We start from the raw sequence: 115,343 nt of genomic DNA, 5'->3' as shown, positions 1-115,343 counted from the left end.
AGTGATCACTTGTATCAACAATGTGGGACCTGGTTTTGGAGAGATAATAGGGCCTACTCAGAATTTCTCGACCTTGTCTGATTTTTCCAAGCTTGTCTTGACCCTAGATATGCTGATAGGTAGGCTCGAGATATATCCAATACTATTCATATTTAGTCCTAGGATGTTTAAGAGAAGGTTCTAAAAAATTTTTTCCCAAATATAGAGTAGTGGAAAAAATAAGGTGGATATGAAAAACGATTATTTCAAGTATGACACTAGAAAAAAAGATATAAAAAACGAATATTTATTGATAAAAATTAAAAAAAATATGTATTTACAGTTACGTTTTTATGGACTTTGTATATAACATATGCTATAATCTATTAGTAATAGGCGGTGTTCTTGTGGGATGAGTTTGTTACAAACGGCATATCTGCATGGGCACTTTTTTGTTTTTTACAAAAAGCCTAGTATAGGATGTCAATTAAAGGAAAATATATATTAAAGGAATGTTTGAAAGAAGGGATTAGTAGATGTTAACAGCAATAACAGGAATTAACTGGGGCGACGAAGGTAAGGGAAGAATGGTAGATTTACTATCTAGTGACTACGATGTAGTTGTTAGGTACCAGGGTGGCAACAATGCAGGTCATACTGTAGTTAATGAAAGAGGTAAGTTTATACTTAACTTATTACCATCAGGTATACTACGCTCAGATGTAGTAAATGTAATTGGTAATGGTGTAGTAGTTGATATCAAGCACCTTAGTGAAGAGATGAATAAGTTAAAGGCAGCCGGAATAGAAATAACTCCAGCCAACCTAAAGATAAGTGATAGGGCAATAATAGTAATGCCATACCATGTACAGATGGACTGTCTAGAAGAAGAAAGACTACTAGATGCCAAGTATGGTTCAACTAGGAGGGGGATAGCACCTGTATATGGTGACAAGTATATGAAGAAGGGTCTTAGAATGGGTGAACTTCTTGATAGCAAGGAAGACCTAAAGAAGAGACTAGAGGGTATAATAGATTACAAGAACTTAATGATAGAAAAAGGATATGGTCAGGACAAGATTTCATTTGATGAAATGTGGGCATATCTTGAAGAATATGGAACAATAGCCAAGGAATTTGTATGTGATACAGGTCTATTCTTAAACAAGGCTGCAAAGGAAGGTAAGAACATAATGTTCGAAGCCCAGTTAGGAGCTCTTAGGGATATTGACTTTGGTATATATCCATATACATCTTCATCATCTTCAATAGCAGCCTATGCGCCAATTGGATCAGGTGTACCAAACTTAAAGCTAGACTTATCAATCGGTATAATGAAGGCTTACTCTACTTGTGTAGGTGAAGGACCATTCACAGCAGAGATGTTTGGTGATGAAGCAGAAGAATTAAGAAAGTCTGGTAACGAATACGGTGCTGCAACAGGTAGACCAAGAAGAGTTGGTGGATTTGATGTACTAGCATCTAGATATGGTGTTATGTGTCAGGGAGCTGATGAAATAGCCCTAACTAAGCTTGACGTATTGTCTTACCTAGACCAGATACCAGTATGTGTTGGTTATGAATTTGAAGGTGAGAGACTAGACCACTTCCCAATAGGAGAAAAGTTATTCAAGGCTACTCCTGTATATGAATACAAAAAGGGATGGAACAAGGATATATCCGACTGTAAGAAGTTAGAAGACCTACCTCAGGAAGCTATAGACTATATCAAGTATATAGAAGAAGCAGTTGATTGCAAGATCAAGTATGTTTCTGTAGGTGCACAAAGAGAACAGTATATTGTAATGCCATAGTAGGCACAAAACAAAAATTTATGGGCATGCCTTAGGGTATGTCCATGTTTATAATAAGTAAGTAATTTAAAAGTTATATTGTTGTATGTAGATTATTAAATGGAGGTATTAGATGAACAATACATATGAATCACCGCTAACATCAAGATATGCTAGTAAGGAAATGCAGGCCTTATTTTCACCTGACAAGAAGTTTAGAACATGGAGAAGACTTTGGATAGCCCTAGCTGAGACTGAAAAAGAGCTTGGCCTAGATATCACTCAGGACCAGATAGATGAACTAAAGAAGTTTCAGGATGATATCAACTATGATGTAGCCAAGGCTAGAGAAAAAGAAGTAAGACATGACGTAATGAGCCATGTATATGCTTATGGTGTTCAGTGTCCGAGCGCAGCAGGTATAATCCACCTTGGAGCAACTTCTTGTTTTGTTGGAGACAATACTGACCTGATTATTATGTATGAAGCACTAGACCTAATCAAGAAGAGACTAGTAAATGTTATAGCTATACTTGCCAAGTTTGCTGATGAGTACAAGGATCTACCAACACTAGGATTTACTCATTTCCAGCCTGCCCAGCCAACAACTGTAGGTAAGAGGGCAACACTATGGATCCAGGACTTTTTACTAGACCTTGAAGCTCTAGAAGACTTCTTACAGAGAAGAAGATTAAGAGGAGCCAAGGGTACAACTGGTACTCAGGCATCATTCCTAGAGTTATTTGATGGAGACTTTGAAAAGGTGAAATTATTGGATAAGACTGTTGCCCACAAGATGGGTTATGATGATGTATTCCCTGTTACTGGACAGACATATTCAAGAAAGATAGACAGTCAGGTTGTAAACATCCTAGCAGGTATTGCCCAGTCAGCTACAAAGTTCTCAAACGACATCAGACTACTTCAGAACCTAAAGGAAGTTGAAGAGCCATTTGAAAAGAACCAGATAGGTTCATCAGCCATGGCTTATAAGAGAAACCCAATGAGAAGTGAGAGAATAGCATCACTATCAAGATATGTTATAGCTGATATGCTAAACCCAGCCATGACAGTTGCAGGTCAGTGGTTTGAGAGAACACTTGATGACTCAGCCAACAAGAGACTATCTGTACCAGAAGGTTTCCTAGCTATAGATGCAGTCCTAAACCTTTGTGCCAATGTAAGTGATGGACTAGTTGTATATCCAAAGGTTATAGAACAGAGACTTATGAAGGAACTACCATTTATGGCTACTGAAAACATAATGATGGATGCTGTAAAGAAGGGTGGAAACAGACAGGAACTACATGAGAAGATAAGAGTTCATTCACTAGAAGCAGCTAGAATGGTAAAGGTTGAAGGTAAGGAAAATGACCTAGTTGATAGAATTGCCAACGACCCAGTCTTTGGTGTTACAAAGGAAGAAATCCTAGAGGTTCTTAAGCCAAACTTATATGTTGGATGTGCCACACTACAGGTTACAGATTTCTTGGAAAATGTTGTAAACCCAATCCTTAGTGAGGAAGATACTGTAGAGACTGCAGAAATAACTGTATAGTCATAGTGGATTGTAAATTAATTTGAGGCAGGACTAATCAAGGTCCTGTCTTTTTTTGCCAAAATAAAGTATAATATAAGCATATAAATTAACTTTTATTAATTATTGGTAACAAAATGGGATGGACAAGGGGGCTTATTATGAAGGATTTTAAGTTGGCAGTATGTCAGATGGCTGTGACTGATGATAAACAAAAGAATATAGAAAAATCTGTATGTATGATTAGAGAAGCTGCAGCAAATGGGGCAGAATTAGTTGTGCTACCAGAGATTTTTAATTGTCCTTATGACACCAAGTGTTTTTCGAGCTATGCTGAATCTTATCCAGGACTTACATCAAATGCTATGATGGGCATAGCCAAAGATCTGGGCATATACTTACTGGCAGGGTCTATACCAGAAATTGATGGTTCAAAAATTTATAATACAGCCTATTTCTATGATAGAAATGGACATATGATAGCTAGACATAGGAAGATGCATCTTTTTGATATAGATATAGATGGTGGCCAGTATTTTAAAGAATCTGACGTGCTTACACCAGGAGATGATTTTACTCTTGTCAATACGGATTTAGGGTGTATAGGCATAGGCATTTGCTATGATGTTAGGTTCCCAGAGTATTTTAGGATACTTTCTACAAGGGGGGCAGAGATGGTGCTTTTGCCGGCTGCCTTTAATATGACTACAGGTCCCCTTCACTGGGAGATATCATTGAGGGTGAGGGCCTTGGATAATCAAATCTTTATGGTAGGGGCATCTTCAGCAAGGGATGTCAACTCTTCATATGTATCCTATGCAAACTCAAGGATAATAGATCCATGGGGCAGTATAATCGCTAGGACAGATGAAAAAGAGTCAATAATATATGCGGATATAGATGGTTCAAAGATAGAATCCGTAAGAAACCAACTACCCCTTATAAAGCACCTGAGAAAAGATAGGTACAATCTAGCTTGTGAGGTTAGGTAACTTGTGTGGTCAGACAACCTAAATCAAGGGCTTGTCTAAAAACACTTATAAACTTATTTAATAAAATATATAAAATGGAGGTTACAAAAATGATGACTAATAAAGAAATTAGGGCAGTTGCTAGAGAAAGACTGTCGGGTAACTGGTTAAAAATGTTACTTGTGAATATAATTGTGTGCGCTATAATAGGTGCTGGTTCTTATTTCTCAACAGTAAAGGAGGCTATCTACATTACACTAGGTATGTCTATTATATCTGTAATACTAGTTACAGGGCAGACAAACCTAACTTTTAATATAGCCAAGGGAAAAGAGTGGCGTGCCGGTAACTTTTTTGTTGGTATTAAAGAATACTTAAGGTCATTTGGATATAATATCCTAATAGGACTGATGGTTGTAGCAATAGAGATCGTTTTTGTATTTTTAATCGTTTCAAATTCTGTTGCGGCCCTTATTGGAAAGCCTAGTAATCTCGATTTGGCTCAATCAATAAAACATATGCACCCTGAAAATATTGGTCTTGCGGTTGGATTTTTATTAGTGATGGTATTTATATTGATCTTGATAGACCTTATGTATTCAATGGCTATATATATAATACTAGAAAAAAATCCTGACATAGGAATTATAAAATCTATGAAGTACTCGAGAAAGCTTATGAAAAAGCGTAAGGCTAAGTTGTTTGGTCTTTATCTATCGTTTATAGGTTGGTCATTGCTATCAATATTGACTTTAGGTATAGGAATATTGTTTTTAAATTCTTATATTATGACAAGTATGGGTATATTCTATGTAGAACTACTAAAAGACAAGGCTGAGTTGGCCGATGAAGTGGGTCTAGTATCTCATAATGATTTTGTTGAGATGAATGAGTATAGAGTAGTCGATACTGAAAGTTTAGAGGTGATAAAAGATGAGGATAATGAAAACAATCAGGAACATAAAGAAATTGATAAAGATGTTGAGGAAGGCTCAGAAGGGGGTCAGAAGAATGAAGAGAATCAGGAGACTGAAAAGAGCAGTGATGATCAGGACAATGTCTCAGAACACAAGGTAAATCAAGAAGAGAAAGGTGAGGTATAGGTATGTCTGACGAAAAGATAATAAGTTTTGAAGATATTAGAAATAGGGTTAAGGAATCTGATATTGACCTATTTGAAGAATTTATTGGTGAAGAAATAATGGATTTGGATTACGAAGGAGATTTAAACCTATTAGATTTTATCAAGAAGGTTTCTGATTACCAAGAGGAAAATAATATACCGAACAAGAAATTTCTAGATATGCAAAAGCAATTTATGGAGAGGTATGGTTTTGAATTAGTAAATCCATCTCCTGAAGAACTTGAAAAAATAAAAAAATCTCTTAACAGTAAGGCTAATATTGATAAACTTAAAAGTCTTGACATGAATAATCCAGTGTCTATGATCCGTACTTCGGCGCTCCTAAGCTTGAGGGCGGACTTTGAGGATAAGGCCTACGAAAAGAATATTATCCAGCTTGATCTTAAAAACGACAAGAATGACCTTAAGATTATATTTAATGGAGAGAATGTAACAGTTATAAGTGAGAATAAGATAGACTTTAGTGATGAAGATATCAACAAGGCTATAGCCAATTATAGGGTAATAGTTGGGGATAGCATAAGAGTACAGATATGTGAGGCAACAAATTCGTATGACTATAAGTAAAAACAAGTTACCAATTGAATTTTTAAAAGAAATGGAGGACCTTTTAGGTCCTTCTTATAATGATTTTATAAAATCATTCGACGAAAAAAAGACCAGTGCAATAAGGATAAACACACTCAAGATGACCAAGGAAAGGTTTGAAGACTTGGCGATGTTTTCAATAGATATTGACAGGGATAGAATTGAATGGTCTGATGAATCTTACTATATAGACGAAGAAACCAATCCTGGTAAAAATCCACTCCACGATGCTGGAGCCTATTACCTACAAGAGCCCTCTGCAATATCTGTAGTTGGCAAAAGTAATATAGTACCTGGGGAAAGGATTCTGGATATGTGTGCAGCCCCTGGTGGCAAGTCTACCTATATCCTATCTAAACTAGGTGGTAGAGGCCTTCTTGTTTCAAATGAAATCAACAAGCAGAGGGTGACTAGCCTAGGTGACAATCTTGAGAGATTTGGTGCTAGGAATGCCATAATAACCAACGAGGATTCAAAGCGACTATTAACGTTTTTTAAAGGTTTCTTTGATAAAATATACATCGATGCTCCATGTTCTGGACAGGGGATGTTTAGGAAGGATGCCTATGCTATTGAAGATTGGTCTATAGCCAAGGTTAAAGAGTGTTCTAATATACAAAAAGACCTGATTAGAGACGCCTACGCAATGCTAAGACCAGGTGGAAGCCTTATCTATTCTACTTGTACTTTCACTAAGATAGAGAATGAAGACATAATAAATGACTTCTTAGGTGAATACAAGATGGCAAGTTTAGATTCTATGGAGAGGATCTGGCCCCATATAGATAGGGGAGAAGGTCATTTTTGTGCTAGGATATCCAAACCAGATTCAAACAATGATGAAGATTTTGGACTAGGCGATGTGGATTTTGAAATAGCTAATAACAAAAATTCTAAGTCTAAAAATAAAAAAGCATCAAAATCTAAAAGAACATCTTCCGGCAGTAAAATACCAGATGATTTAAAAAAGTTTTTCTTGGACTACCTAAGTGAGAACCAGTTTGAGGACTTGCAGAATTTTAAAGATCGATTGGTGGAAAATAAGGATATGATTTATCTTGCATCAATTGACCAAGATAAGCTCAAAGGACTAAAGGTACTTAGGAATGGTATACTGCTTGGACAATTAAAAAAGAACAGGTTTGAACCAGCACATTCACTAGCTATGGCCCTTAAAAAGTCAGATGTAAAGTACTGTCTAGACCTAGACCATGATAGTGAAGAAATATATAAGTATCTTGAAGGGCAGCCCATAGAGACTGGCCAGTCAAGAGGATGGGTATTAGTTTGTGTAGAAGGGTGTTCTATTGGTTGGGGTAAAGAGTCATCCGGTGTTCTTAAAAATAAGTATCCAAAGGGGCTGAGAAGAGTAATAAAGAGATAATATGTGCAGCTTTGGCTGAGAAAGGAGAATGTTTTGAGCAGGGAAAAGAAAAAAGGCCTTGTCGGAGAATTAATGGAAATTATAAATATTTTTGTTATGGCGATAGTACTTGCACTCGTTATAGTGCAGTTTATTAGACCAACTAGAGTTGATGGTTTGTCTATGTATCCTACTCTTGATAACAACGACTATTTAATAATCAATAGGGTGACTAGGTATACGGGGGTCGAAAGAGGAGACATAGTAGTATTTGACAGTTCTATGGAGATAAATAGCCTCAACAAGGAAAAGTCAATATTTAAGAAGATAGTTGATTTTGCCCTACAGGACGACAGTAATACCAAGGACCTAGTTAAAAGAGTAATTGCAGTTGGAGGGGACCATCTTCAGGTGTCAAACAACGAAGTCAGGGTAAATGGGAAGCTTTTGACAGAAGACTATGTTTCTCAGGGGAACAGGACTGAAGGCAATATAGATACTGTAATTCCTAAGGGGCATGTATTTTGTATGGGTGACAACAGGATGAGAAGTTTGGACAGTAGGTATTCTGAAGTAGGTAACGTACCTGAAAACAAGATAATAGGTACTGTTTTAGTGAGACTGCTACCAATATCAAGTATGGGAGTAGTGAAATAATAACTAGTATCTAATTGGGAAAGTTAAAACCAGTATTCAATTAGAAAAGTTATAAGTAGCATATAAGTAGGAAACAATAAATTAGTGTTTTGGAGGTGAGCTTGTGGAAAAGATAAATTTACTAGTCGATGGCAGGGCTATCGAGGTCAATTCAGATAGGATTAGACTAAATGACCTTGCAAGCTTGGTTGAAGATTATTATGAAGGACATATATGTATGGCCAAAATCAACAACAAGCTCTACAATCTAAACCACATACTATACAAGGATTCAGAAGTAGAGTTTATAGATACCTTAAAAGAAGACGGAAAGAGGCTATATTTTAGAGGCTTGTCACTTTTGTTGGTGATGGCCTGCAAGGACCTTTTCGAGGAAGCTAAGGTATATATCAACCATTCCATGAGTGGTGGTCTTTATTGTGTAGTCAAGAAAAAAGACTCTTTAAGCGATAAGGATATAGAATCTATCAAGGCCAAGATGCTTGAATATGTAGAAAAAGACCTTACAATCAAGTGTAACTACCTACCGAGCGACGAGGCGATAGAAAAATTCTGTTCGATCAACTGGGATGAAAAAGCTGAGTTACTAAAGTATAGAAAAGATGACATTATAAAAGTATATGAGTGCAATGGATACATTGATTATTTTTATGGTCTAATGTTTCCATCTACAGGCCATATAAAGGACTTGGACCTTGCTAAGATGGCTGATGGCCTTGTAATACTAGGGCCAGAAAATGGAGTTAAGGGAAAAATCAGCAAGCTTAGGAATATGGACAAGCTATCTGAAGTATATAGGGAGAGCGAAGAGTGGTCTAGAACATTAGGAATTGACAATGTTGTAGACCTAAATAGGATTATAGAGTCCAATGCATATGGTGATATGGTAAGAACTGTCGAAGCCCTACATGAAAAAAAGATAGCAGAGATAGCTGATATAATACACGAAAAGAAGGCCAAGTTAATACTAATAGCTGCACCATCTTCTTCGGGAAAGACGAGTTTTGCCCATAGGCTATCAATTCAGTTGAGGGTAATAGGACAGAACCCACTCCCAATATCAATGGATGATTATTTTGTAGATAGGGTCAATACGCCTCTCGACCAAGATGGAAACTATGACTATGAATCTATAGATGCTATTGATATTTCAAAATTTGAAGCTGATATTAGTCATTTGTTGGCAGGCCATGAGATAGACGAGATTAAATTTGACTTTATAGATGGCAAGAGGATTTATACAGGTAAAAAGATAAGGCTTGAACCTAATCAGCCTATAATCATAGAGGGGATACACGGACTTAATCCGGTTCTAACAGAGTCTATAGATAATTCATCTATATTCAAGATATATTTGAGTGTAATAACACAGCTCAACCTTGATGACCACAATAGAATACCTACAACAGATCTTAGGCTCTTGAGGAGAATGGTGAGAGACAGTATGTTCAGGGGTATATCTGCAGTTGAGACTATGGAAAAATGGTCGTCAGTCAGAAGGGGCGAGGAAAAATATATATTCCCTTATGCTGAAGAGGCGGATATAATGTTCAACTCAGCTAGTGTATACGAGTTAGCAGTCCTTAAGACTCAGGCTATGGACCTGTTAAAACAAGTCAGCGAGGACAGTGACTACTATATGGAGGCTCAGAGGTTAAAGAGTCTACTTCAGTATTTTGTCAACTTAGATGATACAGAAGATATAGGACCGACTGCGATTATTAGAGAATTTATTGGTGGAAGTAGGATTGTGTAATGCCGAGAAAGAAAACAAAAAAAGAAGTAGTAGAGATACTAGATATGTTGACACAGATGCATCCAGATGCACACTGTGAGTTGGTACACACCAGTGCCTTTGAGTTGCTAGTTGCGACGATACTATCGGCCCAGTGTACTGATGTAAGAGTCAACATAGTTACAGAAGAAATGTTCAAAAAGTACAATAAACCTGAAGACTTTAAGGACCTGAGTATAAAAGATATAGAGGCGATGATAAAGACTTGTGGTCTATACAAGTCTAAAGCCCAGAAAATTAAGGATACATCTACAATAATAGTCGACCAGTTTGGTGGTCAAGTTCCAGATACACTTGAAGACCTAGTAAAGTTACCGGGTGTGGGAAGAAAGACAGCGGGAGTCGTCCTGAGCAATGCTTTTGGAGTGCCGGCTATTGCAGTGGATACACACGTTTTTAGGGTGAGCAATAGGATAGGACTAGTAAAAGAAAACAATGTTGAAGCTACTGAGTTTGCCTTGATGAAGGCCATACCAAAAGATAGGTGGACACATTCGCATCATTTATTGATATTTCAGGGAAGACGAATATGTAAAGCCAGAAAGCCTGAGTGTCATTTATGCAATATAAGAGATTACTGTAATTACTATGCAGTTGAAGAGAAGAAGAAAGAAAAGAAAGGAAATAAAAATGCCGATTAATATAGTTTTAGTGGAACCAGAGATACCTCACAATACAGGTAATATAATTAGAACGTGTGCCAATACGGGAGCTCAACTCCACTTGATTAAACCATTAGGTTTTTCACTTGATGACAAGCATCTGAAGAGATGTGGACTTGATTATTGGGATATAGCAGATATAAAGTATTATGATTCATTTGAGGAGCTACAAGAAAAATATCCAGAGGCTAATTACTTTTATGCTACAACAAAGACCCAAAAATCATATGCAGATGTCGAGTATAATGAGGGTTGTTTTTTAGTTTTTGGTAAAGAAACAAAGGGGCTACCTAAAGATCTAATAGAGAAAAATGAGGGTCATTGTATAAGGATACCAATGAGGGGTATAGAAGGAGCAAGGTGCCTCAACCTATCTAATTCGGTAGCAATAGTTGTCTATGAAGCATTGAGACAGCTAGGATTTCCTGATTTAAAATAAGCGGAGGTTAAAATGAATAAAATAAAGATAGTTTGTGATAGTTTAAGTGATGTCACAGACCAACAGATAGAAAAATATGATATTGAGTTTATACCTCTAAACATAATTATAGGGGATAATGAGTACAAGGATAGACAAGATATAAGTATTGATAATTTTTATAGTATAATCAGAAATGATAAGGTCATACCAAAGACTTCACAGGCTACGTACGCAGATTTTTATAGGGTATTTGAAAAATATACACAAGAAGGATACGATATTTTGTATATATCAGTGTCTCCAAATGCTACTGGAACATACCAGAGTGCAGTTCTTGCAAGTCAAGAATTTGAAGGTCACAACATAAAGATTATAGACTCTAACAGCCTTTGTTATGGTATAGGATATCAGGTATTGATGGCATGTGAACTAAGAGAGGATGGTAAGAGCCTGGATGAAATTGTAGACTATATAGAAAGCATCAAGAACAGGGTATATGCAACATTCTTCTGTGATGACCTAGAATACCTTTCAAAGGGTGGAAGAATAAGCGGAACAAAGGCGATGATCGGTTCAGTTCTAGGCATAAAGCCTATATGTGTAGTCAAGGATGGCCTAGTAGAAAATGTAGCAGTGGCAAGAGGCAAAAAGAACATAGCCCACAAGCTGATAGAGACAGCCAAAGAAAATGGAGTGACTGACTTTAAGCAACAGAGGATATTTATAGGTTACTCCGATGACATTAAAGAAAGAGATAGGTTGGTAGAAGTCCTTACAAAGGACTTTGGAGCACAACATATCGAGTACTTTAGGATAGGCTGCGGTATAGGAACACATGGAGGCCCAGGAACAACAGGATTTATCTGTTTAAAAGGATAATAAAACATAGGAATTATTTTAAAAAAGTCATTTTGACATAGTTATTATAAGTTTAAATACGATTTTATTGCTCAATCACGCAGCATGAAATTGTTAAATAGAAACAAGAGTTTGTAAAAAGAGGCAATATATGGATGATATTTGACAAGTGATATGTATATGATTTTACATCATTTCACGTAGCTGAGAGTAGATTGAGAATAGAGAGATATAGATAATAGAAAAAGAGACCGTATGTTGTCAAAGTAAGCATAGAGTAGTATTTTTGTTATATCAATGCGAAAACGAACGTCTAATTCGAGTGAGCCTGCGGCTAGGCAGGCCTTGAAGAATTAGTGAGTTAAGCATATGATATAACAAATACTACGTACAGCTTACTAGACTATATGCGGTCTCTTCTATTATCTAAAAACTATATTCTTTCAAGTAATGTTAGCAAGTAGTCCCAGATTTTCCCAACAGAGTCTATCTCTACGTGCTCTTTTGGTGTATGTACATCATACATAGTAGGTCCTATTGAAATTGCTTCAGCCTTTTGTGGTAGCTTGCTAAGTAGGATTCCGCACTCAAGACCACAGTGCATTACTAGTACATTAGGGGCTTTTTTGAATACATCCTTGTATATATCAACAGCCTTGCTCTCTAATTGAGAGTTTGAGTTGTATTCCCAAGCAGGATAGCCTGCAGAAAATTCAATCTCAGCTCCTAGTAGGTCTGCCAAGGCCTCTATTTTACTCTTGACATATTCTTTTTTAGACTGGCTTGATGACCTTGTAAGGTTCTTAAATTCTATATGTGTGTCAGTCTCTTTTACAAGAGCAAAGTTTGTAGATGTCTCAACCTGCTCATCAAGTTCTGCCTCCATAGCAATTACACCTGCTGGCATCAACATAAGTGTTTTTATGATTTTGTCTTTACAAGCATCAGTAAATACCTTAAAGTCCATCGAAGCACTTCTTCTAAGGCTTATCTTAAGATTTGGCTCTGTAGCATATAGCTCCTTTTGGATCTTTGCAGACATTTTCTGTATATCTTTTGCTGCCTGTTCAATGTCCTTGTCACTTACAGATATAACTGTCTCAGAAGTTCTTGGTATAGCATTTCTTTTTGAACCACCATCTATATTGAACATATCAAAATCAACGCTTATAGAGTTAAGGAGCCTTCCCATAATTTGGTTGGCATTACCCCTATTTTTATCTATGTCCATGCCTGAATGTCCGCCAAATAGTCCCCTAATTGTTATTTCAAGGGCTACATTTGTAGGGATTGCTGGTTTATACTCTTTTCTAATTGAAAGTATAGAGTCAACTGCACCGGCGCAACCTACAAGTATATTGTAGTCTTCTTCTGAATCAAGGTTGATTACAAGAGATGACTTTAGGTTTGAAAAGTCTAGTCTGTTTACACCTATCAGACCAACCTCTTCATCTGATGTAAACACGCACTCAAGGTTAGGATGCTTGATATCTTGACTCTCAAGGATAGCCATCATATAGGCAACACCTATACCATTGTCTGCACCCAATGTAGTGTCATTGGCGTGTAAATGGTTACCGTCTATAATCAATTCAATAGGGTCTTTGTCAAAATCGTGGTTTGAGAAATCCCCAGATTCTGTGACCATGTCTATATGTGACTGTAGCATTACAGTTGGTCCATCAGGATTGCCATTGGTTGCTGGTTTTCTTATAACTATATTATTATATTCATCTTGATATGTATCAAGTCCAAGGTCTTTAGCAAAGTTAACGATATAGTCGCTCACTTGCTTTTCTTTCCCAGATGACCTTGGAATCTGAGAGATGTTTTCGAAGTTTCTGAATACTTTTTCTGGATATAAACCCTTTGTTACATAGTTCATAGTATGCACCTCCTTAAGGGGTTTGTATATTAATATAATTGCAATAAAAAATACATATTTACATTATACCATGTATAGTATGATTTATGTATATATGAGGAAAAATTTTGCTTAGTCTTAATAAATTGAGAGGACCCAATAAACAAGTTTATTAAATATATGGTATAATAATACTATTGATTTTGAATTTTTGAATGGATGGTGAATATGGATAATAAGTATTTTAAACTCCTTGAATTAGACAAGATACTTGACCTACTAATGGACAAGGCATCGTCTGAGCTTGGACGTAATATAATAAAAAAACTAAACCCCTTCTCAAAATATGACCAGGTCAAGGAAGCTCTTGAAGAGACTACTGAGGCCCAGTCAATACTAATAAAGAGGGGGCATGTTTCTATGCAGGGAATACACAATATAGAAGACATGGCCAAGAGAGCTGATATAGGTGGTGTCCTAGATAATGCAAGTCTTATAAAGGTAGCAGATACTATGAGGGCTACTAGGATACTTTCAAACTTGTTGAGTGGAGACATAAAAGTTGAAACTTTCGGAAATGCTGAAAACTCAAACAAGGACAAGGAAGAGGTGACAAGGTATCCCATAATACAGACTATGGCCCAGTCCCTATATGTCCACAGGGATGTAGAGGACGCAATATATAATGCAATAGTGAGCGATATAGAGGTATCTGACAATGCTTCAAGTGAACTTAGGATGATAAGAAGGAGGATTCTTCAGAAGAACCAAAATATAAGGTCCAAGTTAAATTCAATTATATCATCTACTAGCTACCAAAAATACCTACAGGATGCGATTATATCCATGAGAGGGGATAGGTTTGTTATACCTGTAAAGGCTGAGTATAGGTCCGTAATATCTGGTATAATACATGACCAGTCCCAGTCTGGGGCAACCCTGTTCATAGAGCCTATGTCTATTGTAGAGATGAACAATGACCTAAGGCAGTTGAAGCTCCAAGAAACAGAGGAGATAGAGAGGATACTAGCTGAACTATCAGGCATGGTAGGAGAAGTCGCAAGAGAGCTGATATCCAACCAAGAGATTCTAGCCAGACTAGATTTTGCCTTTGCCAAGGGTAAGCTGTCTATAGCAATGAAGGCAGTGGATCCTATTTTAAATAGGGACAAGTCATTTAGGATAGTAAAGGGGAGACACCCTCTTATAGACAAAAAAACAGTCGTAGCCAATACAGTATATCTTGGTAAAGATTTTAGCAGCCTACTTATAACAGGACCAAATACCGGTGGTAAGACAGTTACTATCAAGATGGTTGGTTTGTTTTCACTGATGACCCAATGTGGTCTTCATATACCGGCCGACTTTGGAACTAGTATGTGTGTGTTTGATCAAGTATTTGCTGACATAGGTGACAACCAGTCTATAGAGCAGAACTTGTCTACATTCTCGTCCCATATGACATCTATTGTGGACATAGTGGATAGGGTGACTGAGGATTCTCTGGTTATATTTGACGAATTGGGGGCAGGTACTGATCCAGAAGAAGGGGCAGCACTTGCAATAGCTATTCTTGAGGATATCAGGACAGTTGGCGCTCTTTGTATAGCGACTACCCACTACTCTGAACTTAAAAAATACGCCCTAGCTAAAAAAGGTGTGGAAAATGCTGCGGTTGAATTCGACATGGAGACCCTATCTCCAACCTATAGGCTATTGATAGGTGTGCCTGGTAAGTCAAATGCCTTTGAGATATCTAGAAAGCTAGGCCTAAATGAATCGGTAATCCTAAATGCCAAGTTCTATATGGATAACGATGATATAGAGCTTGAAGATGTACTTCAATCTGTAGAAAAGAACAGGCTAAAAACAGAAGAAGAGTTGTCTAGAGCAGAGGCTATGAGGTCTGAAATTGAGGCCCGTAAAAACGAGTACGAAGACAAGATTAAAAAACTAGAAGAATCTAAGTCCAAGGTTATGGAAAATGCTAGAAGCGAGGCTTTTTCTATAGTGAGACAGGCCAAGGAAGAGACAGAAGTCCTAATAAAGAAGCTTAGAAAGTTAGAGCAGGAATCTGCATCCAAGGACAAGGACAGAAGAATAGAAGAAATAAGACGGGAAATCGGTCAGACTATGGGTGGTCTACAGCCTAGTCTTGAAAGTATGGTCGTACCAAAGTTTGCTTCAAAGGAAATCAAGAGTCTAAAGGCGGGTGCAGAGGTAAATATAGTCAGCCTGAGACAGGAAGGTACCGTCATATCTGCTGATGACAACAAAAAAGAGGCTGTAGTTCAGGTAGGAATAATGAAGATGACCCTACCATACAAGTCCCTAAAGATAATAGAAAAGAAAGAGAAGAATACTGTTACAAGGACTACTAGGAAGGTCATAAGGTCGAAATCAGGAAACGTAAAGCGTGAAGTAGACCTAAGGGGCATGAATCTTGAAGAGGCTATAGTTGCAGTAGACAAGTACCTAGATGATGCTTGTATGGCAGGTCATGATGAGGTCACAGTAATTCACGGTATAGGTACAGGAGTCCTAAAGTCAGGTATAGGAGAGCATTTAAAGAGACACCCACACGTTAAGAGCCAGAGAAAGGGTCAGTACGGAGAAGGTGGTATAGGAGTTACAATAGTAGAAGTAAAGTAGTAAAGAGAGTTGATAGTATGATGAATAAAATATTGGTTTCAGCCTGCTTGATAGGAGAAAATTGCAAATACAACGGTGGAAATAACAAGAACCAAAAATTGCTTGACTATTTAAAGGACAAGGAGTATGTCTTAGTTTGCCCTGAAAGTATTGGCGGACTTGCTATACCAAGGTTACCATCAGAGATAGAAAAGGGCATGGATGGAAGTGATGTCATTGACCAGGGTGCTAAGGTATATTCAAAAGATGGCAAGGACGTAACTGCTGAATATCTAAAGGGAGCCAAGATGAGTCTTGATATAGCCCTTGAAAACGAGGTTGGTCTAGCAATACTCAAAGAATCTAGCCCATCATGTGGGTCTAGTCTTATACACGATGGCAATTTTGTAGGAAATAAAAAACCAGGTCAAGGTGTTACGGTAGCCCTATTAAAAAAACACGGCATAAAAACCATTAGCGAAAAAGACCTTGATAATCTTGAGAATATAGGCTAGAAGTATTGCAATTTCTATGTACTTGTTATATGATAGTATATTGGATGGATTAGACATTTGGGTTAGAATTATTAGAAAAAATTGTTGATTTATAAAATAGATAATAATGTAGGAGGAAGAGCATGGCAGATTTCAAGCAAGTGATAGCTGAATCTATAAAGACAAAAGTAGAAGACTTGACAGTTGAAGAAATAAAAGGACTATTAGAAGTACCGCCAAACAAGGAAATGGGTGATTATGCATTTCCATGTTTTAAATTGGCAAAGATATTTAGAAAGGCACCAAATATGATAGCAGAAGACCTATCTACTTCAATAGAACTAGGTGAAGGTGTGACTAAGTGCATAAACCTTGGTGGATATGTCAACTTTTTTGTGGCAAAAGATGCCCTAGCAAAAAAGGTCATAACTCAGGTGTTTGATGAGAGAGAAAACTACGGCAAGAGTGATCTAGGTGGTGGAAAAACAGTTGTAATAGACTATTCATCCCCTAATATAGCAAAGCCATTCCATATAGGTCATATAAGAACGACAGTAATAGGTAATGCCCTATACAAGATATACTCATCACAGGGTTACAAGGTAGAGAGAATAAACCACCTAGGTGATTATGGAACACAGTTTGGTAAGCTAATAGTAGCCTACAAGCTATGGGGTGACAAGAGTGCCGTTGAAGCGGAGCCTATAAAGGAACTACTTAAATTGTATGTAAGATTCCATGATGAGGCTGAATCTAAGCCAGAAATGGAAGATGAAGCTAGGGCTTGGTTTACAAGACTTGAAAACAATGATCCAGAAGCTAAGGAATTATGGCAGTGGTTTAGAGATGAGTCACTTAAGGAATTCCAGAGAGTATACGACCTACTAGAGATAGATTTTGATTCATATGCAGGAGAGTCTTTCTATTCAGATAAGATGCCAGCAGTGCTTGAAGAATTGAGACAAAAAAACTTATTGGTTGAGTCACAGGGGACTATGATAGTTGACCTAGAAGATGTCAACCTACCACCAGCCCTAATCCAGAAAAATGACGGGTCAACTCTATACATAACTAGAGACCTAGCAGCAGCCTTCTACAGGAAGAATACTTATGACTTTGACAAGGCTATATATGTAGTTGGTTCACAGCAGGAACTTCACTTCAAGCAGTTGTTCAATGTTATAAGAAAGATGGGCTACGATTGGTACAAGGATATGAACCATGTACAGTTTGGTATGGTTGCCCTAGAAGAAGGAACTATGTCAACTAGAAAGGGTAGAGTAGTCTTCCTAGAAGATGTTCTTAGACAGGCAATAGACAAGACAAGGGAAATAATAATGGAAAAGAACCCTGGAGCTGGGGATATAGACAAGATAGCTAAAGAGGTTGGTGTTGGAGCTGTAGTATTCCAGGAACTATCAAATTCAAGAATCAAGGACTACACATTCTCATGGAGTAGAACACTTAGCTTTGAAGGGGAGACTGGACCATATGTTCAGTATACTCATGCTAGATGTTGTGCCCTAAAGAGAAAGGCAAATCTTGAAATCAGTGCTGACTTAGTAGCTAATATTAATTTTGATTTACTTTCAGATGAAGATTCATCAGATGTACTTAAGGTAATAGAAACATTTAATAAGTCAATACAAACATCTATGAGAAAGAACGAGCCTCATATAGTTACAAGATTTGTACTTGATCTTGCCCAGGCCTTCAACAAGTTCTATCACAACAATCCTATTATTGTAGAAGATAAGGAACTTATGATAGCAAGACTAGCCTTAGTTGAGTCAACAAGGCAGACAATAGAAAACGCACTTGATCTTTTAGGTATGAAAGCACCTGAGAAGATGTAGTTATAATTTAATATAATAAAAATTCCTATACTATAATAATTTAAGTCTGGGAATTTTTTTTGATGTATCTTGTTAGGCTTATTTAACATAGATTTTATCCTAGAAAATAAAATTATATAAGAAAAAAAGTAACTTTTTAATTGAAAAAACAACACATAGAGAGTATAATAGTTGATATGTGAAAGATGTATCTTGGATACATAATGGAGTATAGTTGAAAATTATACTCATTTGTTATGTATGTATTTAAGTTTTAGTATATACCTAACGCTATTGGTTTGTAAATCATATTATGGTTTAAATAATTTTATATATGGAGGTATTATTATGATAACTTTTCTAATAGGTTTAGTTATCCTAGTGGTAGGTGGAGTCCTATATGGTAGATACGTGGAAAGCGTATTTGGTCCAGATGATAGACCAACTCCTGCTACTAAAATCAATGATGGTGTGGACTATGTCCCAATGAAGAAAAATAAAAATGCTTTGATAGAATTACTGAATATTGCTGGTACTGGACCAATTCTTGGACCTATCCAGGGTATATTATTTGGACCTATAGCATTCTTATTAATTCCAATAGGTTGTGTTCTAGGTGGAGCAATGCATGACTACTTCTCTGGTATGATTTCTATCAGAAGTGAAGGTAAGCAGATGCCAGCCCTAATAAGTGAACACTTAGGTGGTAAGGTATACAAGGTATATAGTGTATTCGTCATATTCCTTATGATACTAGTAGGTGCGGTATTTATCTACACTCCTGGTGACCTTATCGTTGTAAACTTATTAAAGCAGGAGGCTCTAGTAAACAATCCAGTAGTATGGATAGTATACGGATGTATATTTGTTTACTACCTATGTGCAACTCTATTCCCAATAGACAAGATAATAGGTAAGGTATATCCAATATTTGGTGCAATACTATTATTATCAGCTGTAGGTATATTTATAGGTCTATTCGTTAAGGGATATCAGTTACAGAATGTAACTGCAGCAAACTGGAAGGGTATTCATCCGGCAGGAGTTCCTATACTTCCTATATTCTTTGTTACAGTTGCCTGTGGTATAGTATCAGGTTTCCACTCAACTCAGGCTACACTAATAGGTAGATCTGTTGTGAGTGAAAGGGAAGGTATATATACTTTCTATGACATGATGATACTTGAAGGATTTATAGCTATGATATGGGCAGCAGCAGCTATGGGTATCTATGCAAAGGGTGTTCCAGCAGAATTAATTGGTAAACCAGCTATAATAGGTATGGTTGCTAATGACATGCTTGGTTCAATAGGTGGTCTTATAGCAGTTTTAGGTGTTATAGTTCTTCCTATAACTTCAGGAGATACATCACTAAGAGCGGCTAGACTAATGATTGCAGATGCAATTAAATTTGACCAGTCTAAGGCTAAGAACAGGGTTATACTTACAACTATAATATTTATACCAGTTCTTGCTATATTAATATTTGCAAAGATAGATGCACAGGGATTCAATATCCTATGGCAGTACTTCGCTTGGGCTAACCAGACTATAGCAGTGTTCGCATTTGCTATGATATCACTTTACCTTTACAAGCAGAAGAAGCAGTACATAATATCTCTTCTTCCAGGTATGTTCTATACATTCATAATAACAGCATACCTATTTGGAGCTAAGATAGGATTTAGACTTCCTCAGAATATTGCTAATATAGTAGGTGTGGTATTTGCTATTGTATATGCTTACCTAGTTGTAAGTACTGGTAAGAAAGCTCTTAAGAACCAGGATAAATTAAGCGCATAGTATATAATTTATTGGTCTTTATCAATTTATTTGATAGAGGATCAGACTTAAGATTAATCAGTGTAGCTGATGGAGGATTTCCATTGGCTACACTATTTTTATCTTTATTATTAGCTATGTTTGCCATCTTATCCCAATCACCTTTACTTAGTGATCCAAACTGATACATCCTCATCTAATCTGTTTTATTTAAGTTAGAAAATTAGTTGATAATTAGTTTAAAAATTTTTAAGATTTTCTTGTGTAATTGCTAAGAACGAAAAATAACTTGCTAGTTTTTGCCATAAAAGATAAAATATATAATAGTGTATTTATTATGAGAGGTGGTAAAATGCTAAATGATAGAGTGAAAAATATAATTAGAAGCAGTTATTTGTCAGCATTTGATGGTGGTACTAGAGAAATATCTTATCTTATACTGATAGGAACTAAGATTATTTCTGGAAATAAGTCAAATGATGCTAACTCTGTTGATATAGATAGGCTTTATGATGAGCTGGTATATTATAAATATTATAGCTCTATGACTGATATTTATTTACTGAACTTTACCCTGCCTCTGATTCTTACAAGTAGGGCATATGGCTTATACCAAGACCAGGTCATAGACTTGTTAGGCAAGGTGACCAAGTTCTACAAGCAAGAATATAGGAAATATGACTATATACTTGACCAATATATCTATGACAGTCTATATAGGTATACATTGATGAACAGCAAGTTTGACATCCTAGAATTTCTCTATGTAATAAAGGAAAAACTACTGATATTCAATCCTTATAAGGAGAATAAGAAGGAAAATATAGGCTTGCAGGTAAGGAAGATAAAGTATATAGACGACCTTCATTCTTTGATTTCATATTTTGAGATCGGAGAAGAAAGATACCAAAAAGAGATAAAGCTGAACTCATCTTTCTTGACTTTGTTAAGAGAGGCTTATGATGGGGATGGTATTATAGTAGACATGGGATTAGAGAGTGTTAAAAATGTAATCACAAACCTCCTATATATAGAAGATAAAAATTATAAAATGGAAGAAAACATAAAATATAAAGACGTTTTAAATATGAAAGAGTTTACAAAAGATAGATATAATGTAAGGGAAGATATTTCCGGCTTAGACTTGAGATTTATCCAGTCTATGGCAGACTACTGCATTAGACTGAGAAATAATGAGATAAATAGTATAAAGTATAGGGATATATATAAGCAAAAATCAAGTCCTAAAAAGCTATTAGAATACGGTGTTGGAGATGTGTTTATGGACCCTGTGCTCAATAGAAGTCAGGTGTTAACCAAGGAATACAAAAATCAATTATGTGAAATGAAGATAAAGACCAAGACAGGTATTTATGGGTTTGTTTTTAGGGGAAAAGGAGACTAGTATGAAGAATAGGATAGAAAAATATTTGATTGAAAGATCAGAAGACCTGGTATTTATAACCATAGAAGAATCTGGAGAATTGAATTTGGATGGCTATGAGGTGCCTTTAGATGGTTTGAAGGTTCCAATGAAAAGTGAAGTCTTGGTAAAGTCTATAAAGGACAATAAGGCTCAGGAAGAACTCAATATGGTATCAATGGTTGATGCCATGATATATATACAGGGCATAGACAGCGGTTTTGCCTATAATCAGGAGTATGACAAGTTTATAGAGGCATTTTCAAAGAAGGTGAATTTCGACAAGATGCAGTATATGGGCTATATGTCAACTGAGGCTTATAAGAGGGGCGAACCTACAGAAGCCTTGATATATATAAGGTCTTTCCTAAGACAGGACTCAACTGATATAATGGCGCTTTATCAGTATGCTATCATATGTCAGGAATTGAGCCTAAGGTACCAGAAGGACGAGAATTTAAAGGCTATGAATGACTTTTTGTTAGAGGCGTTGGACGCCTTAGAGGATATTATAGATATAGATGATTCATTTGCTCTTGCACACTACCAGCTTGGTTTCCATTATTCAAACCAGAGCCAATTTTTAAAGGCTAAATTGACTTGGGAGAGAGCTATCCAACTAGGTCTTGAAGATGACTTGGTTGCAGAGTTACAGGAAAATATCGACAGTATGGACTTTAAGGTGAGGTATGAGCAGGGCTATAACCTAGTTCTACAGGGCAAGGCTCAGGAAGGGCTAGACTATCTACTTCCACTTGAAGATGGACATCCAGACTGGTGGAACCTACTATTTATGATAGCCTTGGCCTACAAGAGCATGGATGATATAGGTCAGGCCAAGACATATCTGGAAAAAATCCTTATAATGAAGCCAACTCAAGTTGATAGCTTGGTAGAGCTAGCCCTTTGTTATGCAGGAGAGGGCAACCTTGAAATGGCTATAGACTACCTTTCAAAAGCAGCCAAGATAAAAAGAGACAATCCAGAGATTCTCTGCAATCTAGGTATGGCTTATCTACACAATGGCAATTATGATGATGCAAAATATTTCATAGAAATGGCATATCAAATTGACCCTATGGATGAAGTCACAATAGCTTGCATGAAACAATTATAAGAGGAGGTGGTCCTATAGTAGGATCAAACGTTAATTTATTACTAGTGTTTTTAGAGGGGATAACATCATTCTTCTCACCTTGCGTGATACCTATGATTCCGCTTTATATGGCATATCTGGCTGGCAATGCTAGAAATGTAGATGAAGCAGGAAATACAACATATAAAAGATCTACTGTACTTTTTCACACTATATGCTTTGTTGCAGGAGTATCAGTATCATTCTTTATACTAGGGCTTGGTTTTTCAGCCTTGGGTAGTCTCATAAAAGAAAACAGGGATATGATAGCCAGAATAGGTGGTATAATAATAATCTTGCTAGGTCTTAGCCAGCTTGGAGTACTAAGGCTAGGTTTTTTAAACAAGGAATTTAGGCTTTCAAAGTCACATTCAAAGAAGAAGGTAAACCCTATAAGTGCTTTTGTAATGGGATTTGTATTTTCATTTGCATGGACTCCTTGTGTAGGTCCAGCATTGGCATCTGTTTTGATACTAGCTTCAAATGCGAGTAGCGTATTTGAAGGCAACCTATTGGTACTAGTATATGCGGTAGGATTTGTAATACCATTTATAGGCTTGGGCTTATTTACAAGTGAGGTACTAAACTTTATAAAGAAAAATGCCAATCTTATGAAATATATAGTCAAAATAGGCGGTGTAATTCTAATCATCATGGGCCTAATGCTGGCTCTTGGAACATTTGGTAGGTTTGAGGCTATGTTTAATTCTCTAGGTACTAGCATAGAGGCCAATAAGGACTCAGGTTCAGGACCTAGTAAGGACGATTCTAAGGAGAATGGTCCTAAGAATGAAGATAGTTCAGACCAGTCATCAGAAAATAGCGATAAGGAAGATACAAAGAAAATACCTATGATGCCAATCAAGCTAGAGGACCAAGATGGAAATATGGTAGATGTTTCCCAGTTTAAGGGCAAGGTTATATTTATCAATTTCTTTGCTACATGGTGTCCGCCTTGTAGGGCAGAAATACCGGATATAGAAGCTGTATACAAGGCTAATGGCTACAACAAGAAAGATGTGGTTGTAGTGGGTGTAGCGTCTCCTGGTCAACAGAGAGAGCAAGACCTTGAGGGTGTCAAAAAGTTTATAAAAGACCATAAGATAAGTTATCCAGTACTAATGGATAAAAGAGGTGAGATATTTAGACAATATCAAGTATATTCACTACCTACAAGTTTCTTTATAGACAAGGACCTAAATATTTACGCCTATATTGAAGGTGGTATCAATAGGGAAACTATGGACCAGGCAATAGATGATACAAAGTCTGGTAAGGTATACAATTAATAGCCATAAAAATAAATTATTTAAATACTGCGTTGGTGGTAATTTCAAACTCTAATTCTAGGAATATAGAGTGGAATTGCCACCAGCGTTATTTTTATGCAAGTAATCTTTAGTGATAAAATAAAATATATGAAAATAAATATCAAATAACTTGACAAGGAGACAATCGGTTGCTATAATGATAATAGATATTTGATGATTGATTATATCATTTAAATATTGAGTTTTTGAGAGGCTGGTATATGTATGGATAATAAAAAGTTTGAGTCAACTTTAGCATATTTTTGTTCGCCAGTGTTGATGGCTAGCAAGGTGTCGAACTTGGTATCAATTTCTAAGCAAGAGATTCCAAGCGTTATAGGGCTTGTGCAGTCCTACAATAAAGATTTTGCCAAGTATGACATAAATATATTGCCTGTATGCGAGTGTGGCAATAGGGTTTTATTATTTGTATATAGGCAGTCACTTCTTGGCGAGTATTTGAGAGAGGAAAATGTCAGTTCCATGCTAGAAGAATATGGCTACCACAAGCATAAGTCATTGAACTACTATGTTTCAATCTTGAGTATGAGAATGAAGAAGGGAAACTTCCCACATGAGATAGGTCTATTCCTGGGTTATCCAGTTGAGGACGTAAGAGGCTTTGTAGAAAAACAGGGTAGAGATTATAAGTATAATGGTTATTGGAAGGTCTATGGTGACTGTAATTTGGCCATTAGGAGATTTAATACCTATGACAAGCTAAGAAATTACATGTTGGGTAAACTAAGCGGGGGCGAGAGTTTGGATTCTATTCTAAGCCAAAATAAAAATAAATTATTCACAGCATAAGGAGGAATTTTTGTAATGAAAAAAGTAGGAGTATTTTATTGGAGTGGTTCAGGTAACACAGAAAAGATGGCAGAAGCTATCGGTGCAGGACTAGCAGCAGCTGGTGTTGAATATGATGTAGTAAATATATCAAGTGATTCTAAGAATGTAGCTGACTACGAAAAGTTAATGTTTGGTTGTCCATCAATGGGTGCTGAGCAGCTAGAAGAAGCTGAATTCGAGCCATTCTTTGACGAAGCAGAAAAGTCAATCTCAGGTAAGGACGTAGCTCTATTCGGATCTTACGGATGGGGAGACGGAGAATGGATGAGAAATTGGGTTGAAAGAGTTGAAGGATCAGGAGCATCTGTATTCAACGATGAAGGACTAATTATCAACGAAACACCAGATGATGATGGTATTGCTGAGTGTGAAAAGTTCGCAAAAGAATTTGCAGCTTGCTAATACAGTAATCAACAGTATTTATTGCGTTAATACTAACCTATATATTGAAATATAAAACAAAACCGTGACCAGTATTGTGTCACGGTTTTGTTTTATTGTATCAACTTTAATCTTCATCATCTATATACTCCAGTATGTCTCCAGGTTGGCAGTTTAGGACCCTGCAAAGATCATTTAAGGTAGAAAATCTGATTGCCTTTGCCTTGCCAGTTTTGAGGATAGATAGGTTGGAGTTGGTGATATTTATTTTATTAGATAGGTCTTTTAGTGAAATATTATTTTTCAGCATTACCATGTCTAGATTTACCTTTATTGACATATAAAACTTCCTTTCTGATAGGCTTTACGATTGAAGAGATAGGTTACTTGTTAGCTGGTATGTGGGTATCACAGGCATGAAATAAGTCATAAGACAATATTCCAAGTAGGGCTATACTAAAGTTCAAAAAAGACCTGTAGGAATGAGGCAATATAAGTGCCTCCAAGACCTTTTTGTCGGTTATATAGCCAGTATATAAGTTTAGTAGTCCACAGATAATTGAAATTACTATGATAAAGACTATAAGCCTATGTCCACCATATCCACCTTCGTGTTTATCTTGACTATCCCCTAAATTTTTATTCTTTGAACATCTAGCTGCTACAAGTCTATATGATGAGTCTGTAGCCTGTGATTTAAAGATAGGTACCCTATAGTTATATATTTTAAATAGGTAGATAGTGATCATAGGGTACAGCATATTGTTTAGGACGGATATTATATTGAGTATAAAAGTTCTTTTATCACAAGTTTTTTCAGTTATTTCCAGTATCAATATCAGGAAACCAGCAATAAAGGTTGAAGCTGCCTTAAAGCTGTATAAGATAAGTATAGAAATTAATCCTATGCTTATATACCTTCCAATTTTTGAACCTTCCAATAGGGATATTCCAACAAATAAGAAGATAGAGCTTGTAAACAAGTAACTGCAGCATGATTCAGATAACGGAATTCCCATAAGTGTGTTATTGACCGGAGACATCAAAAATAGGTCTTCAGCTATGTTCATGCAGGCGCATAAAAATACTAACAATGATACTGTGAAGAAGTATCTCTTCTTGTTGAACAAGTAGACACAAAAGGCCACTAGTGACAATATTAGTAGTATAATACAGGCTATGTCAGGTAGGTTTCTGGCTATTAAGTTATCGCTTAGGCTAGATGATTTGTAGGCGTATGTCAGAAGTCTTAGTTTGTAGTTTAGCATTTTTATAGATGCTAATGACAATATGGCCAAGACCATCAAAACAGAGCTCATTATCAACTTTAGGCCAGCATTTATTTTAAGTGATTTTTTATACATTTACCTTATTTCTCCAATTATTTCTCCAATTTTAGATTTATATTAGACCATATTATATATTGATTGAGTCTACTTATTTATTATAGTCTAAATAGTCAGGTCTTGGTAGTCTTTTATTTCAATGGATTTTTTGCATATATATCTGACCATATATGTAAGCATAGCAAATATTAACAGTGTATATGTTGTTCCACTTAATATATTTAACGAAAACCAACATATATATGTATTTTTATTATAAATATTTAATTTGTCTTTGTCAATATATATTTATTGAAAAACAATAAATTATATTTCTTTATCAATAAGTAATTTGTAGGTACGTATATTTTTAAATTAACTTATAGATGAAAATCTATATTGACTAATGTGAACAAAAATTATATAATTATATTGTGAAAATAAAGAACAATGTTCGTGATTATACGAACTATACATACTGATAAAATTTATTTTATTAAGAAAAAACTTTTTTTAGTCACTTTGTTTCTAAAAAGTCAAAAGAAACTATATTTTAGGAGGTTTATAATGGAATTTAAGACAGATATTGAAATAGCGCAGGAAGCTAATCCTCAGGATATAAGGGACATAGCAAAAAAAATAAATCTATCAGAAGACGACATTGAGCTATACGGCAAGTACAAGGCTAAGATAGACTACAATGTATTAAATAGAACTAAGTCAAGGGCAGGTAAGCTGATCCTTACTACTGCTATCAACCCAACTCCAGCTGGTGAAGGTAAGACGACAACTTCAATAGGTGTAGCTGATGCCCTAGCAAAGCTTGGTAAGAACGTAATAGCAGCTCTAAGAGAGCCATCAATGGGACCAGTATTTGGTATCAAGGGTGGTGCAGCAGGTGGTGGTTATGCCCAGGTAGTACCTATGGAAGATATCAACCTACACTTTACAGGTGATATGCACGCTATAGGAGCTGCCAACAACTTATTGGCTGCCATACTAGACAATCATGTCTACCAGACAAACTCCCTAAACATCAATCCAAAGAGAATAACTTGGAGAAGATGTGTTGATATGAACGACAGACAGTTAAGAAACGTAGTAGACGGTCTAGGTAAGAAGGTCGACGGTGTTACTAGAGAAGATGGATTTGACATAACTGTTGCATCAGAAGTAATGGCAGCATTTTGTCTATCAAACAATATATCAGAGCTAAAGGAAAATCTTGGTAACATAGTAGTTGCCTACAATTATTCAGGTAAGCCTGTAACAGCAAGAGACCTTAATGCACATGGTGCTATGGCAGCTATCCTAAAGGATGCCCTAAAGCCAAACCTAGTGCAGACTCTTGAAGGTACTCCAGCAATATTACATGGTGGACCATTTGCCAATATAGCTCACGGATGTAACTCAATCATAGCTACAAAGATGGGTATGCATATGGCTGATTATGTTGTGACAGAGGCTGGATTTGGAGCGGATCTAGGTGCTGAAAAGTTCCTAGACATCAAGTGTAGAAAGGCTGGCATCAGACCAGATGCTGTAATTATAGTAGCAACTGTAAGGGCTCTTAAGTATAATGGTGGGGTTGCCAAGGACCAGCTAAACAATGAAAACCTTGAAGCCCTAGAAAAGGGACTTCCAAACCTGTTAAAGCATATAGAGAATATAACTCAGGTATACAAGCTACCAGCAGTAGTTGCAATCAATAGATTCCCACTAGATACTGATGCAGAGCTAGCCCTTGTTAGGTCTAAGTGTGAAGAATTAGGTGTAAAGGTTGCCCTATCAGAAGTTTGGGCAAATGGTGGAGAAGGCGGAATTGAAGTTGCTAATGAAGTCCTAAAGCTGATTGAAGAAGGAGAAAACAACTTCGAATACTGCTATGAAGAAGACATGACTATCAAGGAAAAGCTAAATGCTATAGCAACTAAAATATATGGAGCTGACGGCGTAAACTACACTAAGGAAGCCAACAAGCAGATAGCTGAACTAGAAGAGCTTGGATATGGAAATCTACCAGTGTGTGTTGCCAAGACTCAGTATTCTCTTTCTGATGACCAGACAAAGCTTGGAAGACCTACAGGATTTACAATTGAGGTAAGACAGGCCAATGTATCTGCAGGAGCTGGATTTGTGGTAGTTATGACTGGTGAGATCATGAAGATGCCAGGTTTACCAAAGCTACCAGCAGCAGAAAGAATAGATGTAGATGAAAATGGAAAGATATCAGGTCTATTCTAGTAAAAAATTTCTAGATTATTCACAATAATAAACTTACGCTTTTTAATAAAAAAGTGCCTTAGAGTCCTAGGGCACTTTTGCTATTTAAGCATAAAAATTTTTTAAAGAGACCATTGTAGCAACTAGTATAGTTCTTAAGCTAAACAAGAGTCTGTATAAGTTGGTCTCTTCATGAGAAATATTGCCTATATTATGGTATACTAGTTAATGTGAAAATCATATTCTATTAATTAATCGCTTGGCGATTGGACAACTTAGATTATAAAAGTAAATAATAATAAATAAAATTTAGACTGGGGGTAATATATGTATATAAACAATAGTATGAAAGAATTTGCAGGTGATTTGGGAGCCAAAAAATCTATGCCGGGTGGTGGTTCAGCTGCTGCCTATGCTGCGACTATGGCAAATTCACTAGCCATGATGGTTGCAAACTTCACCTTAGGAAAGAAGAAGTATGCTGACTATGAAGAGGACATAGTCAGGATATTAGATAGGACACAGAAGATGTCTGAAGATGTGATGTCTTTGGTTGACAAGGATATAGAGGCATTTTTGCCACTATCAAACTGTTATAAGATGCAAGCCAATACTGAGGAAGAAAAAAAAGCCAAGGCCCTAGAGATGGAAAAATGCTTGAGGGGCGCTGCCATGGTTCCAATGGAGATACTTGATATATCCAAGGATATACTTGACCTACATGAAGAACTCCTTATTAAGGGCTCAGTTATGCTATTAAGTGATGTCGGTGTGGGTGCTGAAATGGTTAGAGTAGCTGCCAAGAGTGCCTATATAAATATAAATGTAAACACAAAATATATGAAGGACAGGGACTATGCTGACAAGGCAGTCCTAAAGTATGCTGATCTTTTGAAGGTTATAGAAGACAAGTGTGATAGAATATATAGTGAAGTGATGAATAGATTGTAGTTAGTGAGGGAAAATAATGATCGAAAATAAGAAGAGTGAAGTTACAAATAATAAGATTGAGCTTACAAATGAAGATAAGATAATGTATGGAAAGCCCCTTGCTGACAAAATTACGCAGGGGGTTATAGAAAGGGTTCAAAACCTAAAATCAAAGGGTATACAGGTCAAACTTGCTATTTTAAAAGTGGGCAATAGACCAGGTGACGAGGCCTACCAAAGGGGGGCTACGTCAAGGGCTGAAAAGTGTGGAATTGAGACTGAAGTTGTAGAACTTGATGATAGGGTAAGCCAGGAAGACTATATAGCAGCCCTTGAAAGACTTAATAAAGACGACAAGGTGCACGGTATACTGTGTTTTAGACCCTTGCCAAGTCACATAGATGAGGACCTAGTCCAGTATAAGATTTCTCCAGAAAAAGACGTTGACTGTTTTTCTCCTATAAATATAGCTAGGTTGGTCGATGGTGACAAGAGGGCATTTTCACCTTGCACACCAGAGGCAGTTATAGAGATCTTGAAGTTTTACAATATAGATATGGTGTCAAAGAATGTAGTAGTATTGGGTAGGTCTATGGTTGTAGGCAAGCCTCTATCAATGCTTTTGTTAAATGAAAATTCAACAGTTACTATATGCCATTCAAAGACAAGGGATATAGAAAAGATAGCTTCTAGGGCTGATATAATAGTCTCTTGCATGGGAAGGGCTAGAATGGTCGGCGCTGACTATGTAGGTCAAGGGGCTTGCCTTGTAGATGTAGGTATAAATTTTGATGAAAATGGTAAGATGTGTGGAGACATAGATTTTGACTCAGTTATTGACAGGTGCTCAAGGATCACCCCAGTTCCTAAGGGTGTTGGAGGAGTTACAAGTTCTATACTAGTTGCACATACACTGAGGGCTTGCGAAAATCTTATCGATACTAAATTAAAATAATTATGCGACATTGGGGGCGAAAGTAGTGTTTAAAAAGAAGAATGAAAATGTAATGACAATTTTAAAAAGATCCAGTGGCCTAAAGTACAAGATGATTATACATTCCTTTGTTGTTGGCTTGCTAGCAGGAGGAATTATAGTTGGCTATAGGTTACTGGGGGAAGTTTTATTAAAAAGTTTTAAAAAAGCCTATATCTTTGCAGAAAATGGGCCTATATATATAGTGGGGATATTCTTGCTTCTGGCTATAATGGCATATTTCGTTGCATACTGTGTAAGACAGGAGCCTAATATATCAGGGTCTGGTATACCCCAGGTAGAAGGAGCTATTACAAAGAGGATATCTACAAATTGGAAGAAGGTACTTTTTTATAAGTTTTTCGGTGGTATTGTAGCTCTAGCAGCTGGTTTGTCAGTTGGTAGGGAGGGGCCGTCTATACAGATGGGAGCATCAGTAGGAGAGGGTGTCTCCAAGTTTACAAACAAGCTTGACTATGAGCACAAGTACCTTATGACAAGTGGGGCATCAGCTGGTCTTGCAGCTGCCTTTAATGCTCCTCTTGCTGGTGTTATGTTCGCCTTAGAGGAAGTACATAAGAATTTCTCACCTATAGTCCTACTTTCAGCCATGGTATCTGCCGTGACAGCGGATGTTATAACCAAGTCCATATTGGGGATAAATCCGGCCCTTATGTTTAAACACCTAAATATAATGCCTATAAAATACTATTGGTCATTGATAATTCTGGGAATAGTTCTGGGAATATGTGGATATATTTTCAACCACGGGGTCATATTTTCAAAGCACTTATACAAAAAGATGCCTATTAGACTAGAGCATAAGATATTGATTCCCTTCATGTTTTCTGGTTTGGTAGGACTTACTTTTCCAGTGCTTTTAGGTGGTGGCCATGATATTATAGTAAATATGCAGGTCCTTCATCTGACTATATTTATGACATTTGCATTTTTGGTAATAAAGTATATATTCACCTTTGTGGCGTTTGGTTCTGGAGTTCCAGGGGGAATTTTCCTACCACTACTTGGCATAGGAGCCCTAGCTGGCAACCTAGTAGGTCTAGTGTGTATCAAGCTTGGTGTTCCACAGGACTATCTTGTCAATTTTGCTGTACTAGCTATGGCAGGTCATTTTGCAGCTACAGTAAAGGCACCTATTACAGGTATTATACTTATATTTGAGATGACAGGTACATTTGAACACTTGCTACCCCTTTCTATAGTTGTATTTGTAGCCTTGATAGTGTCAGACCTACTGAATGTAGAGCCTGTATACGACATGTTGTTAGAGGATATACTCAAGGGTAATCACACAGGATATGAAGGTCAACCTGACAAGAAGACCCTTATTGAATTTTCTGTTCAGATGACAAGTCAGATAGAGGGGAATATGGTCAAGGACATAGAGTGGCCTGATGATTGTCTTCTAGTATCCATCAAGAGGGCAAGCAAAGAGATAATTCCTAGGGGGAATACTCATATTTTAGAGGGAGACATGATAACCGTAATGGTCAACCAAACTGAATCTGCTAGGATGATAGACTACTTTACAGCTATAACTAGTCACATATAATTTTAGGCGTAAACTAATCACATATAAGGAGGTTTGATATGGCCGAACTAAATAATGAACAAAAATTGGCAGTTGGCCATATAGATGGACCTTGTATGGTGATAGCAGGTCCTGGATCAGGTAAGACCAGGGTCATAGCCCATAGGATAATCAACATGGTAAAGAACCACTCAATCCCACCTACTAGGATCCTAGCTATATCATTTACCAAGGCATCATCCCTTGAGATGAAGTCTAGAACACTTGATATGGGGCAGGATGATAGGTTGAAAAAGGTCAATTTTGCAACCTTCCACTCAGCATTTTTTAGGATCTTGAGAAGGTATGATGGGGTCAATCTAGAGGACCTCCTATCAGAGGTAGATAGGTTCAAACTTGCCAAGAGCATACTAAAATTTTTGAAGGTCAAGGACTTTAGTGATGATGACGTGCTAGATGTCCTAGGTGAGATATCCTATGTCAAAAATGACTTGATAGACTATAGGGACTACGAGTCTAGCACCTTTGAGTCAGAGGTTTTTCAAAAGATATTTGAATTATATGAGAGAGAAAAAAAGAAATACAATAAGATAGATTTTGATGATATGTTGATCAAGGCATTTGACCTCTTGAAGGAAAATGCCCAAGTCTTGTCTATTGTGAGACAGGTATTTAGGTATATATTAATTGACGAGTTTCAGGATATAAACAAGGTTCAATTTGAAGTGATCAGGTTGATAGCCAGTCCTCAAAATAATATATTTGTAGTAGGTGACGAGGACCAGTCAATATATGGTTTTAGGGGAGCTAGGCCTGATTTTATGTTGGACTTTGATAGGTACTTTGAGGGTGCCAAAAAGTTGGTTTTGAAGAACAATTACAGGTCCAAAAGGACCATAGTAGATATGTCATCCAAGTTGATCAAAAACAACAAGAACCGTTATGAAAAAGAGATAGTTGCATCTAGGAATGAAGAGGTCAAGTTGAGGTTTATAGAGCCTAAAGACAGTGATGATGAGGCTATCCAGATAGCAAATCAAATAAAGTCTATGGTCGAGAAAAAGGGTTCTGACTACCAGTATGAAGACTTTTCTGTTATATATAGGACCAATAGGCAGGCAAGGCCTTTTGTAGATGCCTTTATGGACCAGAGGATACCATTTGTATTGAAGGACTCTGCAAAGACAATATATGAGCACTGGGTCAGTCTAGATATACTAGCCTACCTTAGGATAGCCATGAATATAGGGACTAATGATGACTGGGTCAGGATAATAAACAAGCCCTTTAGGTATATATCCAAGGCCAGTGTAAGTAGGGCCAGTAAGTCAGATGACTTCTTTGACAGCCTACTCAAGGATGATGATTTAAAGTCATTCCAAAAGAGGGACTTGGAAGACCTATTTGAAGATCTCAACTATGTAAGAGGTCTAAGGCCAGAGTATGCTATATCATATATCAGGTCCACCCTTGATTATGACAGGTATGTCCTAGAATACTGCCACGAGAGAAGGGTTAAGTCAAAGGCCATTGTAGAGATTTTGGATGAACTGGAGACTTCATCTAAGGCCTTTAAGACGAGTTTTGACTTTTTTAAGCATATAGATGAGGTTAAAGAAGAAGTCAGAAAGAGGACCAACAAATCTAAAAATCCGGCAAGCCTTAGTGACTTTGAGACCAAGGGTGTCGTACTAACGACTATGCATAGCAGTAAGGGCTTAGAGTTTCCAAATGTCTATATAGCGGGCTTGAATGAGGGCTTGGTTCCGTATGTGAGGTCATCAGATGAAGATATAGATGAGGACCACTTAGAGGAAGAAAGAAGGCTCCTATATGTTGCTATTACTAGGGCCAAGGACTCTCTTGTCATATCCAGTCCAGCCAAGAGATTTGGAAAGAGGATAGGTAAATCACTCTTTATGGATGAGATAATGTAAGTTTGATATTGTAAAATATGTCGATAATAAAAAATAAAAAAATATAAAAAAGCTATTGACATTATCTAACTTAAGTACTATAATTTAAAACATCAAATAAATACAGCCGATGACGGAGAGAGTAGCTTAGATGAATTTACAGCGAGTTGGGGTTTTGGTGTGAGCCCGATATTGGATTTTGAGTGAAGAGAGCTTCTGAGGTTATTGGAGGAATTTAGTATTCCAATAGGTTTCCCGCCTTAAGGGTTTGAGTGGACAGTCAAATGTCAATTAGAGTGGTAACGCGGTGTATTCGTCTCTTAATCCCCCAGGGGATTAAGGGACTTTTTTAGTATAGTCCGGAATTTACTAGACGTGTTATTTCATTTACTGTCAACAAGAGTGGTAACGCGGTATATTCGTCTCTTGGTCATAGTGACCAAGGGGCTTTTTTTATTTTATATTATAAGGAGATAAGGATTATGAAAAAGGGATTAAAGAAATTAGCAGCATTAGGATTAGTAGCAGTAATGGCATTAGGAATGGTAGCATGTGGTAAGAAGGATGCAGGAGCAAACTCATCACAGACAGCCCTTGCCAAGATACAGGCAAATAAGAAATTAGTACTTGGTACATCACCAGACTACCCACCATTTGAATTTTTGGTGTCAGAAGGTGGTAAGGGAAATGTAGTAGGAGCAGATATAGAACTTGCTAAGAAGTTGGCAGAAAAAATGGGCGTAGAGCTTGAGATAAAGACAATAGACTTTGATGCCTTAATACCAGCCCTTCAGTCAGGCAAGGTAGATGTGGTTATAACAGGTATGTCACCAACAGAAGAACGTAAGAAAAACATAGACTTCTCAGATATATACTTCCAGGGTAAAAATGGTGTGATAGTTAAAAAGGGAGACGCTGGCAAGTACAAGACAGAAGATGACCTAAAGAAGGCAAAGCTTGGTGTTCAGAAAGGGTCTACTCAGGAAACATATATAAAGGATACATTGAAGGTTATAGGTTATAAGGGCCTAACAGCAGTACCAGACCTAGTTATGGACTTAAAGAATGGTAATGTAGATGCTATAGTTCTAAATGACAAGGTAGCAGGCATCAACGCCACTAAGTACGATGGTGTTGAGATAGTAAAAGACATAAAGATGACAAGCGCTGGTGAAGAAGAAGCCATGGCTATAGCAGTTAAAAAGGGAGACAACAAGGACCTAATAGAGTTGATGAACAAGGTAATCAAGGACCTTAATGCTTCAGGTGAATACGACAAGATTCTTGCAGATGCAGTTGAATTAGTTGGTAAGCAGGATAAGAAATAAGAAATATAAAATTGATTTAAAGTATAAGTTAGGAGATTATAATGGATTTTTTAGTTAATTACTACAGTTCCTTCCTATCAGGGACTGGCATAACAATAGGACTGTCATTCTTGGCCCTGTTCTTGGGTTTCTTTGTAGGATTGATAGCATGTATAGGAAAGATATCTAATTCAAAAGTAGCTAGCATTATAGCTAGTATATATATTGAAGTCATAAGGGATACGCCACTTATGATTCAGCTAGCTATAATATATTTTGGACTACCATCACTAGGGGTTAATTTCCCAAGCTTGTTTGGTCTACCAGAAGAGTTTACAGCGGGTGTATTTGCCCTTACCCTAAACTCAGGTGCCTATGTAGCAGAGATTATGCGTTCTGGTATCCAGGCTGTCAATAAGGGACAGATGGAAGCCAGCCGATCTCTAGGACTTAATTACTGGCAGGCAATGAGGTATGTAATAGTACCTCAGGCAGTGAAAAACATACTGCCAGCCCTAGCAAATGAGTTTATATCACTAATCAAGGAGTCAGCTATAGTGTCTGTAGTTGGTATTACAGACCTTACTTTCTTTGCATCATCAGTGAAGAATTCAACTGGTGACTTCTTTGGACCATATATATTTGCTGCGGTGGTATATTTTGTAATTACATTTACGCTATCAAAGCTAGTAGGTCTACTAGAAAAGAAGATGTCAACAGAAAGGTAGGAAGAGCTATGAATGAAAAAGAAGTACTATTGGAATTAAAAAATCTTAAAAAATCATTTGGTAACCTAGATGTTATCAAGGGGATTGACCTAGAAATAGATAAGGGAGACATCCTGGTAATAGTTGGACCATCAGGTTCTGGTAAGTCTACTGTACTAAGGTGTATGAACCTACTTGAAGAGCCTACAGGAGGTCAGATAATATTTGAAGGCCAGCCTATAACATCAGGCAAGGGTATAGACAAGACTAGGGAAAAAATAGGTATGGTATTCCAGAACTTCAACCTATTCCCAAACAAGACTATAATGGACAATATCACCCTAGCGCCTATGAAGGTCAAGGGCAAATCCAAGGAAGAGGCGGAGAAAAAGGCAGTAGAGCTACTAAAGAGGGTAGGCCTGATAGACAAGAAGGATGCCTATCCAGCCCAGTTATCAGGTGGCCAGCAGCAGCGTATAGCAATAGCTAGGGCCCTTGCTATGGAGCCGGATATGATGCTGTTTGACGAGCCTACATCAGCCCTAGACCCAGAGATGGTAAAGGAAGTTCTTGATGTAATCAAGGAGCTTGCCCAAGAAGGTATGACAATGGCCATAGTTACCCATGAGATGGGCTTTGCCAAGGAAGTAGCAGACAGGGTAATATTTGTAGATGGCGGTGTAATTGTTGAGGATGGTACACCAGCAGAGGTATTTGAATCTCCTAAGACAGACAGGGCAAAAGAATTCTTTGCCAAGGTATTGATATAGCAGCTAGAGTGGTTTTCCATCACTAAAATATAAAATCCTTATAATCCTAGAAGACCATTAATGTTACTATTTTAGTTATGTTAATGGTCTTTTAGATGCCATTTATTTGATGATATTTATATAAAGCTAAAATGACCATCCTATCATAATCTGAAAGGATGGTCATTTGTATATTTTTATTTTTCTCCGTTCACATAGTAGTCTATTAGACTATCAAAGGTATCTTCCCTGTATAGTCCGGTTGATTCTACTGTTTTTCCCGTCTTGTGGTCCCTCATATATACATTTAGGGATGCTAGTTTTAGACGTTTCTGGAAGATATTTTGTTTCTTTTCCACCATATCTATCCTCGTATAGGGGATTATCTCTGTAGATTTTGACATTATGCCCCTGATTATGACCAATTTTTTTGGTGACATATATACATTGGTCATGTTGGTAGATACTATTGCCTCCACAGCTACTAGGATAAAGGCTCCTATTACAGATAAGAATAGGACTATAGGGTTTGGGTTTATAAGGTATACAATCGCTAAAACCAAGGGTAGCAACAAGATATTTCTCGTAAGTTTGTATCTGTAGATTATATCAAGCGGCTTTTCTATATAGGGTTCCCTTGGCTTGTCCTTAAAGATTGTTGTATCTTTAGTTTTTGTGGTCTCTTTAGAGTTGCTTTTTTCCGTGTCTATGTAGTCTATCACTAGGCCAGCATCACTAGCAAATTTTTCTAGCTGGTTATTTTTCATATAGAGGCTGACTAGGTTTCCCTCTCCTGACATATTGCCCATACCTATTACATCGATGCTGATGCACTTAAATCCAAGTAACCTAGCGACAAGGTCTTGCCTTGTGGATACAGATATTATGTTTTTTCTAGCTATATCAAAGGACTTGACCTCTGTGAGACCATGGGATATATGGATATTTTCAGAGTCAGCTACTACCCTCAGGCCATAAAAATCATTTAGACCTGTTATAAAGTCCTTTATAATAATCAATATGGATATAAATAGTAGTCCATCCTTGTCATTTAGACTAGATACAATACCGGAGCAAAACATGATGATTGTAAATGGTCCGGCTGAAAGTAAGACGTGTCTAATCACCTGGTTGATACTGAACTTGTAGTCAAAGCCTGTATTTTCGGAGCTTATGCAAGTCTTGGATTCCGATTCTATTTTATCAGTTTCAATATTTTCTAGTGGAGACTTTACAAGTCCAAGGTTGTAGTTTTTGATTCTGTTCTTTAGGTCCATGGCATCAGATTTTTTCATCGTTATAGAATAGTCTTCTGTCATGGCTGTTTCAGATGAATTGATGTCTATTTTTACGTCCTTTAGGCCACAGATCATATATAGTATGCCAGAGTTTAGGTTGACGTTGGATATGTGAGATAAGGGTACTTCCTTGGATTCCTTTTTTAAGAGCCCCTTGTACTCAGACTTGATACTAGTTTTTTCAAGTATTAGCCTAGTATTTTTCCATTTTAGGGTCTTGTAGGTTAGTAGGATGGCTACAATCAAGGGTTGTGCTGCTACTATCAATATAATAATCATGGAAATCTTTGTAGAGAAGTCTCCGCTTTTAAAGTCTCTTAGAGTCTCGTGTATAAAAGACACGGTCCAGTCTTTTGAAAAGTACAGAATCAAGAGGTAGCTAAATAAGAGACCGCCTACATCCCTTAGGATTGATATGGGTATATAAAGGGGGCTGTAACGATAAACTTTTTTATCTGCCATTTACTCATCCTCCTTGTTTTGTGCCTGGATAAGGGCTATTTCATGGATGATATTTTTTAAGTTATCGGCTATTTCTAAGGCCTCTTCTAACTCTATATATTCAAGAACCATATCTCCTCCAGCAGTTACTATATGTATATCAGCTAGACCAAAGAGCCTATTTATCCAATCAGATTCTATGTTTATCTGCTGCATACGCCTTATGGGTACTACCTGTCTCTCTATATTTATAATTCCAGTTATCTTGTCTACGCTAAGGTCACTGATCCTATAGGCATGTCTCTTGTAGCCGATTGTTGGAGAGAGTAGTATTTTAAGAACTGGTATGGCAAGTATTAGTAAAAACACTAGGTCCAAAGACCTATGTATTGGCCTTGTTATTTCAAAAATATGTACGATGCTTCTTATGACTATTAGTATTAGTGCAACTATCAGGCTAATCTGTATTGATGACAATACCATAGCTATTTTTGCCTTGGGGTTTAACTTTTTGTAGCTTTGCTCCATTTGGTCCTCCTGAGTTTTATTATTTGAATTTGACTTGAGCTATATACTTTTGAGTTCTATACTGAGCTATATACTCATAAGCTATATACTGAGGTAGATATTCTTGCTATATACTAAAGCAGGTTTAGGGATTTTAGGGCGAATATCCATAGGGTAAATGTAACTGATGAGAATAGGGTAGTCAAGACAACTATATTGGACATAAGTATGTGGTCATTGTCCATCTCCTTTGCCATTACATATCCAGATATTGCTGATGGTGCTCCTAGCATAATTAGGATTGCTATAAGGCTAGGTCCCCTGAAACCTAGGTATACTGCTAGTGGTATAAAGGCAAGTGGCAACAAGACTAGCTTGATTAGGCTTGCCATAGCAGCTGGTATGAGCCTGGATTTTATATCAGTCATCTTGAAATTGGCACCTAGAGATATTAGCATTAGGGGAACACCTGCAGCCCCTATTGTTTTGACTGGTTTAAGAACTATTGGCGGTAGGTCTATATTTAGTAGACATACAAGAAATCCTACCATTATACCTATAATAAGTGGATTTTTGATTATAGATTTTAAGATAGTTTTTAGGTTGAGAGCCTTTTTTTGACCTCCATTGTACTTGTTTGCAGAAACAGTCAGTATAACAACTGAAAATGCATTGAATATAGGAACAGAGGCGAGTATCATCATAGGCACCATGCCAGAGTTACCGTATATATTTAGGGCGAAGGGCATACCCAAAATAGCAGCACTACCCCTGACAGAACCCTGCGTAAAGGATCCTACCATGGTCTTGTCTTTAACAAAGGCAGCTGACAAGATCCACATTATAAAGAACATTGCAAGAGTTACCAAAAAGCAAAAAACTATAAATTTGACATTGTCTGCAAATTTGACCTTTATAGTAGCGATATCGACCATAAGTACAAGCGGCAGACATACGTAGAAGGCCAGCTTGTCTGAAACACTCGTCCACTTCTCGTCAATAATTCCCAACTTTATAAATAATTTACCTGCTATTATAACTATAAAAACAGGTATTGTTGCGTTTAGGGCAAATATAAAATTTTCCAAGATATCACCTCATTATTTAATATATAGTTTATAGTAAAATAATTATTATGTAAAGAATAAATCCATCTCTATATTTATGGATTTAACTAATAAAACTACTTTTTAGTATAGCACACATAAAATAGGCATACAAGTTGGATAGAACTAGATAAAAGATAAGTTGGTCTACCTAATATACATATATATATGATATAATAAAGTGTTAAAAGGAGTGATAAAATGAAGGCTTATTTAGACAATAGTGCAACTACAAAGCCATATAAGGAAGTTGTCGAAGAGATGGTATTGGCCCTTACAGAGGACTATTATAATCCGTCGGCTGCCTATAGGAATGGTTTTACGGTTGAAAAGAAGATAAAGAGTATTAGACAGAATATAGCTAGGAGCCTAGGTGTAGAGGACAAACATATAGTATTTACATCAGGAGGCACTGAGTCAAACAATGCAATCATAAACAGTGTTGCCAAGCTCAATAAAAAGAGAAGAAATCATATCATAACAAGCCAGATTGAGCATCCGGCTGTTTTGAATACAATAGCAGCCCTAGAGGAAGAGGGATTTGAAGTTACAAGACTAGGAGTTGACCAAAGTGGTAGGATCAACCTCGACGAATTAAGGGCAAGCATAAATGATAGGACTTGTCTTGTCAGCATTATGTATGTAAATAATGAGATAGGAGTAGTAGAGCCTGTAGAGGAAATAGCGAGACTTATCAAGTCTATAGACCCTGATATATACTTCCATGTTGATGCTGTCCAGGCCTATGGAAAGATAAACTACAAGTTGTCAGATATTGATATAGATTTTATGAGTGTTAGTGCCCACAAGATACATGGTCCTAAGGGAGTCGGATTTATGTATATTAGGGACCTGAACAAGTTTTATCCACTTATAAGGGGTGGTGGTCAGGAGTCAAATATGAGACCTGGAACTGAAAATGTGCCTGGTATATATGGTCTAGGCAAGGCCGTAGAGATATTATTTGACGATTTGGACTCTAAGATAGACAAGATGAAGTCTATGCGTGACTACTTATATTCACAAATAGAGGCTAATATCAAGGATATAAGGCTAAATTCAGACCTTGAAAAAGGAGTATGTCACATCTTGAGCGTGTCTTTCAAGGGGGTAAAGGGTGAGGTGTTACTTCACTACCTAGAGGAAGATGATATATGTGTATCTACAGGGTCTGCTTGTTCATCCAAGAAAAAGGGGTCTCATGTCCTAAATGCCATAGGTCTAGATTCAGAATATATAGATGGGACAGTGAGATTTAGTTTATGTTATGAGACTAGCAAGGAAGAGATAGACTATGCAGTTGAAAAATTAAAGAATTATGTAGAAACAATAAGGCTCCTATCAGGAAGAAATAGAAGAAGGTAATATTATAATATGAGAAAAGGAGAATAAATGTACAATATATTAATAGCAAAATACGGTGAGATAGGTGTAAAGGGCAAGAATAGGTACCTATTTGAAAACAAGCTTATAAGAAATATCAGAAATATGTTAAAGTCTATAGGTGAATTTCATGTATATAAGGAGTACGGAAGAATATATATAGATGTAGATGATACCAACTACCTAAAGGCTATGGACGAGGTAAGAAAGGTATTTGGAGTTGTGGGAGTTTGTCCTGCTATAAAAAGAGAGAAGGACTATGATGTCTTAAAGGAGACAGCCCTTGAATTATTAAAGGAAAAAGTAGAAAAAGGAAATATTGAAACATTCAAGATAGCATCAAAGAGGGGGGACAAGTCTTTTAAGTTTACTTCTCAGGAGATGTCTATAGATATAGGTGGCTATGTACTGTCAAACCTAGATAACAAGTCTGTAAAGGTAGATGTTAGAAATCCTCAGATAACTATAACTTGCGAGTATAGAAATGAGCATACCCTAGTCTATGCAGATTCTGTTGCTGGTTACGGTGGTCTTCCTCTTGGAACAAATGGCAAGGCTATGTGCCTTCTATCAGGTGGTATAGACTCACCTGTATCTTCATGGATGGTAGCCAAAAGAGGAGTGGATATAGAGGCAGTTCATTTCCATTCGTATCCTTTCACAAATGAAAGGTCTCAGGAGAAGGTTAGGGACCTAGCTAGGATCCTATCAAAGTACTGTGGACCTATCAAGCTACATATGGTAAACACTCTAGATATACAAAAGGCAATAGCAGAAAATTGTAATGAAGAAGAGACTACAATCCTATCTAGAAGATTTATGATGAGAATAGCCCAGCAAATAGGTGAATCAAGGTACTGTACTGCCCTTGTAACAGGTGAGTCTATAGGTCAGGTTGCATCTCAGACTATGCAGGGATTATATTGTACTAATGCATCTGTAACTATGCCTGTATTTAGACCGCTAATAGCAATGGACAAGATAGATATTATAAAGATTGCAGAAGATATTGGAACTTATGAGACATCTATTATACCTGAAGCAGACTGCTGTTCACTATTCTCACCTAAAAAGCCAGTCACTAAGCCAAGACTTGAGAGAATAGAAAAATCAGAGACTAAGTTGGATGTTGAAGGACTAATAAAATCAGCAATAGAAAATTCAGTTATGGAAACTATATCATTTGAATAGATAAAGAAGGTGAAACCATGGCAGATAAAGCCTTAAAGAAGAACAACATAAAAAAAGTAGCCCTTATATTTGAGGGCGGAGGTATGAGGTGTGCTTTTTCGTCGGGCATTGCCAATAGTTTGGTAGAAAATAACTTATTTTTTGACTATATAGCCGGTATATCAGCGGGTACATCAACCTTAGTAAACTATATGACAAGGGACCCTAAGAGGACTAAGGATAGTTTTGTAGGTATTGTAGATGATCCACAGTTTGCAGGATGGTCTTACTTTATAAAGGGGAAGGGATTTTTTAATGCCGAGTATGTATATGAGCATACAGCCTATCCTGGTGGTAGTCTACCTTTAAATTATGAAGACTTCTCTTCAAATCCAGCCTTTTATAGGATTGTAGCCTATGATGTAAAGACAGGAAAGGCTAAGAACTTTTCAAGAGATGATGTGTCCAGCCTATCAGATCTTACAAAGATAGTAAGGGCGTCATCTTCCCTACCGATAGTAATGCCATACACAAAGATAGATGATAAAGTTTACTACGATGGTGGTCTTACAGGTGGAATACCTATAGATATAGCTATTGAAGATGGTTTTGACAAGTTTTTTATTGTTAGGACTCAAGAGAGGGGTTATAGAAAACCACAAGTAAAACACCCTAAAATGACGAGGACATACTTCAAGAAATTTCCTAATGTTGCAGAGGCTATAATAGCAAGGCCTGATATATATAACAAGCAGTGTGACATGGTTGAAAAGCTTGAAGAAGAAGGGAAAGCCTATGTTGTATATCCAGATATTATGCCCATAAAAAATAGGGAGTTGGATAGGGAAAAACTTGAAGCTATCTATGAAATGGCCCTAGACATGGGCAAAAGAGATATAGACAAGTGGAAGAATTTTTTGAGTGACTATGTCGAGGACTAGAAACATATAAGAGTTTAATAATATAAAAAATATAGAGTAGTCATTGTGGCATATCTTGATTTAAGGATTTGCGCTGACTACTCTTTTTCTTTACATAAAATATTTGGAGAGGTAAACTAGTCCAAATAAAAGTACTAGACAGATTACAATTATTATCATAAGAGTATTAAGACCTCTTATTTTTTTCATATGTCTTGCCACTTCTTTCTCTTCATTTTTTTTGTCTAAGTATTTGCTCATATAGTCTCCTGTTCACATATAAAATTTATATATTAAATAGCTTCAACTCAATGTGAAAATATAGATGTATAGTTGAAGATTAATAATATAAATACATAAATTCTTGATAATATAACTGTATACAAGAAATGATAATACAATTAGAGAATAAATTCAAGTGCCAAAATCCTAAACTAGACAAAATATTTTGTTGACACTAGTTAAAATAAATAATAATATAAAAGATGAAAATTAAGCGAATCGGAGGCTAGATTATGAACCTGCAGATGTTGGAAAAGATAATAAGAAACATAGATAATCCAGCTATCATTTTTGACAAGAAGAGAAACCTAATATCAAAGAACAAGCAGTTCGATCAGGTATATGAAGTCTTGAATATAGCCACAGGTGGAGATCTTAGTAAGGTTGAACTAGAGATGAGGGAGTCTAATGTAAGAGGCACTAAGGGGGTTAGGATTAAAGATACTAACTTAATTGGTAGGGAACACAAGATAGTATCTTCAGATGGAGAAAAATACTATCTATATATTTTTAATAGGTTGCTGATACTTGATGATCTTATATCAAATGTTATAGAGCATATTGACGAAATTGTTGTCTTGTTTGATGAAAATGGTACCCTGAGAAAGATGAATGCTATATGTGATGAGCTTCTACCTTTCAAAAGGAAAGATGTACTCAGAAAAAATATAAATGAATTAGTCGGCATGGATTTGGTGGAAAACCCTATCATCATAGAAATGATAGAAAAAAAAGAAAAGGTATATAGGGAAATTGTATATCCAGATGGGAGGGTGATTTCATATACAGCAATACCTATCATAGACAAAGATTCTACATTCAGGGGAGGTATTCTGACAGGCAGAGATGTTTCAAGACTTCTGAATATAGCAAAAAAAGGGTCATCTAAAAAAATAGAGGTGACAGAATATATTAGTAAGAGCCATGAAATAGATAAAATAAAATCTATAATAGCTAGGATAGCCCCCTCTGATACACCAGTATTTATAATGGGGGAATCAGGCGTAGGTAAGGAGATAATAGCAAACACTGTCTGTAACCAGTCCAAAAGAAGAGATAAAAACTTTGTAGCCATAAACTGTGCTTCCATTCCTAGTGAGCTTATAGAGTCTGAGTTGTTTGGTTATGAAAAGGGAGCCTTCACGGGAGCTAAAAAAGATGGAAAAATTGGTCTTATTGAATCTGCAGATGGGGGTACGGTATTTCTTGATGAGATTGGTGAGTTGCCACTTGAAACCCAAAAAAAACTTCTCAGGGTAATACAGGAAAACTCAATTATGAGAATTGGATCCATAAAGCCTAAAAAAGTGGATGTAAGGTATATTTGTGCTACCAACAAGACTCAGGCTGAACTAAGAGACCCGAAAATTTTCAGGCAGGACCTCTACTATAGACTTAGTGTAATTCCAATAGTTATACCACCCCTTAGGGAGAGAAAAGAGGATATACTGGAGATAAGTGACTTTTATATTGAGTACTTCAATGAGAGGTACAGCAGGAGGATAATACTTACAGATGAGGCAAAAAATATATTGATGGAAAATCCTTGGGAGGGAAATATCAGAGAGCTTAGGAATGTAATTGAAAGATTGGTTATACTATCTCCACATGAAAAAATCTACAAGGACCAATTAGATAGGGTTATGATTTTAGGTAGTATAGACCATCTTGGGTATGAAGAGGCAGACGACAGAAAACCAGAAGATGGATATACGACTATAGAAGACCCACATAATCATATTGGAGATGGCTTAACTGATATATGCGATGATTCAATAGTGCTTAGGAATATAAAAAATATAGATGAGGCCCATAGGATTGTAGAGGAAGAGTTACTTAGAAGGGCAGTAAAAAAATACGGTAATATAACAAAGGCGGCAAAGTCTCTTGGTATAAACCCTTCTACGGTTTACAGAAAAATAAAGAGCGGATATATAAACTTATAAAATGGATATGTCAAATAATCAAAAATCTATAGATTATTTGGCATATTTTTTGCTATTCCTTAGAATGTATAGTTATATACTATTACATATTAAAAAAAGGAGGAGTAGTAGAATGAAAAAGAAAGGTAAAATTGGATCTTTGGCTGCAATATTTGGTGTAGCAGCGGTATTATTTGGTTCTCATGCAGGCGGTGGTTTTGCTACGGGTAATCAAGAAACCCAGTACTATGTTCAGTTTGGGTGGACAGCACCCTTAACTGCAGTACTTGCTATGTTGCTTTTGACAGCCACGATGAGAGAGGCTATTGTAATGTATAACAACTTCGAATGTAAGAACTATAAGGAATTATTTCACGAATTATGGAGACCCTATACAAAATTAGAAATTGTGTGGGAGATATACTATTATCTAATGGTTATAATAGCAGTTGGTGCTGTAATAGCAGGTGCTTCAGCTGTTTTTCAAACAATGGGCATCCCATATATAGTATCGGTACTTATAGTGGGTCTAGTCCTATTGTTCTTGACTATCTATGGTGCGGTCGTAGTATCAAGTGCTGCAGGTATTATGTCTATTGTGATAATGATTTGTTGTTTATTGATATTTGTAACTGGCATCAGGTTGAAAACTCCTGAAATATCAAGGATTCTATCAAATTATGAATTTTGGGGAGGCAGCAAGCTAAAGCCATTTGTGCTTATATTTACATATGCAGGTTTCCAATCTGTTGTAATACCATCTTTAGCTGTTTCATCTAGGGAACTGCTAAAGAATGAAAAAGAAGCAACAAAGGCTATGGTCCTATCATTTTTCATGAATGCCATAGCCCTAGCCCTTGCTGTAACTATGTTGCTTGGTTGGTTCAAGGATTTTAGCCAGGCTGGTCAGTTGACACTTCCAACTCTTTATGTTGCCAAACATACTGGAAATGATTTTATAGCTGTTGCCTATCAAGTATCTCTTTTCCTATGTCTGATGTCTACAGGAGTAACTTGTATCTTTGGGCTTGTAAATAGGTTTGAAGACTACGAGAAATTGATGTTTTTAAAGACTAGAACTAAGAGAAGGGCCTTTACAGCGGTTGTAATAATGATAACAGCTATGTTAATTTCTCTAACAGGGCTTAGCAATATAGTTAAGTATGGCTATGGATATTGTGGTTATCTGGGTATAGTATCGATTGTAATACCATTTTTGACCATTGGTGTTTATAAGAACAGAAAGTTTAAAAAAGAACATCCTAACCATGTATGGACTGGATCTGAAGAAAATAGGAAATAGCTGGTTGGATCAAATTAATAAAAATTATTTGCATGAAATCAGATATAGTTTGAGATCTACAAATTAATTTGCAAAAAGCAAAAAATTTGCACAATGCAAAAAGTTATTTTTATAACAATAATAAACAGGTTTTATAGAAATAATCATATAATTATCAAGTGATAAGTAGTGGTTTTATTAAAAGTGGTGCTTTTATTAGGGTAAGAACATCACTTTTTTTAGGTCTTGATTAATAAAGTAATTTTGCAAAATGCAAAAAAATACTTGGCTAAAGCTGATAAATAAACATAAAAATAAACTATTAATCATATTTAAAGTCGAATATAGGCGTATTAAAAAAATATTTGTATAAGTTTGACTCATATATAGGGGATTATATACCTATATATAATTGATATACTTGTGTACTACAAGCCTTTTAAATGCTAGTTTTCATATATAAATTTTGTAAACAATTATCAGTAAATTTTAGTCTATTAGGAGATTTCATAAATAAAAAAATAACAAAAATATAAAAGGTGGCATGCTTCTTGCTATATATAAGGCAGGAAGAGGAACTTCTGATAAATTACTAAATAACACTAGGAGGTAGAGTTATGTCAAAGAAAGGTTTGCCATTAGAAGGCATAAGAGTTATCGAGTATGCAAACTTTGTTGCTGCTCCAGTATGTGGTAGAATACTAGCAGATTGGGGTGCTGAAGTAATCAAGATTGAGCCAAGCTTTGGAGATTCAATGAGAATTGTTGGTATCCAGTGGTGCTTCCCAGCTAAAGAAGATGAAAACCCGATGTTTGAAATAGAGAACGCTGGTAAAAAAGATATCGTAATCGACACTAACACTAAGGAAGGTGTAGAAATTATATATAAGTTACTTGAAAACGCAGATGTTTTCTTAACTAACACTAGGCAGAAGGCCCTAGACAAGTCTGGCCTAAACTACGAAGAAGTAAAGAAGAGAGCTCCACATATCATATATGCTCACTTACTAGGATATGGGGAAAAGGGTCCTGCTAAGGATAACCCAGCATTCGACTATACAGCTTACTATGCAAGAGGTGGTGTAGCAGCATCTCTAATGGAAAAGGGAACTTCTCCAGCCAACCCAGTTGCAGGTCTTGGTGACCATTATGCGGGTCTTGGTCTAGCAGGTGGTGTAGCAGCAGCTCTTTACAAGAGAAAAGAAACAGGCAAGGGCGAAAGAGTTACTGTTTCCCTATTCCACACAGCAGTATTTGGTATGGGTATCATGGTATCTGCAGCTCATTACGGATATAGAATGCCAATATCTAGAAAGAACCCACCAAACCCACTAAACACTACATTCAAGTGTTCTGATGACAGATGGATTCAGATAGCATTCTTCCAGTATGACAAGTGGTTCCCTAAATTCTGTGATGAAGTAATCGAAAGACCAGACCTAAAGGATACTAAGTATTCAACTCTAAGAAGTGCTGTTAACTATGTTGAAGAGTTCGTTGAAATGATGGAAGTTGAATTTGCAAAGAGACCGGTTGATGAATGGTGTGATAGACTTCAGAGCGCAGGAATCCCTTACGAAAAACTTGCTACAACTGAAGAAGTGCTTGAAGATCCTCAGTGTTGGGAAAATGGGTACCTACACAGACATACTTTCGAGAGTGGACACGAAGGCGTTATATTCAACACTCCAGTAATGTTTACAGAGGCTCCAAAGCCAGAATATGTTAGGGCACCAAAGCTTGGTGAACACACTAAAGAAGTTCTAGCTGAAGCTGGTATAGGTGATGCTGAATTAGAGGAGTTAAAGGAAAAGAAGGTAATTCTTTAATATATAAAAGAATCGGTACGTAATAATAGTTAAGATTATTATATAGAAAGTAGACCAGGTGTCGCCCCACCTGGAACCTACTATCTTAGTAGATATGGAGGTATTAAAGTGGAAGCAAATGAAGTAAAAAAGGACGCAAAAACAGCCATAGCTGACTTACTACAAGCACAGTATGACAATGCATTTAAAGATAAAGAAGCAGGAAAGCCAATAGGTTGGGCTACTTCTGTTTTCCCTCAGGAATTGGCAGAAGCATTTGACCTACAGTTATTATATCCAGAAAACCACGCAGCGGGTGTTGCAGCCAAGAGAGAATCTCTTGAACTTTGTGAATTATCTGAGGCTCAGGGATATTCAAATGACCTATGTGCATATGCTAGAACAAACTTTGGTGTTTTGATAAAGGGTCACTCAGATGCTCTACCAATGCCAGAACCAGATTTTCTATGTTGCTGTAACAACATATGTGGAGAGGTTGTTAAATGGTATGAAAATATATCTAGAGAACTAAATATACCACTTATAATGATAGAAACACCTTATAACTTTGATGACGAAATAAGTGAAGAAAGAGTTAAGTATATGAGAGGGCAGTTCGATGAGGCTATAAAGCAATTCGAAAAGATTTCTGGAAAGAAGTTCGACCCTAAGAAACTCGAAGAAGTAATGAAGATATCTTCTGAAAACGGTAAGTTATGGAAGTATTCAATGAGTCTTCCAGAAGGAAACTTCCCATCTCCAATGAATGGATTTGACCTATTTAACTACATGGCGGCAATAGTTGCAGCTAGAGGTAAAAAGGAAACTACAGAAGCCTTCAAATTGCTGATTACAGAGCTTGAAGAAAATGCTAAAACTGGAGCTACATCATTTAGGGGTGAAGAGAAGTACAGAATCATGATGGAAGGCATACCTTGCTGGCCATCAATAGGATTCAAGATGAAGTCACTAGCTAAAAAGGGTATCAACATGACTGGTTCAGTTTATCCTCATGCTTGGGCACTTTGTTACGAAGCAAATGACCTAGATGGAATGGCTAGGGCCTATAGTTCAATGTTCAATAATGTAAACATTGAGAAGATGGTTGACTATAGAGTAAACGCTCTAAAGGATGGTAACTGTCATGGAGCACTTTATCACATGAATAGATCGTGTAAGATAATGTCTTTTGTTCAGTACGAAATGCAAAGAAGAGTAGCTGAAAAAACAGGACTTCCGTATGCGGGCTTTGATGGTGACCAGGCCGACCCAAGAAACTTTGCACAGGCACAGTTTGAAACAAGAGTGGAAGGTCTTGTAGAAGTTATGGAAGAAATAAAGAACAAAGGAGGCGCTCAGTAATGGCTGTTAAGGATATACTAGAAAAATTAGAACATGCATCAAATAATCCTAAGGAATTGTTAAAGGGATATGTAACTCAGGGTGATAAGGTAGTTGGATGTCTTCCAGTTTATACACCTGAAGAGATAGTGCACGCTGCAGGCCTAGTTCCAATGGCTATATGGGGTGGAAATACTACTATAGAAAAGGCTAAGCAGTACTTCCCAGCTTTCTGTTGCTCAATAATGCAGTCGACTTTGGAATATGGTTTAAAGGGAAGTTACGATGAACTATCAGCTGTTATCATACCGGGTATGTGTGATACACTAAACGCCATGACTCAGGTATGGAAGTCTGGTACAAAGATTCCTATGATATGTCTAACATATCCACAGTCAAGAAAGATACAGGCTGGTGTAGATTTTCTTAAGTCTGAATTCAAGAATGTAAAGACTAAGCTAGAGGAATTAGTTGGTCATGAAATAAGTGAGGAATCAATTATAAAGAGTATAGAAATATACAACGAACACAGACGTGTAATGAAGGAGTTTGTTGAGTTAGTTCCTAACTATCTAAATACAATCACTCCTTATATGAGAAATGCCGTTATAAGAAGTGGATGCTTTATGAAAAAGGAAGATCATACTGATCTAGTTAAGGAATTGATTAAGGAACTGAAGGCTATGCCAAAAGAAGACTTCAAGGGCAAGAAGATAATAACTTCAGGAATAATATTAGATGACAAGGGAATTTTAGACGTTCTTGAAAGCAATAATATAGCTGTAGTTTATGACAATGTTGCTCAGGAAACAAGACAGTTTAGAACACTTGTACCAGAAGGTGGCGATGCACTTGAAAGATTGGCTAAACTATGGGCTGAAATTGAAGGATGTTCACTTGCCTATGATCCTCAGAAATTAAGAGGTAAGATGGTCCTTGAAGATGCTAAGAGATTAGGCGCAGATGGTGCAATTTATGCACTTATGAAGTTCTGTGATCCAGAAGAGTATGACTATCCAATTTTCAAAAAGGATATGGAAGAAGATGGTCTACCACATCTTTTAATAGAAATAGAACAAGGAACAACTAGTATAGAGCAGTTAAGAACAAGAATCCAAACTTTTGCTGAAATATTAGCGTAAAACAACTTAGTCGGAGGTAAAAAATGATATTTAAAAAAGAGCACGAATTGGTGAGAAAATCTATAAAAGATTTTTGTGAACGAGAGTTATACAGTACTGATTTAGCTGAAAAGATGGATAGAGAAGGCCTTGAAATGCCCAAGGAATTCCTTGATAAGTTAGCTAAATACAAATTTATTTGCCCAATAGTTCCAAGAGAATTCTCTGGTGCAGGTGCAGACTATGTATCTTATGCAATAATAATGGAAGAATTATCTAGAGCAGATGCATCTTCTGGTACTTATTTAACAGCTGGTGCTTCACTAGTTGCCCTACCACTTATAAACTTTGGTACAAAGGAACAGAAGGAAAAATACCTAAAGCCACTTGCTGAAGGTACTAAGGTTGGTGCATTTGGTCTTACAGAACCAGGAGCTGGTTCAGATGCTGGTGCAACAGCTACTACTGCAGTTCTTGATGGAGACCACTATATCCTAAATGGTAGAAAGTGCTGGATAACAAATGCTCCATTCTGTGACTTTGCTATAGTAACAGCTGTTACTGAAAAAGGCAAGGGAACAAAGGGGATATCTACTTTCATAGTTGAAGCTGGTTGGGAAGGTTTCTCTCACGGAGCTCATGAAGACAAGATGGGTATCAGGGGTACAAGAACTTCTGACCTTATATTCGAAAATGTTAAGGTACCAAAGGATAACCTACTTGGTAAAGAAGGTAAAGGTTTCGTAGTAATGATGAATACACTTGAAGCTGGTAGAATAGGTGTTGCTGCTCAGGCTGTTGGTGTTGCTCAGAGTGCACTTGACGAAGCTATCAAATATACAAAAGAAAGAGTTCAGTTTGGTAAGCCTCTATCAGCTTTCCAGAACACTCAGTTTACAATAGCAGATATGGCTACAAAGGTTGAAGCTGCAAGACTATTAGTTTATCAGGCAGCTCAGTTAAAGGACGATGGTAAGTCTCCAGCGATTGCATCTTCTATGGCTAAGTTCTACGCTGCTGAAGTAGCAAATGAAGTAGCTTATAAGGCTTTACAGTTACATGGTGGTTACGGATACGTTAAGGACTACAGAATAGAAAGAATTTACCGTGATGCTAGAATACTTTCAATATATGAAGGTACTTCTCAGGTACAGCAGATAGTAATAGCAGGAAAACTATTAAAATAGAGGGTGGTGTGAATTTTGAAGATTATTGTATGCGTAAAGCAAGTTCCAGATACGACAGAAGTTAAGATAGACAAGAAAACTAACACATTAATAAGAGAAGGTGTTCCAAGTATATTAAACCCAGATGATGCCAATGCACTAGAACAGGCTCTAGCTATAAAGGACGAGATGGAAGATGTCCATATAACAGTGGTTTCTATGGGACCTCCTCAGGCAGATGTTATGCTAAGAGAATGCCTAGCTATGGGTGCTGATGAAGCAGTTCTTGTAAGTGATAGGGCATTTGGTGGTTCAGATACATGGGCAACATCTAATGCTATAGCTTCAGCTATCAGAAAAATAGGTGAATACGACATCATATTTGCTGGTAGACAGGCAATAGACGGCGATACAGCTCAGGTTGGACCACAGATATCAGAAAAACTGGATATACCTCAGGTTACATACGTTGAGGGGATGGAAATAGTTGGCGACAAGGTAAAAGTACAAAGACAGTTAGAAGATGGATACGAAATAATCGAAGCTCCAATGCCAGTACTTCTTACAGCAGTTAAGGAACTTAATGAACCGAGACACATGTACATAGATAAGATTTTTGATGCCTATAAGAAGGAAATACCGGTATTTTCAATAAATGACGTTGATATTACTCCAGAACAGGTTGGTCTAAAGGCTTCTCCAACAAGAGTGTTTAGGTCATTTACACCAGAAGTAAAGGGTCAGGGTGAAATTTTACGGGGTTCTGATAAGGAAGTAGCTGCTAGACTAGTAAGCGAATTCAAGAAGGCACACATTATATAGTAGGTATTAGGAGAAGATTATTATGGATAGAGTAGATATTACACAGTACAAAGATATATGGGTTTTTGCCGAACAGAGACAGGGAAAAATCACTCCAGTGGTAATAGAACTACTAGGAGAAGGTAGAAAGCTAGCTGATGTTAAGGGTATAAAGCTTAATGCTATACTACTAGGTAAGGATGTAGAAAATCTGGCTCAGGAATTGATTTCTTACGGAGCAGAAAAGGTATACCTAGCTGATGACGAATTATTGGAGAATTATACAACTGATGGATATACAAAGGTTATAGTTGATGCTATAGGTCAAATAAAACCAGAGATAGTACTTGTCGGTGCTACTAATATAGGAAGAGACCTTGCACCTAGAATAGCATCTAGATTAAATACAGGTCTTACGGCAGACTGTACTAAGCTAGAAATAGACGAAGAAGATGGTAAGATCAAGCAGACAAGACCTGCATTTGGTGGTAATATAATGGCTACAATAATATGCCCAGACAACAGACCACAGATGTCAACAGTTAGACCTGGAGTTATGGACAAGGCTCTAAAGGATGAAACTAGAACTGGTGAGGTTGTAAAGTTAAATATAGACCTTAAGGAATCTGATATCAGAACTAAGGTTTTAGAAATAGTAAAATCAGCCCATGAAAAAGTATCTCTAACAGATGCCAATATAATAGTATCTGCTGGTAAGGGGCTAGGAACTCCAGATGGATTTGAACTTATTAAGCAGTTAGCTGACAAGCTTGGTGGAGTAGTCGGTTCTTCAAGAGCTGCAGTTGATGCTGGTTGGATAGACAGAAGCCACCAGGTGGGACAGACTGGTGTTACAGTAAAACCTAACGTATATATAGCTTGTGGTATATCAGGAGCTATACAGCATTTGGCTGGTATGAAAGATTCAGACATAATTGTCGCTATAAATAAGGATGCAGATGCACCGATATTTAATGTTGCAGATTATGGTATAGTAGGAGACTTATACAAGGTTATCCCAGAAATAATTGAAGCTATAGACAGTGTTGCAAAATAGTATAGATACAGTATATAGTATTTTTTGATGATAATTTATAAAAAGCATAGAGTAGTTGCAAACAATATAGGAGGGTTAGTATGAGAATTTTAGCATATCACGTTCAGCCTTATGAGGAGAAAGCCTTTAAAAATTGGGCTAAGAGAAATAACGTTGAGGTAGTTATAGAAAAAGGACTTCTTACAAATGAGTCTGTTGAATTGGCAAAGGGTTTTGATGGTGTTACAACACAGCAGGTTATACCTGTGAAAGACGAGGAAATCTTTAAGAAGTTAAAGGAGTACGGGGTTTCTCAAATATCTTCTAGAACTGCTGGTGTGGATATGTTTGAATTGGATCTTGCAAGAGAATACGGTGTAGCTATAACAAATGTTCCAAGATATTCACCTAACGCAATAGCGGAACTTGCCGTTACTCATGCAATGCAGTTATTGAGGAATGTTGGACATATAAGGTCTGCCCATAAAAAGGGGGACTTTACTTGGAATAAAGATCTTATCTCAAGGGAAATCAGAAATTGTAAAGTTGGTATAGTAGGAACAGGAAAGATAGGTCTTACAGCTGCGGCTCTATTTAAGGGACTAGGTGCCAATGTTATTGGTTATGATGCCTTTAGAGACGAAGAAGGTGCAAAAGACATTCTTGAATACAGGGATACAGTTGAAGAATTATTGAATGAAGCCGACATAGTTTCACTTCATCTTCCTTTGACAGAGGATACACACCATATAATAAATAAAGAAAGAATAGCTCATATGAAGGATAACTCCATACTTGTAAACACAGGCAGGGGCGGTCTTGTAAATGTAGAGGATGTAATAGAGGCTCTTGAGAGTGGCAAATTATTTGGGGCAGGCCTTGATGTTCTTGAATGCGAGACTATGTATGTCAACCAAAAGATAGATCCTTGTAAAATTGAGGGTACTGTTGTAGAAAAACTAATGCAGATGGACAATGTTGTGCTTACTGGTCATTTTGCTTTCTTCACTGAAACTGCAGTAGATAACTTGGTTTCAACTTCATGTGACAACATAAAGAATACTATAGAGACAGGTAGTATTCAAAACTGCATGAACTGTATGGCTTTATAAGTCAAAAATAGGCTTAGAGTTTGTACTTTTAAAAACTTATCTATAGTAGAGAAAATCATAGATTGCATAAATAAAAGGGGCTTTTGACACTTTAGTGTCGGAGGCTCTTTTTATTTTAAAATATTTCTCAGATGACAAGGATTTCCCTAGCGAAAGTGTTTGCATATTGGCATAATAAGATGTATAATGAATAAGCGTATGTTAGTACGTAGGAAAGGAAGTTTGAATGGAAATAACAAATTTTAACGAATTGGCAGTAAAAGAAGAAATAACAAGAGCGATTGCAGATTTAGGATACGAACAACCGTCACCAATTCAGGCAAAAGCGATACCAGTAGTGCTAGAGGGATATGATGTAATAGGTCAGGCGCAGACTGGTACAGGAAAGACAGCAGCATTTTCTATACCGCTGTTGGAAAAGATAGATCCAAGCGACAAGAGATTACAGGCGATAGTGTTATGCCCTACTAGAGAACTAGCTATACAGGTGTCAGAAGAGGTGAGGAAGTTAGCAAAATACCTACATGGTGTTAAGACTCTTCCAATATACGGTGGACAACCAATAGATAGACAGATTAAAGCATTAAAGGGCGGAGTACAGGTAATAATAGGTACTCCTGGTAGAGTAATAGACCATATTAACAGAAAAACTCTTAAGCCATCTACAGTAAAGATGGTCGTAATGGACGAGGCAGACGAAATGTTGGATATGGGCTTTAGGGAAGATATTGAAACTATCCTAAGCTCAACACCACAAGAAAGACAGACAAGTTTATTCTCAGCTACTATGCCTAAGGCTATACTTGAACTAACTCAGAAATACCAAAAGGAGCCAGTTCATATAAAGGTAGTTAGAAAGGAACTTACAGTAAACAATATCAAGCAGTTCTATATCGAAACTAGGAAGTCAAACAAGCTAGAAGTACTTACAAGGCTGATAGATGTTTACAATCCAAAGCTTACAGTAGTATTTACAAATACTAAAAAGGGAGCTGATGAACTAGTTTCTGACCTACAGGCTAGGGGTTATGGTGCAGACTCACTACACGGAGACCTAAAGCAGGTACAAAGAGATATAGTAATGGACAAGTTCAGGCATGGAACAATAGATATCCTAGTTGCCACAGATGTAGCAGCAAGAGGTATTGACGTTGATGATGTCGAATGTGTAATTAACTACGAGCTACCACAGGACGAAGAATACTATGTACATAGAATCGGAAGAACTGGTAGAGCTGGTAGGGATGGTATAGCATTCTCATTTGTTTTCGGTAGAGAGATGAGAAAGCTAAAGGATATTGAAAGATATACAAAGTCTAAGGTTATGAAGCATTCAATACCTACAGTTAATGATGTAGAGCAGAAAAAGATTGGTCAGTTCTTCTCAGATATTAAAGAAACACTAGAAGAAGGCAATTTCTCAAAACAGCTACAGTGGGTTGAAGATTTCTTGAATGAAGAAGACTATTCTCTAATAGACATATGTGCTGCTATGCTAAAAAATAGCTTGGGTGCAGATGAAAAGGAAGAGATAAAGGAAGAATCTTACTATGATTCAAGAAGAAACAAGAATGGTGGAAGAAACGGTGGACCTAGAAGAAATGATGAAAATATGACTAGGTTATTCTTAAACGTTGGTAGAAACCAAAAGATTCAGGCCAAGGATATACTAGGTGCTATAGCTGGTGAAACAGGTATTAACTCTAAGTATATAGGAACGATAGATATCTATGACAAGTACACATTTGTAGATGTTGACCAGAATAAGGCTAAGATGGTAATTGAAAAGATGAAGTCTAGAAAAATAAGAGGCAACAAGCTGAATATAGAAAGAGCTAATGTGAACAAAAGAAGACGTTTTAGCAAGTAGATTCTATTAAAAGTAAATATTAAAATTAACAGTACTGGAAACCCGGTACTGTTTTTTATGTTATATTATTTGAATGCTAGCATATGACAATTTTTTATAATATAGGTAGAACATAAAAAGAGAATGGGAAAAACCCATCCTCTTATATATAATTCTATTAATATCCTCTTGTTCCGGAAGATCTTGTACCGTAATTTGACCTAGTACCATATGCACCACCTGTAGCACCGCCAGTATCATATGAACCGCCCGTAGCACCGCCCGTAGCACCGCCAGTACCATATGCACCGCCCGTAGCACCACCAATTCCTGCACGAGGATTCTGGTTAGGGTTTGTTACTTTTGGCTTCTTAGGTAATACCGGTGTATAACTATACCTATCTGGTGCTGTACCATCTATAAAGGCAGCCAATACACCATATGAAGTCTTACCACCATCTGTAGGGCTGACCATAGTCATATAGACCTTGTCAGGCTTAACGAATGTCTTGTATTCTAGGTTCTGGTGAACCCTGTTCATTATTCTTCCCCATAGCTTGGCAGATGACATTGATCCACCACCCTCGATAGTTCTTCTTGGAACAGAGGAACCGTCTGAGTTTTTGATACCAGCGTCGTCTCCTATGTATGTAGAACCTACATAGTATGGAGTATATCCGACAAACCATGTATCCAAGTAGCTATTTGTAGAACCTGTCTTACCAGCTACTGGTATTCCAGAGTTAAGGGAAGCATTATTACCGATACCTTCTTTTACAACAGCTGTTAACATATCTGTCATAACATAGGCTACTTCAGGATCGACAACCTTATGTGTCTGTGGTGTGTTTTTGATTATTAACTCACCGTTGAATGATGTTACTGTAGTAAATACTTCTGGTTCAACATAGGTACCACCATTTGCTAGGGTACCAAAGGCTGATGCCATCTGAAGTGGGCTGACACCCTTTGTAAGACCTCCAAGTACTAATGAGTTGAAGTGCCTATCCGATCTTTGCATACCGGCCTTATTTTCTTCCTTGAAGTCTAGTATTGATGTTATACCGAAGTTTCTTAGGTAGTCCATCATGACGTCTATACAGTCATCATATGTAGGTCCTAATAATTCTCCAGTCTTGTAAGCTATAGTATTTGATGATAGAGCAAGAGCATGTCTCAAACTCATTGATCCATAACCATTTGTAGTAGTTTCTGGATTGTCTGCCCTATTTTCCTTGAACCTATATCCACCTCTTGAATCAGATACTAGGGTAGACTGAGTTACCTTTTGAGTATCTATAGCAGGTGTATATACTGATAAAGGCTTGATAGTAGATCCTGGCTGGTACGGTGTAATAGCACGGTTTAGGGTCTTCCTAGCCTTTATATTTCTACCACCTATTAATCCCTTTATATTACCTGTTCTGTAGTCTATTATTACTGATGCAGACTGTGGCTGGCTTAGTCCATTTGCAGCAACAGTATCGTTAGGGAAGTTTGAATTATTTTCGTATTCCTTTTCGATGGACTTTTGTATCTTAGGATCTATAGTAGTGTTTATAATCAAACCACCATTATAGTACATATTTCTTGCTTCTTCTTCTGTTTTACCCTGTTCCATCAAGGCGCTAACTACGTCGTATTCGACCAAACTCTCAACTGAGTTGGCAACCTCTTCCTTAGAGTCTGGAAACTGGATGTTTATCTTTTCATTGACAGCTGCTACATATTGCTTGTCAGTGATTACACCTAGTTGCTTCATCTTAGCAAGTACGACCTGCTGTCGAACCTTGGCATCTGGGTTGCTGATGGCCTTACGAACTAGCAAGTCACCACTTTTTAGCTGCTTGTATGTATCCTCATCTACAAGGTCCCATTCGTATAGCTTTTCGTACATATCTTTTTCTGTTTTGTTGGCAGCTGCAAGTCCTTCAGTTGCAAGGAAGAACAATAACTTGTGGTTAAGGTCTGCCTTTGATTCATCACCTGATATTCTAGATGTAATATAAGGTGCATACTTAGACGGGTTACGAGTTACACCAGCTAGCATTGCGGCTTCACCAAGACTAAGTTCGTTGGCATGTTTGTTAAAATATCCCAATGAACCAGCTTCTGCACCGCATAAGCCCTTACCAACGAAGTAGTTGTTAAGGTATGTTTCAAGTATCTTGTCTTTGTTTACAGTCTTGGACATTTCAAGGGCATAGTAGATATCCTTGATCTTACGGCTATATGTCTGGTCACTACTTGTAAGCAGTGTTTTAGATACCTGCATAGGAACAGTAGAACCACCCTGTCTGCTACCAGTTAGGGTCTTTACAATAGATCTAGCTAGTCCCCAATAATCGACACCGCTGTGTGAGTAGAAACGCTCATCTTCTATCGAGACGATGGCTTTTCTAAGGTATGGTGACATATCGCTTAGTGGAACTGGGGTCTTCTTGTACAGCGTAGGTGCTGTAGAAAGAGTTTCTCCATTTGCATATTTAATTGTAGTAGTTTGGTGAGTCAACTTGTCAAGCAAGTTCTCATTTACAGGTTTTACATCCTTAAGTGAAGCGAATATAAAACCTAAGCCTGCTGCAAATGCTATGATAAAAGCAGCTACAACACCACCTATTATTTTCTTTCTTCTCTTTATTTTCAACTTTCTTTTTAAAGAATTTGATGCATTTTTTGATCTCGTTTTCTTGTTTGTGTTTGGTTTTCTATCTCTTCCTGCTGATCCAGATGCACTAACTGATCTTGTTTTTGAAGCAGGGTTTGATGAAGAGGATCTTCTTTGATTTGAAGACTTGCTCTTTCCTCTCTCTGAAGGTAGGATCAGGTCCTCATCTCCAGAACCAGTTTTCTTTGAAGAATCGGGTCTTTTTGATGAGACAGTTTTTCTTCTGATTTTATTTTTATCTTCAGGGTTATCTTTTTTCATGTTCATAAACCTCCTTACTATCACTAATTATACTTGAAATATAGTGAATTTACAATAATTTTGCTTGAATAAATGGCTAAATAATAATAATATATAATAAGTAGATAATGTGAAAAATTGAATTTTATAAAGATATTTTTAGGAGGAAATGAATGCTAGTAGTTGAAAATGTGAGTCATGGTTTTGGATCGAGAACCATATTAGAAGATGTATCCTTCAGGATACGTAAGGGAGAACATATAGCCTTGGTTGGACCAAACGGAGAGGGTAAATCAAGCTTTTTAAATATAATTACTATGAAGTTGGTACCAGATGCGGGTAATATAAAGTGGTCAAACAGGGTAACTGTAGGCTATCTTGACCAGCATACAGTCCTTGCCAAGGGTAACACAATTAGGGATATCCTAAGAGATGCCTTTAAGCATATGTACGAACTTGAATCCGAGATGCTTGCTATATATGACAAGATGGGCGATGCCACAGATGAAGAGATGGCCAAGTATATGGAAGATACAGCAGATATCCAGACACTACTTGAGAATTCTGGTTTTTATACTATAGATGCAAAGATTCAAGAGGTAGCCAATGGTCTAGGTCTTGGAGAAATCGGCTTAGACAGGGATGTTGAAGACCTATCAGGTGGACAGAGAACAAAGGTACTTCTTACAAAGTTATTACTTGAAAACCCCACAATTCTAGTCCTTGACGAGCCTACCAACTTCCTAGATGAGGACCATATTACATGGCTTACTAGGTATCTTCAGGAATATGAAAACTCCTTTGTCCTAGTATCCCACGATATACCTTTTATCAATGATACTTGTAATGTAATCTACCACCTGGAAAATGGTGAGCTAAACAGGTACAAGGGTAACTATGACGAGTTTGTGAGATTAAATGAAATAAAGAAGCGTCAGGAAGAGCAGGCCTATGAAAAGCAGGTAGAGGAAAGAAAGAAGCTAGAAGACTTTATAGCTAGGAACAAGGCCAGGGTAGCAACTCGTGGAATGGCGAACTCCAGACAAAAGCAATTAGACAAGATGGAAATATTGGAAAGACCAAGGGAAAAGATAAAGCCTACTTTTGATTTTAAAAATGCCAGGACATCAGGCAAGGTTGTGTTCGAGACAAGTGACTTGGTTTTAGGATATAATGAGCCTCTTACAAAACCATTAAACTTTAGGTTGGAAAGAGGAAACAAGATAGCCTTAAAGGGGATGAATGGTATAGGTAAATCTACTCTTTTAAAGACCTTGTTGGGGATTGTAAAACCATTTGACGGTCGAGTGAAATTAGGTGATTATCTAGAAGTGGGATACTTTGAACAGGAGTCATCACATGAAAATACCAATACAGCACTTGACGAAGTATGGAACGAGTATCCAGGTTTGGACAATATAGATGTCAGAAGGGCACTTGCCAGGTGTGGTCTGACAAATGACCATATAACGAGTCAGATGAGGGTTTTATCAGGTGGAGAAGCAGCTAAGGTAAGATTATGCAAGATAATGCTAAAGGATATTAATTTCTTGGTTTTGGACGAGCCTACTAACCATCTGGATGTAGAGGCAAAGGACGAATTGAAAAAGGCAATAAAGGAATTTAAAGGGACAGTCCTATTAGTAAGCCATGAACCCGAATTTTATAATGACGTGGTAAATGATGTTTGGAATATAGAAGATTTTACCACAAAAATTGTCTAGTGCAATATGAGAGAAATTGTAGACAATTGTAGGGGGGTATGGTCACTTTCTTATAAATTATAATATTAAAATAGTAGCCGAGTATACACTCAGCTACTATTTATTATGTTGCAAATTAATGATAGTTTTTCTTGTTTTTTATTATATTTTTACATTCTTTGTATGATATAAAGATAGAAAATAGTATTATAAATAGAAATATGGCGAATACTATTTTTTTATCCATAAGATTATTTTTGTACATATTAGAAACTGCAATTAGTCCAGTAAGTGGTATAAACATAGCAGGAAATAGATTTTTCTTTAGGAGTTTGTAGTCCTCTAAAGACAAGTTCGCCTTGCTACCTTTTTCTATTAAAAATAATAGCCAATTAAGTACCACAATAAAGCTAAAAAAAACTATGAAAGTAATCATATACTCTGAATAGAGGTATAGGGATACTGAAGTGATGGCAGAACATATGTGCAGGTGGATTGCTATTGTTTTAAATTCACAGGGGTCTTTGAGTTCAAATCTAAATGCCAGTATAATCATGCCAAGAACTCCTATAATAGCTGCATAGGCTATGTTCTCTGATGAAAATTTCATATCGACATGTTTAGCAAGACCTGAAAATAAAAACATCAGTGTAAAAAGATATAGAAAAAAAGTATTTTTTTTGTTTTCATTGGATAAGTTTGTATTCATTTTATATCCTTTCCATAATCTATTATTTAATGAATATGGTATCCTCAGTAAAGCAAAGACATGAGGATACCATATGATAGTGTTTATAATCTAGGGAAACTTAGTAGAATATAAGCATATGTACATTGTTTATAGGTCTGTAATATACTTTTGTTTTTACATTGGCAGCCCCATCTTTAACCAATCTTTTCCTAGCAGATTTAAGTACACTAAGGGATCTTTCTACAGTTTTATACTCAAAACCAGGTAAAGTATTTACTAAGTTGTAAATATTTATTAATGTATAAGCTGCGAATCCAGGCGGTGTTGCCACAAGAAGTTCAGAAGCTATTCCAGCAAAGGTAACATATGGATCCCTTCTATTGACCTTATCTAATATAGCCTGATTGTATCTAATAGCAGCGTCTATCTGAGATACGCGAGTAAACTTAGTGACAGTTGTCGTTTTTAGTTGCCAAGCACCTGAAGGACTATCACTTCCTCCAACTCTAGAGGGAGTTATAGCACCTACATCTTCTACATCAGTGACAATGGCATTGCTTGTATTTATTTCATCTGCGTGAGACAAACAAGCATAATTTAATACATTTACTGATAGCATTGTTGCTGCTAATAAAATTGATATTTTTTTGTTCATTCTTGTACCTCAATTGATATTATTAATTATTTAATCGTGATTAGCTATAGCTTAATTTAATTGTATAAAATAAAATGTTGAAAGTCAACTATTTTTTTAATACAATTAATAAAAATTTTTAATACAGAGTTTATTTTATAAAAAAATATAACTTGATAGCTTGAATAGATTGAAAAAACTATAAAATACATTTTATATATTGATGATAAGATAGATGTTTATAGATTATATATAGAAAATATCTATAGAGGAGGATTTTTTTGCTTTATTTATATTTGTTTAAGTAAAGTGAAATATATTTATAAAAGGAGGCATTGTATATACCATTAACCTCCTCTTGTAAATATTATTTTTATTCTTATGCGAATTTATTTTTCTATGTCCCAATCATTGAACCATGAATCGTCAAGTTTAGCCAATTGAGGTGCAAACTTACTTTCGTCTGCTGTTACTTTATCAGCTTTTTTCTTGTAAGTATTTACTGTAGCTGTTGACTTGGCAACTGGCTGGATTGTTCCTGTTCCAGCAACACATCCTCCTGGACATGCCATTCCTTCTAGTAGGTATCCATTTCTCTTACCTGCCTTGGCTAGCATTAGCATCTTTTTACAGTCTTTTAGGCCATCAGCGCTATCTATAGGTACTTCCATATCAGGGTGTTCTTTCTTGATTACGTCAAGTACTGCATTGGCAACCCCACCTGATACCGCAAATCCACGTCCAGCTCCTGTTCCGTAGTTTACTTCCTTATCTGGAACCATTTCTTCTAGGTTGATACCCTTAGCTTCAAACATACCCATTACTTCTTCAAATGTAAGTACGTAATCAACGTGGCTCTTTACTGATTTTCTAGTTGCTTCAGATTTCTTGGCAACACATGGTCCTATAAATACAACCTTTGAGTCTGGATGGGCCTGTTTTATAAACCTAGCTGACAATACCATTGGAGTCATTGCCATTGATATATTTTCCTTGAACTCAGGGAACTGCTTTTTGGCCATTACTGACCAAGCTGGACAGCACGATGTAGCCATAAAGTCTAGTTTTTCAGGAACCTTTGATAAGAAGTCTTCTGCTTCTTCTATAGTACATAGGTCTGCACCTATAGCAACTTCAACAACATCAAAGAATCCAAGTTCTATCATGGCAACTCTTAACTTTTCAGGTGTAACTTTAGGTCCGAACTGACCTGCAAAAGCTGGAGCTATTTCTGCTATTACCTTGCTTCCTGATTTCATTTCCTTGATTAGTTGGTAAATCTGTGTCTTATCAGATATTGCACCGAATGGACAGGAAGACATACAAAGTCCACATGATACACACTTGTCATAGTCTATTTTTGCTCTTCCGTACTTGTCTGATGTTATGGCATCCATACCACAAGCATTAGCACAAGGTCTTTCAAGCTTTGCTATGGCCCCATATGGACAGGAAGACTTACATCTGCCACACTTGATACATTTTTCCTGATCTATAAATGACTTGCCGTTTACCATGGAAATAGCATTTTTTGGACAGACCTCTACACATGGACGTGCTAGACATCCACGACATGTGTTAGTTGTAAAAAATTCATTGTCTGGACATGAATTACATGCAAACTTGATTATATTTACAAATGGCGCCTTGTATATATTATTGTTAACTGTTTCTTCAGTAATCCCTGTTGAAAGGGCAGCGTGTTCGTTGATTTTTCTAAGCGGTAGACCCATAGCAAGTCTTATACGTTCTCCAACGATTGCTCTTTCCAAGAATATACTTTCTCTGTGCGTTGCGATTTCACCAGGTATTATCTGGTAAGGTATCTGTTCAAGCTTACTGAAATCATGGATATCTTCGTATGCAAATTTTGCAACTTCAGTGAAGACATCACGTCTAACCTTGTTAATAGCTGTGTAAATGCCTTTAAAACTCATAGTAGTACTCCTTAATAAAAAATAGTAATTAGTATATACATTTTAGTAATATTAGTTAAAAACAAATTTTATCAACGAAACATAGGTATTAGCCCTGCCAACAAAAGACAAAAATAAAGATTGGCAAAAACTTGACTATATGTTAATATTTTGTACAAAAATTTGTCTTCTTGTATAGAGAAAGTATAACATATTATCTCTTGGAAATAAATAGAAAAAAGAAATTATCCATGATAAAATTTAAGTATATATATTATTGATACCGAGTCTTATAAGTATTTAAAATACTAGCATATAGGCAAAATAAACTATTCAGAATATTATATCAATTTAGTGTTTTTATACTAGCAGTTAGGGACTAAAATACCAAGTGTATTTTCAATTGAGCAAGGTTTGATTGATGTTTTTACGAAGATTAATATAGACAAAAAAATATTTTTTGAAATTAGGACCTTAATTAGTTGCAAAAAAACTTTTTTTAGTATATAATTTTTGGTAATCAGCTAATAAAGTTTAGTTGATTATCAAAAATAAATAAGTATATGCTGTGAAGAAGAGGAGTAGGTATAAGGATGTTTACAGAGAGAGGACTAGGGGTGCAAGGTCCTTAACTGAATGTATCGAAGGTAGCTTTGGAGCATACTTTGTTAATGTTGACGTGAATTTTAGAGATTTGCCTAGTCGATGATCTAGGAAATTTGTATAGTTATTATTGTCGACGGTTTATCTAGTCAATTTAGCAGGGTACGGTTTATCCACGTTAAGGATATTGAGTGCCGAGAAATTTTCTCGGAATTAAGGTGGTAACGCGAGCTTTTCGTCCTTTTTAGGATGAAGGGCATTTTTTATTTTCAGGAATTATATTTATTGTTAACAGATTGTAAGGAGGTTAATTATGGAGAATTTACCAAAGAATTATGATCCCAAGGATTTTGAATCTAGGATCTACCAGGACTGGCAGGACAAGGGTTGTTTCAAGTCAAGTGTCAACAAGGACAAGAAGCCATTTACTATAGTGATGCCGCCACCAAATATCACAGGTCAGCTACACATGGGTCATGCCTTAGATGATACACTACAGGATACTCTTATCAGGTGGAAGAGGATGGATGGTTTTGAATCCCTATGGATACCGGGCACAGACCATGCATCTATAGCTACAGAGGTAAAGGTAGTAGACAGGATCAAGAAGGAAACAGGCAAGTCTAAGTACGAGTTCGGAAGACAGGAATTCCTAAAGGAAGCCTGGAAGTGGAAGGACGAATTCGGTGGCAAGATAGTAAACCAGGTAAAGAAGCTTGGTGCATCTTGTGACTGGGATAGGGAAAGATTTACAATGGACGAGGGATGTAATAGGGCAGTAACTAAGTTCTTTGTAAAGTTATATGAAGAAGGTCATATCTATAGGGGTAACAGGATTATAAACTGGTGTCCATCATGCAAGACTACACTTTCTGATGCAGAGGTTGAACATGAGGACCAGGAAGGTAATTTCTGGCATATAAAGTACCCAATCAAGGATTCTGATGAGTTCCTAGAAATAGCAACTACTAGACCGGAGACTTTATTAGGTGACTCAGGTGTAGCGGTTCATCCAGAAGATGAGAGATACACTCACTTAGTTGGAAAGATTGCAGTTTTACCGCTTATAGGAAGAGAGCTTCCTATAGTTGCCGACGAATATGTAGACAAGGAATTTGGAACAGGTGCAGTTAAGATGACTCCAGCCCATGACCCTAATGACTTTGAGGTTGGTAAGAGACATGGACTAGAAGAAATAAACGTAATGAATGATGATGCCACAATGAATGACCTAGCTGGTAAGTATGTTGGCATGGATAGGTACGAATGCAGAAAAGCCCTAGTTGCAGACCTTGATGAGGCAGGCTACCTAATAGGTATCAAAAAGCACGACCATGCTGTTGGTACTTGCTACAGATGTCATACAACAATAGAGCCTAGACTATCACTACAGTGGTTTGTAAAGATGGATGAGCTTGCCAAGCCAGCAATAGAAATACTAAAGAACAAGGAACTAAAGTTTGTTCCAGAAAAGTTTGACAAGACTTACCTACAGTGGTTAGAAAATATAAGAGACTGGTGTGTTTCTAGACAGTTATGGTGGGGGCACCAAATACCTGCCTACTATTGCCAGGATTGTGGTGAATTGATAGTTGCAGAAGAGGCACCACATGAGTGTCCAAAGTGTCATTCAAACAATATCAAGCAGGATGAAGACGTCCTAGATACTTGGTTCTCATCAGGACTATGGCCATTTGAGACACTAGGTTGGCCAGAAAAGAGTGAAGAGCTAGACTACTACTTCCCAACAAGTGTACTTGTAACAGGATATGACATCATATTCTTCTGGGTAGTAAGGATGGCATTTTCTTCAATGTTCTGTATGAATGACAAGCCATTTGAACACGTCCTAATCCACGGTCTAGTAAGGGATTCAGAGGGTAGGAAGATGTCCAAGTCACTGGGCAATGGTATAGACCCACTTGAGATAATAGACCAATTTGGTGCAGACGCCCTAAGATTTACCCTAATAACAGGTAACTCACCAGGTAACGATATGAGATTCTATATGGAGAGAGTTGAGTTTGCTAGAAACTTCAACAACAAACTATGGAATGCATCTAGGTTTGTATTTATGAATCTTGAAGATGAAAGCCTACTTGATGGCCTTACAAGAGAGGCAGTTGAAAAAGACTTGACACTTGCTGACAAGTGGATCATATCAAGAGCTAATAGGATAGTAGACGAAGTGAATACTAATATGGACAAGTTTGAGCTAGGAATAGCCCTACAGAAGTCATATGAATTTACTTGGTCAGAATACTGTGACTGGTATATAGAAATAGTAAAACCTAGACTATATGGAGATGATAGAGATGCTAAGAGGGCAGCCCTATACACATTGACATATGTTCTAGAAAAGATATTAAAGCTACTTCATCCATTTATACCATTTATAACAGAAGAAATCTACTCATACCTACCAACAGTTGAGGGCCTAATCATCACAGCTGACTACCCTCACTACGATGAAGCTGACAATATGCAGGTAGAAGAAGAAAAGATGGACCTAATAATGGAGGCTATAAGGAAGGTAAGAAATGTCAGAACAGAGATGAATGTTCCACCTTCAAAGAAGGCTAAAATATTAATAGTACCAACTGATGAAAAGATTGATGCTATGGAAGACGGTAAGGACTACTTTAAGTCACTGGCATCTGCCTCAGAAGTTGAAATACAGAAAGACAAGTCTGGAATTCCTGAAGATGCAGTATCTGTAGTTATAGACGGAGTTGAGCTGTTTATACCACTTGATGAACTAGTAGACTTTGAAAAAGAGAAGGAAAGACTAGAGAAAGAAAAGAAAAAAGCTATTTCTGAAATCAAAAGAGTTGAAGGTAAGCTAAACAATCCTGGATTTATGAACAAGGCACCTGAAAAACTTGTTGAAGAAGAAAAGGCTAAGAAGGAAAAGTTTGAGGAAATACTTAAAACAATAGAAGAAAGACTGGCTAAGCTTAAATAATATAGGACTATCAATTTAAGTGTAATCTACATATTGATTTAAAGATACACCCATATTAACTAAAGTACAGTTTTTTAATTAGACATAGTCTAATAATAGCTAATATACTAAAGGACGACACTTATGTCGTCCTTTTATAATATGTGAAAATTAAACAAGATGGTGTTGTACTTCACAAAAAAACATATTATAATATAATTTGTATAAATATGAAAAATGTAATTATATGTTGTTGTTAAAAAATGGGGTGAAGAGGAATGAAAAAAGTAGATATCTATGAAGAATTAAAGAAAAGAATAGTTAAAAATGAGTATAAACCAGGACAGGTACTGAATGAAATAGAAATATCTAAGGAATTCGATATTTCAAGAACACCTGTAAGGAGTGCTTTTCAGAGACTAGAGATGGATATGCTCCTAAAGATTGTACCTAGATATGGAGTACAGGTATCCTTTATTGATTTTACAAATATGAGGTCCTTGTTTGATCTTACTAGGGTACTGGATCCTATGGCTACAAGAGAAGCTGTGTCTAGAATAAGTAAGATGGACATTGAAAGACTTAAGTTCATAACTGGTGAACTTGAAAAATTGGCCGCTGACGATGACTATCAAAAGGCCATTGACCTTGATGAAGAGTTCCACACAATAGTAATCGATGCTTGTGGAAATCCATGGTTAAAATCTTTGCTTGGTTCATTACACATACATACTGAGAGGCTATGGCATTACTGTAATGAATACTTTACTGATGTTACTATTTTCATTAGGACATTTAGTAAAATTGTAGAGGCTATGGAAGAGGGTGATGAAGACAAGGCAGAGAGATATTCTAGAGAACATATAGATGATTTTGTCTCTAGGGTAAAAGATGCTCTTTTCTAAAAAAATAATATTCAGTATTTACTAAATTCTAGGAAAAATATTGAAATTAGTCATTAAATGGAGTAGTATTATAATTGGGAAAACAATTACTCTTTAATTAATAAATTAAGGAATATCAATTAAAAAATTTATCATTCAGGAGGAAAACACATGAATAATTTAAGCAACCTTGAACCAAAGGAAGTATTTAAGTGGTTTTATGAATTGAATCAGCATCCAAGAAGTTCAGGAAAAGAAAAAGAAGTAAGTGACTTCTTAGTAAAATTCGCCAAGGATAGAAATCTTGAAGTTTACCAGGATGAGATATTAAATGTAATAATAAAGAAGCCTGGAACACCAGGTTATGAAAACTCACAGACTCTAATAATCCAGGGACATATGGATATGGTATGTGTAAAGGCTGACGGTTCTGACCACAACTTTGACACTGATCCGATTGAAATGGTAATAGATGGAGATAGAATAAGAGCCAATAATACAACTCTAGGTGGAGATGATGGTATAGCAGTAGCATATGGACTAGCTATACTTGATGCAGATGATATTCCACATCCACCAATCGAGTTATTGATAACAACTAACGAAGAAACAGGTATGGATGGGGCTATGGCTCTTACAGCTGACCACCTAAGTGGAACAAGACTACTTAACCTAGATACAGAAGAAGAGGGAATATTCCTTGTATCTTGTTCAGGTGGATCAAATATAGAATGTACTATAGATGTAGCTAAGGAAGCTAGTTCATCTGAAGCATACGAAATAGTATTATCAGGTCTTAAGGGTGGACACTCAGGATCTGAAATTGACTGCCAGAGAGGTAATGCTATAAAGATGCTTACAAGAATTTTGGCCAGTGTTAAGGCTGAGATAAAGCTTGCTTCAATAGAGGGTGGCATCAAGCACAATGCTGTACCAAGCTATGCAAAGGCTGTCATAGTAACTGACAAGTTCTCTGCTATTGAAGATACTATAAAATCAATGGTAGCCGACCTAACAGAAGAATACAGGGTTGAAGAACCAGACTTTAAGGCTCTTGTTAATAAGGTAGAAGTAAAAGAGTCTTACACTAAGGAAGTATCTGACAAGATAATCAACTTCCTAATGATCCTTCCAGATGGAGTACAGTATATGTCTAAGGATATAGAAGGTCTAGTACAGACTTCTCTAAATAACGCTATAATAGCAGAAAAAGATGGAAAGATTGTTCTTACAACTTCTGTTCGTTCAGCAGCTACTAGCTCACTTAGAGAAATACTAGATAGAATAAACACTCTTGGTGAAGTTATGGGTGTTAAGACTAGAGAGTATGCAGCTTACCCAGCTTGGCAGTTTGATGCTAACTCTGAATTAAGAGATATAGCAATAGAAACTTACAAGGCTCAGTATGGCCAAGAACCAGAAGTAAGTTCAATCCATGCAGGACTTGAGTGTGGTCTTCTAAAGGGAATACTACCAAACTGCGATATGCTAAGCTACGGACCAGACATTACAGATGCCCATACACCACTTGAATCAATGGGTATTGAATCAGTTGAAAGAGTTTGGAAATTCACTAAATCATTATTAGCTAACTTAAAATAGTAGTATTTAATGTATAATCAGAATACTATAATCAAATACACAATTACAATAGTATTGCAATAAAGTTTATTATAATAGGTCATCCCGTGTTTAATGGGGTGGCCTTTTGTAGTATAATTAGTAATATAGATTAAGGATAAGGAGCAAATAATGAATTACGAACAAGCATTAGCATACATACATAAGATAGATAGGTTTGGCATGGTACTTGGTCTAGATACCATCAGGGAACTACTTAAAAGGCTGGGAAATCCCCAGGATGACTTGAAAATTATACACGTAGCTGGGACCAATGGTAAGGGATCTACTTCGTCATTTATAGCGAGCTCATTAATCGAGAGTGGATATAAGATAGGTCTGTACACATCTCCATTTTTAGAACGATTTAATGAGAGGATAAAGGTAGATGGTATAGATATAGGTGACCAAGACCTTGCAGACACAGTTGAAATTGTAAGGGACAAGATAGAGACTATGGTCAGTGATGGACTAAACCATCCTACAGAATTTGAAGTTGTCACAGCCGTTGCATTTTACTATTTCAAAAAGGTAAATGTAGACCTTGTAGTACTGGAAGTAGGACTAGGAGGTAGGTATGATGCCACAAATGTAATAGACAAGTCTCTTGTGAGTGTAATTGCGTCAATAAGTAAGGACCATACCAAGGTTCTTGGAGACGATATAGAAAAGATAGCTTGGGAGAAGGCTGGTATTATAAAAGAAGGTGGCCATGTAATACTATACGGTCAGGACAAGCTAGTGGAGGATGTAATAAAAAAAGTTGCTAGTGAAAATAATGCTGACATATTGGTTACTGATAACGAGTCTATAGTTATTAGCAAGTATAACCTAAATAACCAGGTATTTACTTGTAGGGTTGGAGCTAGGACGTATGAGGATATAAAGATCAGGATGGTAGGTGAATACCAGTCTAGAAATGCCCTTTTGGCCATTAACGTATTAGTATATCTCAAGGACAAGCTTGGCTTTGACAAGATAAATGATGAAACTATATATGAGGGTCTCCTAAAAACTAAGTGGCCAGCAAGATTTGAGGTAGTAAGCGAGAGACCTCTTTATATATTAGATGGAGGCCACAATCTAGATGGAGCCAAGGCCCTAGCAAAAGAAATGGATAGACAGTTTGATGATAGCTGGGAAAAAACCTTAGTTCTAGGTATATTGGCTGACAAGGATGTTGACTCTATGGTCAAGCTCCTAGCGCCTAAGTTTGACCACATAATATTGACCCTACCAGACAACTCTAGGGCTATGGACCTAGAAGAGCTTGCATATAGGGTTGGTATGTATTGTGATGACATAATCTGTATAGAGAACAGTGAGGATGCTGTCAAGTACTCGCTTGACCTACAAAAAAAGATTAAAGAAGAGAGAAATAGTGCCAGCAAGGTCAAGAATAAAAAGACATCTTCTAAGAAGGCTAAAAAGGTGGACAAAAGCAAGGAACCTACGCTTGCGAAGAAAAACAATCTAGTTATTGGAGCAGGTTCACTCTTTCTGGTTGGTTCTATGAGGGCTGTTTTAAGGAAAGTTCAATTTTAGGTATGATGTCTGTTAGTAGTAATACCTCTAAAATATAAAAAACTAAATGCATTTCTAAATAAATACTCCTGTTACTGTATAAGCGGTAAGGGAGTATTTTTTTATAAAATATGACAAATGTAATTTATTTTTGTGACTGAGGTGACTTAAAGTATGCTTGTTAGCTTGTTAAAATATAATTATAAAGATTATATTTAATAAAATAAATAATAATATAAGTTTTTGTAGGAGGTAGAGATGATAGAGGTAAAAGAAGTCCAAAAGAAGATAAAAGGAAAGAATGTATTAGATGGTATTTCTTTTGTAATTAAAGCTGGTGAAATTGTAGCTCTTATTGGGCCTAATGGGGCTGGAAAAACAACTCTTATGTCATGTATGATAGGAGATAGATTTATTGATAGAGGAAAGATCCTGATTGATGGTAAAGAGCCTAGATTCAAAGATAATAAGAAAAAAATAGGCGTATTGATGCAGGAGAATGTGATACCAAAAGATTTGAAGGTATTGGAATTAATTAAATTTTTTCAAGAAATCTATACTGATTCTTTAACTACAGATGAAGTAATAAAAATTCTAGGTTTCACTGATAAACAACTTAATCAGTTGGCAGGAAAATTATCTGGTGGACAAAAACGCCTATTAGCATTTGTGCTTTGCTTAGTTGGAAAACCAGAAATTTTATTTTTAGATGAACCGACTGCTGGGATGGACACTTCTACTAGACAGAAGTTTTGGGAAATTATTGAAGAATTAAAGCATAAGGGAACTACTATAGTTTATTCAAGTCATTATATCGAAGAAGTTGAACATACTGCAGATAGGATTTTAGTCCTAAATGAGGGCTTTTTGGTAAGTGATACTACACCGTATACTATTAGAAATAAGGAAACAAAAAAAGAAATTACCTTGCCGATTAGATTTTTAAAGGGTTTGGAAGAAATGGACCATGATTATAATATTGTAGTTGCAAGAGACTATATCAGATTTGAAACAGATGATATAGATAATGTGTGGGAAGATCTACAGTTAATAGGATGCGGGATTAAAGATATAGAGCTACAAAATAAGACATTACTAAATACAATATTTGAAAAAACGAGGGAGGCATAATAATGAAGTCACTAATAAAAGTTGAATGGATACAAATTTGGCGAAATTGGCCTGTGTTTATAATGGCAGTAGGAATGCCAGTTGCATTTTTTCTTTTCTTTTCATCTTCTGTGGATTTACACAGTCCTGAAATGAATAGGAAATTTGTACAAGGATATATGTTGACTATGACTTCATTTTCTATGTCATCATTTGCTTTATTCTCGCTTCCTATAATGCTAAATGAAGATAAAAATAACCACTATTTGACATATGTTGAGCATTCTCCATTAGGAATTGGAAGTTATTACATATCCAAGTTGGTTAGGGTCTTGATATACTTTTTGGTATCAATTTTGGCGACATTTTTTGTAGGTATATTTTTCAGAGGAGTAGATATTTCTTGGTATAGGGGCTTGTTTAGTGTTATTTTATTGATTGTAACAAGCTTTGTATACCTAGCTATAGGCCTTCTTATAGCCCAAATACAGAACCAGCAAATTATGTCTATTACATCTAATATTGTATTTATGGGACTGGCTGTGATTGGTGGTTCTTGGTGGCCTATATCGATGTTTCCAAGTTGGGTTCAAAATATTTCAAAGATTACTCCTAGCTATCATGTAAATCAGATAGTCACTAATTTTGCATCATCAGGTGTACTAGGTGTGAAATCTTTGCTCATAGTAATGGCATATGTTATAATTATTACATCATTTGCTATTACTATTAAGAAAAAACGAGAGGTGAAATAATTGAAAAAGATACAACTACAGAATCCATTATACTACCTACCCTTGATATTTATTGCATTCCCAGTGTTTGGTGTGTTTAAATTTAATTATCCATTGTGGACAATATGGTTTACTCTTGGATTTGTAGTATCTTATCTATATCTAGTTCATAAAGATGACAGTACTATTTCTAAAATAGTGTGGATTTATATGCTACTTTACATTTTATCTATGACATTTGTGTTTGATGGTGGGATGGTATGGTTTTATTTCTATATTACAAATCTTTTGTCTTTCAAGTATAATGATAAGCTGACCTCGTTTCGTATGTTAACTTTTATTTTTATTATAGTAATAACAGATATATTAGTATTGGTATATAGGAATGATTTATCAGCTAAGCTTATGGCAGTGTTGGCTACTATTATGTGTTGTTCACTTATGTATTATTGGAAGAGAGAAGCAGAACGTGAGAAACAAAAAGAGGCTATCTTGGAAAAAAACAATTCTATTAATCTCCTAATAGCTGAAAATGAGAGGAATAGAATTGGACAAGACCTACATGATACATTAGGCCATGTATTTGCTATGTTGTCAGTCAAGGCAGAGCTTGCTAATGCCCTATTAAATAAAGGTGAAATAGATATGGCTAAAAATGAGATAAAGGACTTACAGGAAATTTCTAAGAAGTCTATGAATGATGTAAGACAAATAGTGGAATCTCTTAAAGAGCCTAGGATAAAGGATGAAATCACGATTTTAAATAATATGCTTGAAATAGCCGGTATTACATTTAATTTAAGTGGAAGTGAATTTGCATACAGGCTTCCTAGCCATGTTCAAGGAAAGTTCACTATGATTTTGAGAGAGCTGGTGACAAATTTAATAAAGCATAGTAGTGCTGATAATTGTAGATTGGATTTTTCGGTACAAGATGGCAATTTAATTCTTGATTATAAAGATGACGGGATAGGTTTTTTTAATATTGATGGGACAGAACTCCATGCAATAAAAGATAGGCTGGTAACTATAAAGGGAAAGATAGATATAGTTTCTAAGGTAAGTCCTACCAATATTAGAATATATGTCCCCATGGAGGATTTGTAATGAAAATATTAGTAGCAGAAGACCAGAGTATGTTAAGAGATGCCTTATGTCAACTTCTTAAATTTCAAGAGGAAGTTGAGGAAGTATTTCAAGCTGAAAATGGAGTAAGGGCACAATATATATTAGAAAATGAAAAAATAGATGTTGCCATTCTGGATGTAGAAATGCCTGAGAAAACTGGATTAGATGTTTTAGAATGGTCAAAAGGTAAAGGCATAACTACGAAGATAATAATAATAACAACCTTCAAAAGAAGTGGGTATTTTCAAAGGGCTATCAAGTCAGGTGTTGATGCATATGTACTAAAAGAAAGATCTATTACAGATTTGATGAAGACGATTCACAGTGTTTTATTAGGGAAAAAAGAGTACTCTCCAGAGCTTATGGATATTGTTATTAATGACCATAGCCCACTTACTAGTCAGGAAGAAGAATTACTTAGGAAGGTCGCTCAAGGTCTATCGAATAAGGAGATTGCAAGGATTAGTTATCTTTCTGATGGTACTGTTAGGAATTATATAAGTATAATTTTACAAAAGTTGGATGCTGAAAATAGGACTGATGCAGTTAGAATTGCACAAGAAAAAAACTGGATATGATTTAAAAATTTAAGTCGGTTGCATATGCAACCGACTTTTTTAAAGTCAAGATATATAATAATGACATAGGATTGAGAAAGACAAGATATTTCAACCGATTGCTAAATATAAATAAAAAGAAATGAAAATATATGGAGGGTAAAATTATGAAGGAATTAAATATGTTTTGTTATCAGTGTCAGGAAACAGCAGGATGTTCAGGCTGTACGGTAAAGGGTGTCTGTGGAAAGACTCCAGAGGTTGCTAGAATCCAGGACTTACTAGTATATGCCAACAAGGGAATATCAGAAGTTACTACTAGGCTAAGAGCTGAAGGTAAGACTATATCTAAGGAAGTAAACCACATGATAACTCTTAACCTATTTACAACTATTACAAATGCCAACTTTGACTTTGATGTTTTTGTTGATAGAGTAATTAGAACTCTAGATGTAAAGAAAGACTTGATAGCACAGTTGGATGACAAGTCTGGCCTAAGTGAGGTTGCACTTTGGGATGAAAGAGATACATCTAAGTTTGATGAAAAGGCTAGACAAGTAGGCGTACTTGCTACAGAAGATGAAGATATAAGGTCTCTAAGAGAGCTTACTATATACGGACTAAAGGGTCTATCAGCATACTCAAAGCATGCTAATATGTTAGACTACGATAGTGAAGAAGTAGATGCTTTCCTTCAGGAAGCCCTATACAAGACTACTTTGGATTTAAGTGTGGATGAATTAATATCATTAGTTCTTGCAACAGGAGAAGCTGGCGTTAAGGGAATGGCCCTTCTAGATTCAGCCAATACTGGAACATTTGGTAACCCAGAGATAACAGAAGTAAATCTAGGTGTTAGAAACAACCCAGCTATACTAATTTCAGGTCATGACCTATCAGACCTAAAGGAATTATTGGAACAGACTAAGGGAACTGGAGTAGATGTATATACACATTCAGAAATGCTACCAGCCAACTACTATCCAGAGTTCAAGAAGTATGACAACCTAGTTGGTAACTATGGAAATGCTTGGTGGTTACAGAAGGAAGAATTTGAAAGCTTCAATGGACCTATCCTGATGACTACAAACTGTATAGTACCACCAAAGGACTCATACAAGGATAGGATATATACAACAGGTTCTGCAGGATACCCAGGATGTAAGCATATACCAGGCGAAGCAGGATCAACTAAGGATTTTTCAGAAATAATTGAACACGCTAAGAAGTGTGCTGCTCCAACTCAGTTAGAAGAAGGAACACTTGTAGGTGGATTTGCCCACAACCAGGTACTTTCTCTTGCTGATAAGATTGTTGAGGCTGTAAATACAGGAGCTATCAAGAAATTTGTAGTAATGGCAGGATGCGACGGAAGACAGAAGGGTAGAAACTACTATACAGACTTTGCCAAGGCTCTTCCAAAGGATGCTGTGATAATGACAGCTGGATGTGCTAAGTACAAGTACAACAAGTTAAACCTTGGAGATATCAATGGTATACCAAGAGTTCTAGATGCAGGCCAGTGTAACGACTCTTATTCACTAGCAGTAATAGCTATGAAGTTACAGGAAGTATTTGGACTAGAGGATATCAACGACCTACCACTAGTATTTAATATAGCATGGTATGAACAAAAGGCTGTAATAGTATTGCTTTCACTATTATTCTTAGGTGTAAAGAATATCCATCTTGGACCAACTCTACCAGCCTTCCTATCACCAAATGTAGCCAAGGTTCTAGTAGAAAACTTTGGTATAGCAGGAATAGGAACAGTCGAAGATGACATAGAACTATTCTTCGGTGAAGGAAAATAATATAGCAAACGAGAAATGATTAACTATTAACTAACTATTGCTTAGTTAATAAAAAATAAGAATATTACGAAAATAATCTAGGGTTTAGGTGAAAAGCCCTAGATTATTTTGTTTTAGATTAATAATATAAATTTATTAGAATTTTTTGTACTTTTTTATATGAATTTTTTGTTAAATAATGTATAATAGTATGTATAGAATAGTTATAAAAAGGCAAAACAAAGGAGTATATTATGGGAAACATTAATACCAACAAGCCGGAAAAGGTATACATGAGGATTAGGCAGCAAGAAAAGTTTATAGAAACAGTTGCTAAGGTTGCTGATGAAGAAGGCATAAATGAAAACTTGATAAATGAAGTAAAAGAACGTTTTGGAAATTTTGAGGATCTTGGCTTAGAAGAAACTTTGAAAAAAATGTCACAATATGGGTGGCTTGATAGAAATCTTGAGATTGTTGAGAAGAGATTTGCATACGTTGTCAAGTCTGTTATAGATGCAGATGAGAGCCAACTTGTAAATTTAGAGAATGCTTTTTATGAGCTGGGGCAAGAGGTTGAGACAGATTATGAGGGGAAACCTATCAGGTATGTATATGATGCAATAAGGGATATGCTACTTGATGGTGGCAAAACTGAGGAGATAAATCAGATAATAAATGAAGAGTATGATGAGATAGTATGGTCAAGGGTTAGACCGACTACAAAGAAATATTGGGATGAAATGGGTATAGATTTTGCTAAGTTCTACCTGAAGCTTAGAAGTAGATTCATACAGGGAATGCTAGAAAAGACAGATATAAAGTTTGAAAAATTAGATGACACAGTGTGCCAGTTAGTTAGAAGATAAAATTTAATCAAAAATAAAGAAGATAGGTGGAGTTTATACACTTATCTTCATTTTTTTGTTTGATATATTGTCTTGTAGGATAATTCACTAGCAAGTAGATTTTAGTAAGGACATTATTTCCTTGTAGTTCTTGTCCCAATTATCACACATGGATTTGGCATCTGGTTCAGTATCAACATTTGCATTTATTGTCATAAGGTTTCTACTGTTCTGGTTAAGTATTAGGGTAACTACATATTTGTCGTCTTGACTAGAGTACTTAGCTTGTCTGACAATCTTAGAGGAGAATATATCCTCATCGTGGTTGACAATGTAGTCAAGTATTTTATTTCTGAAATACTCAGGGATCCTATTCTGGAAGTATACCAAGACTTCAAGGCCACTCTGAGTGATTGAATATAGGTCGGTATCAAGCGACTGGTATTTTGTTATAAACTTTGATTCCAACATTTTTGGAAGTAATGCCCTAAATGTAAAGTAGTTCATTGCGTCTGTTTCCATTATTATCTGAGTAAGCTGTGAATCGGTAACATCTTCTCTAAGGTTATTAAATGTATATAAAATTATCAATTTCTCAAGTATTAGATCATCTGCACTGGTTTCAAACATAGGTAACCTCCATTCTTTATTATAATCTAATTTTAGTTGATATTTTCCTATTTGTCAAAGGTCTTAATTATAGTCAACTTGTAACTTTTGTCATTTGAGTTATTACATTATAGTCATAATTGATTTTTCCTTGCATAAAATATGTGAAATGTATATTATTTTTGTTATAATAATAAATGCAGGTTTTTTATAATTATAAACAGGATTGCAGATTGAAAACAACATTAATAAATCTTGTTGTTTTATTGGGTTTTATTTTATTGACTATATATAATTAAAGGGATATTTTTAGTAAAGGATGTATTGATATGAGAAATACTAGGTTTGTAAATACGACAATTAAATTTGTATCGATTAGTTTATCGCTCTTGATTGGACTATCTCCAAGGTCTATGGCATATACAAGGTTTAGTGATAGGAATTCAAGACATGCTATAGTGGTTGACACGAAATCAGATAGGATAGTATACGAAAAGGATTCTCTAACACCGACTGCAATGGCGAGCTTGTCTAAAATGATGACCTTGCTGATCACATTCGATGACCTAAAGGCGAGAAAGGTTTCAATGCATGATCAGGTAAAAATACTAGCTAGCGATGTCAACAGAGATGGAACAAATATGAAGCTAAATGAGGGAGATATTGTAGGTCTAGATGTACTTTTGGACTCTATGATGATAATATCAGCAAATGACTCAGCTCTAGCCATAGCAAGGCACGTAGGAGGAGACTACAAGACTTTTGTCAAGAGGATGAATGATAAGGCCAGTGAGATTGGTATGACCAAGACAGTTTTTTATAATCCAAATGGTCTACCTATATATGGAGAAAAATACGGCAAAAAAATTACATATGAAAATACGACTTGTGCTAGAGATGTAGCGATTTTGTCCAAATTTTTGTATGACAATTACGAAAAAGAATTGACTAATATAACTTCTAAAAAAAGATTTGTAAATACTAAAAAGCAGATTGATGAAGAAAATACCAACCCAATACTTCCCCTATTCAAGGAGTCAGATGGATTGAAGACTGGTTTTACAGACAAGGCAGGTTATTGTCTGGCATATTCATCTAGGACTAATAGGGGCGGAGAAAATGATGTTGATAACAGGCTGATAGGGGTGAGTATGGGAGCTCCAAGTAAAGAAGCTAGAAGAGATTCTGCCTATAATACCCTAGATTTTATAACTCAAAAGTACAAGACCAAAAACCTATACAAGAAGGGTGAGGTATTGGCCAGCAAGAACATAAACGGAATGATTAAGACGGACCTTTGTCCTGATGAAAATATTAGTATAATAAAGAGGCAGGATGAGAAATTCAAGCAGAGGTTGGTATATAAGAGGGTAAATATACTAAAAGACTACGACAAGCCAATTGCCCAGATGCAATTGATTGATGCTTGGGGTAATATAGCAACTAGTGTTGACCTATATCCAAAGGTTGCTCTTAAAGACGCTAATTTTATTGAGAGGGCTTACTATTCAGGTCTGGCACTTCTAGGCGATATCACCGGTAGCACCAAGTCAGACAAACCTACATACCCAGTATTTACAATAATGAATGAGAGTAACTAATATGAATAAAAATATAGTTTTGGCAAGTGGTTCACCAAGGAGAAAGCAGCTCCTTGATATGTGTGGTCTGGAGTTTGATGTAATAACAGCAGACCTAGATGAAGAGATAATAGAAAAGGAAATAAATAGCACTTATTCAGGTAAGCAATCCTATTATATAGCGGAGAAAATGGTTGAAAGGCTATCTAGAGAAAAAGCCCTTGTTGTTAAAGACCAAGCTGAGAAAAAATATGGTGAAGACTATATTGTGATAGGGTCTGATACTCTGGTTGTAGACGAAAATCAGATCCTAGGTAAGCCAAAAGATAAGGATGATGCCTATAGGATACTTAGGAGTCTATGTGGTAAGCTACACAGGGTCTATACTGGAGTGAGTCTAGTCTATGATGATAGGGTAGAGTCCTTCGTCAGTCATACAGAAGTTCTATTTTATGATTATGACCAAAAGATGGAGGATATAATCAACAAGTATATAGAAGGCGGATCTCCAATGGACAAGGCTGGTGCATATGGTATACAGGATATGGGGGCCTTGCTTGTAAAGGAGATAAGAGGGGACTATTATACTGTGATGGGCCTTCCTCTTGCAGAATTAATAAGAAAAATTTAGGGGCTGAATATTCAGCCCCTAAATTTTGTCTTAAGTTCTCGATTACAAAAATCCAACAAATAATTTGAAAATATTTATTTGGATATAAATCTTATAAAAATAGCTTTATTTTATAAACAACTTATATTTTTCAAACTCATCCTTGCTAAGAACGATATTTAGCTCTATACCAAAATCAGTATGCTTGAAGTCGTCCATCTCAATAACCCTATTTTTCTTTATTTCATTGAAAATATCAAATCTTGAGTATGGTATAAGAAGGCTAGCATCTTGGTTATCTTCAAAAAGATTGAACTGTATTGCTTCGATTAACTTGTCTAAATTATAGCCTGATTTTGCTGAAACATAGATTTTGTTGTCGCTTGATTCAGGTATTGGGTCAAGTTTATCAGCCTTGTTGTAGACTTCGATTTTTCTCTTGTTTGAAACACCGATCTTCTCAAATGTGAAGTCCATGATACTCTTTTGAGCTTCTAAGTCGTCCCTGCTAGCATCGTATACAACTAGTATAAGGTCAGCGTAACTCACCTCTTCAAATGTAGACCTGAATGCCTCTCTTATGATTCCAGGAAGGTCACTTACAAATCCTATAGTGTCTACTATCATGAAGTCCTTGCCGTTTGGAAGCATTGATTTTCTAAGTGATACATCAAGTGTAGAAAGCATGTGGTCTTTTACTATTACTTCGCTCTCTTTAGTATGGTCAGGGCCAAGTTCTATTAACTTGTTCATAATAGTTGACTTACCACAATTAGTGTATCCTGCAAAGGCCACTAGTGGGGCTTTTACATCTGTTTTTCTAGATCTTTGAACAAACCTATTCTTAACTATTACAGAAAGATCTGTTTTTATGGAATCAATTCTTTCGTTTATCTCATTAAGGTCAGTTAGGAGTCTCTTCTTGCTAGGGCTGAAAACACCGATACCACTTCCGTACTTGTATTTTCCCTGGAATCCCTCAATTCTAGTAGACCTGTATTTTAACTGGGCCTTTTCAATTTCAAGCTTTCCTTCACGCCTGCTTGAGCTTTGGCTGAAGATATCAAGTAAGAGTATAGTTCTGTCTACAACTTTTAGACCAGTTACTTCTTCCATGTTCTTGATTTGGTTACCACTTAGGCTGTCTATAGTCACTATCATGTCTATTTCCAGTTCTTGTGCGTGTTTTGCTACATATTCTAGATTTTCCTTGTCTACATAGTAGTCAGGGTCTATCTTTTGGTTGAGTACTAGCTCTGCCTTAGTTTCGCTACCAGCAGCCTGAACCAATTCCTTTAGTTCAATCATTGATTCGTAGACGGTAGTTGCATGAAATTCCTCACCCTCATTTACAGCTAGTAACACTGCGACCTCGTCGAATTTGCTGACGTCCTTGTTAGAAATAATTAATTTTTCCATATTTACCTCCACACTATTTTGTTTTTATATATTCTTTATAAATATTAAAATCAACTTCATCCAACGATACAAGTAGGTCTATTCCCTCATCTGTATATTCGAACTTGTCTATTGGATACTTATCACTTAAATAGCTAAAAATCTGTCCCTTGTCATATGGAAGGAGTAGGTTTACCTCATAAGAATCCTCCGTAAGTTTCTTTTCTATTAGTTTCACTAATTTGTCTAAATTTATACCCTGTTTAGCAGATACATATACAAGATCTTCCTGGCTTTTTGGATATATATCTAGGTTTAATCTGTCTATCTTGTTGTAGACAGTTATAGTGGCTTTTTCGTCTGCTCCTAGGTCCTTAAGGACTGAGTCGGTTGTATGTTTTTGTATATCTGAAGATTCATTTGTAGCGTCTATTACATGAAGTATTAGGTCTGCATAATTTACTTCTTCAAGAGTGGACTTGAAGGCTTCGATAAGGTCATGTGGTAGTTTGCTTACAAAGCCGACTGTATCAACAAGTAAAAATTCTCTCTTGTTAGGAAGAAGAGCCCTTCTAAGGGTTACATCTAAGGTTGCAAATAGCATGTCCTTTACGAATACACCTTTTTCTGCCTCGTAGTCTGGATGGGTCTTGATAAGTTCATTCAGTAAGGTAGACTTGCCTGCATTGGTATAGCCTACTAGGGCTACAATAGGAATCTTGTTTTTCTGACGCTGGCTTCTCTGGATTTCCCTGTGCTTGACAACCTCTTTTAGTTCCTTACGTATGGCTGCTGCACGGTTTAGGATATGCCTCTTGTCTTTTTCAAGCTTCTGTTCACCGGGTCCCCTAGTACCTATACCAGCACCAGTTCTGGACATCTGACCACCCATACCGTATAGTCTAGGAAGTCTATATTTTAGCTGGGCCAATTCAACCTGTAGTTTACCTTCACGAGATAGGGCTCTCTGGGCAAATATATCGAGGATAAGGGTAGTCCTGTCTATTATTTTCTTACCGATTATATCCTCTATATTTCTGATTTGGGCGCCTGATAGCTCATCGTTAAAAACTATCATTGTTGCATCAAGACTTTCTGCATATATTTTTATCTCTTCTATCTTACCGCTCCCTAGGTAGGTAGCAGTATCGACCTTGTCCTTGTTCTGGATCAACTCACCAACGAATTCAGCACCGGCAGCCTTGACGAGTTCCTTTAGCTCAGCCATGGACTCTTCTATGCCGATGGAGCCTTGCATTACCCTGCTAGTAAGGTTCAGTCCTACACAAAGGGCCCTTTCAACAAGCTGGTCTTCTGGTTTATTTTTTATATCTAAATCGCTCATATTTATATTTATGCACTACTCCTTATTAAAAAATGTTAATTAATCTGATTATACCATATAAAAAACAGATAGACTATCAATAAATAAACATAAGATATGTTAAATTAATTACTCGAGTATGGTATAATTAGTGAATGTAAAGAGAAAATACTTAAATGAGAGGGGGCTTACATGGAAAATAAGTATAAGTTTTTTAGTCATAGAGAGTGCGAGTTCTTTCCTTGTCACAAGACGGATGATTTAGAGAATTTTAACTGCCTTTTTTGCTATTGTCCCCTGTATGCCCTGGGGACCAAGTGTGGCGGTAATTATAAATACAGCGATAGAGGAATAAAAGACTGTTCTAATTGCATGATACCTCATAGTAAGAATGGCTATGACTATATAATAAGTAGGTTTGATCAAATCAGTGATTTAGCGAAGGGAAGGTGATATTTTGAAAAAGGAGAAGAATGGAACTAACAGGGCGATTATAGCTGGTCTCGGCTTTGCCTTTCAGATATTTTGGATCTTGAGTGGTGTATATGCCCTCAATATTTGGTATCCAAAGTTGGACATAGTACTTAGGGTATTGTCTATCCTACTAATATTTAGGATCCTAGGCAAGCACACCAATTCAGCAATCAAGATTCCTTGGATAATTGGAATATTGGTAGCTCCAGTTGCAGGACTTATACTGTATGCCTTGCTAGGGAGTAGGTTTACTTCTATATCTATCAGAAGGAGATTTAAATATATCTATGGAATGGCAGATGGTGTCCTTCAAAGAGACAGGGAGCTTATGTCTAGGTTGAAGAATATAGATCCAGATGTCTATGGACATGTTAATTATATTGATAAGTTCGGAAACTATCCTGCCTATAGCAACAACGATGTAGTCTATTTTTCAGAGGCTTCGGATGCTATTGAGAAACTAAAAGAAGAGTTGGAAAATGCCCAAAAATTTATCTTTATGGAGTATCATGCTATAGAGGATGCTGGTTCTTTTAGGGCTATAGAGGACATACTTAAGAGGAAGGCTGACGAGGGCTTGGATATCAGGGTTATATATGATGATGTCGGTAGCCTAGGCTTTGTAGATAGGCCGTTTTCAAAAAGGTTAAACAAGGAAGGTATCAAGTGTAGGGTATTCAATCCGGTTATACCAATAGTAAATATATTTATGAACAACAGGGACCACAGGAAGATAACTGTAATAGACGGCAAGGTAGGCTTTACAGGTGGTTATAATATTGCAGATGAGTACTTTAATATTGTAAACCCATTTGGTTACTGGAAAGATACAGGAATTATGATTAAGGGTAGGTCGGTTGACAATCTCACTATGATATTTTTGGAAATGTGGCACGCAATGAGGAGGAATAAGAGTGAGAGGGAGAGCCTTGAAAATCTTATAAACCAATACGATATGTGCAATATATCATACGATGTATTAAATGAAAAAGACCTACTAGAAGACGATATCGAAGACAAACTTGTAGATACAAAGGGCGAGGACAAGATTGTGGATACAAAAGGCGAGGACAAGATTGTGGACACAAAAGGCGAGCCTATAGATACACAAGACAAGACTGTAGCCATTGAAAATAAGGAATCATCAGTTACTAAGTCCAAAAATAAACTAAGGATACTTCAGCCATTTGCAGAAAATCCCCTGTATGAAGAACAGGTTGCAGAGAATGTATACCTAAATCTTGCCAAAACATCAAACGACTACCTATATATAACAACTCCATATCTTATAATTGACGATATAATGAGGGATGAGCTTACCCTTGCTGCCAAGAGAGGTGTAGATGTAAGAATCATAACGCCTGGGATTCCAGACAAAAAGATAATATATGCTATAACAAGGTCAAACTATGCCAATCTAGCTAGAAATGGAGTCAAGATATATGAGTACAGTCCTGGATTTGTCCATGCTAAACAGCATATATCAGACGACAAGTGTGGTGTAATAGGTACTATAAATATGGATTACAGGAGTTTGTACCTGCACTTTGAAAACGGGGTCTACATATATGACGAAGATCTAGTAAAAGAGATGAGAATAGACATGGAAAATATGTTTGCCCAGTCAGAAGATGTCACTAGTAAGTATTCTGGACGTAGAAGTATGAGGACTAGGATTTGGCATGGAGTGTTGAGGTTTATATCTCCACTACTATAGAATTAATATCTATTAGGAGGTTGAGGTTATGTCTTACGAAAGTGTAAAGGAAGAGTTGGAGAGAAAGGGATATGCGAATAGGATAACAATCCACCCTAACCCTTGTGATACAGTTGAAAATGCAGCTAGGATGATAGGTTGTGAGGAGAAGTTAATAGCCAAGACTATGTCATTTTTGCTAGATGATAAGCCGATTGTCATAGTTGCAGCTGGAGATGCCAAGATAGACAACAGGAAGTACAAGGATATGTTCAAGAAAAAGGCCAAGATGGTTCCGTGGGAAGAAGTAGAATCAATCATAGGACACAAGCCAGGTGGCGTATGTGCTCTTGGTCTAAATAAAGGCGTAGTAGCTTATCTGGATGAATCATTAAAGAGGTTTGAAGTAGTCTATTCAGCAGCGGGGGCTCCAGAGTGTACGGTAGCTTTTAGGGTAGATGAGGTAGACAAGGTTATAGACGCAGAGTGGATAGATGTCTGCAAGTTGATAGAAGCTTAGGATATTTAGTTGATACCACAGGATACTAGGAAAAAATACTAGACAAGGACTATTATATATAGTATAATATTAAAGTCGTGTAGTGAGCGACAATAGTTTAGATGCAGGTATAGAACCTTATATCTACTAGATTAGGGAAACATATCAAGCATTTATCTTCTATATGGACAATGTAGCGGACCTTGGTCCACACATCCATCATATTACAATGGACAATGCCAATAGAGGCATCCACACAATTTATTTTTAAAGGAGAAAGAATATGTCATCAATTACAAGAGGACCTAAGTTTAAGTTATCTAGAAGACTAGGACTAAACGTATGTGGTCATCCAAAGGCAATGAACAGAGCTGGTAAGGGAACTGCAAGAAGCGACAAGAAGCTATCACCATACGGTATGCAGTTACTTGAAAAGCAGAGACTAAGAGCTTACTATGGAGTATCTGAAAAGCAGATGAGAATCTACATGAAGAAGGCTCAGAAGGCGAAGGGACCTACTGGTATAGCAGTTATAAGAACATTAGAATGTAGACTAGACAACCTAGTATACAGAATGGGTCTTGCTAACTCAATCAGACAGGCTAGACAGATGGTTGGACATGGAAATATCCATGTTAACGGAAGAAAGGTTAATATACCTTCATTCATCGTTTCAGTAGGAGACGAAATATCACTAAGAGAAAAGTACAGAACTAATGAACTATTCAAGGCTAACTTTGAAGCGGCTGCTTTAAACGAACATCCTTACCTAACTAAGGATCAGGCTAACTATTCAGCAGTTCTTACAAGACTTCCAGAGAGAGAAGAAGTGCCAATCGAAATCAACGATTCACTAGTTGTCGAATTCTACTCTAAGTCTTCATTATAAGAAAAAGACGAATATTCAAAAGAGGGTATATTTACCCTCTTTTTTTATGCAAATTAATACTTATATTAAAACCACTTTAACGATTGATAAAGATATCTAAATGGTGATATAATTACAGTATAGGTGGTGATAAAATGGAACTATTTTTACAAATATTATGCGGTGGAATAGAGCTTGCATGGGATAGCTTCAAATCCTTCATGAAGCTTATATTTTGCGGACTATGCTTGATATTGTTAGGCATAACGTTTACAGACTGGGATTAGGTTTTCGGCGAAAAATAAGTATTTTATGATATTTATAAAAAAATTGCGAAAACTTAAAGGAATTTCAATTTTTATAGAGAATATAATATTAATAAGACTGAGATAGGGGGAGGATAGATGGTAATAGGATGGGAAAATGTCGACAACCTTGAGGATTACTATATAACATATCTCCTTTATAGAGAATCTCTTAATGTTGAACAAATTGCCAGGGTCAGAAACAAGTCATTAGAAGAGGTCAATAATGACCTTATAACAGCCAAAGATATCATAAGAAAGACCAAGAAAAGTCTTGTTCAGGGACAAGAAGAAAAGGATATCATAGATTATTTTCTATCATTGTCTAAGGATGAGAGGCTCGACTTTATGTCCAAGCTTAAGAACTCAGACATAAACGATTTTAAGAGGAAGGTCTATAGGGGTATACTAAGGTTAGACAATGTTGATGATTTGATGGTCTTGGTTTGGGCAGCAGGTGAATTTAGAGATGCTAGGTTTTTGGATATCCTATATCCCATAACTGAGAAAAAGCACGCCAATATCAGGAGAATAGCATATTCAGCTATTGGAAAGATAGGCAGTACTTCAAGTTCAAATATTATGGAGATGGGACTTTCAGATACCAATCCACAGGTCAGACAGTACTGTGCCAAATCTCTTGCCAACTTGGGTACCAAGGACAGCATAAAGATTCTTGAAAATCTTATAAAACTCAAGGCTGACTTTGAGAAGGACTATGTACTGAGGGCTGCAAGAGAATCTCTAGATGCCTTACATATCAAGTACTCAGTCTAGTCGGCGCTACGTAGGTGCGTAGTAGGTAATATTACTAAATAATTGGAGGGATTCAAAATGATAGTGAGACGTTGTTCTGGTGGTGTTGTATTTTATGCAAACAAGGTATTATTGGTAGAAAATGACAGAGGTGAATGGACCCTACCTAAGGGAAAAATAGTCGGTGATGGACTACCTCATGAAAGTGCTATTCAGAGAGTTAAGCTTGAAACAGGTGTTGATGCCAGAATTCTAGATATAGCTGGAGACACTATATACGAGTTTTTCTCAAGAAGTAGAAATCAACGTGTTTGTAATGCTATTATGTGGTATGTTATGGAAGCTGAAAGCGTTGAACTAGATGTATCAAAAGAATTTCTTCGTGGTGGATTTTATAAGGTGTCTGAGGCCCTTGAAATGTTGACTCACAGCAAGGAAAAATCTCTTGTAGATGTTTCTTATAAGAAATATAAGAACTATAAGAAAAACGACACTAATTAATAGGTAATATAGTAGGTTAGTAGGGCTTACTTTTTGAGTAGGTCTGAGGCTTAGTTAAAAATAAATACTTTATGAAAGAATAGTAAATTACGAGTAACTTCAATATAATTTTCTTATTTTCTTCATTATGTGACGTTGATGGTATCTGGTGGTCCTAGTTATTAAAACTAGGAAGTCATATGCCATCAACGTTTTTTATGCTATAATATTAATAGCGATTTGAAAGGAGATGTAAGATGCAAACCTACAAAACCTTACATGAATATGGAAAAGATGAGTATATTGTGGAAAAATCTGTCTTTATAGGTCATGCCAAGCCAGTGACTAGCGAAGAAGAGGCGAGGGCATTTATAGACGAGATGAAGGCCAAGTACAAGGATGCTACCCACAATGTATGGGCCTATACTATAGGTCAATCTATGAATATACAAAGATATAGCGATGATGGGGAGCCACAGGGAACAGCTGGTATACCTACACTTGAACTCATAAAAAAAGAAGACCTAAGAGATGTTGTAGTAGTTGTCACTAGGTATTTTGGTGGAGTGAAACTTGGGGCAGGTGGTCTAGTTCGTGCCTATACCAAGGGTGCAAAGATAGGTCTTGAAGCAGCTAAGATTGTGGAAAAGAAGTTATTTAGGAGGATATCCATAGCTTGTGATTATACACTGCTAGGCAAGCTGCAAAATGAACTTGCTGGCAATGAATACCAGTTAGAGGATATTTTGTATACAGACAATGTTACTATAGTGGTAAATTGCGAATTTGATAGGATAGATGATTTGAAAAACCTTGCAACCGAAATTTCCTCAGGTCAGGCTGATATTATTGATGGAGAAGAGATGTATTTTTCAGTTATCGATGGCAAGATATTAAAGTAGGCATTTAAACAAAATAAGATGAGAGACAATGCTGTAAATAAGATATAGATAATGTAGTAAATTAAGGCGATAGACAATATTGTAAATAAGATATAGATAATGCAGTAAATTAAGATGATAGCAATGTTGTAAATAAGATAAATAAAAATTTTAAAAGGAGCTGTAGTTATGTCAACTAGAAGTGAACAGATAAACAAGACAATTCAGTGGATAAGAGAAAGGGTTGAACAAGCCCACTGTAAGGGTGTAATAGTAGGTATATCAGGTGGTATAGACTCTGCTGTTGTAGCCTACTTGATCAAAAAGGCATTCCCTAATGATTCTATGGGTGTAATACTAAATATCAAGTCTAATCCTCAGGACAGGGTGGATGCTATGAAGGTTATAGACGGATGTGGTATAGAATACCTTGAGCTAGTTCTTGATGAACCTCAGGGGATGATACTTGAGATGGTCAAGGACAAGTTAGATGAAAAAGGCCTATATAGACCAGAGACTAGGAAGATGTCAGATGCCAACCTAAGGGCTAGAATCAGGATGTCTACTATATATACAATAGCCAACAACATGGGCTACTTGGTAGCTGGTACAGACAATGCTGCTGAATTATTGACAGGATACTTTACAAAGTATGGTGATGGTGGTGTAGACTTTTTACCACTTGCCAACCTTACAAAGGCTGAAGTATATGAATGGGCTAAGGAGCTAGGAATCCATGATGACCTAATCAGCAAGGCTCCATCAGCAGGTCTATGGGATGGACAGACTGATGAAAACGAGATGGGAACAACTTACAAGTATATAGATATGGTGATTGAGGGCAAGAGGGACCAGGTACCTGAAAAAGACCTTGCTATCATCGATAGGCTACATAGGGTCAGCGAACACAAGAGGGTGCCAGTGCCAAGACCACCTAAGTGGGACTAGGGGTGAATTAGTGTAGTGGTTATTGGTTGAATTTAAACAATAACTTAGATTAATGAAATAAACTGTTTAAATCAGAGTCGCAAATTATTTACTTATAAGCTATAGTATGGTAAAATAATATCTTGTAGTATATTGATTAAATAATTTCAAATAAATAAATTTTGAAGGTAAGGAGAAATTTTATGGGTCGTATTCATAATATTGAAGGAAGAAAGAATAAGCAGGATGCAGCTAGATCAAACGTATTTACAAAGCATGCAAGGGCTATTGCAGTTGCAGCTAGAGAAGGCGGCGGAGATCCAGAATACAATGCATCACTAAAGGCGGCTATTGTAAAGGCTAAGTCTGACAATATGCCAAATGATAATATAGATAGAGCTATCAAAAAAGGTGTAGGTGGTGGAGATGGTGAAAACTATGAATCTATCACTTATGAGGGATATGGTGCAGGTGGTGTAGCAATAATAGTTGAAACACTTACTGACAACAAGAACAGAACAGCAGGTAATGTAAGATACTACTTCGACAAGAACAATGGTAACCTAGGTACTCCAGGTTGCGTATCTTTCATGTTTGATAGAAAGGGACAGATATTTATATCAAACGAAAATGCTGAAGAAGAACAGTTGATGGAAGAAGCATTAGAGTTAGGTGCTGAAGACTTTATACCAGATGAAGATGGATTTGAAATCATTACATCACCAGAAGACTTCAATGCTGTTAGAGATGGACTAGAAGAAAAGGGATATGAGTTTGTAGCAGCTGATGTTAAGCTATTGCCTCAGACTACAAGTGTAGTAGATGACGAGGGACAGGTTAAGTCACTTGAGAAACTTCTTGATATACTTGAAGACGATGATGATGTTCAGAAGGTTCACCACAACTGGGAAATGCCTGACGTTGAATAATTGATGGAGAATAATATGTTGGAAAATATAGGCAATGAATTTGAAGTATTCGACTATAATATGAAGGGCTATAGGATAGGGACATTTGTATTCAACTATAGGTTGGTTGAAGAAGATGCTGATACTCATGTGGAGATAGATGTCTACAAGTACAGTGACCCAGTGGTCCTATACATAAAGACATACCAGGCACCTCTACTAGATGGAGCTGGACCGGTTGATATGTGTGAGGCCCTTTATGAAGAATTCTATGAAAAATCTGAAGACTCTTCAGAAGAAAAATAATACGAAGATAGAAACTATGCATGATTAATTTCTGCATAGTTTTTTATTTTGCAAACAATATTGATTTTTCCTTATTTACCTATTAAAGGACTTGATATATGGGGTATAATATAGGTATTGAGATGAAATGAAAGAGAGGTATTGATTATGACTAAGGAAAGAAAGTTAAACATAGGAGACAAGGCGATAGATTTTACACTAGAGGATAAGGATGGCAATAAGGTGTCCCTGTCAGACTACAGGGGCAAGAAGGTAATACTTTATTTTTATCCTAAGGACAATACACCGGGATGCACTAAGCAGGCTTGTAACTTTAGGGACAATTACCCACAGATTCAGGAAAAGGGTGCAGAGGTCATAGGAATCAGTAGGGACGGTCAGAAGGCTCATACAAACTTCACTGCCAAGCATGACCTTCCATTTACACTGCTTTCAGATCCAGAAAGAGAGGTTATAGAGGCTTATGGTGTATGGACTGAGAAAAAACTATACGGCAAGATAGGATTTGGAATCAGCAGGACTACCTTCCTAATAGACGAAGAAGGTACAATAGTAGATATTGTGGACGGCAAGAGAATGAAGGCTGCAACTAATGCAGATGATATATTAAAGGGAGATTTTTTGAGAGACTAGTATGACTGATAGAGAAGAGATTAAACTTATAAGTTTTGAAGAGATAGAAGATATAGACATAGGTAGTTTGGATATTGATGGGGCAAGAGACCTTGTTGGAGACCTTACCTATACCCTTAACTACCACAGTGATAGTTACTATAACAAGGACAATCCTGAAATAAGTGACTACCAATATGATAGGATGATGAGGTGTCTGATAGGTTTGGAGGACAAGTATCCAGACCTAAAGGCACCAGATTCACCTAGTGTCAGGGTTGGTGGTAGGGCCCTTGAAAAATTTGACCAGTATAGGCACCAAAGACCCATGCTCAGCCTAGGCAATGTATTTTCTGAGGAGGAGATTAGGGACTTTGATAGGAGGGTCAGGTCATCTGTAAGTGGTGATGTGAACTACGTGGTTGAGTTTAAGATAGACGGCCTATCTGTAGGGCTTACATATGACCAAGGTGTACTTCAAATAGGGGCTACACGTGGTGATGGCTTTATAGGTGAAAATGTAACAGACAACATAAAGACTATAAAGACGATACCTATAAAAATAGATGAAGACAGGAAGTTGATTGCAAGAGGTGAGGTATACATATCTAAGGCTGATTTTGAGGCGGTAAATGCCTACCAGATCGACCACGACCTACCAGTCTATGCAAACCCTAGAAATCTTGCAGCGGGATCCCTAAGACAGCTCGATTCTAGACTTGCTGCCAAAAGACCGCTGGATATATTTATATTCAACCTTGAGAACATGGATGAACTAGGTATAAAAAAGCACAGCGAATCATTTGAATATATGGAATCACTAGGTCTAAAAATAAATAAAGGCTATAAACTATGTACCAACATAGATGAGGTGATAGACCATATAGAATATTGGACAGACAAGAGGGGTCAACTTGACTATGATATAGATGGAATGGTTATAAAGGTAGACTCTCTAGACCAAAGAGAGGTTCTAGGCTTTACTGCTAAGAGTCCTAGGTGGGCAACTGCCTACAAGTTCCCAGCAGAGAAGAAAAAGACCAAGTTGCTAGATATAGAAATCGAGGTTGGTAGGACAGGGACTCTTACTCCTACAGCAGTATTAGAGCCAATTAGATTAGCAGGTACAAGTGTGTCTAGGGCCTCTCTTCACAATGAAGACTATATCAAGGAAAGAGATATCAGGATAGGTGACACAGTATTGGTTCAAAAGGCGGGAGAGATAATCCCCCAGGTATTAGAGGTAGACTTTGATGAGAGAGACGGTTCTGAAATTGTCTTTGAAATGCCTAAGCACTGTCCTGTGTGTGGAGAAGAGACAGTAAGGCTAGAGGGTGAAGCTGCGGTCAAGTGTATCAATATATCTTGTCCAGCCCAGATCAGGCGTGGTATAATCCATTTTGTATCTAGGGACGCCATGGACATAGAGGGCATGGGAGAATCCATTGTCAAGCTCCTATTAGATAAGGAATTGATCAAGGATATAGCAGACCTATACTATCTGGATCCAAACGATTTGGAACAGCTTGAAAGAATGGGTAAGAAGTCGGTAGCAAACCTTATGGCATCAATTGAAAAATCAAAGACAAACGAACTTTGGAGGCTGATAAACGGTCTAGGTATCAAGTTTGTTGGACTAAAGGGAGCAAAATTACTTGCCAAGGCCTATAATAACCTTGACGAGATAATGGCAGCGTCATCAGAGGACTTGATTAAGATAGACGAGTTTGGTACTATAATGTCAGACAGTGTTGAGAAGTTCTTTGAAGAAGACAAGAACAAGGAAACAATAGAAAAGCTTAGAAGAGCTGGTCTAAATTTTGAAAATATAAAAGAGGAAAAAACGGATAGACCTATGCTGTTTGAAGGGATGAAGATAGTTCTTACAGGTACTCTTCCAACTATGAAGAGAAATGATGCCAAGAAGATTATCGAAGACCTTGGAGGCAGGGCGACATCAAGCGTAAGTAAATCAACTGATTTTGTTTTAGCAGGTGAAGAGGCTGGATCAAAGCTTGATAAGGCCATATCTTTAGGGGTAAAGGTTATAGATGAAGCGAGATTTGTTTCAATCTTGGACCTTGATTCAAAGGAAGATGTAATAAACAGCCTAGCTAATGAATAAATGACAAAAACTATAAATAAATGACGAACAGTGATGTTTTAGCTAATGAAAAGGCTTAATTGTATAAGTGCAAGTGAGGTGGTTTGATGGCAATTATAGAGAACCCATTAGGCAAGAAAAGTGAAGTTGCCTGTGGTTACAAGGAAGAAAATACAAGTTCTAGACCTGATGGCAGGTCGCTTGATCAAATAAGAGATGTAAAGATAACTAGGAATTATACAAAGTATTCTGCTGGTTCAGTACTGATAGAAGTTGGAAATACCAAGGTTATTTGTACAGCATCTATAGAAGAAGGAGTGCCTCATTTTATGAAGGGGGCTGGGTCAGGATGGATTACAGCAGAGTACTCTATGCTGCCTAGTGCTACAGAATCTAGAAAGAAAAGAGATTCATCCAAGGGCAAGGTGGATGGCAGAAGTCAGGAAATACAGAGGTTGATAGGGAGGTCTATCAGGTCTGTTGTAGACATGGAAGCCCTAGGTGAGAGGACTATATGGATAGACTGTGATGTTATACAGGCGGATGGAGGTACTAGGACAGCTTCAATTACAGGTGCCTATGTAGCCCTAGCAGATGCCCTATACAAGCTGTATAAGTCTGGTCAGATCAAGAAGATGCCTGTAAAGAACCTATTGGCAGCAATAAGTATAGGTATAATTGATGATGAGGTAAGGCTTGATATATGTTATGAGGAAGACTCTAAGGCTATGGTAGATACGAATGTTGTCATGAATAACAGGGGTGAATTTATCGAAATCCAGGGGACTGGTGAAGAAAGACCCTTTACTAGAGACGAGTTGAGCAGGATATTAGAACTTGCTGAAAAAGGAAATAGGGACCTTATGAGACTTCAAAGACAGGCCTTGGGTGAGGTTGCAGATGCAATTATAGGTTGTGAATACAAGAGAGAGGCTGTTATAGCTACTGGAAATATGCACAAGCTAGAAGAAATCAAGACTATGTTGTCAGACCTTGATTTTAAGATATTATCTATGAAGGATGTAGACCTAGAAGGTCTTGAAATAATAGAAAATGGAAGGACTTTTGAGCACAATGCCCTTATAAAGGCGAGAACAATAGCCAAAAAAACAGGAATGATAGCTATAGGTGATGACTCTGGTATAGAGGTAGACGCTCTTGACAAAAGACCTGGCATATATTCGGCTAGGTATGCAGGGGAAAATGCTACAGATGAAGACAACAGGAACAAGATGTTTGAGGAACTTGAAGGAGTACCTATGGATAAGCGTACAGCAAGGTTTGTATGTGTGATAGCACTTGTGTTCCCAGATGGAAAAGAAATACTTGCAAGGGGTAAGGTAGAGGGCAAGATAGCTATTAAGACCAGTGGAGATAATGGTTTTGGCTATGACTCTATGTTTATACCTGAAGGCTATGATGAGACATTTGGAGTCTTGTCACCAGAGATCAAGAATTCATTTAGTCACAGGTCACGTGCCTTAGAGATTATGAAGGACAAATTAATAAAGATTCTAGCAGAGAGGACAATATAGGCTAAATAGCTATATAAAAATCAAGGCATATAATCTTAGATATGTTTTGAATGAGTGTATATTGAAATATAAAGGATACTTAAAGTATAAGTATATTTAAAGCACATAGTATTAAAAGTTTAAGTGTATTGAAATAGGAGTTGGAATGAAATTATTGATACTATCAGATAGCCACCATTCAATAGATAGGCTAAACAAGCTACTTTCTATAATAGAGGAAGAGAAAATAGATATAATAATCCATGCAGGCGACAATTTTAGAGATTCTGTATATCTCAAGGAAAAATCCAAAAAGTCAGTTATAGGAGTCATAGGCAACTGCGACTTTGAAAATACTGACAGGGAGATAGAGTTTGAGCTTGAAGGACTCAAGTTTTTCTTGACCCATGGACACAGGTATAGTGTAAAGTATGGACCGGAGATACTAGCTAGTAAGGGGCAGGAGATAGGCGCCAATATAGTAATATATGGTCACACCCACATAAAGGACGACACATATATGGGAGGTCTACTAATACTAAACCCAGGTAGTCTTTCTCAACCAAGAGATGGAAGCAGAGGATCATATGTTGTCATGGACCTAGATAATGGTAGCTATCAATATAATTATTTTTATATATAAATTTCACAAAATAGGTGCAATTTGAGTACTTTTATAGTATAATTAAGAAGTCGAATTGTGTTAAAAAATATAAAAGATAATGAAAAATTAAAATAAATCAGGAGGATTGAAATGAAAGCAGAACTAATCAAAAAAGAAGGAAATTCTGTAAGCTTCGAGATGGCAGTTGATGCAAAGGAATTTGATGCAGCTGTAGAAAAGGCATACAAGAAGACTAGATCTAGATATAAGATAGATGGATTTAGAAAAGGAAAGGCTCCAAGAAGAATAATCGAAATGAACTATGGAAAGGGAATATTCTTCAATGATGCTCTAGATATATTACTACCAGAAATATATCCAGTAGCAGTAGATGAACTAGGCCTAAAGGTTGTTAGCCAGCCAGAGCTAGACATCAAGGAAGCAAATGAAGACGGATCTTTAGTACTTGTTGCTACAGCTGATGTTAGACCAGAAGTTGAAGTAAAGAACTACAAGGGTGTTGAAATAGAAAAGGTATCAGCAGAAGTTGAAGAAGAAAGAATAGATGCTGAACTAAACTCAATGTTACAGAGCCATGCTAGAGTTGTAACTGTAGATGCTCCAGTAGAAAATGGAAACACTGCAGTGATAGACTTCAAGGGTCTTCTAAACGGTGAAGCATTTGAAGGTGGAACTGCTGAAGCTTACTCACTAGAAATAGGTTCAGGTACATTTATACCAGGATTTGAAGAACAGATAATAGGTAGGAAGGCTGGAGAAGAATTCGAAGTAAACGTAACATTCCCAGAAGAATACCCAGCAGAAGAACTAGCTGGTAAGCCAGTAGTATTCGAAGTTAAGCTTCATGAAGTAAAGGTAAAGGAATTACCAGAACTAAATGATGAATTCGCTCAGGATACAACTGAATTTGAATCACTAGCTGAATTAAAGGCTGACGTTAAGGCTAAGCTAGAAAAGGATGCAGAAGAAGAAGCTAAGAGACAGATGAGAGATGCTGCTGTTGCCAAGGTTGCTGAAGGCGTTGAAGTAGAAATACCAAACTCGATGGTAGAAGCTCAGATGGACAGAATGTTAAATGACCTTAATATGCAGTTAAGCTACCAGGGTTGGTCAATAGAACAGTTCGCTGAATTATCAGGTCAGTCTATGGAAGAAATCAGAGAAGCTAGAAGAGAAGATGCCCTAAACATTGTAAAGAGTACTCTAGTTGTAGAAGAAATAGCTGAACTTGAAAATGTTGAAGTAAGTCAGGAAGACCTAGACAAAGACCTTGAAAAGTTTGCTGCTATGTACCAGATAGACATAGAAAAGGTAAAGAAGAGTCTTCAGCCAGAAGATATAGAAAATATATCTAACAGAATAAGATCAGAAAAGACTGTAGATCTTATATTAGATGCTGCTGTAGTTAAGTAATTTTAACTAGGCTTAAACTAGAATATTGATAACATGCTTTATGATTATATTTGTTACTTTATGCTAATTTGCTGCGAAAAACAAATTAGTATAGGAAAATTTTAGGTATATGATATAATATAAAGTAGTATGTTAGTTTTAAAGACCACATCATATTATGTGGTCTTTATTAGAAAAAAGAGATTTGGAGGAGATAATATGGCATTAGTACCATACGTCGTAGAACAAGATGGCAGGGGTGAAAGATCTTATGATATTTACTCAAGGCTATTAAAGGATAGAATAATATTTTTGGGCGATGAAGTCAATGACCAAACAGCTAGCCTTGTAGTTGCGCAGATGCTGTTTTTAGAGGCAGATGACCCAGACAAGGATATACATTTATATATCAACTCACCAGGTGGTAGTGTAACAGCTGGTATGGCTATCTATGACACAATGCAGTATATAAAGGCTGATGTCAGCACTATCTGTGTAGGTATGGCTGCATCTATGGGTGCATTTTTACTAGCTGCAGGTGCCAAGGGTAAGAGATATGCCCTCCCAAACAGCACAGTTATGATCCACCAGCCACTAGGCGGAACAAGGGGTCAGGCTACAGATATAGAAATACACACTAAGTACCTATTGAGTATAAAAGAAAAGTTGAACAAGATATTGGCAGAGAGAACTGGTCAAGACCTTGAAACAGTAAAGGCCAATACAGAACGTGACAACTTTATGACTGCTGATGAAGCAAGGGACTTTGGTTTAATAGACGAAGTAATAGCAGGAAGAGTATAAGAAGAGATAGAAAGAGGTGATTAAGTGCCTAATAAAGATAATGAAAAACAATTCAGATGTTCATTTTGTGGTAAGACACAAGACCAGGTCAAGAGGATAATAGCAGGTCCTGGTGTATATATCTGTGATGAATGTGTTGGATTGTGTAGTGAGATAATAGAGGAAGAGATGCTGGCAAATGCAGCCCAGGAAAATGGCGAGATGAATCTTCCAAAGCCAAAAGAGATGATGGAAATCTTAAATGATTATGTAATAGGTCAAAGTGGGGCCAAAAAAGCCCTATCAGTAGCTGTTTACAACCATTACAAGAGAATATATTCAGAGAATACTACAGGTGATGTTGAAGTACAAAAGTCAAACATCCTCCTATTAGGACCTACAGGATCAGGTAAGACCTTGCTTGCCCAGACCCTAGCCAAGATTTTGAATGTTCCATTTGCAATAGCTGATGCAACTTCACTTACTGAGGCAGGATATGTAGGAGAAGATGTTGAGAATATCATTCTAAAGTTGGTTCAGGCAGCTGATTTTGATGTTGAAAGAGCCCAGAAGGGTATCATATATATAGACGAGATAGATAAGATATCTAGAAAGTCTGAAAATCCATCAATCACTAGAGATGTAAGTGGTGAAGGTGTACAGCAGGCCCTACTAAAGATTCTTGAAGGTACGGTTGCCAATGTTCCACCATCAGGCGGAAGAAAGCATCCTCACCAAGAATTTTTGAAGGTTGATACTACTAACATACTATTTATCTTAGGTGGTGCCTTTGATGGTATAGAGAAGATAGTACAAAAGCGTGGTAAGGAAAAGTCTCTAGGATTTGGTGCCAAAATAGAATCTAAGAATGACATGGATATAGGTAAGCTATATTCACAGGTAGTACCTGATGACCTACTAAAATTCGGTTTGATACCGGAGTTTATAGGTAGAGTTCCAGTGCTAGCGACTCTTGACCTACTAGATGAAGAATCCCTAGTCAAGATACTTACAGAACCAAAGAATGCTCTTACAAAGCAGTATGCGAAGTTGTTCGAGTATGATGATGCAAAGCTTGAGTTTGAAGAAGATGCCCTAAGAGCAGTTGCTCAAAAGGCTATCGAGAGAAAAACTGGTGCAAGAGGTCTTAGAAGTATTATTGAACATGCCTTGATGGATGTGATGTATGAAGTTCCATCATTAGAGAATGTTGAAAAAGTAATAATAAAAAGAGACTGCATAGAAGAAAATGCAAAACCAGAGATAGTATTCAAAGATGTAAGAGAAGTAATAAACGATAGCCCTATAAGTTAGTAATTTTGGAATCCAATTTTGAAATTGGGTTCCTTTTTTTAGTTAAGAAGCATATTTTTGCAGTAAAAGTACAATAAGGAACAAAAATTTGCGAAAATTATTGAATAAGCACTATTAAATGTTACAAATCAGTTGAAAATAGGTATACTTACATATATAATAATATATACGTATTTGCCCGATGGTGCTATTAAATCAATTTGATTTAAAGTCTTAGGGGATTTATGTTGAAAGGAGAGTATTATGGAAAACAATGAAGTAAAAGATAATAATGTAATAATATACAAAGATACTATAGAAATGCCTATGATACCACTAAGGGGAATATCAATTTCTCCATGTATATTGCAGTCATTTGATATAGGTAGATTAAACTCTATAGAGAGCTTCGAACTGAGCATGATAAATGGGGAGAAAATATTCCTAGCCAGCCAGTTTGATTCACTAGTTGAGGAGCCAGACATAGATGACATATACACTATAGGTACTATCTGTAGCGTAAAGCAGGTGATCAGAACATCTGAGACATCTATTAGGGTCTTGGTTGAAGGTCTTGGAAGAGCTAAACTTGAAAAGATGTGGATAGACGAAAACAATGCATGGATGGGTCAGATTACGCCTATAGAGTTTGATGAAGACCAATTTACAGACGAAGAGAAGAATACCCTAGAGGCATACTCTAGACGTCTGATGAAGGGATTTGAAAACTATATATCTATAGCAGTAGAGATGACATCAGATGCATCTATGGACCTAGCAGATGCAGAGGGATATTCAATGCTGATAGATATAATAGCATCAAGCCTATTCTTGAAGTTCTCAGATAGACAAAAAATCCTTGTTACACTTGATGTAGAAGAAAGAATGAAGATGATTTACGACTATCTACAAAGAGAGCTAGAAGTGATCAAGATAGACAAGAAGATAAATCAAGATGTAAGAAAGCAGATGAACAAGATCCAGAAGGACTACTATCTAAGAGAACAGATGAAGGCTATCCAGAAAGAACTTGGAGAAATACCAGACGAGGGAGAAGATAGCGGCTATAGGGCCAAGCTAAATGAACTAAAGATAGACGCAGAAACATTTGAAAAGATTGAAAAAGAGATCGAAAAATTTGAGAGGACACCAGTTGGTTCACCAGATTATAATGTGTCAAAGAACTACTTGGATACTATATTCTCACTTCCTTGGAACAAGGAATCAAGAAACAGATTTGATATCAAAAAATCAGAGAAAATCCTTAACGAAGACCACTATGGCCTAGATGATGTCAAGGATAGGATTCTAGAATACCTAGCAGTAAGAAAGCTATCCAAAAACCTAAAGGGACCTATCATATGTCTTGCAGGACCTCCAGGGGTTGGTAAGACATCAATAGCAAAGTCAGTTGCAAGATCACTTGGAAGACACTTTGTTAGGATATCCCTAGGTGGAGTAAGAGACGAGGCAGAGATAAGAGGACATAGAAGAACATATATAGGAGCTATTCCTGGTAGAATAATCAATGCCATGAAAGAAGCCAAGTCAAAAAATCCAGTTATACTACTAGATGAGATAGACAAGATGGCAAGCGACTTTAAGGGAGACCCTACATCAGCAATGCTAGAAGTATTGGACCCAGAACAGAACAAGTACTTTGTAGACCACTACCTAGAGTTGCCGTTTGACCTATCAAAGGTCCTATTTATAACAACGGCCAACGATCTGAGAAATATACCTAGACCACTGTATGACAGGATGGAAGTAATAGATATAGAAGGCTACCTAGAAGAAGAAAAATTAGAGATAGTCAAGAATTTTGTCCTTAAAAAGCAGCTTAAAGAAAACGGCTTGAGCAAAGACTTTATAAAGATGGATGACGAAGTAATCAAGTATGTAATCAATAGGTATACAAGAGAAGCTGGAGTAAGACAGCTAGAGAGGACAATCGGCAAACTTTGCAGAAAAGTAGTCAAGGAAATGGTCGAAAATCCAAAGCTAAAGCCAGTTACAATGACAAAAGAACTTGTAGTAAAATACCTAGGCAAGGAAAAATATAGACAAGAACCACTGGATATGAACCCACAGGTAGGCCTAGTAAACGGACTAGCATGGACAGCAGTAGGCGGCGTTACACTAGAGATAGAAGTAAGCGTCCTACCAGGCAAGGGCCAGATAGTCCTAACAGGAATGATGGGAGACGTCATGAAAGAATCAGCTAGGACAGGTATTTCATATATCAGGTCAATAGCGGATAAGTTGGATATAGAGCCAGAATTCTATAAGAACAAGGACATACACATACATATACCAGAAGGAGCAACACCAAAAGACGGGCCATCAGCAGGAATTACCATGACACTGGCAACAATATCAGCACTTACAAATAGGCCAGTACCAGGAAATATAGCCATGACAGGAGAGATAACCCTAAGAGGTAGAGTCCTTGCAGTCGGTGGCGTAAGAGAAAAAGTCCTTGCAGCATACAGGATGGGAATAAGAAAGATTATCCTACCAAAAGAGTGCGAAGCAGACATAGAAAAAATACCAGAGACAGTAAGAAACGATATAGAATTTGTCTTGGTAGATAAGATGGAAGAGGTATTAGAAGTTGCCCTTCTAGAGAGAATGTAAGGTGAAAAAATGGAAGAAAATACTAAAGTGTCTGAAACAAAACCAAAGAAAAACAGAAGAAGAAATCAGAACAAGCAAGAAAAACAGGTCAAGAAGCCTGTCAAAAAAAAAGTAGCACCTAAAAAACCTACGACAATAGACGAAAAGGTGAGACAAGAAGAAAAGATGAAGATCAGGACAGCAGAGATTACAATGAGTGCTGTAAATAGATCACAATATCCAGGAGAGGGAATACCTGAGATAGCCCTAGCAGGAAGATCCAATGTCGGTAAATCATCAGTAATCAATGGCCTACTATCTAGGAAGAACTTCGCTAGAACATCATCAACACCAGGAAAAACAAGGACAATAAACTTCTATCTAATCAATGAAGAATTCTACTTTGTTGACCTACCAGGCTATGGATATGCAAAAGTAGCCAAAACGGAAAAAGAAAAATGGGGTGCAATCATGGAGATGTACCTATCAGATAGAAGAGAACTATGCGCAATATTCCTATTGGTAGATTGCAGACATGAACCTACAGCAGATGACAAGATGATGTACGAATGGATCAAGCATTTTGGATACAACTGCGTAGTAGTAGCTACAAAGGCAGACAAGATATCAAGAGGTCAATACCAGAAACATACAAGCATAATTAGGAAGAAACTTGAAATGGCAAAAGAAGACAAGATAATACTTACATCCTCATCATCAAATGTAGGAATGAAAGTACTTTGGGACGAAATTGTAGACCAATATGCCCAACATGGATATATAGTGACATATGAAAAAACAGTAGACTAAAATATGTTGAAATATATTAAAAACTGGATATAAACAAATAGCGTTGATAGTAATAGAATCATACCATACATAGCATGGAAAAGATAATTACCATCAACGCTATAATTTTAAAAAAATACCCGCCTCCATCCAAACCAATAACTACCTCAACTCGTCAGTAACACAGAAAATATAAGGCACATTCCTATACCTATCTTCAAAGTCAAATCCATATCCAACAACAAACTTATCTTCAATCTCAAATCCTATATAGTCAGCAGTAAAATCAACCTCACGCCTAGAAGGCTTGTCCAAAAGAACACAAGTCCTAATAGACTTCGGATTCTTTTTTGCTATATGCTTAACTACAAAGTCCATAGTATGAGCAGTATCAGTTATGTCATCAACTATAAGGACATCAAAATTAGATATATCTTCGATTGATATATCAGACTTTACTACAACATTACCGCTAGATTCAGTGGACCTACCATAGCTTGAAGTAGTCATAAAATTTACAGTAAGATTATAAGAATCTATGGCCCTTACAAGGTCAGCACAAAAGATAAAACTACCCTTTAGTAGGGATATTACAAGTAGATTTTTTCCCTTGTAGTCCTGGTTTATCTTGTCACCTAGCTCTTTAATTCTCTTAGATAGGATGTAGCTATCAAACATCATTTCCCATTTTCTATCTTCTATATTCATTGTTTCCTCCGTATTATTTGAGAATTTATCTTGGATTACCCAGATACTTAAGGGGTATATAGGTAATAAGATAAGAATCATATTTTATTAATAAACCTATTATATATTATTAGTATCATTATGGTCAAATATTACCAGCAAGAAAGTAAAAATAACTTGAAAAATTCTCAGGTTAATATATAATAGATAGTTGTGGTATAAATTTTACAATGGGAGACACCTTATTATGAATAATCAGAAGAAAAAACTTTATAGCGATAAGTGGTCAAAGTCTAACACAAGGGATATTTTCAATGAGAAGCAGAAGATAGCCATAGAAAAATATGGAGACGTATTTGAAGATGATATGTTTTTTGCCCTAGAATTATCCTTGAATACTGATTTAGATTCACAACTTAGTGAAGAATTTGTTGATAGGATGAAGAAGAGAACAAAACTTTCATAGTAAATATAAAAGCAGCTAGACTTCATATGTATATATTTTACTGGTCAACCAGTGAAAGGGTACATATTTGGTCTAACTGCTTTTTTATTTTAGTATGATTTAATATTATTGTCCATTAGTATGGTAGCTAGCTGGGCAGCCCTATCAGGGTGCATTGTTCCAATAGGTAGTCTAAAGTCTCCAACCTCGATTCCCATCATATTCATTGCAGTCTTTACTGGAATAGGGTTTACTTCAAGTTTAAGTGCATCTATAAGGGCAAAGTTATTTATCTGTATTTCACGAGCGTATTCAATCTTGCCTGATTCAAAATGCTTGTACATATCTAGTACCTGGTTTGGTACGATATTAATCAAGCTAGATGCTAGGGATTTTATTCCAAGGCTTAGGGCTGCAAGTGCTATTGAGTCGTTTGCAGAGATTATATCGAAATTGCTTGGAAGGCTAGATATCATTCTAGCTATATGCTCTATGTCGTTTGATGTCTCTATGATTCCTACAATATTGTCTATAGCGGCTAGTTTTGCCAAAAGACCTATAGGTAGGTTTGAGCCTGAGTGCTCAGAGTCGCTAAATATGTAGCAAGGTAGGTCACAAGTCATGGCTAGAGACCTGTAGTGACTCAAGATTCCCTTTTCGTTACCAACATTGTAGTAAGGTGGTTCAAATATAAGGGCATCTACACCTGACTGATTAGCCTTTATACCTAGGATTATTGACCTTCTTGTATCATTAAAACCTGTCTGGGCAAGTACAGGTATCTTTTTGTCTACCTTCTTAACCACAAAGTCTATAAGAGAAGATATCTCCTCATCTGACATAGTCAAAAACTCTCCGTTGTTGCCGCCTACTATTATTGCAGCAGCACCGAGTCCTAGTTGCTTGTCCAATAATTTTTCTAGTTTATCAAAGTCTACTTCATTCGTATCAGAAAATGGTGTAACAAGTCTAATTGCACATCCTTTAAAAATCATATATTAATACTCCTTTCGCTGTATATATTTGTAATTATACCACAATTAGTGAATATTATTTATATTAAGTATAAAATAATATTTTCCCGTAAATTGCAATATCAATTTGTATACTTTTTTGCCACTCTTGCAAAAATATCGGTACTTGTCCTAAAATATATGTCAAGACTAGGCCTTGCCTATTCATTTTAGTCTTGACTAGTATTTTAGGACTAGTAAACTGATATTTGAAAGAGGGCTTCCATACCTTCAAACTATCGTTACTATTCATAATATGGTCCAATATATCCAATGAGTCGGTTACATTTTTAGAATACTTGTTTTTGTAAAATTGTACATTATTTAATTACCATTTCTTTGCAAGTACAATATTCCAGTAGTGTTTTAACCTTTTGTATTCAACTGATTTTGTGTCTAAGACCTTCATTTCATTGATTATAAGTTTGTATAAATCACTGGTAAGCAACTGAACGATATGAAATTTATCAATTACTATTTTAGCATTGGGAAATACTTTTTTTGACAAGTAAATATACGGTGTATAAATGTCTGTTGTTACGGATTATACTATATTTCTAGCCTTTAAAGGAAATAAATTAAAGTATTCCAACAAGTACCTTTGACTTCTGTCAGTAAGTATATCAAAGATACATCCTGACTCTATATCCATAATATTTACACTCATAGAGGAATCAACTATGCTAACTAATTGAATTTTTAATGCCCTCGGGTGCGTCTATTCCAAGCACAGTAGGAAAATAGTATTTTCTTTTTTCTGTTCTGTCGAATGAAGAACTCTGATAATTGTATAAGTAGATACATTTTGTTCTTTTGCTATTAAATCCATAGATATTGTTTAACATAGATTTAATTTTATAGATTTTTTCACATTATTTGATATGTATTATCTTTTATCTGTGATAGATGTTTCATCTGTAAAAGTAGAGTTGCAGTGCTTACAGTAGAACCTTTGCTTTTTTACAACCAACGTAAATGTGTATTTACCTACATTGTTTTACTTTACTTTCGAAATTTTGAAACCGTGCTTTATTACATCGTAATTTACATATCTTTGAAAATAATAAAATACAATTTTTAATTTTACAATTTTTGGTTGTATTTTTTTAGAGTAAAAGTTTATAATATACTTAATAAAGTTTAGGAGGACATATTTTGGAAAAATTTCAGGTTTGTAATAGTGTTTCTGTTATCAGAAAAGAAAGGGGGTATACTCAGTTGAAATTGGCAAAGTTGGCAGATTTTTCTCAACAGTATATTAGTAATATTGAGAGAGGAGTATTAATACCATCTATTGCTAAAGCGATCAAATTAGCAGAGGTATTAGGAGTTTGTCATGGAGAATTATTTTTTAAATGTGAAATAAAAGATTGATAATATAAGAAAGATTAAGAAAAAAATTTAATGTTTTAAAATATAATATAGTCTAAAGTATGACTAAAGATTTTTTTGAACAGAGTATATTCATTTTTTTATAAGAAAGTCGTAGATATGTGTTGTTGTATGGTGAAAGTTGGTAGAGGAAATTACAGCAAAAAGTATTGACACTGTATTAAAACCCAAATAAAGAGGTAAAGTGGGGTGGATTAATATTATAAAAGATCTTTTAAATATATGTTTTGTTTCTGGATAATTTAAAAATGTGGAGAATTTAATAAAAACCAACTCTTAAGGGAAACGAATAAATACAATCTGAATTTTATCGATTTGGAGTATAACTTTTGTCGTGATATAGATTTTTATTTTAATTCAGGATAAATAAGATGAGAGTATTGTGTTGTCGATTATTTGTTTATAAAAATTTGTATGTTATAGTGATAAACATAAATATATTGTATAAGGAGTGATTTTAATGAAGAACAGAGAAGAAAAGCTGAGTTATTTAAGAAAGAAAGATTTTATTTCCATTTTTATCACCACAGTCGTATCTGCATTTATTTTCTTATTCATAAATGAATATTTTGTAGGTACTACTGAAGCAATAATATTTTCATATATTGGTGTTATAGGTGGTATTATTACAGTTATCGTGTCTTACTTTGAAAGTAAGAGTAACGACCCTTTTGTAACTGGTAAAACTTTAACATTTGGTGTTATAAATAGTTTTATTGGTGCTGGTGTAGTTATACTTCTTACATCATTTAGATTTGGATTAATACCAAGTTTGATAGTTATTGATATTATAATTATTATGTCGAGAGAGCTAGGAAGAAAGTCAAGGGAAAAAATGTTAGATAAGTTTATTAATAAAACTGGTACAATTATAAAAAATAATGGAAATGGTAAATATGTTATGGATTTAAATTCAAAAAGAGTAACTGTTTATTCTAAAGATAACTTAGCGATTGGTGGTATGGTAAAGGTATCAGAGCTGAAAGGAACATGTATTTATGTAGAAGTATTTGCTTAAATAAGCGAACTTTAAAGTTTATTTAAAATTTTTAAATCGTACTTTATAGATATTAAGTTATTATTCTAAAACAATTTAGTTATTAACACGCGATTTGCATGTTAAAAAGTGTGGTGTGTTTTAAAGTTATGAAAATAAATGAAAAAATAGCCAAAAGCATGTTTATTAGGTGTATATGTTTATTATCAAACAAAGTATAAATTTCTAATTATCTTTTTATATTTTCTTAAATGCTCGTAAAGCCTTATTCTATGTGCTTTCGAGTATTTTTACTGTAGGAAGATACTTCACGTTTCTTTGCATATTTCCTCATGTCTTAGCTGTCAGAAGTGGTAAATAAGTAGTAAATTCATTTGTACTACTAAGCAACAAGACGCTCCTGTTGCTTCTCTTTATTCAAGCGTTTCATTTCTGCCATTGCAGAATCGAATGTTGCATGTGCGTAATAGTTCAGCGTCATGGCTATATTAGCATGTCCCATAATGTACTGTAATGCCTTTGGATTCATTCCTGCATTTGCATAGTTGGTACAGAATGTATGTCGCAAACTATGTGGAGTGATGTGTGGCAATTTATCCTCGTTATACTTATTGTATTTCTTAACAAGACCTTTCATCATGCCGTTGTAATCACTTGCCACTTTTGGATAGTTCTTTCTATTAAGAAAGAGGAAATCACTATATCCATCAATCTCAACACGCTTATCATTCTTTCGATTCGCTAACACTCGCTTAAATGCTTGATAGGCTTCTTCAACCATAGGAACTTGACGTTCGCCACTTTTGGTCTTTGGTGTTTCAATGTAGTACCCAATTTCAGTATCTCTCAATAGCTGATGGTCTATATTGACAAGACGATTCTCAAAATCTAAATCTGGAAGTGTCAAACCACCAAACTCTGAAATACGAAGACCTGTTTTTAAGAGTATCAGAATTTCATCATAATTTTTGCTGTAGGTTTTATCAGCTTTTGCAAAGGCTAACAGTTTTTCTTCCTGTTCTTCTGTTAGTACGGTCTTAGGGACAGTATCATCATCAAGAACTGCTTTCAGTTGAAAGTCAAATGGATTCTTCCGAACACAATCATCTTGTATAGCAATATAGAATGAAGCCTTTAAAGAACGTTTGTAGTTATTGATGGTTTGATAAGCATAACCATTTTCACTCATTCTAATAGCCCATTCTTTAGCGTCTGATGGCTTAATACTGTCAATACTTCTTACACCTAACTTGTCTTTCTTCAAAATATCCATAAGATATTTGCGTCCAGTTTCAGTGTTTTTTCTAACCTTTGGTCTTTGAGCGTTCTGTTTTGCGTAAAGCTGGCAGAGTGTCATTTTCTTTCCTACAACATCAATACCATCATGAATGTCTTTCTGTAACTCTGCGATTTTCTCTCTAAGTGAGATACAATCACGCTTTCCTGCTGGTACTCGGTCTGTAGCCACAAGTTTCCACGAGTAAACAAATTGCGGTTCTCCAAATGAATCTATATATTTGTATAAGTATCTTCCGTCTTTTCGTTGGCTCTCTCCAGTCTTTAAGATTCGACCTTTATTGTCACGTCTTTTTTCTGACATGGCATTTGCTCCTTTCCTTTATGGAAAGAGCCTTGATACGACTTAATACTATTTTATCATATACAAGACCCTTTGGCGACGCTAGATTGCGTCCAATGTATCTATAATTTTTTCAAATTGTTTTCGTTTAATCTGAATACGATTGCCATTCATAATCAGCCAATTTGCATTTTTATTTTCCTCTGCCAAGCGTCGTAGCTTGTTTTCGCCAATACGAAAATATTTTGACGCTTCTTCAATGGTTAGGGTATAACGTTCCCAAATAGGAATGTCAGTCTGCTTCATAAAATCCTCCTTTCCAAATCACTTATTTGGATTTCATAAAAGTTGTTTTACCAGCAATCGAACAGCTTTAGCAAAGCTCACGGGAGTTCCACCCCTGCATGGTTCTCATGTAGCCATACTCATTGCCTGCGACGGTTTTATCACGCTCGGACTATTGACTGTATGGGAGTATCATTATCACGATAAGAATGTCGTTGCAGGCAATCCTGCTAAAGATTGCTTCTCGGATCACTAACATGAATCGCTCGCTATCTTTATAAGATAGGTCATGGCGGTTAGTTCCGTTGGCTCTTTTCTTATCGAAACGTATTCGATTACTTTTATTCAGTTTTCAAAGAACAATGGCTCGTTAGCCTATCAAAACACATTGAAAGCTCAATATGCTTTGGTGGAATAACAAACCTCCCTGTTCGGGAAGCGTGGAATGGTTTAGCACGCTTCCACGAAAGGAGAGAGGATATTACTTAATTTCAAATGACAAAATCTTTGTAATCAGTCTGGTTTCCATTCTTCCACGTAAGACTTCATCAACGACCATACTTTGATTGCCATATTCATCTTTCATAAGTCGTAGGGAACGCTTCGTTATGTACCCTCTGTAATGATGTAGAATCTGGTTAATCGCTTCGGTATCGCCATCTGTTGCCTTTACAATGAGAGGAAAGGGAATCATAGGATATTGTGTTTTCATTCTTCAAATTCCTCCATAAACTTTTTAATTAAGGCTAGTCCACTGGTTCTATGCCGATAGACAGTAGAACGGTTCAATTTCAACAGGTCTGCAATTTCTGAATCGCTCATGTCCATAAAGTAAAACAGCAGTAGAATTTCACGTTTCTTGTCTGGCAACTCACGTAATGCTTCACTCAACAAATCATTTTCAACGCCTACTGATAACCCATTGAGTGTAAAAATCTGAAAGTCAGTTGAATAGTTATCTGTTGTCGCAAACTGGCTAACAAGATAATCGCCAACATCCGAAAAGGACACCTCACGCTTTGCAATCCTTGAAAGATAAAGCATATAATTCTTTCGCTCGTCTTCCATAGCACGTTTACAGATATAGTCAAACTGATTTTCTATTGTGGTCTGAAAAGAAGATGGTTTCATGTTTCTCACCCCCTTTCTGTCTAGGAAAGGAAGTGAGCCTTGCTCGTTTATCTCCTTTCACTCTTAGTCCCAATGTGAAAGGGGGATTTGTTGCATTACTGATAAATAAACTTTGTAAAAAAGTTCTGAATAGCCAAAAAAGCATATAAACAGATTTATTTCTCTGTTTACATGCTTCTGTTATTCTATCTATATGATTTATAAAACCACATTGGTGGACGTACTTATCTATTGCAGATAGACGACTTTTTTTGACAAGAACCCAATGTAAGGAAATTTATTGTATATGATGTACTTCATGGCGACGTTGACCTCCAACAAACCGCCATTTGGAAGTAATATACAATATTTTAACAGCGTAAATAGCACTACCATATAACGGTTTTTTTTATTGGCGTTTAGTAGTGCTTTTTATTAAATATAAACCTATAAACCATATAACACGTTTTTCTATACCTGTTTTTAATTCAGTAGGAACAATAAAATGTATAGAGGTGGTCTACTATGCGTAAAAAAGAAGATAAATATGATTTTAGAGCCTTTGGTTTAGCCATTAAAGAAGCTCGATTGAAACGAGGTTTAACTCGTGAACAAGTGGGAGCATTGATTGAAATTGACCCACGTTACTTAACTAATATTGAAAATAAGGGGCAACACCCCAGCATACAAGTTCTTTATGACCTTGTATCGTTACTTCATGTTTCCGTTGATGAATTTTTCTTACCTGCTAATAACTTGGTAAAAAGCACCCGACGATTACAGATAGAGAAATACATGGATAGCTTTACAGACAAAGAACTATCCTTAATGGAATCTTTAGCCAGCGGTATCAACGAAGCAAGAAACATCGAAGACTAATTAAAAGAATCCATACATAACGGAAAGAGCCGATAAAATGAGATTGTATTAATCTCATTTTATCGGCTCTGCGTCTTTGCGTCTGGCTCTGTAATCACAGTTACTTTGAACTGCTTTATTTCAATTAAATTTTCTTGTCTGCATTTCGGACAATAGAGGGGGAATTTTTTTAATTCAGTATCTTCCCTTATCTTTAATCGTGTTTTATTTCCACATACAGGACACAATATCCACTTGTAGTTTATAATAACTATCTCCTCCTTTACACTTTAATTCAAATCTTTATTAAAGAATATTTCATCTTATTTAACAAGAAACCATATTTATATAACAACATAAAATACACTAAGTTATTTTATTGAACATATATCGTACTTTATCTATCCTACTATTTGGACGACGGGGCTGGCAAACAGGTTCACCGGTAGTAACATGGTACCCTTTTAACTCTGTTAAACAAACACTACGTCCATTTGTAAAGAAAGTTAAATCACTACGATATTCTTGAATACATCGAGCAGGGATTTCTCCACTAAGAATGACCTCATTATTTTTCAATTGAGTGTCTACGATGTTCGCACAATATTTAGGAGCATCGTTGTATGCTCGTGAAAGATATTCCTGTGGCGCATAAATTTTAAAACTAAGATATGGCTCTAACAATTCTGTTCCAGCTTTTTTTAAGACTTGTTCCAATACAATAGGAGCAAGCATTCGAAAATCTGCTGGGGTACTAACAGGGCTATAGTATAAGCCATACTTAAAACAGATTTTACAGTCCGTCACATTCCAACCATATAATCCTTGTTCGCAACCATAGCGTATCCCTTCCATAACTGCATTTTGAAATGATTGATTTAAGTATCCAAGAGAAACCGAGCTCTCATACTGCATTCCACTTCCCAACGGAAGCGGTGATACAGATAAACCAATGGAAGCCCAGAAAGGATTTGGCGGCACTTCGATGTGAATGGTATATTCTGCATTTTTTAACGGTCTCTCCATATAAATGACTGTAGGCTCTTTTAGTTCTATCTCCACATGATACTTTTCTTGCAACAGTGCACTAATCACTTCCATTTGTACTTTCCCTAAGAAAGAAAGTATAATTTCATGTGTCGTAGAATCCACGTAATATCGTAGAAGCGGATCACTATCTGAGATTTCCAAAAGGGCATCAAGCAACATTTCTCTCTGTTCAGGTTTACTCGGTTCAACAGTTGTTTGTAGTAGAGGGTGCGGATTTTCAATCTTTTTTCTCTGTGGCAATAGTTTTGTATCTCCAAGAACACTATTTAACTTCAAAAACTCATTTTGCAAAATAACAATTTCTCCAGAATAAGCCTTATCGATTTTACATAATTCACCATTTATTGAAGTATACATTTCTGTAATTTTTATTTTTTCCTTTTCCGATATTCTAACCGAATCTCGCAAATGCAGTACGCCACTATAAAGACGTATATATGCAAGACGCTGTCTTTTTTCCGAATACTCAATTTTGAAAACTTTTCCGCAAAGTTCAGACTGACCTCGATGTGTTGATGAATAAAATTTATTCGTAATCACTTCTATAAGGTTATCAATCCCTATATTGTTTTTTGCACTTCCGTGATAAACAGGGAACAGGGAACAATTCTGAAATCTTATGCTTTCCTCTTGTTCGAGTTCCAATGCTTCTAATGATTTACCGGACATATATTTCTCTAAAAGGTCATCGTTTCCCTCTATTACCGTATCCCATTGTTCAGATTCGGTAAAGTTCGTCACACACATATTAGGATACAGTTCTACCTTCTGTTTGATTACAATTTCGGCAGAAAGTTTCTCTTTAATATCCTGATAAACCGTTGATAAATCAATTCCATTTTGGTCAATCTTATTGATAAAAAAGATTGTGGGAATCCCCATTTTCCTAAGTGCATGAAATAATATACGAGTTTGTGCTTGTACGCCATCTTTTGCAGAAATCAGTAGAATTGCCCCATCTAAAACTGATAATGAACGATATACTTCTGCTAAGAAATCCATATGTCCTGGCGTGTCTATGATGTTCACCTTCGTATTTTCCCACTGAAAAGAGGTTATTCCTGTCTGAATTGTAATTCCTCTCTGACGTTCTAAAAGCGTATTATCCGTCCTCGTTGTACCTTTGTCCACGCTTCCTAATTCTGTAATCGCTCCACTGTTATATAATAAGCTTTCTGTTAAGGTAGTTTTTCCTGCATCAACATGAGCTAAAACTCCAATATTAATAATTTTCATGTGATTTTCCTCCATTCAAAAACCCAAAAGGGCATAAAAA

Annotated in this window: 102 protein-coding genes and 2 other annotated features (1 of these 104 running past the window's edge); of the genes, 79 read left to right on the top strand and 23 right to left on the bottom strand. The window is 36.4% G+C overall.

The window, feature by feature from the left end; genetic code table 11:
* The 12 genes from HMPREF0631_RS02895 to HMPREF0631_RS02840 all read left to right on the top strand — a co-directional run.
* A protein-coding gene (locus HMPREF0631_RS02895) for a TrkH family potassium uptake protein (RefSeq protein WP_002843244.1) crosses the window boundary here: on the top strand, positions 1-184 show its final stretch. Its footprint begins 1,268 nt before the window's first position; only the last 184 of its 1,452 coding nucleotides appear in the window; its start codon lies off the left edge, out of view; its stop codon occupies positions 182-184.
* A 331-nt stretch (positions 185-515) separates the two neighbouring features.
* On the top strand, positions 516-1,793 hold the full coding sequence (locus HMPREF0631_RS02890; protein WP_002843211.1) for an adenylosuccinate synthase: 1,278 nt from the start codon (positions 516-518) through the stop codon (positions 1,791-1,793).
* 112 nt (positions 1,794-1,905) lie between these two features.
* Positions 1,906-3,330: an adenylosuccinate lyase gene (gene purB, locus HMPREF0631_RS02885; RefSeq protein WP_002843214.1), complete on the top strand. Its 1,425-nt coding sequence runs from the start codon at positions 1,906-1,908 to the stop codon at positions 3,328-3,330.
* Positions 3,331-3,470: 140 nt separating this feature from the next.
* Positions 3,471-4,301: a carbon-nitrogen hydrolase family protein gene (locus HMPREF0631_RS02880; protein ID WP_002843263.1), complete on the top strand. Its 831-nt coding sequence runs from the start codon at positions 3,471-3,473 to the stop codon at positions 4,299-4,301.
* An 89-nt stretch (positions 4,302-4,390) separates the two neighbouring features.
* Entirely contained in the window at positions 4,391-5,383 is a 993-nt protein-coding gene (locus tag HMPREF0631_RS02875) for a DUF975 family protein (RefSeq protein WP_002843277.1), read from the top strand.
* Between the two features lie 2 nt (positions 5,384-5,385).
* Positions 5,386-5,991 (top strand): DUF3867 family protein, encoded by a 606-nt coding sequence (locus tag HMPREF0631_RS02870; protein ID WP_002843216.1) that lies wholly within the window; start codon positions 5,386-5,388, stop codon positions 5,989-5,991.
* Positions 5,978-7,396, top strand: a complete 1,419-nt coding sequence (locus HMPREF0631_RS02865) for an RsmF rRNA methyltransferase first C-terminal domain-containing protein (RefSeq protein WP_002843198.1) — start codon at positions 5,978-5,980, stop codon at positions 7,394-7,396. The genes HMPREF0631_RS02870 and HMPREF0631_RS02865 overlap by 14 nt, the downstream gene beginning before the upstream one ends.
* A gap of 33 nt (positions 7,397-7,429) precedes the next feature.
* Positions 7,430-8,032, top strand: coding sequence for a signal peptidase I (gene lepB, locus HMPREF0631_RS02860; protein WP_002843246.1), 603 nt, complete (start codon positions 7,430-7,432; stop codon positions 8,030-8,032).
* A gap of 103 nt (positions 8,033-8,135) precedes the next feature.
* Positions 8,136-9,788: a nucleoside kinase gene (locus tag HMPREF0631_RS02855; RefSeq protein ID WP_002843274.1), complete on the top strand. Its 1,653-nt coding sequence runs from the start codon at positions 8,136-8,138 to the stop codon at positions 9,786-9,788.
* Positions 9,788-10,468 (top strand): endonuclease III, encoded by a 681-nt coding sequence (nth, locus tag HMPREF0631_RS02850; protein WP_002843203.1) that lies wholly within the window; start codon positions 9,788-9,790, stop codon positions 10,466-10,468. Before HMPREF0631_RS02855 ends, nth begins: the two co-directional genes overlap by 1 nt.
* The gene (gene trmL / locus HMPREF0631_RS02845) at positions 10,458-10,928 is read left to right on the top strand and encodes a tRNA (uridine(34)/cytosine(34)/5-carboxymethylaminomethyluridine(34)-2'-O)-methyltransferase TrmL (protein ID WP_002845442.1); all 471 of its coding nucleotides are present in this window, start codon (positions 10,458-10,460) and stop codon (positions 10,926-10,928) included. Before nth ends, trmL begins: the two co-directional genes overlap by 11 nt.
* A 12-nt stretch (positions 10,929-10,940) precedes the next feature.
* Complete coding sequence (locus tag HMPREF0631_RS02840) at positions 10,941-11,789, top strand: DegV family protein (RefSeq protein WP_002843183.1); 849 nt, start codon at positions 10,941-10,943, stop codon at positions 11,787-11,789.
* A 412-nt stretch (positions 11,790-12,201) separates the two neighbouring features.
* Here the strand turns inward: HMPREF0631_RS02840 and HMPREF0631_RS02835 are convergent, their stop codons facing one another.
* Entirely contained in the window at positions 12,202-13,653 is a 1,452-nt protein-coding gene (locus tag HMPREF0631_RS02835; protein ID WP_002843194.1) for an aminoacyl-histidine dipeptidase, read from the bottom strand.
* 207 nt (positions 13,654-13,860) lie between these two features.
* Between HMPREF0631_RS02835 and HMPREF0631_RS02830 the strand changes: the two genes are divergently transcribed.
* From HMPREF0631_RS02830 to HMPREF0631_RS02785, 9 genes are all read left to right on the top strand, one after another.
* Positions 13,861-16,284, top strand: a complete 2,424-nt coding sequence (locus tag HMPREF0631_RS02830) for an endonuclease MutS2 (RefSeq protein ID WP_002843215.1) — start codon at positions 13,861-13,863, stop codon at positions 16,282-16,284.
* Between the two features lie 17 nt (positions 16,285-16,301).
* Positions 16,302-16,778 (top strand): DUF523 domain-containing protein, encoded by a 477-nt coding sequence (locus HMPREF0631_RS02825; RefSeq protein WP_002843175.1) that lies wholly within the window; start codon positions 16,302-16,304, stop codon positions 16,776-16,778.
* A 122-nt stretch (positions 16,779-16,900) separates the two neighbouring features.
* Positions 16,901-18,613 (top strand): arginine--tRNA ligase, encoded by a 1,713-nt coding sequence (gene argS, locus HMPREF0631_RS02820; protein ID WP_002843208.1) that lies wholly within the window; start codon positions 16,901-16,903, stop codon positions 18,611-18,613.
* Positions 18,614-18,940: 327 nt separating this feature from the next.
* The gene (locus HMPREF0631_RS02815; RefSeq protein ID WP_002843233.1) at positions 18,941-20,395 is read left to right on the top strand and encodes a carbon starvation CstA family protein; all 1,455 of its coding nucleotides are present in this window, start codon (positions 18,941-18,943) and stop codon (positions 20,393-20,395) included.
* Between the two features lie 331 nt (positions 20,396-20,726).
* The gene (locus HMPREF0631_RS02805; protein ID WP_002843279.1) at positions 20,727-21,779 is read left to right on the top strand and encodes a hypothetical protein; all 1,053 of its coding nucleotides are present in this window, start codon (positions 20,727-20,729) and stop codon (positions 21,777-21,779) included.
* Between the two features lies 1 nt (position 21,780).
* Entirely contained in the window at positions 21,781-22,914 is a 1,134-nt protein-coding gene (locus HMPREF0631_RS02800; protein WP_002843217.1) for a tetratricopeptide repeat protein, read from the top strand.
* Positions 22,896-24,221 carry a cytochrome c biogenesis protein/redoxin gene (locus HMPREF0631_RS02795; RefSeq protein WP_002843241.1) on the top strand — a complete coding sequence of 442 codons (1,326 nt, stop codon included), beginning with the start codon at positions 22,896-22,898 and terminating at the stop codon, positions 24,219-24,221. Before HMPREF0631_RS02800 ends, HMPREF0631_RS02795 begins: the two co-directional genes overlap by 19 nt.
* A 246-nt stretch (positions 24,222-24,467) precedes the next feature.
* The gene (locus HMPREF0631_RS02790) at positions 24,468-25,052 is read left to right on the top strand and encodes a DUF3793 family protein (RefSeq protein WP_002843200.1); all 585 of its coding nucleotides are present in this window, start codon (positions 24,468-24,470) and stop codon (positions 25,050-25,052) included.
* A gap of 15 nt (positions 25,053-25,067) precedes the next feature.
* Positions 25,068-25,496 carry a flavodoxin gene (locus tag HMPREF0631_RS02785; RefSeq protein ID WP_002843287.1) on the top strand — a complete coding sequence of 143 codons (429 nt, stop codon included), beginning with the start codon at positions 25,068-25,070 and terminating at the stop codon, positions 25,494-25,496.
* Positions 25,497-25,602: 106 nt separating this feature from the next.
* On the opposite strand, the gene HMPREF0631_RS02780 is transcribed toward HMPREF0631_RS02785, so the two are convergent.
* Together HMPREF0631_RS02780 and HMPREF0631_RS02775 are read right to left on the bottom strand one after the other, a co-directional pair.
* Positions 25,603-25,815 carry a helix-turn-helix domain-containing protein gene (locus HMPREF0631_RS02780; RefSeq protein WP_002843201.1) on the bottom strand — a complete coding sequence of 71 codons (213 nt, stop codon included), beginning with the start codon at positions 25,813-25,815 and terminating at the stop codon, positions 25,603-25,605.
* 43 nt (positions 25,816-25,858) lie between these two features.
* Complete coding sequence (locus HMPREF0631_RS02775) at positions 25,859-26,839, bottom strand: hypothetical protein (protein ID WP_002843236.1); 981 nt, start codon at positions 26,837-26,839, stop codon at positions 25,859-25,861.
* A gap of 528 nt (positions 26,840-27,367) precedes the next feature.
* On the opposite strand from HMPREF0631_RS02775, the gene HMPREF0631_RS02770 reads away from it, so the two are divergent.
* The 8 genes from HMPREF0631_RS02770 (at position 27,368) to HMPREF0631_RS02735 (ending at position 37,178) form a co-directional block, all read left to right on the top strand.
* The gene (locus HMPREF0631_RS02770; protein WP_002843252.1) at positions 27,368-29,044 is read left to right on the top strand and encodes a formate--tetrahydrofolate ligase; all 1,677 of its coding nucleotides are present in this window, start codon (positions 27,368-27,370) and stop codon (positions 29,042-29,044) included.
* A 306-nt stretch (positions 29,045-29,350) separates the two neighbouring features.
* On the top strand, positions 29,351-29,974 hold the full coding sequence (locus tag HMPREF0631_RS02765) for a cyclodeaminase/cyclohydrolase family protein (protein ID WP_002843173.1): 624 nt from the start codon (positions 29,351-29,353) through the stop codon (positions 29,972-29,974).
* A 16-nt stretch (positions 29,975-29,990) separates the two neighbouring features.
* Positions 29,991-30,908 (top strand): bifunctional 5,10-methylenetetrahydrofolate dehydrogenase/5,10-methenyltetrahydrofolate cyclohydrolase, encoded by a 918-nt coding sequence (locus tag HMPREF0631_RS02760; protein ID WP_002843223.1) that lies wholly within the window; start codon positions 29,991-29,993, stop codon positions 30,906-30,908.
* Positions 30,909-30,933: 25 nt separating this feature from the next.
* A complete protein-coding gene (locus tag HMPREF0631_RS02755; RefSeq protein ID WP_002843272.1) occupies positions 30,934-32,499 on the top strand; it encodes a ClC family H(+)/Cl(-) exchange transporter in 1,566 nt (521 codons plus the stop codon).
* A 38-nt stretch (positions 32,500-32,537) separates the two neighbouring features.
* Positions 32,538-34,415: an ATP-dependent helicase gene (locus HMPREF0631_RS02750; protein WP_002843195.1), complete on the top strand. Its 1,878-nt coding sequence runs from the start codon at positions 32,538-32,540 to the stop codon at positions 34,413-34,415.
* Positions 34,416-34,515: 100 nt separating this feature from the next.
* Positions 34,516-34,718: a binding site (T-box leader), on the top strand.
* Positions 34,719-34,876: 158 nt separating this feature from the next.
* Complete coding sequence (locus tag HMPREF0631_RS02745) at positions 34,877-35,722, top strand: transporter substrate-binding domain-containing protein (RefSeq protein WP_002843187.1); 846 nt, start codon at positions 34,877-34,879, stop codon at positions 35,720-35,722.
* Positions 35,723-35,763: 41 nt separating this feature from the next.
* A complete protein-coding gene (locus HMPREF0631_RS02740) occupies positions 35,764-36,429 on the top strand; it encodes an amino acid ABC transporter permease (protein ID WP_002843292.1) in 666 nt (221 codons plus the stop codon).
* A gap of 8 nt (positions 36,430-36,437) precedes the next feature.
* Positions 36,438-37,178 carry an amino acid ABC transporter ATP-binding protein gene (locus HMPREF0631_RS02735; protein WP_002843255.1) on the top strand — a complete coding sequence of 247 codons (741 nt, stop codon included), beginning with the start codon at positions 36,438-36,440 and terminating at the stop codon, positions 37,176-37,178.
* Between the two features lie 176 nt (positions 37,179-37,354).
* Here HMPREF0631_RS02735 and HMPREF0631_RS02730 read toward each other — a convergent pair whose 3' ends face one another.
* From HMPREF0631_RS02730 to HMPREF0631_RS02720, 3 genes are all read right to left on the bottom strand, one after another.
* Complete coding sequence (locus HMPREF0631_RS02730) at positions 37,355-38,917, bottom strand: PH domain-containing protein (protein ID WP_002843302.1); 1,563 nt, start codon at positions 38,915-38,917, stop codon at positions 37,355-37,357.
* Positions 38,918-39,424: a PH domain-containing protein gene (locus HMPREF0631_RS02725; protein ID WP_002843205.1), complete on the bottom strand. Its 507-nt coding sequence runs from the start codon at positions 39,422-39,424 to the stop codon at positions 38,918-38,920.
* A 113-nt stretch (positions 39,425-39,537) separates the two neighbouring features.
* Positions 39,538-40,491 (bottom strand): AEC family transporter, encoded by a 954-nt coding sequence (locus HMPREF0631_RS02720; protein WP_002843260.1) that lies wholly within the window; start codon positions 40,489-40,491, stop codon positions 39,538-39,540.
* Positions 40,492-40,710: 219 nt separating this feature from the next.
* Between HMPREF0631_RS02720 and HMPREF0631_RS02715 the strand changes: the two genes are divergently transcribed.
* From HMPREF0631_RS02715 to HMPREF0631_RS02705, 3 genes are read left to right on the top strand one after another with little or no spacing between them, the layout of a single operon-like run.
* Complete coding sequence (locus tag HMPREF0631_RS02715) at positions 40,711-41,874, top strand: cysteine desulfurase family protein (RefSeq protein ID WP_002843225.1); 1,164 nt, start codon at positions 40,711-40,713, stop codon at positions 41,872-41,874.
* A 27-nt stretch (positions 41,875-41,901) separates the two neighbouring features.
* Positions 41,902-43,083, top strand: coding sequence for a tRNA uracil 4-sulfurtransferase ThiI (gene thiI, locus HMPREF0631_RS02710; protein WP_002843286.1), 1,182 nt, complete (start codon positions 41,902-41,904; stop codon positions 43,081-43,083).
* Between the two features lie 17 nt (positions 43,084-43,100).
* A complete protein-coding gene (locus HMPREF0631_RS02705; protein ID WP_002843230.1) occupies positions 43,101-44,003 on the top strand; it encodes a patatin-like phospholipase family protein in 903 nt (300 codons plus the stop codon).
* Positions 44,004-44,093: 90 nt separating this feature from the next.
* Here HMPREF0631_RS02705 and HMPREF0631_RS09955 read toward each other — a convergent pair whose 3' ends face one another.
* Positions 44,094-44,243: a hypothetical protein gene (locus HMPREF0631_RS09955; protein WP_002843245.1), complete on the bottom strand. Its 150-nt coding sequence runs from the start codon at positions 44,241-44,243 to the stop codon at positions 44,094-44,096.
* Positions 44,244-44,497: 254 nt separating this feature from the next.
* Here HMPREF0631_RS09955 and HMPREF0631_RS02700 point away from each other — a divergent pair, with 254 nt between their 5' ends.
* From HMPREF0631_RS02700 to HMPREF0631_RS02655, 10 genes are all read left to right on the top strand, one after another.
* On the top strand, positions 44,498-46,210 hold the full coding sequence (locus HMPREF0631_RS02700; RefSeq protein ID WP_002843202.1) for a sigma-54 interaction domain-containing protein: 1,713 nt from the start codon (positions 44,498-44,500) through the stop codon (positions 46,208-46,210).
* A gap of 112 nt (positions 46,211-46,322) precedes the next feature.
* Positions 46,323-47,492, top strand: coding sequence for a YkvI family membrane protein (locus HMPREF0631_RS02695; RefSeq protein WP_002843243.1), 1,170 nt, complete (start codon positions 46,323-46,325; stop codon positions 47,490-47,492).
* 596 nt (positions 47,493-48,088) lie between these two features.
* Entirely contained in the window at positions 48,089-49,300 is a 1,212-nt protein-coding gene (locus HMPREF0631_RS02690; protein WP_002843229.1) for a CaiB/BaiF CoA transferase family protein, read from the top strand.
* 108 nt (positions 49,301-49,408) lie between these two features.
* Positions 49,409-50,641 carry a (R)-2-hydroxyisocaproyl-CoA dehydratase subunit alpha gene (gene hadB, locus HMPREF0631_RS02685; RefSeq protein ID WP_002843284.1) on the top strand — a complete coding sequence of 411 codons (1,233 nt, stop codon included), beginning with the start codon at positions 49,409-49,411 and terminating at the stop codon, positions 50,639-50,641.
* On the top strand, positions 50,641-51,762 hold the full coding sequence (locus HMPREF0631_RS02680; protein WP_002843213.1) for a 2-hydroxyacyl-CoA dehydratase subunit D: 1,122 nt from the start codon (positions 50,641-50,643) through the stop codon (positions 51,760-51,762). The genes hadB and HMPREF0631_RS02680 overlap by 1 nt, the downstream gene beginning before the upstream one ends.
* 23 nt (positions 51,763-51,785) lie before the next feature.
* The gene (gene acdB, locus HMPREF0631_RS02675) at positions 51,786-52,928 is read left to right on the top strand and encodes a putative isocaproyl-CoA dehydrogenase AcdB (RefSeq protein ID WP_002843251.1); all 1,143 of its coding nucleotides are present in this window, start codon (positions 51,786-51,788) and stop codon (positions 52,926-52,928) included.
* Between the two features lie 15 nt (positions 52,929-52,943).
* Positions 52,944-53,729, top strand: coding sequence for an electron transfer flavoprotein subunit beta (gene etfB / locus HMPREF0631_RS02670; protein ID WP_002843294.1), 786 nt, complete (start codon positions 52,944-52,946; stop codon positions 53,727-53,729).
* 22 nt (positions 53,730-53,751) lie between these two features.
* Entirely contained in the window at positions 53,752-54,765 is a 1,014-nt protein-coding gene (locus HMPREF0631_RS02665) for an electron transfer flavoprotein subunit alpha/FixB family protein (RefSeq protein ID WP_002843234.1), read from the top strand.
* Positions 54,766-54,845: 80 nt separating this feature from the next.
* Complete coding sequence (locus HMPREF0631_RS02660) at positions 54,846-55,856, top strand: D-2-hydroxyacid dehydrogenase (protein ID WP_002843199.1); 1,011 nt, start codon at positions 54,846-54,848, stop codon at positions 55,854-55,856.
* A gap of 226 nt (positions 55,857-56,082) precedes the next feature.
* On the top strand, positions 56,083-57,726 hold the full coding sequence (locus tag HMPREF0631_RS02655) for a DEAD/DEAH box helicase (protein WP_002843212.1): 1,644 nt from the start codon (positions 56,083-56,085) through the stop codon (positions 57,724-57,726).
* 157 nt (positions 57,727-57,883) lie between these two features.
* Here HMPREF0631_RS02655 and HMPREF0631_RS02650 read toward each other — a convergent pair whose 3' ends face one another.
* A complete protein-coding gene (locus tag HMPREF0631_RS02650; RefSeq protein ID WP_002843209.1) occupies positions 57,884-60,634 on the bottom strand; it encodes a transglycosylase domain-containing protein in 2,751 nt (916 codons plus the stop codon).
* Positions 60,635-60,786: 152 nt separating this feature from the next.
* Between HMPREF0631_RS02650 and HMPREF0631_RS02645 the strand changes: the two genes are divergently transcribed.
* On the top strand, positions 60,787-62,337 hold the full coding sequence (locus HMPREF0631_RS02645; RefSeq protein WP_002843282.1) for an ABC-F family ATP-binding cassette domain-containing protein: 1,551 nt from the start codon (positions 60,787-60,789) through the stop codon (positions 62,335-62,337).
* Positions 62,338-62,452: 115 nt separating this feature from the next.
* Here the strand turns inward: HMPREF0631_RS02645 and HMPREF0631_RS02640 are convergent, their stop codons facing one another.
* From HMPREF0631_RS02640 to HMPREF0631_RS02630, 3 genes are all read right to left on the bottom strand, one after another.
* The gene (locus HMPREF0631_RS02640; RefSeq protein ID WP_002843249.1) at positions 62,453-63,025 is read right to left on the bottom strand and encodes a hypothetical protein; all 573 of its coding nucleotides are present in this window, start codon (positions 63,023-63,025) and stop codon (positions 62,453-62,455) included.
* 100 nt (positions 63,026-63,125) lie between these two features.
* Positions 63,126-63,662 (bottom strand): hypothetical protein, encoded by a 537-nt coding sequence (locus HMPREF0631_RS02635; protein ID WP_002843190.1) that lies wholly within the window; start codon positions 63,660-63,662, stop codon positions 63,126-63,128.
* A 368-nt stretch (positions 63,663-64,030) separates the two neighbouring features.
* Positions 64,031-65,578, bottom strand: a complete 1,548-nt coding sequence (locus HMPREF0631_RS02630) for a 4Fe-4S dicluster domain-containing protein (RefSeq protein WP_002843191.1) — start codon at positions 65,576-65,578, stop codon at positions 64,031-64,033.
* 538 nt (positions 65,579-66,116) lie between these two features.
* Positions 66,117-66,406: a binding site (T-box leader), on the top strand.
* 67 nt (positions 66,407-66,473) lie between these two features.
* Between HMPREF0631_RS02630 and HMPREF0631_RS02625 the strand changes: the two genes are divergently transcribed.
* The 10 genes from HMPREF0631_RS02625 to HMPREF0631_RS02580 all read left to right on the top strand — a co-directional run bounded on the left by HMPREF0631_RS02625 (position 66,474) and on the right by HMPREF0631_RS02580 (position 79,323).
* A complete protein-coding gene (locus HMPREF0631_RS02625; RefSeq protein WP_002843210.1) occupies positions 66,474-69,125 on the top strand; it encodes a valine--tRNA ligase in 2,652 nt (883 codons plus the stop codon).
* A gap of 257 nt (positions 69,126-69,382) precedes the next feature.
* Positions 69,383-70,009 carry a GntR family transcriptional regulator gene (locus HMPREF0631_RS02620; protein WP_002843254.1) on the top strand — a complete coding sequence of 209 codons (627 nt, stop codon included), beginning with the start codon at positions 69,383-69,385 and terminating at the stop codon, positions 70,007-70,009.
* Positions 70,010-70,159: 150 nt separating this feature from the next.
* Positions 70,160-71,590, top strand: a complete 1,431-nt coding sequence (locus HMPREF0631_RS02615; RefSeq protein ID WP_002843184.1) for an aminoacyl-histidine dipeptidase — start codon at positions 70,160-70,162, stop codon at positions 71,588-71,590.
* A 150-nt stretch (positions 71,591-71,740) separates the two neighbouring features.
* Complete coding sequence (locus HMPREF0631_RS02610) at positions 71,741-73,153, top strand: bifunctional folylpolyglutamate synthase/dihydrofolate synthase (protein ID WP_002843176.1); 1,413 nt, start codon at positions 71,741-71,743, stop codon at positions 73,151-73,153.
* 237 nt (positions 73,154-73,390) lie between these two features.
* On the top strand, positions 73,391-74,263 hold the full coding sequence (locus tag HMPREF0631_RS02605) for an ABC transporter ATP-binding protein (protein WP_002843174.1): 873 nt from the start codon (positions 73,391-73,393) through the stop codon (positions 74,261-74,263).
* A 2-nt stretch (positions 74,264-74,265) separates the two neighbouring features.
* Positions 74,266-74,997: an ABC transporter permease gene (locus HMPREF0631_RS02600; RefSeq protein WP_002843220.1), complete on the top strand. Its 732-nt coding sequence runs from the start codon at positions 74,266-74,268 to the stop codon at positions 74,995-74,997.
* A gap of 306 nt (positions 74,998-75,303) precedes the next feature.
* On the top strand, positions 75,304-76,083 hold the full coding sequence (locus HMPREF0631_RS02595; protein WP_157755925.1) for a sensor histidine kinase: 780 nt from the start codon (positions 75,304-75,306) through the stop codon (positions 76,081-76,083).
* Positions 76,083-76,682: a response regulator transcription factor gene (locus HMPREF0631_RS02590; RefSeq protein ID WP_002843265.1), complete on the top strand. Its 600-nt coding sequence runs from the start codon at positions 76,083-76,085 to the stop codon at positions 76,680-76,682. The genes HMPREF0631_RS02595 and HMPREF0631_RS02590 overlap by 1 nt, the downstream gene beginning before the upstream one ends.
* 146 nt (positions 76,683-76,828) lie before the next feature.
* Positions 76,829-78,475, top strand: coding sequence for a hydroxylamine reductase (hcp, locus tag HMPREF0631_RS02585; protein ID WP_002843280.1), 1,647 nt, complete (start codon positions 76,829-76,831; stop codon positions 78,473-78,475).
* Positions 78,476-78,708: 233 nt separating this feature from the next.
* Entirely contained in the window at positions 78,709-79,323 is a 615-nt protein-coding gene (locus tag HMPREF0631_RS02580) for a hypothetical protein (RefSeq protein WP_002843177.1), read from the top strand.
* An 87-nt stretch (positions 79,324-79,410) separates the two neighbouring features.
* On the opposite strand, the gene HMPREF0631_RS02575 is transcribed toward HMPREF0631_RS02580, so the two are convergent.
* On the bottom strand, positions 79,411-79,932 hold the full coding sequence (locus tag HMPREF0631_RS02575) for a DUF4364 family protein (protein ID WP_002843179.1): 522 nt from the start codon (positions 79,930-79,932) through the stop codon (positions 79,411-79,413).
* Positions 79,933-80,240: 308 nt separating this feature from the next.
* Here HMPREF0631_RS02575 and HMPREF0631_RS02570 point away from each other — a divergent pair, with 308 nt between their 5' ends.
* Positions 80,241-81,512: a D-alanyl-D-alanine carboxypeptidase family protein gene (locus tag HMPREF0631_RS02570; RefSeq protein ID WP_002843196.1), complete on the top strand. Its 1,272-nt coding sequence runs from the start codon at positions 80,241-80,243 to the stop codon at positions 81,510-81,512.
* A gap of 1 nt (position 81,513) precedes the next feature.
* Positions 81,514-82,122 carry a Maf family protein gene (locus tag HMPREF0631_RS02565; RefSeq protein WP_002843226.1) on the top strand — a complete coding sequence of 203 codons (609 nt, stop codon included), beginning with the start codon at positions 81,514-81,516 and terminating at the stop codon, positions 82,120-82,122.
* Positions 82,123-82,227: 105 nt separating this feature from the next.
* On the opposite strand, the gene hflX (HMPREF0631_RS02560) is transcribed toward HMPREF0631_RS02565, so the two are convergent.
* Complete coding sequence (gene hflX, locus HMPREF0631_RS02560; protein WP_002843297.1) at positions 82,228-83,520, bottom strand: GTPase HflX; 1,293 nt, start codon at positions 83,518-83,520, stop codon at positions 82,228-82,230.
* Positions 83,521-83,533: 13 nt separating this feature from the next.
* Positions 83,534-84,844 (bottom strand): GTPase HflX, encoded by a 1,311-nt coding sequence (gene hflX, locus HMPREF0631_RS02555; RefSeq protein WP_002843232.1) that lies wholly within the window; start codon positions 84,842-84,844, stop codon positions 83,534-83,536.
* 171 nt (positions 84,845-85,015) lie between these two features.
* Between hflX (HMPREF0631_RS02555) and HMPREF0631_RS02550 the strand changes: the two genes are divergently transcribed.
* The 20 genes from HMPREF0631_RS02550 (at position 85,016) to yihA (ending at position 104,672) form a co-directional block, all read left to right on the top strand.
* Complete coding sequence (locus tag HMPREF0631_RS02550; protein WP_019595233.1) at positions 85,016-85,276, top strand: cysteine-rich small domain-containing protein; 261 nt, start codon at positions 85,016-85,018, stop codon at positions 85,274-85,276.
* A 4-nt stretch (positions 85,277-85,280) separates the two neighbouring features.
* Entirely contained in the window at positions 85,281-87,014 is a 1,734-nt protein-coding gene (locus HMPREF0631_RS02545) for a phospholipase D-like domain-containing protein (RefSeq protein WP_002843237.1), read from the top strand.
* A gap of 28 nt (positions 87,015-87,042) precedes the next feature.
* Positions 87,043-87,513, top strand: a complete 471-nt coding sequence (locus tag HMPREF0631_RS02540; RefSeq protein ID WP_002843228.1) for a YbaK/EbsC family protein — start codon at positions 87,043-87,045, stop codon at positions 87,511-87,513.
* Positions 87,514-87,775: 262 nt separating this feature from the next.
* Positions 87,776-88,381: a 30S ribosomal protein S4 gene (rpsD, locus tag HMPREF0631_RS02535; protein WP_002843206.1), complete on the top strand. Its 606-nt coding sequence runs from the start codon at positions 87,776-87,778 to the stop codon at positions 88,379-88,381.
* A 134-nt stretch (positions 88,382-88,515) separates the two neighbouring features.
* Positions 88,516-88,647 carry a hypothetical protein gene (locus HMPREF0631_RS10280; protein WP_002845067.1) on the top strand — a complete coding sequence of 44 codons (132 nt, stop codon included), beginning with the start codon at positions 88,516-88,518 and terminating at the stop codon, positions 88,645-88,647.
* 117 nt (positions 88,648-88,764) lie between these two features.
* Positions 88,765-89,442: a HEAT repeat domain-containing protein gene (locus HMPREF0631_RS02530; protein WP_002843276.1), complete on the top strand. Its 678-nt coding sequence runs from the start codon at positions 88,765-88,767 to the stop codon at positions 89,440-89,442.
* A 57-nt stretch (positions 89,443-89,499) separates the two neighbouring features.
* The gene (locus tag HMPREF0631_RS02525) at positions 89,500-89,922 is read left to right on the top strand and encodes an NUDIX domain-containing protein (protein ID WP_002843181.1); all 423 of its coding nucleotides are present in this window, start codon (positions 89,500-89,502) and stop codon (positions 89,920-89,922) included.
* 236 nt (positions 89,923-90,158) lie between these two features.
* The gene (locus HMPREF0631_RS02520; RefSeq protein WP_002843222.1) at positions 90,159-90,803 is read left to right on the top strand and encodes a YigZ family protein; all 645 of its coding nucleotides are present in this window, start codon (positions 90,159-90,161) and stop codon (positions 90,801-90,803) included.
* Between the two features lie 168 nt (positions 90,804-90,971).
* Positions 90,972-91,730, top strand: coding sequence for an NAD(+) synthase (gene nadE, locus HMPREF0631_RS02515; RefSeq protein WP_002843231.1), 759 nt, complete (start codon positions 90,972-90,974; stop codon positions 91,728-91,730).
* Positions 91,731-91,912: 182 nt separating this feature from the next.
* Positions 91,913-92,638, top strand: a complete 726-nt coding sequence (locus HMPREF0631_RS02510) for a YebC/PmpR family DNA-binding transcriptional regulator (RefSeq protein ID WP_002843289.1) — start codon at positions 91,913-91,915, stop codon at positions 92,636-92,638.
* Positions 92,639-92,653: 15 nt separating this feature from the next.
* Positions 92,654-92,923 carry a hypothetical protein gene (locus HMPREF0631_RS02505; RefSeq protein ID WP_002843178.1) on the top strand — a complete coding sequence of 90 codons (270 nt, stop codon included), beginning with the start codon at positions 92,654-92,656 and terminating at the stop codon, positions 92,921-92,923.
* 147 nt (positions 92,924-93,070) lie between these two features.
* Positions 93,071-93,556, top strand: a complete 486-nt coding sequence (gene bcp / locus HMPREF0631_RS02500; RefSeq protein ID WP_002843250.1) for a thioredoxin-dependent thiol peroxidase — start codon at positions 93,071-93,073, stop codon at positions 93,554-93,556.
* 1 nt (position 93,557) lies between these two features.
* Positions 93,558-95,660, top strand: coding sequence for an NAD-dependent DNA ligase LigA (gene ligA / locus HMPREF0631_RS02495; protein ID WP_002843299.1), 2,103 nt, complete (start codon positions 93,558-93,560; stop codon positions 95,658-95,660).
* 86 nt (positions 95,661-95,746) lie between these two features.
* Positions 95,747-97,174, top strand: coding sequence for a ribonuclease PH (rph, locus tag HMPREF0631_RS02490; RefSeq protein ID WP_002843193.1), 1,428 nt, complete (start codon positions 95,747-95,749; stop codon positions 97,172-97,174).
* 145 nt (positions 97,175-97,319) lie between these two features.
* Positions 97,320-97,796: a metallophosphoesterase family protein gene (locus HMPREF0631_RS02485; protein WP_002843291.1), complete on the top strand. Its 477-nt coding sequence runs from the start codon at positions 97,320-97,322 to the stop codon at positions 97,794-97,796.
* 111 nt (positions 97,797-97,907) lie between these two features.
* Positions 97,908-99,191 carry a trigger factor gene (tig, locus tag HMPREF0631_RS02480; RefSeq protein ID WP_002843257.1) on the top strand — a complete coding sequence of 428 codons (1,284 nt, stop codon included), beginning with the start codon at positions 97,908-97,910 and terminating at the stop codon, positions 99,189-99,191.
* A 198-nt stretch (positions 99,192-99,389) separates the two neighbouring features.
* The gene (gene clpP / locus HMPREF0631_RS02475; RefSeq protein ID WP_002843239.1) at positions 99,390-99,974 is read left to right on the top strand and encodes an ATP-dependent Clp endopeptidase proteolytic subunit ClpP; all 585 of its coding nucleotides are present in this window, start codon (positions 99,390-99,392) and stop codon (positions 99,972-99,974) included.
* Between the two features lie 24 nt (positions 99,975-99,998).
* Positions 99,999-101,267, top strand: coding sequence for an ATP-dependent Clp protease ATP-binding subunit ClpX (clpX, locus tag HMPREF0631_RS02470; protein ID WP_002843242.1), 1,269 nt, complete (start codon positions 99,999-100,001; stop codon positions 101,265-101,267).
* Between the two features lie 243 nt (positions 101,268-101,510).
* On the top strand, positions 101,511-103,883 hold the full coding sequence (gene lon, locus HMPREF0631_RS02465) for an endopeptidase La (RefSeq protein WP_002843269.1): 2,373 nt from the start codon (positions 101,511-101,513) through the stop codon (positions 103,881-103,883).
* A 165-nt stretch (positions 103,884-104,048) separates the two neighbouring features.
* On the top strand, positions 104,049-104,672 hold the full coding sequence (yihA, locus tag HMPREF0631_RS02460) for a ribosome biogenesis GTP-binding protein YihA/YsxC (protein WP_100068878.1): 624 nt from the start codon (positions 104,049-104,051) through the stop codon (positions 104,670-104,672).
* 141 nt (positions 104,673-104,813) lie between these two features.
* On the opposite strand, the gene hpt is transcribed toward yihA, so the two are convergent.
* Positions 104,814-105,359, bottom strand: a complete 546-nt coding sequence (gene hpt, locus HMPREF0631_RS02455) for a hypoxanthine phosphoribosyltransferase (protein WP_002843192.1) — start codon at positions 105,357-105,359, stop codon at positions 104,814-104,816.
* A 226-nt stretch (positions 105,360-105,585) separates the two neighbouring features.
* Between hpt and HMPREF0631_RS02450 the strand changes: the two genes are divergently transcribed.
* Positions 105,586-105,804, top strand: a complete 219-nt coding sequence (locus HMPREF0631_RS02450; RefSeq protein WP_002843301.1) for a hypothetical protein — start codon at positions 105,586-105,588, stop codon at positions 105,802-105,804.
* A gap of 89 nt (positions 105,805-105,893) precedes the next feature.
* Here the strand turns inward: HMPREF0631_RS02450 and dapA are convergent, their stop codons facing one another.
* Complete coding sequence (gene dapA, locus HMPREF0631_RS02445; RefSeq protein ID WP_002843189.1) at positions 105,894-106,778, bottom strand: 4-hydroxy-tetrahydrodipicolinate synthase; 885 nt, start codon at positions 106,776-106,778, stop codon at positions 105,894-105,896.
* Between the two features lie 346 nt (positions 106,779-107,124).
* Complete coding sequence (locus HMPREF0631_RS10415; protein ID WP_080547779.1) at positions 107,125-107,325, bottom strand: transposase; 201 nt, start codon at positions 107,323-107,325, stop codon at positions 107,125-107,127.
* Positions 107,326-107,951: 626 nt separating this feature from the next.
* Between HMPREF0631_RS10415 and HMPREF0631_RS02435 the strand changes: the two genes are divergently transcribed.
* Positions 107,952-108,170 (top strand): helix-turn-helix transcriptional regulator, encoded by a 219-nt coding sequence (locus tag HMPREF0631_RS02435; protein WP_002843172.1) that lies wholly within the window; start codon positions 107,952-107,954, stop codon positions 108,168-108,170.
* A gap of 478 nt (positions 108,171-108,648) precedes the next feature.
* Positions 108,649-109,206 carry a hypothetical protein gene (locus HMPREF0631_RS02430; RefSeq protein WP_002843235.1) on the top strand — a complete coding sequence of 186 codons (558 nt, stop codon included), beginning with the start codon at positions 108,649-108,651 and terminating at the stop codon, positions 109,204-109,206.
* A 361-nt stretch (positions 109,207-109,567) separates the two neighbouring features.
* Here the strand turns inward: HMPREF0631_RS02430 and HMPREF0631_RS02425 are convergent, their stop codons facing one another.
* The 4 genes from HMPREF0631_RS02425 to HMPREF0631_RS02410 all read right to left on the bottom strand — a co-directional run bounded on the left by HMPREF0631_RS02425 (position 109,568) and on the right by HMPREF0631_RS02410 (position 112,180).
* A complete protein-coding gene (locus HMPREF0631_RS02425; protein WP_001291561.1) occupies positions 109,568-110,785 on the bottom strand; it encodes a tyrosine-type recombinase/integrase in 1,218 nt (405 codons plus the stop codon).
* 81 nt (positions 110,786-110,866) lie between these two features.
* Positions 110,867-111,070, bottom strand: a complete 204-nt coding sequence (locus tag HMPREF0631_RS02420; RefSeq protein ID WP_000814511.1) for an excisionase — start codon at positions 111,068-111,070, stop codon at positions 110,867-110,869.
* A 460-nt stretch (positions 111,071-111,530) separates the two neighbouring features.
* Positions 111,531-111,761, bottom strand: coding sequence for a helix-turn-helix domain-containing protein (locus HMPREF0631_RS02415; RefSeq protein ID WP_000857133.1), 231 nt, complete (start codon positions 111,759-111,761; stop codon positions 111,531-111,533).
* Positions 111,758-112,180 (bottom strand): sigma-70 family RNA polymerase sigma factor, encoded by a 423-nt coding sequence (locus HMPREF0631_RS02410; protein ID WP_000804885.1) that lies wholly within the window; start codon positions 112,178-112,180, stop codon positions 111,758-111,760. Before HMPREF0631_RS02410 ends, HMPREF0631_RS02415 begins: the two co-directional genes overlap by 4 nt.
* A gap of 504 nt (positions 112,181-112,684) precedes the next feature.
* Here HMPREF0631_RS02410 and HMPREF0631_RS02405 point away from each other — a divergent pair.
* Complete coding sequence (locus tag HMPREF0631_RS02405) at positions 112,685-113,038, top strand: helix-turn-helix transcriptional regulator (RefSeq protein ID WP_001227347.1); 354 nt, start codon at positions 112,685-112,687, stop codon at positions 113,036-113,038.
* A gap of 59 nt (positions 113,039-113,097) precedes the next feature.
* On the opposite strand, the gene HMPREF0631_RS09635 is transcribed toward HMPREF0631_RS02405, so the two are convergent.
* A complete protein-coding gene (locus HMPREF0631_RS09635) occupies positions 113,098-113,265 on the bottom strand; it encodes a cysteine-rich KTR domain-containing protein (RefSeq protein ID WP_000336323.1) in 168 nt (55 codons plus the stop codon).
* 118 nt (positions 113,266-113,383) lie between these two features.
* Positions 113,384-115,303, bottom strand: a complete 1,920-nt coding sequence (tet(M), locus tag HMPREF0631_RS02395) for a tetracycline resistance ribosomal protection protein Tet(M) (protein ID WP_002843300.1) — start codon at positions 115,301-115,303, stop codon at positions 113,384-113,386.
* Positions 115,304-115,343: the final 40 nt, after the last annotated feature.

It is taken from the genome of Peptostreptococcus anaerobius 653-L, from assembly GCF_000178095.1.
GTDB classification, from domain to species: domain Bacteria; phylum Bacillota; class Clostridia; order Peptostreptococcales; family Peptostreptococcaceae; genus Peptostreptococcus; species Peptostreptococcus anaerobius.
This window is presented reverse-complemented; position numbering and strand designations above follow the sequence as displayed.

Bases quoted from the DNA above. Each gene is read 5' to 3' on its own strand.
- dapA (WP_002843189.1), bottom strand. From the start codon at position 106,778: ATGATTTTTAAAGGATGTGCAATTAGACTTGTTACACCATTTTCTGAT.
- HMPREF0631_RS02650 (WP_002843209.1), bottom strand. From the start codon at position 60,634: ATGAAAAAAGATAACCCTGAAGATAAAAATAAAATCAGAAGAAAAACT.
- hcp (WP_002843280.1), top strand. From the start codon at position 76,829: ATGAAGGAATTAAATATGTTTTGTTATCAGTGTCAGGAAACAGCAGGA.
- HMPREF0631_RS10280 (WP_002845067.1), top strand. From the start codon at position 88,516: ATGGAACTATTTTTACAAATATTATGCGGTGGAATAGAGCTTGCATGG.
- nadE (WP_002843231.1), top strand. From the start codon at position 90,972: ATGTCAACTAGAAGTGAACAGATAAACAAGACAATTCAGTGGATAAGA.
- HMPREF0631_RS09955 (WP_002843245.1), bottom strand. From the start codon at position 44,243: ATGAGCAAATACTTAGACAAAAAAAATGAAGAGAAAGAAGTGGCAAGA.
- HMPREF0631_RS02825 (WP_002843175.1), top strand. From the start codon at position 16,302: ATGATGAATAAAATATTGGTTTCAGCCTGCTTGATAGGAGAAAATTGC.
- HMPREF0631_RS02590 (WP_002843265.1), top strand. From the start codon at position 76,083: ATGAAAATATTAGTAGCAGAAGACCAGAGTATGTTAAGAGATGCCTTA.
- HMPREF0631_RS02575 (WP_002843179.1), bottom strand. From the start codon at position 79,932: ATGTTTGAAACCAGTGCAGATGATCTAATACTTGAGAAATTGATAATT.
- trmL (WP_002845442.1), top strand. From the start codon at position 10,458: ATGCCGATTAATATAGTTTTAGTGGAACCAGAGATACCTCACAATACA.
- HMPREF0631_RS02630 (WP_002843191.1), bottom strand. From the start codon at position 65,578: ATGAGTTTTAAAGGCATTTACACAGCTATTAACAAGGTTAGACGTGAT.
- HMPREF0631_RS02550 (WP_019595233.1), top strand. From the start codon at position 85,016: ATGGAAAATAAGTATAAGTTTTTTAGTCATAGAGAGTGCGAGTTCTTT.
- HMPREF0631_RS02700 (WP_002843202.1), top strand. From the start codon at position 44,498: ATGAACCTGCAGATGTTGGAAAAGATAATAAGAAACATAGATAATCCA.
- HMPREF0631_RS02450 (WP_002843301.1), top strand. From the start codon at position 105,586: ATGAATAATCAGAAGAAAAAACTTTATAGCGATAAGTGGTCAAAGTCT.
- HMPREF0631_RS02645 (WP_002843282.1), top strand. From the start codon at position 60,787: ATGCTAGTAGTTGAAAATGTGAGTCATGGTTTTGGATCGAGAACCATA.
- HMPREF0631_RS02745 (WP_002843187.1), top strand. From the start codon at position 34,877: ATGAAAAAGGGATTAAAGAAATTAGCAGCATTAGGATTAGTAGCAGTA.
- rpsD (WP_002843206.1), top strand. From the start codon at position 87,776: ATGTCATCAATTACAAGAGGACCTAAGTTTAAGTTATCTAGAAGACTA.
- HMPREF0631_RS02800 (WP_002843217.1), top strand. From the start codon at position 21,781: ATGAAGAATAGGATAGAAAAATATTTGATTGAAAGATCAGAAGACCTG.
- hpt (WP_002843192.1), bottom strand. From the start codon at position 105,359: ATGAATATAGAAGATAGAAAATGGGAAATGATGTTTGATAGCTACATC.
- HMPREF0631_RS02425 (WP_001291561.1), bottom strand. From the start codon at position 110,785: ATGTCAGAAAAAAGACGTGACAATAAAGGTCGAATCTTAAAGACTGGA.
- HMPREF0631_RS02805 (WP_002843279.1), top strand. From the start codon at position 20,727: ATGCTAAATGATAGAGTGAAAAATATAATTAGAAGCAGTTATTTGTCA.
- HMPREF0631_RS02420 (WP_000814511.1), bottom strand. From the start codon at position 111,070: ATGAAGCAGACTGACATTCCTATTTGGGAACGTTATACCCTAACCATT.
- HMPREF0631_RS02635 (WP_002843190.1), bottom strand. From the start codon at position 63,662: ATGAACAAAAAAATATCAATTTTATTAGCAGCAACAATGCTATCAGTA.
- HMPREF0631_RS02600 (WP_002843220.1), top strand. From the start codon at position 74,266: ATGAAGTCACTAATAAAAGTTGAATGGATACAAATTTGGCGAAATTGG.
- HMPREF0631_RS02605 (WP_002843174.1), top strand. From the start codon at position 73,391: ATGATAGAGGTAAAAGAAGTCCAAAAGAAGATAAAAGGAAAGAATGTA.
- HMPREF0631_RS02540 (WP_002843228.1), top strand. From the start codon at position 87,043: ATGTCTTACGAAAGTGTAAAGGAAGAGTTGGAGAGAAAGGGATATGCG.
- HMPREF0631_RS02835 (WP_002843194.1), bottom strand. From the start codon at position 13,653: ATGAACTATGTAACAAAGGGTTTATATCCAGAAAAAGTATTCAGAAAC.
- ligA (WP_002843299.1), top strand. From the start codon at position 93,558: ATGACTGATAGAGAAGAGATTAAACTTATAAGTTTTGAAGAGATAGAA.
- HMPREF0631_RS02665 (WP_002843234.1), top strand. From the start codon at position 53,752: ATGGATAGAGTAGATATTACACAGTACAAAGATATATGGGTTTTTGCC.
- HMPREF0631_RS02520 (WP_002843222.1), top strand. From the start codon at position 90,159: ATGCAAACCTACAAAACCTTACATGAATATGGAAAAGATGAGTATATT.
- acdB (WP_002843251.1), top strand. From the start codon at position 51,786: ATGATATTTAAAAAAGAGCACGAATTGGTGAGAAAATCTATAAAAGAT.
- HMPREF0631_RS02415 (WP_000857133.1), bottom strand. From the start codon at position 111,761: ATGAAAACACAATATCCTATGATTCCCTTTCCTCTCATTGTAAAGGCA.
- HMPREF0631_RS02705 (WP_002843230.1), top strand. From the start codon at position 43,101: ATGGCAGATAAAGCCTTAAAGAAGAACAACATAAAAAAAGTAGCCCTT.
- HMPREF0631_RS02715 (WP_002843225.1), top strand. From the start codon at position 40,711: ATGAAGGCTTATTTAGACAATAGTGCAACTACAAAGCCATATAAGGAA.
- HMPREF0631_RS02430 (WP_002843235.1), top strand. From the start codon at position 108,649: ATGAAGAACAGAGAAGAAAAGCTGAGTTATTTAAGAAAGAAAGATTTT.
- HMPREF0631_RS02690 (WP_002843229.1), top strand. From the start codon at position 48,089: ATGTCAAAGAAAGGTTTGCCATTAGAAGGCATAAGAGTTATCGAGTAT.
- HMPREF0631_RS02695 (WP_002843243.1), top strand. From the start codon at position 46,323: ATGAAAAAGAAAGGTAAAATTGGATCTTTGGCTGCAATATTTGGTGTA.
- HMPREF0631_RS02615 (WP_002843184.1), top strand. From the start codon at position 70,160: ATGAATAATTTAAGCAACCTTGAACCAAAGGAAGTATTTAAGTGGTTT.
- HMPREF0631_RS02660 (WP_002843199.1), top strand. From the start codon at position 54,846: ATGAGAATTTTAGCATATCACGTTCAGCCTTATGAGGAGAAAGCCTTT.
- HMPREF0631_RS02830 (WP_002843215.1), top strand. From the start codon at position 13,861: ATGGATAATAAGTATTTTAAACTCCTTGAATTAGACAAGATACTTGAC.
- HMPREF0631_RS02765 (WP_002843173.1), top strand. From the start codon at position 29,351: ATGTATATAAACAATAGTATGAAAGAATTTGCAGGTGATTTGGGAGCC.
- HMPREF0631_RS02525 (WP_002843181.1), top strand. From the start codon at position 89,500: ATGATAGTGAGACGTTGTTCTGGTGGTGTTGTATTTTATGCAAACAAG.
- nth (WP_002843203.1), top strand. From the start codon at position 9,788: ATGCCGAGAAAGAAAACAAAAAAAGAAGTAGTAGAGATACTAGATATG.
- HMPREF0631_RS02725 (WP_002843205.1), bottom strand. From the start codon at position 39,424: ATGGAGCAAAGCTACAAAAAGTTAAACCCCAAGGCAAAAATAGCTATG.
- HMPREF0631_RS02770 (WP_002843252.1), top strand. From the start codon at position 27,368: ATGGAATTTAAGACAGATATTGAAATAGCGCAGGAAGCTAATCCTCAG.
- hflX (WP_002843232.1), bottom strand. From the start codon at position 84,844: ATGAGCGATTTAGATATAAAAAATAAACCAGAAGACCAGCTTGTTGAA.
- HMPREF0631_RS02790 (WP_002843200.1), top strand. From the start codon at position 24,468: ATGGATAATAAAAAGTTTGAGTCAACTTTAGCATATTTTTGTTCGCCA.
- HMPREF0631_RS02760 (WP_002843223.1), top strand. From the start codon at position 29,991: ATGATCGAAAATAAGAAGAGTGAAGTTACAAATAATAAGATTGAGCTT.
- purB (WP_002843214.1), top strand. From the start codon at position 1,906: ATGAACAATACATATGAATCACCGCTAACATCAAGATATGCTAGTAAG.
- HMPREF0631_RS02750 (WP_002843195.1), top strand. From the start codon at position 32,538: ATGGCCGAACTAAATAATGAACAAAAATTGGCAGTTGGCCATATAGAT.
- HMPREF0631_RS02410 (WP_000804885.1), bottom strand. From the start codon at position 112,180: ATGAAACCATCTTCTTTTCAGACCACAATAGAAAATCAGTTTGACTAT.
- lon (WP_002843269.1), top strand. From the start codon at position 101,511: ATGGAAAACAATGAAGTAAAAGATAATAATGTAATAATATACAAAGAT.
- HMPREF0631_RS02580 (WP_002843177.1), top strand. From the start codon at position 78,709: ATGGGAAACATTAATACCAACAAGCCGGAAAAGGTATACATGAGGATT.
- HMPREF0631_RS02565 (WP_002843226.1), top strand. From the start codon at position 81,514: ATGAATAAAAATATAGTTTTGGCAAGTGGTTCACCAAGGAGAAAGCAG.
- HMPREF0631_RS02740 (WP_002843292.1), top strand. From the start codon at position 35,764: ATGGATTTTTTAGTTAATTACTACAGTTCCTTCCTATCAGGGACTGGC.
- argS (WP_002843208.1), top strand. From the start codon at position 16,901: ATGGCAGATTTCAAGCAAGTGATAGCTGAATCTATAAAGACAAAAGTA.
- HMPREF0631_RS02405 (WP_001227347.1), top strand. From the start codon at position 112,685: ATGCGTAAAAAAGAAGATAAATATGATTTTAGAGCCTTTGGTTTAGCC.
- HMPREF0631_RS02785 (WP_002843287.1), top strand. From the start codon at position 25,068: ATGAAAAAAGTAGGAGTATTTTATTGGAGTGGTTCAGGTAACACAGAA.
- bcp (WP_002843250.1), top strand. From the start codon at position 93,071: ATGACTAAGGAAAGAAAGTTAAACATAGGAGACAAGGCGATAGATTTT.
- HMPREF0631_RS02530 (WP_002843276.1), top strand. From the start codon at position 88,765: ATGGTAATAGGATGGGAAAATGTCGACAACCTTGAGGATTACTATATA.
- thiI (WP_002843286.1), top strand. From the start codon at position 41,902: ATGTACAATATATTAATAGCAAAATACGGTGAGATAGGTGTAAAGGGC.
- HMPREF0631_RS02620 (WP_002843254.1), top strand. From the start codon at position 69,383: ATGAAAAAAGTAGATATCTATGAAGAATTAAAGAAAAGAATAGTTAAA.
- HMPREF0631_RS02815 (WP_002843233.1), top strand. From the start codon at position 18,941: ATGATAACTTTTCTAATAGGTTTAGTTATCCTAGTGGTAGGTGGAGTC.
- tig (WP_002843257.1), top strand. From the start codon at position 97,908: ATGAAAGCAGAACTAATCAAAAAAGAAGGAAATTCTGTAAGCTTCGAG.
- HMPREF0631_RS02875 (WP_002843277.1), top strand. From the start codon at position 4,391: ATGATGACTAATAAAGAAATTAGGGCAGTTGCTAGAGAAAGACTGTCG.
- HMPREF0631_RS02510 (WP_002843289.1), top strand. From the start codon at position 91,913: ATGGGTCGTATTCATAATATTGAAGGAAGAAAGAATAAGCAGGATGCA.
- HMPREF0631_RS02730 (WP_002843302.1), bottom strand. From the start codon at position 38,917: ATGGCAGATAAAAAAGTTTATCGTTACAGCCCCCTTTATATACCCATA.
- HMPREF0631_RS02890 (WP_002843211.1), top strand. From the start codon at position 516: ATGTTAACAGCAATAACAGGAATTAACTGGGGCGACGAAGGTAAGGGA.
- HMPREF0631_RS02735 (WP_002843255.1), top strand. From the start codon at position 36,438: ATGAATGAAAAAGAAGTACTATTGGAATTAAAAAATCTTAAAAAATCA.
- HMPREF0631_RS02840 (WP_002843183.1), top strand. From the start codon at position 10,941: ATGAATAAAATAAAGATAGTTTGTGATAGTTTAAGTGATGTCACAGAC.
- HMPREF0631_RS02880 (WP_002843263.1), top strand. From the start codon at position 3,471: ATGAAGGATTTTAAGTTGGCAGTATGTCAGATGGCTGTGACTGATGAT.
- HMPREF0631_RS02655 (WP_002843212.1), top strand. From the start codon at position 56,083: ATGGAAATAACAAATTTTAACGAATTGGCAGTAAAAGAAGAAATAACA.
- HMPREF0631_RS02610 (WP_002843176.1), top strand. From the start codon at position 71,741: ATGAATTACGAACAAGCATTAGCATACATACATAAGATAGATAGGTTT.
- HMPREF0631_RS02595 (WP_157755925.1), top strand. From the start codon at position 75,304: ATGTTAACTTTTATTTTTATTATAGTAATAACAGATATATTAGTATTG.
- HMPREF0631_RS02780 (WP_002843201.1), bottom strand. From the start codon at position 25,815: ATGTCAATAAAGGTAAATCTAGACATGGTAATGCTGAAAAATAATATT.
- HMPREF0631_RS02775 (WP_002843236.1), bottom strand. From the start codon at position 26,839: ATGTATAAAAAATCACTTAAAATAAATGCTGGCCTAAAGTTGATAATG.
- clpP (WP_002843239.1), top strand. From the start codon at position 99,390: ATGGCATTAGTACCATACGTCGTAGAACAAGATGGCAGGGGTGAAAGA.
- HMPREF0631_RS02680 (WP_002843213.1), top strand. From the start codon at position 50,641: ATGGCTGTTAAGGATATACTAGAAAAATTAGAACATGCATCAAATAAT.
- HMPREF0631_RS02865 (WP_002843198.1), top strand. From the start codon at position 5,978: ATGACTATAAGTAAAAACAAGTTACCAATTGAATTTTTAAAAGAAATG.
- HMPREF0631_RS02570 (WP_002843196.1), top strand. From the start codon at position 80,241: ATGAGAAATACTAGGTTTGTAAATACGACAATTAAATTTGTATCGATT.
- HMPREF0631_RS02625 (WP_002843210.1), top strand. From the start codon at position 66,474: ATGGAGAATTTACCAAAGAATTATGATCCCAAGGATTTTGAATCTAGG.
- hflX (WP_002843297.1), bottom strand. From the start codon at position 83,520: ATGGAAAAATTAATTATTTCTAACAAGGACGTCAGCAAATTCGACGAG.
- HMPREF0631_RS02870 (WP_002843216.1), top strand. From the start codon at position 5,386: ATGTCTGACGAAAAGATAATAAGTTTTGAAGATATTAGAAATAGGGTT.
- rph (WP_002843193.1), top strand. From the start codon at position 95,747: ATGGCAATTATAGAGAACCCATTAGGCAAGAAAAGTGAAGTTGCCTGT.
- HMPREF0631_RS02485 (WP_002843291.1), top strand. From the start codon at position 97,320: ATGAAATTATTGATACTATCAGATAGCCACCATTCAATAGATAGGCTA.
- yihA (WP_100068878.1), top strand. From the start codon at position 104,049: ATGAAGATCAGGACAGCAGAGATTACAATGAGTGCTGTAAATAGATCA.
- HMPREF0631_RS02640 (WP_002843249.1), bottom strand. From the start codon at position 63,025: ATGAATACAAACTTATCCAATGAAAACAAAAAAAATACTTTTTTTCTA.
- HMPREF0631_RS02505 (WP_002843178.1), top strand. From the start codon at position 92,654: ATGTTGGAAAATATAGGCAATGAATTTGAAGTATTCGACTATAATATG.